103 protein-coding genes and 1 riboswitch (2 of these 104 cut by a window edge) are annotated in these 114815 nt (G+C 57.3%); of the genes, 51 read left to right on the top strand and 52 right to left on the bottom strand.

What is annotated here, in order from left to right; translation table 11 throughout:
* Positions 1–40, top strand: the end of a protein-coding gene (locus tag CIK74_RS09185; protein WP_240520506.1) for a SulP family inorganic anion transporter. It extends 1481 nt beyond the left edge of the window; 40 of the gene's 1521 nt are visible here — the last part of the coding sequence; the start codon falls outside the window, past its left edge; its stop codon occupies positions 38–40.
* Between the two features lie 65 nt (positions 41–105).
* On the opposite strand, the gene pstS is transcribed toward CIK74_RS09185, so the two are convergent.
* From pstS to arsB, 4 genes are all read right to left on the bottom strand, one after another.
* On the bottom strand, positions 106–1254 hold the full coding sequence (gene pstS / locus CIK74_RS09180; RefSeq protein ID WP_096255775.1) for a phosphate ABC transporter substrate-binding protein PstS: 1149 nt from the start codon (positions 1252–1254) through the stop codon (positions 106–108).
* Positions 1255–1347: 93 nt separating this feature from the next.
* Positions 1348–2760 (bottom strand): FAD-dependent oxidoreductase, encoded by a 1413-nt coding sequence (locus tag CIK74_RS09175; RefSeq protein WP_096255773.1) that lies wholly within the window; start codon positions 2758–2760, stop codon positions 1348–1350.
* A gap of 21 nt (positions 2761–2781) precedes the next feature.
* Positions 2782–3195 (bottom strand): arsenate reductase ArsC, encoded by a 414-nt coding sequence (locus CIK74_RS09170; protein WP_096255771.1) that lies wholly within the window; start codon positions 3193–3195, stop codon positions 2782–2784.
* Between the two features lie 10 nt (positions 3196–3205).
* Complete coding sequence (arsB, locus tag CIK74_RS09165; protein WP_256382724.1) at positions 3206–4258, bottom strand: ACR3 family arsenite efflux transporter; 1053 nt, start codon at positions 4256–4258, stop codon at positions 3206–3208.
* 142 nt (positions 4259–4400) lie between these two features.
* Between arsB and CIK74_RS09160 the strand changes: the two genes are divergently transcribed.
* Both CIK74_RS09160 and CIK74_RS09155 read left to right on the top strand, forming a co-directional pair.
* A complete protein-coding gene (locus tag CIK74_RS09160) occupies positions 4401–4772 on the top strand; it encodes a metalloregulator ArsR/SmtB family transcription factor (protein ID WP_096255768.1) in 372 nt (123 codons plus the stop codon).
* Positions 4773–5012: 240 nt separating this feature from the next.
* Complete coding sequence (locus CIK74_RS09155; protein WP_096255767.1) at positions 5013–6581, top strand: HNH endonuclease signature motif containing protein; 1569 nt, start codon at positions 5013–5015, stop codon at positions 6579–6581.
* Between the two features lie 354 nt (positions 6582–6935).
* On the opposite strand, the gene CIK74_RS09150 is transcribed toward CIK74_RS09155, so the two are convergent.
* Positions 6936–7850, bottom strand: a complete 915-nt coding sequence (locus tag CIK74_RS09150) for a LysR family transcriptional regulator (RefSeq protein WP_096255765.1) — start codon at positions 7848–7850, stop codon at positions 6936–6938.
* A gap of 152 nt (positions 7851–8002) precedes the next feature.
* Here CIK74_RS09150 and mmsB point away from each other — a divergent pair, with 152 nt between their 5' ends.
* The 6 genes from mmsB to CIK74_RS09120 all read left to right on the top strand — a co-directional run bounded on the left by mmsB (position 8003) and on the right by CIK74_RS09120 (position 13733).
* Positions 8003–8938, top strand: a complete 936-nt coding sequence (gene mmsB, locus CIK74_RS09145; RefSeq protein ID WP_096255763.1) for a 3-hydroxyisobutyrate dehydrogenase — start codon at positions 8003–8005, stop codon at positions 8936–8938.
* A 4-nt stretch (positions 8939–8942) separates the two neighbouring features.
* Positions 8943–10067, top strand: a complete 1125-nt coding sequence (locus CIK74_RS09140; protein ID WP_096255761.1) for an alcohol dehydrogenase catalytic domain-containing protein — start codon at positions 8943–8945, stop codon at positions 10065–10067.
* A gap of 40 nt (positions 10068–10107) precedes the next feature.
* Positions 10108–10836, top strand: coding sequence for a tyrosine-protein phosphatase (locus CIK74_RS09135; RefSeq protein ID WP_096255758.1), 729 nt, complete (start codon positions 10108–10110; stop codon positions 10834–10836).
* On the top strand, positions 10833–11984 hold the full coding sequence (locus CIK74_RS09130; RefSeq protein WP_096255756.1) for an ROK family transcriptional regulator: 1152 nt from the start codon (positions 10833–10835) through the stop codon (positions 11982–11984). The genes CIK74_RS09135 and CIK74_RS09130 overlap by 4 nt, the downstream gene beginning before the upstream one ends.
* Before the next feature lie 110 nt (positions 11985–12094).
* Positions 12095–12910, top strand: coding sequence for an ROK family protein (locus tag CIK74_RS09125; protein WP_096255754.1), 816 nt, complete (start codon positions 12095–12097; stop codon positions 12908–12910).
* Positions 12911–12917: 7 nt separating this feature from the next.
* On the top strand, positions 12918–13733 hold the full coding sequence (locus CIK74_RS09120; RefSeq protein WP_096255751.1) for an HAD family hydrolase: 816 nt from the start codon (positions 12918–12920) through the stop codon (positions 13731–13733).
* A gap of 3 nt (positions 13734–13736) precedes the next feature.
* On the opposite strand, the gene CIK74_RS09115 is transcribed toward CIK74_RS09120, so the two are convergent.
* The 5 genes from CIK74_RS09115 to CIK74_RS09095 form a co-directional block, all read right to left on the bottom strand.
* The gene (locus CIK74_RS09115; RefSeq protein WP_096255749.1) at positions 13737–14933 is read right to left on the bottom strand and encodes a serine hydrolase; all 1197 of its coding nucleotides are present in this window, start codon (positions 14931–14933) and stop codon (positions 13737–13739) included.
* A gap of 89 nt (positions 14934–15022) precedes the next feature.
* A complete protein-coding gene (locus CIK74_RS09110) occupies positions 15023–16660 on the bottom strand; it encodes a biotin carboxylase (protein ID WP_096255747.1) in 1638 nt (545 codons plus the stop codon).
* Positions 16661–16903: 243 nt separating this feature from the next.
* The gene (locus CIK74_RS09105) at positions 16904–18115 is read right to left on the bottom strand and encodes an amidohydrolase (protein WP_096255745.1); all 1212 of its coding nucleotides are present in this window, start codon (positions 18113–18115) and stop codon (positions 16904–16906) included.
* A 49-nt stretch (positions 18116–18164) separates the two neighbouring features.
* Entirely contained in the window at positions 18165–18890 is a 726-nt protein-coding gene (locus tag CIK74_RS09100) for a hypothetical protein (RefSeq protein WP_096255743.1), read from the bottom strand.
* Between the two features lie 18 nt (positions 18891–18908).
* Positions 18909–19706, bottom strand: a complete 798-nt coding sequence (locus tag CIK74_RS09095; RefSeq protein ID WP_096255741.1) for a DUF5058 family protein — start codon at positions 19704–19706, stop codon at positions 18909–18911.
* Between the two features lie 214 nt (positions 19707–19920).
* Between CIK74_RS09095 and CIK74_RS09090 the strand changes: the two genes are divergently transcribed.
* The gene (locus CIK74_RS09090; protein WP_096255739.1) at positions 19921–20874 is read left to right on the top strand and encodes an AsnC family transcriptional regulator; all 954 of its coding nucleotides are present in this window, start codon (positions 19921–19923) and stop codon (positions 20872–20874) included.
* Here the strand turns inward: CIK74_RS09090 and CIK74_RS09085 are convergent.
* The 3 genes from CIK74_RS09085 to CIK74_RS09075 form a co-directional block, all read right to left on the bottom strand.
* Positions 20860–22275: an NAD-dependent epimerase/dehydratase family protein gene (locus tag CIK74_RS09085; RefSeq protein WP_096255738.1), complete on the bottom strand. Its 1416-nt coding sequence runs from the start codon at positions 22273–22275 to the stop codon at positions 20860–20862. The two genes, CIK74_RS09090 and CIK74_RS09085, sit on opposite strands and share 15 nt — an antisense overlap.
* Before the next feature lie 210 nt (positions 22276–22485).
* A complete protein-coding gene (gene putP / locus CIK74_RS09080) occupies positions 22486–23991 on the bottom strand; it encodes a sodium/proline symporter PutP (protein WP_096255736.1) in 1506 nt (501 codons plus the stop codon).
* Positions 23992–24178: 187 nt separating this feature from the next.
* Positions 24179–25093, bottom strand: a complete 915-nt coding sequence (locus tag CIK74_RS09075) for a LysR substrate-binding domain-containing protein (protein ID WP_096255734.1) — start codon at positions 25091–25093, stop codon at positions 24179–24181.
* 260 nt (positions 25094–25353) lie between these two features.
* Between CIK74_RS09075 and CIK74_RS09070 the strand changes: the two genes are divergently transcribed.
* Complete coding sequence (locus CIK74_RS09070; protein ID WP_096255733.1) at positions 25354–28875, top strand: bifunctional proline dehydrogenase/L-glutamate gamma-semialdehyde dehydrogenase; 3522 nt, start codon at positions 25354–25356, stop codon at positions 28873–28875.
* A gap of 107 nt (positions 28876–28982) precedes the next feature.
* Here the strand turns inward: CIK74_RS09070 and CIK74_RS09065 are convergent, their stop codons facing one another.
* The 11 genes from CIK74_RS09065 to CIK74_RS09015 form a co-directional block, all read right to left on the bottom strand.
* Positions 28983–30068: a peptidase C39 family protein gene (locus tag CIK74_RS09065; RefSeq protein WP_096255731.1), complete on the bottom strand. Its 1086-nt coding sequence runs from the start codon at positions 30066–30068 to the stop codon at positions 28983–28985.
* A 50-nt stretch (positions 30069–30118) separates the two neighbouring features.
* A complete protein-coding gene (locus CIK74_RS09060; RefSeq protein ID WP_096255730.1) occupies positions 30119–32260 on the bottom strand; it encodes an iron ABC transporter permease in 2142 nt (713 codons plus the stop codon).
* Between the two features lie 13 nt (positions 32261–32273).
* The gene (locus tag CIK74_RS09055) at positions 32274–33341 is read right to left on the bottom strand and encodes an iron-siderophore ABC transporter substrate-binding protein (RefSeq protein WP_096255728.1); all 1068 of its coding nucleotides are present in this window, start codon (positions 33339–33341) and stop codon (positions 32274–32276) included.
* A gap of 45 nt (positions 33342–33386) precedes the next feature.
* On the bottom strand, positions 33387–34184 hold the full coding sequence (locus CIK74_RS09050; protein WP_240520505.1) for an ABC transporter ATP-binding protein: 798 nt from the start codon (positions 34182–34184) through the stop codon (positions 33387–33389).
* A 162-nt stretch (positions 34185–34346) separates the two neighbouring features.
* A complete protein-coding gene (locus CIK74_RS09045; RefSeq protein WP_096255724.1) occupies positions 34347–35180 on the bottom strand; it encodes an AraC family transcriptional regulator in 834 nt (277 codons plus the stop codon).
* A gap of 87 nt (positions 35181–35267) precedes the next feature.
* Positions 35268–35744 (bottom strand): GNAT family N-acetyltransferase, encoded by a 477-nt coding sequence (locus CIK74_RS09040; protein WP_096255723.1) that lies wholly within the window; start codon positions 35742–35744, stop codon positions 35268–35270.
* A gap of 202 nt (positions 35745–35946) precedes the next feature.
* On the bottom strand, positions 35947–36549 hold the full coding sequence (locus CIK74_RS09035; protein WP_096255721.1) for a hypothetical protein: 603 nt from the start codon (positions 36547–36549) through the stop codon (positions 35947–35949).
* Between the two features lie 68 nt (positions 36550–36617).
* Positions 36618–37790 (bottom strand): ABC transporter permease, encoded by a 1173-nt coding sequence (locus tag CIK74_RS09030; protein WP_096255719.1) that lies wholly within the window; start codon positions 37788–37790, stop codon positions 36618–36620.
* Positions 37787–38668, bottom strand: coding sequence for an ATP-binding cassette domain-containing protein (locus CIK74_RS09025; RefSeq protein ID WP_096255717.1), 882 nt, complete (start codon positions 38666–38668; stop codon positions 37787–37789). The genes CIK74_RS09030 and CIK74_RS09025 overlap by 4 nt, the downstream gene beginning before the upstream one ends.
* An 86-nt stretch (positions 38669–38754) precedes the next feature.
* A complete protein-coding gene (locus CIK74_RS09020) occupies positions 38755–39414 on the bottom strand; it encodes a response regulator transcription factor (RefSeq protein WP_096255715.1) in 660 nt (219 codons plus the stop codon).
* On the bottom strand, positions 39411–40775 hold the full coding sequence (locus CIK74_RS09015) for a histidine kinase (RefSeq protein ID WP_096255713.1): 1365 nt from the start codon (positions 40773–40775) through the stop codon (positions 39411–39413). Before CIK74_RS09015 ends, CIK74_RS09020 begins: the two co-directional genes overlap by 4 nt.
* Before the next feature lie 161 nt (positions 40776–40936).
* On the opposite strand from CIK74_RS09015, the gene CIK74_RS09010 reads away from it, so the two are divergent.
* A complete protein-coding gene (locus CIK74_RS09010; RefSeq protein ID WP_096255711.1) occupies positions 40937–41488 on the top strand; it encodes an acyl-CoA thioesterase in 552 nt (183 codons plus the stop codon).
* A gap of 3 nt (positions 41489–41491) precedes the next feature.
* On the opposite strand, the gene CIK74_RS09005 is transcribed toward CIK74_RS09010, so the two are convergent.
* Together CIK74_RS09005 and CIK74_RS09000 are read right to left on the bottom strand one after the other, a co-directional pair.
* A complete protein-coding gene (locus CIK74_RS09005) occupies positions 41492–42103 on the bottom strand; it encodes a phosphoribosylanthranilate isomerase (protein WP_096255710.1) in 612 nt (203 codons plus the stop codon).
* Positions 42100–43101: an acyl-CoA thioesterase gene (locus CIK74_RS09000; protein WP_096255708.1), complete on the bottom strand. Its 1002-nt coding sequence runs from the start codon at positions 43099–43101 to the stop codon at positions 42100–42102. Before CIK74_RS09000 ends, CIK74_RS09005 begins: the two co-directional genes overlap by 4 nt.
* A 71-nt stretch (positions 43102–43172) precedes the next feature.
* On the opposite strand from CIK74_RS09000, the gene CIK74_RS08995 reads away from it, so the two are divergent.
* Genes CIK74_RS08995 through CIK74_RS08985 form a run of 3 tightly spaced genes read left to right on the top strand, consistent with a single transcriptional unit; the run spans position 43173 to position 48465 of the window.
* Positions 43173–44906 (top strand): ATP-binding cassette domain-containing protein, encoded by a 1734-nt coding sequence (locus CIK74_RS08995; RefSeq protein ID WP_096255706.1) that lies wholly within the window; start codon positions 43173–43175, stop codon positions 44904–44906.
* Positions 44903–46669, top strand: a complete 1767-nt coding sequence (locus tag CIK74_RS08990) for an ABC transporter ATP-binding protein (protein ID WP_096255704.1) — start codon at positions 44903–44905, stop codon at positions 46667–46669. Before CIK74_RS08995 ends, CIK74_RS08990 begins: the two co-directional genes overlap by 4 nt.
* Before the next feature lie 32 nt (positions 46670–46701).
* Positions 46702–48465, top strand: coding sequence for an FMN-binding glutamate synthase family protein (locus CIK74_RS08985; protein ID WP_096255703.1), 1764 nt, complete (start codon positions 46702–46704; stop codon positions 48463–48465).
* Between the two features lie 7 nt (positions 48466–48472).
* On the opposite strand, the gene CIK74_RS08980 is transcribed toward CIK74_RS08985, so the two are convergent.
* The 4 genes from CIK74_RS08980 to CIK74_RS08965 all read right to left on the bottom strand — a co-directional run bounded on the left by CIK74_RS08980 (position 48473) and on the right by CIK74_RS08965 (position 51330).
* Positions 48473–49501 carry an enoyl-CoA hydratase/isomerase family protein gene (locus tag CIK74_RS08980; RefSeq protein WP_240520504.1) on the bottom strand — a complete coding sequence of 343 codons (1029 nt, stop codon included), beginning with the start codon at positions 49499–49501 and terminating at the stop codon, positions 48473–48475.
* A gap of 42 nt (positions 49502–49543) precedes the next feature.
* Positions 49544–50449, bottom strand: coding sequence for a LysR family transcriptional regulator (locus tag CIK74_RS08975; RefSeq protein ID WP_096255699.1), 906 nt, complete (start codon positions 50447–50449; stop codon positions 49544–49546).
* A 46-nt stretch (positions 50450–50495) separates the two neighbouring features.
* Positions 50496–50732, bottom strand: a complete 237-nt coding sequence (locus tag CIK74_RS08970) for a hypothetical protein (RefSeq protein WP_096255697.1) — start codon at positions 50730–50732, stop codon at positions 50496–50498.
* A 121-nt stretch (positions 50733–50853) separates the two neighbouring features.
* Positions 50854–51330 (bottom strand): Lrp/AsnC family transcriptional regulator, encoded by a 477-nt coding sequence (locus CIK74_RS08965; RefSeq protein ID WP_096255695.1) that lies wholly within the window; start codon positions 51328–51330, stop codon positions 50854–50856.
* Between the two features lie 241 nt (positions 51331–51571).
* On the opposite strand from CIK74_RS08965, the gene CIK74_RS08960 reads away from it, so the two are divergent.
* Together CIK74_RS08960 and CIK74_RS08955 are read left to right on the top strand one after the other, a co-directional pair.
* Positions 51572–52822, top strand: a complete 1251-nt coding sequence (locus CIK74_RS08960) for an MFS transporter (RefSeq protein WP_096255693.1) — start codon at positions 51572–51574, stop codon at positions 52820–52822.
* Between the two features lie 10 nt (positions 52823–52832).
* On the top strand, positions 52833–53315 hold the full coding sequence (locus tag CIK74_RS08955; RefSeq protein ID WP_096255691.1) for a hypothetical protein: 483 nt from the start codon (positions 52833–52835) through the stop codon (positions 53313–53315).
* Here CIK74_RS08955 and CIK74_RS08950 read toward each other — a convergent pair.
* The 3 genes from CIK74_RS08950 to CIK74_RS08940 all read right to left on the bottom strand — a co-directional run bounded on the left by CIK74_RS08950 (position 53302) and on the right by CIK74_RS08940 (position 56435).
* Positions 53302–54294, bottom strand: coding sequence for an LLM class flavin-dependent oxidoreductase (locus CIK74_RS08950; protein WP_096255689.1), 993 nt, complete (start codon positions 54292–54294; stop codon positions 53302–53304). The genes CIK74_RS08955 and CIK74_RS08950 overlap by 14 nt on opposite strands.
* Before the next feature lie 129 nt (positions 54295–54423).
* Positions 54424–54627, bottom strand: coding sequence for a cold-shock protein (locus tag CIK74_RS08945; RefSeq protein ID WP_096255687.1), 204 nt, complete (start codon positions 54625–54627; stop codon positions 54424–54426).
* 290 nt (positions 54628–54917) lie between these two features.
* A complete protein-coding gene (locus CIK74_RS08940) occupies positions 54918–56435 on the bottom strand; it encodes an MFS transporter (protein WP_096255685.1) in 1518 nt (505 codons plus the stop codon).
* A 129-nt stretch (positions 56436–56564) separates the two neighbouring features.
* Between CIK74_RS08940 and CIK74_RS08935 the strand changes: the two genes are divergently transcribed.
* Complete coding sequence (locus CIK74_RS08935) at positions 56565–57119, top strand: TetR/AcrR family transcriptional regulator (RefSeq protein ID WP_096255684.1); 555 nt, start codon at positions 56565–56567, stop codon at positions 57117–57119.
* 19 nt (positions 57120–57138) lie between these two features.
* Positions 57139–58392 carry an MFS transporter gene (locus tag CIK74_RS08930; RefSeq protein ID WP_096255682.1) on the top strand — a complete coding sequence of 418 codons (1254 nt, stop codon included), beginning with the start codon at positions 57139–57141 and terminating at the stop codon, positions 58390–58392.
* A gap of 6 nt (positions 58393–58398) precedes the next feature.
* Here the strand turns inward: CIK74_RS08930 and CIK74_RS08925 are convergent, their stop codons facing one another.
* Together CIK74_RS08925 and CIK74_RS08920 are read right to left on the bottom strand one after the other, a co-directional pair.
* Entirely contained in the window at positions 58399–59055 is a 657-nt protein-coding gene (locus CIK74_RS08925; protein ID WP_096255680.1) for a TRIC cation channel family protein, read from the bottom strand.
* A gap of 55 nt (positions 59056–59110) precedes the next feature.
* Positions 59111–59656: a DUF1697 domain-containing protein gene (locus CIK74_RS08920; protein ID WP_170947813.1), complete on the bottom strand. Its 546-nt coding sequence runs from the start codon at positions 59654–59656 to the stop codon at positions 59111–59113.
* Between the two features lie 75 nt (positions 59657–59731).
* Between CIK74_RS08920 and CIK74_RS08915 the strand changes: the two genes are divergently transcribed.
* On the top strand, positions 59732–61684 hold the full coding sequence (locus CIK74_RS08915) for a prolyl oligopeptidase family serine peptidase (protein WP_096255677.1): 1953 nt from the start codon (positions 59732–59734) through the stop codon (positions 61682–61684).
* On the opposite strand, the gene CIK74_RS08910 is transcribed toward CIK74_RS08915, so the two are convergent.
* Both CIK74_RS08910 and CIK74_RS08905 read right to left on the bottom strand, forming a co-directional pair.
* Entirely contained in the window at positions 61681–62076 is a 396-nt protein-coding gene (locus CIK74_RS08910; protein ID WP_096255675.1) for an RNA-binding S4 domain-containing protein, read from the bottom strand. The genes CIK74_RS08915 and CIK74_RS08910 overlap by 4 nt on opposite strands.
* A 27-nt stretch (positions 62077–62103) precedes the next feature.
* Positions 62104–62460: a hypothetical protein gene (locus tag CIK74_RS08905; RefSeq protein ID WP_096255673.1), complete on the bottom strand. Its 357-nt coding sequence runs from the start codon at positions 62458–62460 to the stop codon at positions 62104–62106.
* A gap of 114 nt (positions 62461–62574) precedes the next feature.
* Here CIK74_RS08905 and CIK74_RS08900 point away from each other — a divergent pair, with 114 nt between their 5' ends.
* The 3 genes from CIK74_RS08900 (at position 62575) to CIK74_RS08890 (ending at position 66388) form a co-directional block, all read left to right on the top strand.
* Positions 62575–64920: a Tex family protein gene (locus CIK74_RS08900; protein WP_240520508.1), complete on the top strand. Its 2346-nt coding sequence runs from the start codon at positions 62575–62577 to the stop codon at positions 64918–64920.
* A 148-nt stretch (positions 64921–65068) separates the two neighbouring features.
* Entirely contained in the window at positions 65069–65572 is a 504-nt protein-coding gene (locus tag CIK74_RS08895; protein WP_096255672.1) for a ferritin, read from the top strand.
* Between the two features lie 93 nt (positions 65573–65665).
* Complete coding sequence (locus CIK74_RS08890; protein WP_096255670.1) at positions 65666–66388, top strand: SH3 domain-containing protein; 723 nt, start codon at positions 65666–65668, stop codon at positions 66386–66388.
* A gap of 13 nt (positions 66389–66401) precedes the next feature.
* Here CIK74_RS08890 and CIK74_RS18745 read toward each other — a convergent pair whose 3' ends face one another.
* The 3 genes from CIK74_RS18745 to CIK74_RS08875 form a co-directional block, all read right to left on the bottom strand.
* Positions 66402–66623 carry a helix-turn-helix transcriptional regulator gene (locus tag CIK74_RS18745; RefSeq protein ID WP_170947812.1) on the bottom strand — a complete coding sequence of 74 codons (222 nt, stop codon included), beginning with the start codon at positions 66621–66623 and terminating at the stop codon, positions 66402–66404.
* Between the two features lie 180 nt (positions 66624–66803).
* Complete coding sequence (locus tag CIK74_RS08880) at positions 66804–68186, bottom strand: NAD-dependent succinate-semialdehyde dehydrogenase (RefSeq protein ID WP_096255667.1); 1383 nt, start codon at positions 68184–68186, stop codon at positions 66804–66806.
* Between the two features lie 268 nt (positions 68187–68454).
* Entirely contained in the window at positions 68455–69516 is a 1062-nt protein-coding gene (locus CIK74_RS08875) for an aldo/keto reductase (protein WP_096255665.1), read from the bottom strand.
* A 200-nt stretch (positions 69517–69716) separates the two neighbouring features.
* On the opposite strand from CIK74_RS08875, the gene CIK74_RS08870 reads away from it, so the two are divergent.
* Positions 69717–71282 carry a hypothetical protein gene (locus tag CIK74_RS08870; protein WP_096255664.1) on the top strand — a complete coding sequence of 522 codons (1566 nt, stop codon included), beginning with the start codon at positions 69717–69719 and terminating at the stop codon, positions 71280–71282.
* Between the two features lie 165 nt (positions 71283–71447).
* Here CIK74_RS08870 and CIK74_RS18740 read toward each other — a convergent pair whose 3' ends face one another.
* Complete coding sequence (locus CIK74_RS18740; protein WP_170947803.1) at positions 71448–71591, bottom strand: hypothetical protein; 144 nt, start codon at positions 71589–71591, stop codon at positions 71448–71450.
* A gap of 171 nt (positions 71592–71762) precedes the next feature.
* Here CIK74_RS18740 and CIK74_RS08865 point away from each other — a divergent pair, with 171 nt between their 5' ends.
* On the top strand, positions 71763–72539 hold the full coding sequence (locus CIK74_RS08865; protein WP_096255829.1) for an alpha/beta hydrolase: 777 nt from the start codon (positions 71763–71765) through the stop codon (positions 72537–72539).
* 5 nt (positions 72540–72544) lie between these two features.
* Positions 72545–75100, top strand: coding sequence for an ATP-dependent helicase HrpB (hrpB, locus tag CIK74_RS08860; RefSeq protein WP_096255662.1), 2556 nt, complete (start codon positions 72545–72547; stop codon positions 75098–75100).
* Between the two features lie 74 nt (positions 75101–75174).
* Here the strand turns inward: hrpB and CIK74_RS08855 are convergent, their stop codons facing one another.
* Together CIK74_RS08855 and CIK74_RS08850 are read right to left on the bottom strand one after the other, a co-directional pair.
* On the bottom strand, positions 75175–76407 hold the full coding sequence (locus CIK74_RS08855) for an acyl-CoA dehydrogenase family protein (protein ID WP_096255660.1): 1233 nt from the start codon (positions 76405–76407) through the stop codon (positions 75175–75177).
* Positions 76408–76488: 81 nt separating this feature from the next.
* Positions 76489–77178, bottom strand: a complete 690-nt coding sequence (locus CIK74_RS08850; RefSeq protein ID WP_170947811.1) for a TetR family transcriptional regulator — start codon at positions 77176–77178, stop codon at positions 76489–76491.
* Between the two features lie 151 nt (positions 77179–77329).
* Here CIK74_RS08850 and CIK74_RS08845 point away from each other — a divergent pair, with 151 nt between their 5' ends.
* The gene (locus tag CIK74_RS08845; protein ID WP_096255658.1) at positions 77330–77761 is read left to right on the top strand and encodes a DoxX family membrane protein; all 432 of its coding nucleotides are present in this window, start codon (positions 77330–77332) and stop codon (positions 77759–77761) included.
* A 101-nt stretch (positions 77762–77862) separates the two neighbouring features.
* Positions 77863–78102: a hypothetical protein gene (locus tag CIK74_RS08840; protein WP_096255656.1), complete on the top strand. Its 240-nt coding sequence runs from the start codon at positions 77863–77865 to the stop codon at positions 78100–78102.
* 68 nt (positions 78103–78170) lie between these two features.
* Here CIK74_RS08840 and CIK74_RS08835 read toward each other — a convergent pair whose 3' ends face one another.
* The 3 genes from CIK74_RS08835 to CIK74_RS08825 all read right to left on the bottom strand — a co-directional run bounded on the left by CIK74_RS08835 (position 78171) and on the right by CIK74_RS08825 (position 81316).
* Positions 78171–79625, bottom strand: coding sequence for a DHA2 family efflux MFS transporter permease subunit (locus tag CIK74_RS08835; RefSeq protein WP_096255655.1), 1455 nt, complete (start codon positions 79623–79625; stop codon positions 78171–78173).
* 60 nt (positions 79626–79685) lie between these two features.
* The gene (locus tag CIK74_RS08830; RefSeq protein WP_096255653.1) at positions 79686–80684 is read right to left on the bottom strand and encodes a PhzF family phenazine biosynthesis protein; all 999 of its coding nucleotides are present in this window, start codon (positions 80682–80684) and stop codon (positions 79686–79688) included.
* A gap of 92 nt (positions 80685–80776) precedes the next feature.
* Complete coding sequence (locus tag CIK74_RS08825) at positions 80777–81316, bottom strand: hypothetical protein (protein ID WP_096255652.1); 540 nt, start codon at positions 81314–81316, stop codon at positions 80777–80779.
* 204 nt (positions 81317–81520) lie between these two features.
* On the opposite strand from CIK74_RS08825, the gene CIK74_RS08820 reads away from it, so the two are divergent.
* A complete protein-coding gene (locus CIK74_RS08820; RefSeq protein WP_096255650.1) occupies positions 81521–82615 on the top strand; it encodes a mechanosensitive ion channel domain-containing protein in 1095 nt (364 codons plus the stop codon).
* Positions 82616–82644: 29 nt separating this feature from the next.
* On the opposite strand, the gene CIK74_RS08815 is transcribed toward CIK74_RS08820, so the two are convergent.
* Positions 82645–83289: a YqaJ viral recombinase family protein gene (locus CIK74_RS08815; protein WP_229676922.1), complete on the bottom strand. Its 645-nt coding sequence runs from the start codon at positions 83287–83289 to the stop codon at positions 82645–82647.
* A gap of 64 nt (positions 83290–83353) precedes the next feature.
* Entirely contained in the window at positions 83354–83617 is a 264-nt protein-coding gene (locus CIK74_RS08810) for a thiol reductase thioredoxin (RefSeq protein WP_096255647.1), read from the bottom strand.
* A gap of 126 nt (positions 83618–83743) precedes the next feature.
* On the opposite strand from CIK74_RS08810, the gene CIK74_RS08805 reads away from it, so the two are divergent.
* The 3 genes from CIK74_RS08805 to CIK74_RS08795 all read left to right on the top strand — a co-directional run bounded on the left by CIK74_RS08805 (position 83744) and on the right by CIK74_RS08795 (position 87030).
* A complete protein-coding gene (locus CIK74_RS08805) occupies positions 83744–84472 on the top strand; it encodes an ABC transporter ATP-binding protein (RefSeq protein WP_096255646.1) in 729 nt (242 codons plus the stop codon).
* On the top strand, positions 84469–85797 hold the full coding sequence (locus CIK74_RS08800) for an FtsX-like permease family protein (protein ID WP_096255645.1): 1329 nt from the start codon (positions 84469–84471) through the stop codon (positions 85795–85797). Before CIK74_RS08805 ends, CIK74_RS08800 begins: the two co-directional genes overlap by 4 nt.
* 183 nt (positions 85798–85980) lie before the next feature.
* Complete coding sequence (locus tag CIK74_RS08795; RefSeq protein WP_096255643.1) at positions 85981–87030, top strand: ABC transporter substrate-binding protein; 1050 nt, start codon at positions 85981–85983, stop codon at positions 87028–87030.
* Between the two features lie 3 nt (positions 87031–87033).
* On the opposite strand, the gene CIK74_RS08790 is transcribed toward CIK74_RS08795, so the two are convergent.
* The gene (locus tag CIK74_RS08790; protein WP_240520503.1) at positions 87034–87819 is read right to left on the bottom strand and encodes an MBL fold metallo-hydrolase; all 786 of its coding nucleotides are present in this window, start codon (positions 87817–87819) and stop codon (positions 87034–87036) included.
* Between the two features lie 35 nt (positions 87820–87854).
* On the opposite strand from CIK74_RS08790, the gene CIK74_RS08785 reads away from it, so the two are divergent.
* From CIK74_RS08785 to CIK74_RS08775, 3 genes are read left to right on the top strand one after another with little or no spacing between them, the layout of a single operon-like run.
* Complete coding sequence (locus CIK74_RS08785; protein ID WP_096255640.1) at positions 87855–88904, top strand: iron ABC transporter permease; 1050 nt, start codon at positions 87855–87857, stop codon at positions 88902–88904.
* Positions 88901–89962: an iron ABC transporter permease gene (locus CIK74_RS08780; protein ID WP_240520502.1), complete on the top strand. Its 1062-nt coding sequence runs from the start codon at positions 88901–88903 to the stop codon at positions 89960–89962. Before CIK74_RS08785 ends, CIK74_RS08780 begins: the two co-directional genes overlap by 4 nt.
* A gap of 3 nt (positions 89963–89965) precedes the next feature.
* The gene (locus CIK74_RS08775; RefSeq protein ID WP_096255638.1) at positions 89966–91891 is read left to right on the top strand and encodes an SIP domain-containing protein; all 1926 of its coding nucleotides are present in this window, start codon (positions 89966–89968) and stop codon (positions 91889–91891) included.
* Positions 91892–91967: 76 nt separating this feature from the next.
* Here the strand turns inward: CIK74_RS08775 and CIK74_RS08770 are convergent, their stop codons facing one another.
* On the bottom strand, positions 91968–92429 hold the full coding sequence (locus CIK74_RS08770) for a MarR family transcriptional regulator (protein ID WP_096255637.1): 462 nt from the start codon (positions 92427–92429) through the stop codon (positions 91968–91970).
* A 95-nt stretch (positions 92430–92524) separates the two neighbouring features.
* Between CIK74_RS08770 and CIK74_RS08765 the strand changes: the two genes are divergently transcribed.
* Complete coding sequence (locus CIK74_RS08765) at positions 92525–94366, top strand: ABC transporter ATP-binding protein (RefSeq protein ID WP_308422385.1); 1842 nt, start codon at positions 92525–92527, stop codon at positions 94364–94366.
* Here CIK74_RS08765 and CIK74_RS08760 read toward each other — a convergent pair.
* On the bottom strand, positions 94363–94851 hold the full coding sequence (locus CIK74_RS08760; RefSeq protein ID WP_096255635.1) for a MarR family winged helix-turn-helix transcriptional regulator: 489 nt from the start codon (positions 94849–94851) through the stop codon (positions 94363–94365). The two genes, CIK74_RS08765 and CIK74_RS08760, sit on opposite strands and share 4 nt — an antisense overlap.
* Before the next feature lie 152 nt (positions 94852–95003).
* Here CIK74_RS08760 and CIK74_RS08755 point away from each other — a divergent pair, with 152 nt between their 5' ends.
* From CIK74_RS08755 to CIK74_RS08695, 13 genes are all read left to right on the top strand, one after another.
* Entirely contained in the window at positions 95004–95579 is a 576-nt protein-coding gene (locus tag CIK74_RS08755; protein WP_096255633.1) for an NAD(P)H-dependent oxidoreductase, read from the top strand.
* Positions 95580–95721: 142 nt separating this feature from the next.
* Entirely contained in the window at positions 95722–96831 is a 1110-nt protein-coding gene (locus CIK74_RS08750) for a glutathione S-transferase C-terminal domain-containing protein (protein WP_096255631.1), read from the top strand.
* Between the two features lie 162 nt (positions 96832–96993).
* The gene (locus CIK74_RS08745) at positions 96994–97890 is read left to right on the top strand and encodes an RNase H family protein (protein WP_096255630.1); all 897 of its coding nucleotides are present in this window, start codon (positions 96994–96996) and stop codon (positions 97888–97890) included.
* 58 nt (positions 97891–97948) lie between these two features.
* Positions 97949–99097: a serine hydrolase domain-containing protein gene (locus CIK74_RS08740; RefSeq protein WP_096255628.1), complete on the top strand. Its 1149-nt coding sequence runs from the start codon at positions 97949–97951 to the stop codon at positions 99095–99097.
* Positions 99094–99867 (top strand): SGNH/GDSL hydrolase family protein, encoded by a 774-nt coding sequence (locus CIK74_RS08735; RefSeq protein WP_256382723.1) that lies wholly within the window; start codon positions 99094–99096, stop codon positions 99865–99867. The genes CIK74_RS08740 and CIK74_RS08735 overlap by 4 nt, the downstream gene beginning before the upstream one ends.
* A 115-nt stretch (positions 99868–99982) precedes the next feature.
* Positions 99983–100080, top strand: a riboswitch (glycine riboswitch).
* A 165-nt stretch (positions 100081–100245) separates the two neighbouring features.
* Complete coding sequence (gcvP, locus tag CIK74_RS08730; protein ID WP_096255627.1) at positions 100246–103092, top strand: aminomethyl-transferring glycine dehydrogenase; 2847 nt, start codon at positions 100246–100248, stop codon at positions 103090–103092.
* Between the two features lie 9 nt (positions 103093–103101).
* The gene (gene gcvT, locus CIK74_RS08725; protein WP_096255625.1) at positions 103102–104217 is read left to right on the top strand and encodes a glycine cleavage system aminomethyltransferase GcvT; all 1116 of its coding nucleotides are present in this window, start codon (positions 103102–103104) and stop codon (positions 104215–104217) included.
* Positions 104218–104277: 60 nt separating this feature from the next.
* Positions 104278–104658: a glycine cleavage system protein GcvH gene (gene gcvH, locus CIK74_RS08720; RefSeq protein WP_096255624.1), complete on the top strand. Its 381-nt coding sequence runs from the start codon at positions 104278–104280 to the stop codon at positions 104656–104658.
* Positions 104658–105980, top strand: a complete 1323-nt coding sequence (gene glyA / locus CIK74_RS08715) for a serine hydroxymethyltransferase (RefSeq protein WP_096255622.1) — start codon at positions 104658–104660, stop codon at positions 105978–105980. The genes gcvH and glyA overlap by 1 nt, the downstream gene beginning before the upstream one ends.
* A gap of 185 nt (positions 105981–106165) precedes the next feature.
* Entirely contained in the window at positions 106166–107575 is a 1410-nt protein-coding gene (locus tag CIK74_RS08710) for an L-serine ammonia-lyase (RefSeq protein ID WP_096255621.1), read from the top strand.
* A gap of 406 nt (positions 107576–107981) precedes the next feature.
* Positions 107982–109340 carry a magnesium transporter gene (gene mgtE, locus CIK74_RS08705; protein ID WP_096255619.1) on the top strand — a complete coding sequence of 453 codons (1359 nt, stop codon included), beginning with the start codon at positions 107982–107984 and terminating at the stop codon, positions 109338–109340.
* A gap of 62 nt (positions 109341–109402) precedes the next feature.
* Positions 109403–110512: an NADH:flavin oxidoreductase/NADH oxidase gene (locus CIK74_RS08700; RefSeq protein WP_096255617.1), complete on the top strand. Its 1110-nt coding sequence runs from the start codon at positions 109403–109405 to the stop codon at positions 110510–110512.
* Between the two features lie 142 nt (positions 110513–110654).
* Positions 110655–111785, top strand: a complete 1131-nt coding sequence (locus tag CIK74_RS08695) for a hypothetical protein (RefSeq protein ID WP_240520501.1) — start codon at positions 110655–110657, stop codon at positions 111783–111785.
* 72 nt (positions 111786–111857) lie between these two features.
* Here the strand turns inward: CIK74_RS08695 and CIK74_RS08690 are convergent, their stop codons facing one another.
* The gene (locus CIK74_RS08690; protein ID WP_170947810.1) at positions 111858–113015 is read right to left on the bottom strand and encodes a CPBP family intramembrane glutamic endopeptidase; all 1158 of its coding nucleotides are present in this window, start codon (positions 113013–113015) and stop codon (positions 111858–111860) included.
* 157 nt (positions 113016–113172) lie between these two features.
* On the opposite strand from CIK74_RS08690, the gene CIK74_RS08685 reads away from it, so the two are divergent.
* Together CIK74_RS08685 and CIK74_RS08680 are read left to right on the top strand one after the other, a co-directional pair.
* The gene (locus CIK74_RS08685) at positions 113173–114453 is read left to right on the top strand and encodes a YibE/F family protein (protein ID WP_096255613.1); all 1281 of its coding nucleotides are present in this window, start codon (positions 113173–113175) and stop codon (positions 114451–114453) included.
* A 46-nt stretch (positions 114454–114499) separates the two neighbouring features.
* Positions 114500–114815, top strand: partial view of a zinc ABC transporter substrate-binding protein gene (locus CIK74_RS08680; RefSeq protein WP_096255611.1) — the 5' end (the start) only. It continues 704 nt past the right edge of the window; 316 of the gene's 1020 nt are visible here — the first part of the coding sequence; it begins with the start codon at positions 114500–114502; the stop codon falls past the right edge of the window.

The raw sequence follows: 114815 nt of genomic DNA, 5'->3' as shown, positions 1-114815 counted from the left end.
TATGCGTGAACGCATGCGTGGAAAGCTCGGCGGTCACTAAGCGAAATGGAATAAAAAGGTGGCGACGGAATCAAACCCGTCGCCACCTTTTGAATAAGAAATCTTCTAGTTTGCCCCGAGCACGTCAATCGAGTCGATCGCGGCGTTTGCATCCTTAGCTAAACGTTCTGGCATCGGTGCACTCTTTGCGGAATCCGCGGCGATCTTTTGGCCTTCATCGCTCACTACGTAGTGCCCGAAGGTTTTGATCAGCTCAATGGTCTGCGGATCCTCGTATGAACTGCAGAACAGCAAGTAGGAGACCAATACCAGCGGATATGCGCCGGGAGCAGTGGTCTTACGGTCTAGCTCAAGGGCAATATCATGGGCATCTCGGCCTTCGACGCGTTTAGATTCTGCGACGGCGAGGGCAGCTGCCTCTCCACTAACCTCGACAAATTCGTCACCAACCTTGAGGTTCACCTTGCCCAAGGTTGCGTCAACGAGCGAATCATCGGCGTACGCGATGGTGCCTTCGGTGCGCGCCACGGTGGTCACCACACCGGCGTTACCCTGCGCTTTTTCCAAGGAAATATTGTTGGGCCAGCTACCATCGGGCTCGTACTTCCATACCTCAGGCGCGGCGCTATGCAGGTATTCGGTGAAGTTTTCGGTGGTACCTGAATCATCGGAGCGTGCCACTACCGTCATAGGGATATCGGGAAGTTCCACCTCTGGGTTGAGCTTGGCGATCGCGGGATCTTGCCAAGAGCGGATGTCCCGGTTGAAGATCCCGGCGATGGTATCCGCGTCAAGGTTCAATTCGTGGATACCTGGCAGGTTGAACGTGACGGCGATCGGGGAAATGTAGGCGGGGATGTTGATGGCGCCGCCCGGTCCACAAGTCTGTTGGGACCGCTGGACTTCTTCGTCTTTGAGGTACGCATCTGAGCCGGCGAATTCTGTTGCCGAGGCCAGCAGGCCTTCACGTCCGGCGCCGGAGCCGACCGAGGCATACTGCACCTGTACTTTAGGATGCAAGACAGAGAAGCCGGTAGTCCACGCGTTCATGGCGGCGTTTTGTGCGGTGGAGCCACCACCGGTCAAGGTGCCACGCAAGTCGGAGGTATTTGCCTTGGCGGCCTCCTTTTGAGCCTCACCGAGCGGATAATCGGAGCCGCACCCGGTAAGCAACACGGTGATTCCAAGTCCGAGTGCCACGATGGAACGCGGGGATCGAAGAGCGAAACGTCGAGGTGGATTAGCTGGGCGCATCAGGGCTCCTGAGGTGCTGGGAGAGTCAGGGAGGGGAAGGGATTTAGCAGTGGTGTCACGGCAGTTGCGAACAGCCACCGTGACACCGGAGAGTTATTTTTCTGCTAGTTCGACATTGCCATGCAAAGTGCCAGTTGCAAAACCGATGGTCAGCGGTTCCGCCGGTCCGCAGCATGAATCGGCAGCAGGTGCCGGTTCGCTGCCGCAGGAACTTGCTACCGCTGGCGCGTCGCAGGAGCCGCCTAAATCGGTAGAGCACACTCCAGTTTCTGGGAGGTCCAATTCAACTCTGCGGGCAGCCTCGTGATCTCCGGATAGGTGAGCGGCGATGGAGCGAACCTGCTCGTAACCGGTGGCCATCAGGAAGGTGGGTGCGCGTCCGTAGCTTTTCATGCCAACGATGTAGAAGTTCTTTTCCGGGTGGGAAAGTTCCTTCTCACCGTGCGCGCTGACCGTGCCGCAGCTGTGGAATTCTGGATCGATCAAAGGACCCAATGCGCTGGGTGCTTCAACGGTCTGGTCAAGATCCAAGCGCAGTTCCGAGAGCATGGTCAGATCGGGGCGGAATCCGGTGGCCGGGACGATGCGGTCCACTTCCAGCACCCGGCCGTCAGCTAGATTCACGCTCAACTTCTCGCCGACCGTCAGGGAACCAACTGACACGTTTTCTACTAGGCTGACGTGCTCATTTTCTACCAGTCGGCGTAGCGAAGTGCCCAGCTGCCCGCGTGCGGGAAGCTCATCTGCTGCCCCTCCGCCGTAAAGTCGAATCGGGTTTGCCTGGCCGCGCAGCCCCCACAGCACCTTGGTGTCAGGGCGTTCTTTCTGTAAACGGCCCAGCGAGATGATGGTGTTCGCCGCCGAGTGACCGGCGCCAAGTACCAGGATGGTTTTGCCAGCAAAATCTTCGCTGTCTGCACCCAATGGATCTGGCAATGGGGAAGTGATGAAGCCTGCGGCGTGGGCTTCGGACTCGCCAATTGCCTCGATACCGGAACGTCCTACCGGGTTTGGCTGGTTCCAGGTGCCGGTGGCATCAATGACCGCGCGCGCCTGCAGATCTACAGCGCCCTGTGCTGTTTCGGTGCGGATCAAGAACAATGACTCATCGCGGTCTGCGGTGCGGGCCTTATCAACGCCTCGACCATCCTGATGCAAGCGACTGATCTTGGTCACTCGGTGACCGTATATGATCTGTGAGATCAGTTTGGGGTGGCTTGCCAGCGGTTCGAGGTATTGCTCCAGAAATTCAGCGCCGGTAGGCAACTTGGTTTCCCGTGGGGCTACCCAGTCGCCGGTATTTTCCAGCAAGCGTCGTGCGGCGGCATCGATGTTGAAGCGCCAGGGGGAAAACAACTTAATGTGCTTCCACTGTTTTATGGTGGCGCCAACGCTCGCCCCTGCTTCGAGAACTAGAACTTCTTGGTCCTGTTCAATGAGGTGTGCGGCGGCTGCCAGCCCGGTTGGTCCGGCGCCAATGACAACTACGGGATAATTCTCGGTCATTTTGGTTCCTAAAAGATGCATTTACGCGGTGGGTAGAAGCTCCGCAATGAGCGTCTCGATACGGGCACGAATGTCATCGCGGATCGGGCGAACAGCATCAACACCCTGGCCCGCTGGGTCATCAAGTTTCCAATCTTCATAACGCTTGCCGGGGAAGATCGGACAGGTGTCGCCGCAACCCATGGTGATGACGACGTCGGAGTCTTTGACGACCTCGGTGGTTAGGATCTTCGGGGTTTCGGTGGACATGTCGATGCCCAGCTCATTCATTGCCTCCACCGCGGCAGGGTTGACCGTGTTGGCCGGCTGCGAGCCTGCTGAGCGGACCTCAATACGACCTTCAGAGAGGTGGGAGAGGAACGCTGCGGCCATCTGTGAACGGCCGGCATTGTGGACACAAACGAAGAGTACTGAAGGCTTTTCAACGCTGCTCATGAATAATCTCCTAGGAAGAAATAGTTGTCGAAGCCGTGGGGAAGAATTTTCTGGCCCACAACGCTACGTAGACCAGAGCAATGAGGATTGGTACCTCAATCAGCGGTCCGACCACCCCGGCGAGAGCCTGGCCACTGGTCGCTCCGAAGGTGGCGATAGCCACGGCGATGGCTAGCTCAAAGTTATTGCCAGCTGCGGTGAACGCCAGCGTGGTGGTGCGTGGGTAGCCGAGCTTTAGCGCGTGTCCGATAAGCATTCCGGCACCGAAGACTACGACGAAGTAGATCAGCAGTGGAATCGCCATTCGCACCACGTCCAGTGGCTTGGAGATGATGTTGTCGCCTTGCAATGCGAAGAGCAACACAATGGTGAAAAGCAGTCCGTACAGAGCCCACGGTCCGATTTTTGGCAAGAATTTATTTTCATACCAGTCGCGTCCCTTGACCTTTTCACCGAAGGTTCGCGTGAGGAATCCGGCGAGTAGCGGAATGCCAAGGAAGACTAACACCGAGAGCGTGATCGCGGCGATGGAGAATTCTGCGCTGGTAGTTTCCAGACCGAGCCAGGAAGGAAGCAACTGTAGGTAGAACCAGCCCAGGGCGCCGAAAGCGACCACTTGGAAGACGGAGTTGATAGCGACCAATACCGCAGCAGCTTCACGGTCGCCGCATGCCAGATCGTTCCAGATGAAGACCATGGCAATACAACGAGCAAGGCCTACGATGATCAGACCGGTGCGGTACTCGGGAAGGTCTGCGAGGAACACCCAGGCCAAGACGAACATGAACGCCGGAGCCAAAAGCCAATTGATCACCAATGAAGTGATCATAAGTTTCTTATCGGCTAAAACTCGGCCAGTTTCGTTGTAACGGACCTTAGCGAGGACCGGATACATCATCACCAGCAGGCCGATAGCGATCGGCACCGAAACCCCGGCGATGGTGAATCGATCTAAGAGCGCGCCCAGTTGTGGGAAGATACGTCCTAATCCTAGACCGACGCCCATTGCTAGCAGAATCCACAGCGCGAGATATCGGTCCAGGAAAGAAAGTTTTACAGACACGGGGGCCGTATCAGGCGCGGTCGTAGGTGTCACGCAGGCATCGCTCCAAAAGTAGACATCGACGAGCGTCGATGTCTCGAGTATGGTTGTCTATATCGACGTTTGTCAATCTCTGTAAAGAGTGTAGAAAAGGGCCGTCCAAATGAGCGCAATCACCACAGATACTGTTGAGTTGGGTCTACAGATAACCGATGAGACGTGCTGTGTTCCAGCTTCTGGTGACAAGGTCTTGCAGTTCGCGGAAGCCGAGCTGCTTGCCGCGCGTTTTAAAGCCCTGAGTGATCCCAACCGACTGCGTATTCTCTCCATCGTGTCGTCAAGCGAAGAGTTGGAAACCTGCGTCTGTGACTTATCTGAGCCGCTTGGGTTGAAGCAGCCCACGGTCTCCCACCATTTGAAGATCCTGGTTGATGCGGGCATCCTGCACCGCGAAAAGCGTGGTGTGTGGGCATACTTTTCTGTAGTTCCCGGGGCCTTAGAATCCTTGGCCTCAAGCTTATTGCCGAAGAACTAAGCGTCGGCCCAGGTCTTGGCGAGTGACGCAATTTTTCAGTCACTTACGAAGAGGCAGCATGAAAATGCTCAGGCCGGAGTCTCTTCAAAGACGATTGTTGTCCTTAGTGCCGAGCTAAGTTTATTGTTCTAGTATTGGCCCAAAAGTAGAGCAATCCAAGAGCGCAGAAATTATCTTCTGAGTAGTCCACAGCCCGTGAAAACCCCACCAAAATTTCGGTACCACGCGGGAAAATAGACTATGAGCATCCAGCATGCATTCACCAACGACGACGACGAACACCGTCTACCGCTGAACCCGCCAGGAACCAGGAAAATCTCCCACCTCGACGGGCCATTAGCTTGCGCGATTGAACACGAAAACGAATTCGCTCAAGTCCTGGAACTCGCCTCCACCCTCTACCACGGACCCCCACGCACCGACCCCGCCCAAGGACTCACCGAGCTGAAAGCCATCGCCTACCTACGCCGTGCCCTCGACGCAGCAGAAGCCGTGATCCTCACCGACAGCATCGAACTCGTCGCCCAATCAACGGCCGAATACGCTGCCGACACCGCCAGCACCGCCCCACAAGGCGAAACTGAGAAGCAACGCGACCAACGCATCAGCGCCCACTACTACGGAGTGGACCCAGCCAGCGAGCAGATCATCACCTCCAGCTTCGTTGCTGAAGCGGCCGTCGCTTTACGAGAAACAGTCGAGAAAACACGGGCGAAACTGTTCACTGCCAAAGGGCTACGCTACCTATGCCCTGAAACGCTGAACGCGTTATCGCGCGGGCTGATCACCACTAAAGCCGCCCAAGAGTTGGTGAAGCAAACACAAGACCTGACGCCAGAGGATATCCGCCGGATGGAGCACTCACTATTGCCGGTCGCAAAGACCGCCAGTGATGCCAGTTTCAGTCAGCGTGCCCGCCGGTTGCACCGCAAATTGGATCCCGTCTCGGCTGCTGATCGTCACGAATCCGCGAAGGACGGACGGTGTGTGACGCTGTGGGATGAACCTGACGGGATGGCCGCGTTGAAACTTTACGCGCCAGCACAGGACGTGTACTCGATTTATAACACGGTGAAAGCTTTCGCCCAGCAAGACGTAGATCCAGACGATACCCGGACCCAAGCTCAGCATCACGCCGATATTCTGCGTGACGCTCTCTTAGATGGGTGGCCCGCTACCGGGGGAACACCGTTGAAGCCACGGGTAGTGGTGACCATCCCAGCAGTGGAAGCACTTGTTAATCCTCGCCGGGGGTTAGCTGAGCTTGAAGGGTACGGCCCCATCCCGATGGGAGTCGCCTTGACTCTGGCTCAGGAGGCCCCGTCAATGCTTCGGGTGCTCACTGATCCGTGGACCGGGGCAGCTATTGATGTGGGACGTAAAAGGTATCGCCCGTCGGTGGCGTTGAAGGATTTGTTGTTGGTCCGTGACCGGTGTTGTCGTTTTCCTGGGTGCCGGCGTACCGCGCAGAGTTGCGAGGTGGATCATATTGAGGGGTGGGCTCAAGGTGGGCATACTAGTGGCGCTAATTCGCAGTTACTGTGTAAGCGGCATCAGATGTTTAAGCATGCGTTGGGGTGGCAGTCGATTAGTCGCCCTGATGGGTCGGTCAGTTGGCGGACCCCGCATGGGCTGAACTATGTGTCGGTGCCTGGTGGGGTGGAGAACGTCTCTGGTTTTGAGCATATTCATGATCGGACGCCGGTGTTGGAAGTGGGCCTGACTGATCAGGTGCGTAGGGTGTTGGGGTGGGCTGATCCACCAGATCCGCCAGATCCGCCTGATCGGCCTGATCAGTTAGCCAGCTAGAAGCTGGCTTTCCTTGAAGCATCGTTGAGTGACTGAAATTTTCATTCACTACCGCACGATCACATCACCTATTGAGAGATTCGTTCTCACCCCCTTTTTCGTTTCAGTGGATTGTGTCCGCTGAATCGGGGTGGTGTCTGGTTCCTTTGATGATATTTGCTGGTTCTATAGATGTCCGGCGATTAGGTGCACAGTACGAATCTAGGACGTTGCTAGTCACTGACTCAAATTTTCAGTCAACCCTACGTCTGCCGGGAAACAGGTTTCCCACTGGAAGATCGGTCCCATGAAAGTTCCTAAGCCGGTAGCTCAGGCTGACTATTTGGCAGTGATGTCTCAAACCGATGAAGGGTATTAGTAGGGAGAAAATGGTGGGATGAACCAGTCACCATTAGCCGCAGCGTCGTTCAGCGCACGCACGGTTTCTTGCACCGCCTTATTGCGTAGCGCTTCTTCACGGCCAACCAACCAATATTCGGAGTGGTAACTAAACTCGTCGTGAAGTACCGGAACCATATTGGCGTAATGCTTGGACAAAAATACTGGCAGCAAACCGATCCCTGCATGGTTCATGGTCGCCGCATATTGCACAGCAATGCTCGTTGAGGAGATTGCGCGACGCATCGGAGGTAAGGCACTGGTGGCCTCATCAAGTTTGTCCACGGTCAGTGCAGTATCAATGTAGTAATTCAGGCTGTGATTCGACAGTTCCGACAGCTGTTTCGGGGTGCCATGAGCTTTAACATATTCAGCGGTGGCGTAGAGCCGTAACTCGTAGTCCAGTAGCTTGGTCGAGGCGGCTTTGCGCACGCTCGGCTCACCGATGACAATCTCCAAATCCATACCGGTCCGGGTTTGCCTCGCACGGGTCGTTTCCGAAACGATCTCAAAGACCAACTGCGGGTGGCGTTGCTGGAGTTTAGCCAGGGCAGGAGCAGCCAAGTGGGCGCTGAAAGCATCCGGTGCAGCAACTCTCACATGGCCACTGAGCGCATCGGGGTCTTCTTCGGTGCCAATGGCAGCCACCGCTTGCTCGATGGCTTCGGCGCTGGTCATTGCCCGCCTCCCCAGATCGGTCAGTTCCCACCCGTTGGGGGAGCGCGTGAGTAGGTGCCCGCCCATCGCCTTTTGTAACGCATCGATGCGCCGGGAGATTGTTGAGTGATTCACCCCGAGTACAGTGGCTGCTGCGGTGTACCGGCCAAGCCGTGCCACGGTCAATAGAGCAATCAAGGATTCAAGGTGGCGGTAATCGATCTGGCGGTCCATGGCTCTTAGTCTGGCAAGCCTATTGTGCGCTAGCGCACAATAGGCTTGCGATATTGGCGTGCCGTCTCTCATTGAGTCTTCGCTCTCCTCCCGTTTACGCTGGCCTGACAAGGACTTAAACCTAAGCACAAGAAAAGACGCGGGGTAGGGCGATGAGCACGTATGCATGGATTGGGCTAGGGAACATGGGCGGGCCGATGACCGCGAACCTGGTAAACGCCGGGCATACGGTGCGCGGTTACGACCTGAATCCACAGGCCTGCACCGCTGCTGCCGAGACTGGGGTGCAGATCAGCGACTCGATTGCGCACGCGATGGCCGGGGCAGATGCGGTCTTCACGATGTTGCCCAAGGGTGAGCACGTACGTGCGGTTTATGAAGCGCAAGACGGAGTATGGGCCAACGCGACGGCGCAGATGTTGCTCCTGGATTCATCCACCGTGGACATCGAATCTTCGCGAACGCTGCATGACGAGGCGACCGCGCGCGGGCTGAGTTTTGTGGATGCCCCGGTCTCCGGGGGAATTTCCGGAGCCGCTGACGCCACGCTCGCCTTTATGCTTGGCGGGGCACCGGAACTCATGGAACGCGCGCAAGAACTGATCTCCCCAATGTCAGGAAAGATCATTGTTGCTGGTGGTCCCACCAGTGGTATCGCGGCAAAGATTTGTAATAACATGATGCTTTTCATCGACCTGATGGCCAGCGCCGAAGGATCTCAACTGGCTGACAAGCTCGGGTTGGATCCGAAGGTGTTCTGGGAGATTGCCTCGGTCTCTTCCGGGCGTTCCTGGGCTCAACAGACCTGGTATCCGGTACCAGATGTCATCGCTACGGCCGCGGCAAATAACAACTTTGAAGCAACCTTCCGAGTAGATCTAGCGCGCAAAGACGTGGGGCTTGCACTCGATGCGGGTGTCATGACCGGGCTAGATCTGCCGGCGGCGGCTCTTGCGAGCGAACACTTTGACCGGCTCATTGATGAAGGGCTGGGCGATAAGGACTGCTCGTTGATCGTGAAGAACCTGGTGCCCGACGGCAAGGTGCGCGGTTACACCCCGACGAATACTGTCCCGGCCGGAAAATAAATCCATGCGCACCATTACCGCAGCGGTCCTGCACGCCTCCGGGGCATCGCGTCCCTACGCCCAGAGTAAGCCGCTGGTGCTCAGCGAGATACAGTTAGCTGACCCGGGGCCCGGAGAAGTGCTGGTGCGCATCGAGGCCGCTGGTCTTTGTCATTCGGATCTTTCGGTCATCGAAGGCAACCGGCCGCGTCCATTGCCAATGGTGCTCGGACATGAAGCCGCCGGCATCATCGAGATGCTCGGCGAGGGAGCCACCGATCTGCATCTGGGCCAACGCGTGGTGAGCGTATTTTTGCCACGCTGCGAAAAATGCGCCGCCTGCGCCACCGGTGGCAAATTGCCGTGCACCGCGGGAAGCGCGAGCAATGCCGCAGGAGAATTGCTCACCGGAACCAGGCGTCTGTCTAGTGAAGGGCAACCGATCAACCACCATTTAGGAGTGTCGGCATTTGCTAGCCATGCGGTACTTGACCGGCGTTCGGTGGTTCCGGTGGGTCAGGACGTGCCGGCGGAGGTTGCAGCAGTCTTAGGCTGCGCGGTGCTCACCGGAGGTGGCGCGTTATTAAATGCGGGCAAACCGAAACCCGGTCAAACACTGATGGTGATTGGTCTGGGTGGAGTCGGGATGGCCGCATTGCTGGTGGCTATCGCGCAGAGTGCAAAGTGGCCGGAGCCGGCTCGGCTGATTGCGGTCGATATGAACCCCGAGAAGTTACGCAGCGCGTTGGAGTTTGGTGCCAGTGAGGCTTATACCCCGGAGCAACTGAGATCCGCGGAAATTACCGCAGATGTGGTCATCGAGGCAGCCGGGCACCCACGGGCCTTTGAAGCCGCGGTGCGTGCCACGGCGTCCGGAGGAACCACCGTCACCGTGGGGCTTCCTCCGCCAGGGGCGCTGGCTGAAATTGAACCGCTGGCACTGACCAGTTCGGCGCGTACCATCATCGGCTCATATCTGGGCTCGGCAATCCCTGCCCGGGACATTCCCTACTATGAAAGTCTCTGGCGTAGCGGTTTGCTCCCGGTGGAAAAGCTACTGTGCGGAAACAAAGCGTTGAGCGAAATCAATGAGGCTTTTGACCAACTAGCCGACGGCAGTACCATCCGTCAGCTGATCACCTTTCCCTAGCCGAGCAGGCTGGCGCTCAGGCCGTGATAGTTTAGCGATTATGTCCGTGAAGAATTACCCCTCCAGCCTGCCGAACCTGCGTGAAGCTGGCGGGTTGCCAGCGTCCGGAGGAAGAATCCGTGCCGGTTTGCTCTACCGCAGCGCCGTGCCGCACACCATTGATGAACCGCTGACCGGGTGGTTGGGTACCGAAAATATTACGCAAATTTTTGATCTACGTTCCACCGTCGAGACCAGTCGGTTACCGGGCTTCCCCGAAACCTTGCAAACGATCACACGCACCAGATTGCCCCTGCTCGAGGGCGCGCTCGCCGTACCGAGCACCATGCCGTCATTAGAAGAGCTTTATCTTCCGCTGGTGGCTAATCATGGGGGTGTGTGGGCCAAGATCGCCGGTGCCGTCGCACAATCGAACGAAGCCACGCTAGTGCATTGCACCGCGGGCAAGGATCGCACCGGGGTCGCGATTGCCTTGTTGCTCTTGGCCGTGGGCGCCGATCGTGATGCAGTGCTGGCCGATTACGCTGCATCTACCGCCGCACTGTCCGGTCCTTGGCTTGAATCCATGCGTACGATGCTCGCCGCTCACGACATTACGATGACCGAGAAAATGCAAAACCTGATGGTCGGCACCAGCATCGCTGGATTGGAGCGCGCCTTGGATCTAGCCATCACCGGGCACGGTTCGATCGCCGATTATCTGCTGGCTCACGGATTAACCGCTAAGCAATTTGAAGCCTTGGGGCAGCGGTTGGTGAGCGGCTCATGAAGCTGCCTGCGCCAACTGTCGGGCCGAGGGCCCTAGCGACGTTGACCGACCGACAGATCTTTGACTATCTATGCTTAAATCAGCCGGCCACCCGCACCCAGATCTCGACCGCGTTGGGATTGTCTAAACCCACCGCCTCGCAGGGTATTTCACGACTACAAGAAAATGGTCTGGTCAGCCCCGTTGAGGTTATGCCCGGAGCAGATGCCGCGGTGCGCCGTGGCCGTGCTCCGGAAAGCTACGGGATCAATCAGGGTTATGGACATCTGCTCGGCTTGAGTTTGGAAGCCGGTACGCTGCTTGGGCGCACCACCGACCTTGCCGGACACATCGTCGCGCAAGGGCACCGGGTGGTACCTACCGAGGCGAGCGCCGATCAGGTGCAACAGCTGGCAGGAAGCATGGTTGAAGAACTCACTGCCGCCAGCTCAGGACGCACGCTCGGTGCGGCACTGTCGCAAAGTTCACCGGTGCTACGCGTCGGGGTGGACGCCACCGCGTTACCTACACCTGTCTATCCAGGTTCGTCCGCCTCGCTGGCGCCGGTGGTTCAAGAGTTGACCGGCGCACCAGCTGTGCTGGATAACGATGTGAACTGGATGGCTGTGGCACAGGTTCGACACGATCAACCGCTGGCGGACTCATCGCTGATGCTGCTCTACGTAGGTCCGGGTATTGGTACCGCGCTGGTAATCGATGGCACGGTGCATCGTGGGGCCAGTGGCACCGCCGGCGAGCTCAATGGCTTGCGCCTGGGGGACCAAACCTTTCTGCAACGGCTGGCCGCGGCCGGGCTCACCGAGGACGGTAGTTCGAAGGTGGATTACGCGCGATTGGCCAAACTGTTGGCTGCGGGTGGGCCTACCGATCCGTTGGTAGAGAGCTTTACGCTGGTCTTAGCTGAGGTGCTGGGCAATCTACTGGCCTTTTTTGACCCACAGCGTTTGGTGCTGTGCGGACCACTGGCGCATTTCGAGGCTTTTACGCACAGCCTTAATCAGGCACTGGCTAGTAGGATGGGAGCTAACAGTAGCGTTGTCGAAGTTAGTGAGTTAGGCGAGGACGCGGCTTTGCGCGGTGCCTTATTTGGGGCACGTGCGCAGTATCTGGCGCGGCTGTGGTCCAACTACCGCATCGACGGTGCGTAGGCATTGACGGTATACGCCGACAGTAGCTATTGTAAAGAGTCCTTATAATAGTTTTTGGTTTGTTCATTTGAGTTGCTCAACTACATGAACCACACGCAGGGGAGTAACCGATGGCAGCAAAACACTCGGCGTCAGCGCAAACACCGGCGCAGTTTGCGGCCCTCGGACTGGATCTGGGTGGTTCGTCGATCAAATACGGGCTGGTTGATACCTCCGGCGAGCTGGTGCAGAGCACCTTTGGGCAGGCGACCACTCCGGACGGGGCACACCCCGATGCCGTGGCCGAGGTCATGGCACAAATCCTGCGCGACCTTGCAGAACTTACCGGCGAAGACCTTGCCGGGCTACCTGCCGGAATTACCGTCCCGGGGATCGTCATCGACGGGGTGGTGCATTCGGCGGCTAATATCGACGAAGCCTGGATCGGATTGGATGCCACGGCGCTGCTGAGCAAAACGCTAGATCGCCAGGTAGCGATCCTCAACGATGCCGACGCCGCAGGCATGGCCGAGGTTTATGCGGGCGCCGGAGCCAGCAATGGCGAACCGATTCTAGGCAGCACCATGCTGCTCACCTTGGGTACCGGCATCGGCTCGGCATTCTTCCGTGATGGGGTGCTCTTCCCCAATATTGAGTTCGGGCATCTGGAAATTGACGGGTTTAACGCCGAAAGCAAGGCCGCTGCCCGGGTCATGCGTGAAGAAAACCTCAGCTGGGAGCAGTACATCACCCGGTTGCAGCGCTACCTCTCACAGGTCGAATTTTTGTGTAGCCCAGACTTGATCATCATCGGCGGGGCTATCTCCGAGGACCACGAGAAGTTCCTACCCAAGCTGAACCTGCGGGCCAAACTGGTGCCCGCCAAATACCACAACGCCGCCGGCGTGCTTGGCGCCGCACACCGCGCCATGCACCTAAGCACCTAGGATTTAAATGCACACGATTAACCCGAACGCTACGATCAAACTTGTCGCCGTAGACATGGACGGCACCTTCTTAGATGGAGAAGGACAGATCCCGGAGGCTGCCTGGGTGGTCATCGACGAGCTTCAGGCCAAGGGGATCAGTTTTGTTCCGGCCTCTGGGCGGCAGTTCGCCACCCTGCGTGAGCAGTTCGCGGCACTCGGTGAAATCGCGATCATCGCCGAGAACGGCACCGTGGTGATGCACGGCGAGCAAGAAATTTACTCCAACATCATCGATGCACAGTCGGTGACCTCGGTGATCGCCGTGACCCGCGCGCAGTCGGCGCTGGATGTTGGGCTGGTGCTCTGCGGCCGGCGAACCGCCTACGTGGAGCGGGATGATGAGGACTTTCTTGCAGCCATTGCCCCGTACTACCGCGCGGTGCAGGTTGTCGAGGATCTAGACCAGGTCGAGGATGAAATCATCAAAATGGCGGTCAACGTCGCGACCGGCCAGGTGCAGGCGATGGCCGCTGCCCTCGACGTCCCCTTGCAGGTGGTAGTTTCTGGAAGCCACTGGGTGGACGCGATGAACCACGGAGTGCACAAGGGTCTAGCGCTGAAGGCATTGCAAGACAAGCTCGGTGTCACCCAAGATGAAACCGCGGTCTTCGGGGACTACCCCAATGATCTAGAAATGATCAAGGGTGCTACCTATTCCTTCGCCATGGCCAACGCACACCCGGTGGTTGCGGCCGCAGCGAACTTCACCGCGCCAGCAAATACCGAGCATGGGGTGCTGCAGGTTTTGCGCGCTTACCTTGAAGGACGCGACGAGCTCTAGGAGCTAGATGCCGTCTTGCTGCGCTAAATGGTTGGCGATGGCGTCGAAGGCGCGAATCGTGGGGAACAGCTTGGAAGCATCCTGCGGATATGGCCAGCTGGAGAGCTTCACACCAATCATCTTGGTGGCCGGGTTCATGTAAATCATCTGCCCGTGGATGCCAAGGGCCAGCGCGACATTTGAATTCGGGTAAGGGAACCAGATCTGGTTGCGGTAGCGTCCGCCGGGCATCATATTATCGCCCGGTGAGTCCGCGAAGGCTTTGAGCTGGTCTTCGGTGCTGGTGAAGGTATCGGTGATCCAGCTCGGGTCAAAGACTCGCTGTCCACTCAACGACACCCCGTCGTTGATGTAGAGGTGACCGAAACGGGCCAGGTCGCGCAGGGTGGCATTAAAACCGCCGTCGAACATGCCGGTTCCGAACTGGTCGGTACCCATCACCAGGTCCTGTTGCGCGCCGATCTTGGCCCACACATAGTCGGAGATTAGCTGTTGCATGCGCGCCCCACCGGCGGCTTCCAACACCCAACCGAGCACGTCGGTCTCGCAGGAACGGTATTCAAAGGCCCCACCGTGGGAAGTTTTAGCCTTCAGCGTCAGCAGGTAGTCGTACATGCCGATGGGGCCGATGGCGCCGCTAGGCGGGGTCCAGCCGATGGCTTCCTCTAGCATGCGTACCTCGGCCTTGGGATCCAGGTACTCCTCGGAGAACTGAATTCCCGAACGCATATCTAGCAGGTGGCGTACCGTTGCCCCGGCGTAACCGGAGCGTTCAAGGGCTGGCACGTAGTCGGTGACCAGCTTGTTCACGTCGAGCTTTTCCGCGCTCACCAGCGCTGCGGCCACCGTGCCGACGACGGTTTTACTCATCGACATCAGCAGGTGGTCGGTTAGCGAGGTCATGGTGTTGTAGTACTTCTCCACCATCACCTTGCCCTTGCGCATGATCAGCAAACCGTCGGTGTTCGTCGAGTTGATTACTCCGCGTACGGTCAGTGAGGGATCGGTGGCGCTGCCCTTAGCGACCTCTAGATCACCAATCTCCATTTCGGTGAACGGCAGCTTGGCGATCGATTCGTCGCCGCGTGAGACCTTGGTGGTAGGTAGGAACTCGGCGATATTCTGGAAGGATACCTGGATGTTTTCCGGGTGCTGCCAGTTAGCGATCGTTAACTCGGGTACCGTGAGGCCGCTGGACATCTAGTGGTCGCTCTTCTCTTAGAAACGCTGTGTGCTTTATCTTTTGGAGCCTACCACCAGCGCTTGAACGGGGCTGACGAACGAACCTACTACTGGGTAGCTGGCGGAACGTCGATACCTTTGTACTGTGCACGGATCGAAGAGATGAAGTGCTTCGCGTCAATGGTCAGCTTGGTCTTCTTCTTACCTTCGTACTGCAGCTTCGACTTAGTTACTAGTACGCCCAAGTCAGCACCCTTCCAACGGTAATCTTCTACACCGTAGATGCGGAGGAAGAACGCTTCCTTATGGTTCTGCAACTGGTGCCAGTCCAGTGCGCTACGCGAGAACTGCAACTTGCCCTTTGAGTCCAGGAAGTACTTGCCGGTGCGTGGGGCGTGGGTGATGTACTGCACGATGTCATCGGTTTCCTTGATGATCATATGGCTCCACACATCGGCTCCGGAGAGTTCTTCCCAGCGCGCGTTGATCTCATCCACGTCCAGCTCAAATTCCACGTCCAGGTACTCCAGCAGGTGGAAGAGGAATAGTGGAACGTCCGCGTAGGCTCCGGCGGTCACGTTGGTGATCGCACTGGCCCCGGAGATGCGTGGGTTCAATTCGCCCAAGTACACCTCGTCGGTATCGGTGTCTACCAGTACGTCGACTTCGAAGAAGCCACGGTATCCGGTGGACTTCAGTCCCGCACCCACCTTGCGGACCAGTTCAATAGCGCGCGCACGCTGACCATCGGTGACCACATCTGGGTGCATCTCGTTACCGCACCAACCGCCCTTGTAAGGAGTCAGTTCCTTGTAACCGGCCAGTTCGGTAAGAATGGGGCCGACCACGGTACCGCAGCGAGTAAGTACCGCTTCTACGGCCACCGGCTGATTGTTAATCCGCTTCATCACCTTGAGCTGTTCGCCGATGATGTCCTTGGAATGTTCATTCCAGTCCGATTCGTTCGTGATGAAGAAGGTGGTTTTACCCGAATCTCCATACGGGGTCTGCACTACCAGGTCATCACCGAGCTTCGCGTCACGCGAAAGCTTTTGTAGCTCGGAGTACGTATCGGCGGTGCCCAAAACGTTCGGGACCGAGTGGGCGCCGGCGGCATTGCCCAGTTCGGTGGTGACAATCTTTGAATCCAAGTGGTTGCGCAGTTCCGCAGAAGGCAGGATCAGGTCGTAGCCCAGCTCTTCACAGATCGCTTCGGTTTCCTCATCGAAGAACACCATGGCGATCTTCGGACGAGGCCCGCCCGGAGCGGTATGGGTGTCTATGTACTCGCGTACCTCGGGATTTTCCAGCAACCAGTTGTTAATTTCTTCGGCGCTCTGGAAATCAGTTTGTGGCTTCTCGCTCGGGGTGAAGACCCGCGGGTGGTGGCCATCCCAGCCGTCGTAGTAGCTGATGTAGCTGAATTTACGCACCCACCGGTCAAGACCCAATAGGTTCACCGGGGTGGCGCCGACGAAGTAAATCGGGGTGGAATTGGTGCGGAAGAAGTGGCGCACCTCGCTCATATTCTTCAGCTTGCGGCCAAAGTTCACCACGCGTGGTACCTCAAAGTCGGAGTCGACATCGTTGTAAGCAGCATCAACCGCAACGTTTGCGGTCATTTCATCGAGCACAGTTTCCTGCGCTTGTGCGGCACCAGCCTGTTTACGTAATTTAGCTAGATCGCTGGGTTTAGGCATCTGCGGTCGTGCAGCACCTTCGCTCGCCTCAAGAAAATTTGCCATGGTGTCGTTCCTTCAAACTGGTAGATCTAAGTGATGATGCTCTGCGCCCGCCGTTGGACACAATCTGGACCGGCTAACTCACTCCATGGTGGTCGGTGAGAGTAAGCCGGGTGAAGCTGGGAGGTTAATCGGGAATGAATATTTAGTTTGTAGACGCGTTAGCGTTGAGCATTAGCTTAGACGCGCCAAAGTCCTAACGTGAAGTAGATGACACGTTAGGATGTTGGACGTCATAAGACTTAGTCAGTTTTTCTTTGAGACGTAATATTCGATAGCAGCCAAGGCCGCGCGAACGCCGGTATCTAGCGCCGGAATGTAGTCAGGCAAAAAGTGTGGCGAATGATTGACCGGGGCAGGACCATTACTGAGGTCAAAACCGCCAAACATCCAAAACACATTGGGCACATCCAGCGCGTCCGCCAGCGCTCCAAAATCTTCCGAACCCATAGCCGGAGGAGAGAAGTGAACCTGGTCTGTCCCGAATTCTTGACCGAAGGCCGCGGCGAGCGATTGGGTCTGTTCCGGATCATTGTAGAGCCGTGGGAAATTGTAGAGTTCCTCAATGAGTGGTGCTTGCGCGTTAGCTGCCACCGCTTCGGCATTGATGATGCGGGTGACGGCCGCCAGCACCTGGGCGCGAACCTCTTCGGTGAGCGTGCGAATGTTCAGCGTGAATTCCGCGCGGTCCGGAATGATATTTTCCTTCAGTCCCGCATGGAAGGTTCCACAGGTGATCACCGCCGGGCTCAACGGATGCAGCTCGCGCGAGACGATGGTTTGTAAACGCGTGATGATGTGCGCGCCAAGCACGATCGGATCAACCGAATCCTGAGGCTGGGAGCCGTGGGACTGCTTGCCGTACAAGGTCACCTTCAGCGAATCTGCTAAAGCCATCGCGCTGCCCTCGGTGACCGCGATGGATCCGGTTTGGAACGGGAAGACATGCTGGCCGAGGACTACCTGCGGGTGTGGGACTTTCTCCCACAATCCGTCTGCGAGCATAGCGCGCGCCCCGGCGGCAGTTTCCTCTCCAGGCTGGAAGATCCACAGCACCGTTCCGGACCAGTTCTCGGTGTTCCTGGCCAGTACCTGTGCGGCGCTGAGCGCGGAGGCTACGTGGGTGTCATGGCCGCAACCGTGCATTAGCGGCACCTCGGTGCCGTCGGCTAGGACCCCGGTGTCCACCGAGGCGTAGTCCGCGCCGGTGTCTTCCTTGATTGGCAGGCCATCGGAATCTGCGCGGAAGGCTATTACCGGACCGTCCCCGTTACGCTGAATACCCACCACACCGGTGCCACCAGAAATGAAGTTCTCGATACCCAGCTCGTTCAGTCGTTCCTGAATGTATTGAGCGGTTCCATGTTCGGCCATCGATAATTCGGGGTGCGCGTGCAAGTGCAGATAATTTTCGTGCAGCGTGCGGGTTTCGTCCTCGGTCAGCGCGGTGCTCAGCATGATGTCCTTTATCTTGAGGGGTAAATGTTCAGGTGAAAAATACTCTGGTTTAGTCTTCGGTGTTTGTCACTAGGGCCTTGCGGTCACGCAACACCCAAGAAACCAAGATCGAGGCGATGACTACCAGTGCGGTAGCAAACATTGCCACCGCCGGCATAGCAGGCAACACCACAAAGTTCATCAGCAGCGCCAGTACGATAGCGATGATGGTGGGACGCAGTGACTTCATCACGACGATCGACTGCACGAGCACCGCACCCATCAGCGAGGGCAAGATGTAAAGCCGAGCCACGTCGATGACCTCGGCGGGCACCTGAGAAACTAGCCAGGTGCCAAGTACACCGACAAATAGCAGCAGGCTGGTCAGGTGCACCGTGGCAGCGCCACAAATGGCCATCACTGCGGCGAGATCCCCGCGCTTGGATCCGGGCTTGGCGCCAATGGAGGACTGCGCCACGATGGCAGCTGGCAGTAGCTTGTTAGAAATATTGCCGATCATAAATGCCTGGTACATGGCCGCAGAACCCAGAATCGGGAAGTAGGTCACCGGCTCCACGATCCACAACACCCCAAAGGTTGCCGCGACGGCGAGGAACGCCACCCAGATCATCGAGGGGGCAATCTGTAGGTCGGAGAAGAAGACTAGATAGATCGGGCCGAGCAGCGAGAAGATCAGCCCCGCGGTCATGGTGAGTGAACCGTAGCGAGTGGTCTGCTTTTCAAAACGCGCCATCGAGGCATCGGCGCTTGTCAGAGTAATAGTTGGAGTGCTCATGGGGTATTGCTCCTGGTCTTAGGCTGCGGTGTGCAGGAAGTAGCCGGCGGTGATAGCAATCGCGATGGAGATGCCCAGCGCCCATTCCTTCAACCATTTCGCGTGCAAAACCTTAGCCAGCAACAGGCATAGGCCCATGGCCGCCGCGGAGACCGCCACGAGAATCATGTGAATCGATGACTTTGGCAGCTCGGCGATGGTCAGCGCGGAGAACGCTCCAAGTAGCGCGGCGGTAGGGATCAGTGCCATCACCGCGGGGTTGCGCTTGGCGAGCGACTTGCCGCCCTTTTTCATGATGGGGGTCAAAATCAGCGTGGAGAGCATCCACATTGCTCCGGACAGGCTCATTGCCACCAAAGCGACGGCGAAGACCTGCTGGGTGTAGTCGGCTCCGCCGAGGGTGGCGCCCATAGACACAGCAGCGATATTCGCAGAGCCGGTTTCTGCCGAGACCGAGCCGATCAGTCCGATACGTACCAGCACCGCTGGGGTGCCGAAGAGTGCCAGCAATGCGATGGCGACGAAGACTACCGCCAGCGAGGGGCCGATGGAGGCGACGGCCCCGGCTCGGAAGGATTCCTTCAGCTCACGTGCCGGCATATTCACGTGCGGTGCGGCAACCTTTGCGGCCCGCGCATAGAGAATCGTCTGAATGAAGATGACTGCGAACACGCCCAAGGCGCAGAACCACAGGAAGGGGGTGTTAGCGATGGCCCAGATGTCGGTTGAACTGGGATCGCCAGCGGCCAGGATGAGCTGTGGCTGCACGGTGGGCTCCTGAAAGTAGGTAAGTAAGTGAACTGATGTGATGCGCATCGCATCTACTTACAACCATGGCGCTAAGCTGAGATATCGACAATAATTGGCACATGTTGCCAGTTTTCTGTCGTTTTCCACCAAAGCATGACGATTCAGTGGGCTAAAAAGCGGAAAATCGTCAGAGAAGATTGGGTTCTAAGTGACCAGCCTAGGCAAACACCGAGCCGGAAAATGCCTATGACCGCAGGCCAGCACCTCACAGGAGTACCGCATGGAGCAAAACGACGAGTTTAACGAGCTTGAACGGAAAATAGTGATCGCGCTGCAAGCCGATGGGCGCGCTACCTGGCGCAAGATCGCTCAGGTTTTTGGCGAGCCCGAACGCACCGTGGCACGCTACGGGCAGGCACTGTTGGCTAGTTCAAAAATTTCGGTGGCGGCAATTCAACACCGCACGGGCTCATTGGTCGCCGCGTTTACCTGCGCCCCGGGAACCGTGCGGGTAGCCTGCGAGGCGTTGGCTCAGCGCACAGACACCAGCTTCAGCTATATGGTCACCGGGCAAAGTGACGTGGTCACCGAGCTGCACTACGACGGGGACCTGGCCGAGATTCTCACCATGCAGCTACCGGCAACCCCAGGAATTAATGCGTTAGCGGTCTATCCGATCCTGAAATACTTCAAAACCATCCGTGCCTGGCGTGCCGAGCCACTACCCGAAGCGGCGGAGCGCGCGTTGCGGCCAGCCAGTGGCGGGGAACTGACCGAATGGAATCCCACGGCCGGACTAACGGAGAATGACAAGCTAATCATCGAGGTGCTGCGCAAAGATGGGCGGGCCTCGGTGGACACGATCTCTCGGCAGGTGAAGATGAGCGAATCATCGGTGGCCCGCCGGGTGGACTGGCTCCTGCGCGGGGAACATATCTCGATCCGCACACTGGTAGAACCGGCGCTCCTGGGCTACCCGGTGGAGGCGCTGCTCTGGGTACAGACCTCCCCGCAGAGCGTTGAGCAACTCGGGCAGCGGCTACGGCTACTGCCCGAGGTGCGTTACGCGGCCGCGGTGGCCGGGGACGCACAGCTAATCGTTGATGTCACCGTGCGCACCCAAAAGGACCTATATCGTTTCATTTCCGACACCCAGTGGGGTGAGATGGTGCAGCTGAAGACCGCGATGGTGCTTTCGGCACGCAAACGCGGAGGGAAATTATTCGCCGTTTAGCGTGGCCGCAAAGTCGTTTTGGCTAAACTCGAATCCGGCATCTGCTAACGCCCGGGAGCTGACCTTGCGTCCGGTCAGTGCCACACGAGCATTAGAGCCGAGCACCGCCGCACCAAGCTTGGGCAATAGCGTGCCGGTAGGAAGTCCTGGCAACCCGGCGTTTGAACGCAGCGCAGCCATCACCTCGGTGTTGCGCAAAGGCACCGGATGCGCGGCATGGATCAACCCCACGGGTAGCGAAGTCTCTTCTAAGCCGAGCAAGATCCGCACCAAATGCAGCCAATCTTCCAGACCGATCCAGCTGAACCACTGCCTGCCATCACCCATCGGCCCACCCAGACCGGTGTGTACCAGCGCGGTCAGTGGTTTGAGCAGTGGCGCATCGGGATGCATCACTAGCGAGCTGCGCAGCACATAACTGCGTTCGGCATTGACCTTCGCATCATGGAAGGCCTGCTCCCAGGCGGAGGCGACCCCGGTCATTTCCGGAAGTGCCCGCTCACCGGTAGGCACTGGGCTGTCTTCGGTAAATTCTGCTTCACCGCCATCACCAAAGATCGCGGTGGTGCTGGACTGAATCCAGCTGGCCAATGGGGTGTCGAGTCCGGCGGCGGCCTCGGCCAAAGTTTGTGTGGTGCGCACCCGGGAGGCGGTGAGCTTTGCGATATTTTCTTCGGTGTTGCGCTTATCCACGCGCTCGCCGGCCAAATTGATCAGGTGTACCGGGAATTTGGCGTGGCTTAACGCACTGGTCCACGCGCCTTGGTGAAGGCCATCCCATGGGTATTGGTCGGCGGGGAAGTCTGCTTCAATGCGTCGGGTGAGTACGGCCACGGACAACCCGCGGCAGACCAGCTCGGCCACCAGATTGCGTCCGAGGAAGCCACGTCCGCCGGAGATCACCACACGCACCGGAACGGTGCGGTGTGCTCCCGAAGGTATGACCTTGAAGAGCCTGGCGCAGGCTAGTGCAAAGTCCTCGCAGAGGGTGTTAGCGACGCTAAATTTGAAGGCCGTGGTGCCTGGACCGCGCAGGATTACGGTGAAACGCAGGATCGCTCCGGTATCGGCGGCATCTACCTGCCAGCGCAATACCATTTCGCCACCGGGTTGCGGCTGGGTGAACTCGACCATGCGCTGAGCCGGGTTGCGTCTAGTGATCGAGCCTGCCGGTGCGGTCTTTTGATGTAGCGGCCCAAAGAGTTTGCCAGGAGCCAAGAGATCAACCTTGGTACCTACTCCGCGCTGGTCATCGTGCACCACAAAACCGTCGAAGCTCTTCATCCAGCTGCCGGTCTGCGACAGGTTGCCGACGATCGAATACACGGCCTCGGGATCTGCGGCAAGGTATTGCGATTCGGTGCGCTGCCAGCGAGTGAACTTAGTGAGCGTCTGCGCCATGGCTAGATCATCCTTCGAGGTGAAACGAAACTTCGGACACCTCTAGGTTACTGTGCACCGGGTGTCACCGGCACCCGCTACGCGCCGATTGTGCTCTGGGTGAGCGCAGGCCGCCGGCAGAGGCGTGGTTAAACGCAGAAACCGGCGTTGTGCAAAGCGGTGAAGCTTTGCACAACGCCGGTCACATAAGCGTTATTCGCGCGGTACGCCTTAGGCGGTAACCTTCGCGCCAACCTCTTCTTCCATCGAGGTGAATTCAGCCTCGATTTCAGTGCTTGGCTTGAACGTTGCACGAGAGACGAGCCATGCAACCACGAGGCAGACCAGGAAGCCTGGCACGATCTCGTACATGTTGCCGGTCAGCACGTCGACGTTGCCCCAGATGAAGACTACGGCTGCACCGGAGATCATGCCAGCGAAGGCACCAATCGCGGTGAGCTTACGCCAGTACAGAGCCAGTATCACGATTGGACCGAAGGCGCCGCCGAAGCCGGCCCAGGCGAAGGCCACCAGATCCAGGATCGAGGAGTTCGGGTTCAGTGCCAGCAGTGCTGCGACGACCGCGATGACCAGCACGCCGGTGCGTCCGAGCATCACTAGCGCCTTCGGAGAAGCCTTGCGACCGGTGATGTTGTAGAGGTCTTCAACCAGTGCAGAAGAGCAAACGATCATCTGCGAGGACATCGTTGACATAATTGCTGCCAACACGGCCGCGAGCACTAGACCAGCGACGAATGGGTGGAAGAAGACTTGGCTGAGCAGCAAGAAGACGGTTTCGCTGTTTGTCTCGCTCAGTGGATCCTCCGCAAAGTACGCGATACCGATCAGCGAGGTCGCGATTGCGCCAATGGAGGTCAGGAACATCCAACCCACGCCGATGCGACGTGCAGTCTTTGCCTCGGCTGGGGTGCGTAGCGCCATAAAGCGGACCAGGATGTGCGGCTGACCGAAGTAACCCAAGCCCCATGCAGCGGTGGAGAAGATCGCGATGACCGCGACCCACCAGGCGTTATCGGAGAACGAGGAGAACAGGTTGAATGCCTCTGGGTTTGCCGTGGTGATGCGCGAACCCAAAGTTTCGAAGTCGCCGATCTGGATAACCGCGACGATTGGCACGGCAATGAGTGCGGCGAACATCAGTAGGCCCTGAGCCACGTCGGTTAGTGATGCACCAAGGAATCCACCAAACAGGGTGTAGAGCAAGGTGATGACCGCAACGAAGATCATGCCGGTCAGGTATGGCCAGCCGAAGGAGGCATCAAAGAACTTGCCGGCGGCAACCATGCCCGAGGAAACGTAGAAGGTGAAGAACACCAAGATGATGACCGCACTGCCGATGCGCAGCAGGTGCTTATTGTCCTTCAGGCGCTTTTCGAAGAAGCTTGGGATGGTGATGGCGTTCTGCGAGATTGCGGTGTAGGAACGTAGACGAGGAGCCACGTACTTCCAGTTCAGCCAGGCGCCGATCAATAGACCGATACCGATCCAGGCCTCGTGCATGCCGCCAAGGTAGATTGCGCCGGGCAAGCCCATGAGCAGCCAGCCGGACATGTCACTTGCACCTGCGGACAGGGCTGCTACCCCGGGCTTCAAGCCACGGCCTGCAAGCATGTAGTCGTCGATGTTGTTCGTTCGTCTAAAGGCTACGTAGCCGATGCCGAGCATCGCGCCCATATAGATGACGATCGCGATGATCTGATAAGTCTGGTCAGACATTTTCCCTCATTGCCGTTTATTGTCCGTCGGAGCGAGTGGTCACCCGAGTAGACAGCGGATCTTGTGGTGCGAGTCACCACTATTGCACTTAAATTCCCGTTTGTCTCGGTGACCTACTTCGCTCGTGATCGTTTTGTGACCTTAGGAACACTACCGAACTACCCGGCAGAAGCAGAATCGAGTTTTCTTAGGCAGACTGGTTTTTTAGCTGTTCGTGCACCAAGGTACGCACCGCCGCAATGGAGGGGGAGCGCGCTGAAGAGTGGCGCATGGCGGTAAAAATAGTGCGCACCGGGGCGTTGTCTAGATCTACGAAGCGCAGCTGTCGCTCGAACTGTGTCCAGACCAAATCGGGCAGCAAGGCCACCGCGGTGCCGGTTTCCACCAGGGTGACATGTGCCTGAAGATCTGCCGTTTCGTAACGCACGTCGGGCTCAAAACCGGCCATTCGGCAGGACTGTTCCGCCCAGTGACGACTCGCGGCTCCCGGGGGTTCCATCACCCAGGGAAGGGTGGCCGCCTCGGTTAGCGAAGTGACGCGATCAAAATCGGTATTGCCCTCACCGCCGAGCAGTGGAAGAGCTAAACGAATCGGATCATGGGCTAGATGACGGCGATCTAAGGACTCAAAGATCGGGGCGGCGTGACCTTGATACTGTTCGGCAATCACTAGATCAAAGTTCCGCGCACTGGTTTCATGCAGTGCTTCCTCCGGCTCATGCTGGGTCATTTCCACGCGCAGATGTGGGTGCAGATCATGAAGTTTGCGCAATACCGGAGGCATGACCGCGAGCATTGCGGTCTGGAATACTGCCAGTCGCACGGTCCCCGAGACACTGGACATGGTCGCTGCCAGATCTGCTTCGGCGCGTTCCATGGAACCCAATAATTCTTCGGTGTGCGCCACCAGAACTTGGGCCTGTGGGGTGAGTGCCAGCTTGCGTCCATTGCGGCGCAAGAGCTCGACTCCGGCCTCTTCTTCGAGCTGACTCAATTGCTGGGAAACCGAGGAAGGGGAGTAGCTCAGTACGTCCGCCACCTCGGCTATCGTTCCGCGAATACTTAGCTCCCTGAGTAGACGTAATCTTCGCAGTTCAAGCATGGGTTCAACTCCGGTCTCTACGCGGTACCTTGAGGGTGCAAAAGGGGTGATTTAAGCACCTGTCAATACATTAGCAAACCCGAAGTGAAACGTTCGGTTTTGTTCACTTTTGCTTAAGCAAAGTTAGGGTCATACTCGAATTGCACACAGCATTTTCGCGGCCAACTATCCGGTGATTCCGTAAGCTCGTCAGCCATCACGAAATTCGCGTTCGGTGTATCTAATCCAAGTACGCATCGCATCGAAGGGACCGACACAACATGTCATCCTCTATCACCACCGCACGAACCGTCGCACCGGCGGTCGACTCGGCAGGCAACCCCCTGACCCTTCCGGCAGAACTTGCAGACGAGACTATTAAACTAGTCCGCCACTGGCTGACCGAAGCCTCCACCTTCCCTATCGATGCCTCCGCAGCCCGGCTGGCCGGAGTACTCAAGGACCCTAAGGGCCTGGACTTCACCGTCGGGTTTGTTGATGGTGTCATCCGCCCCGAAGATCTAAAGGTCGCCGCGGGCAACCTGAAGAAGCTGGCACCGATGGTGCCAAGCTTCCTGCCTTGGTACATGCGCAAGGCCGTCGCGCTAGGCGGCGCCATGGCACCGGTACTGCCATCGATCGTTGTCCCTATCGCGCGCCGTGTGCTGCGCGAAATGGTGGGACACCTGATCATTGACGCCTCGGATCACAAGCTAGGCGGCGCGATCTCCAAGATCAAGCGCGACGGCGTCAACCTGAACGTCAACCTACTCGGCGAGGCAATCCTCGGCCAGGGCGAAGCAACCCGTCGCCTAGATGGCACCACCAAGCTTTTGAGCCGCGATGACGTGGACTACGTCTCGATCAAGGTCTCTTCCACCGTCGCCCCACATAACCACTGGGCCTTCGACGAAGCGGTGGAGCACATTGTCGAAAAGCTGCGTCCACTCTACGAGCTGGCAAATAAGGCAGCAAAGAAGAAGTTCATCAACCTGGATATGGAAGAGTTTAAGGACCTGGAGCTGACCATCGCGGTCTTCACCAAGATCCTGTCGCTGCCCGAGTTCAAGGCACTGCCCGCCGGCATCGTATTGCAGGCCTATCTACCCGACGCACTGGGCGCGATGATTGAACTTCAAGAATTCTCCGCAGCCCGTGTGGCGCAGGGCGGAGCACCTATTAAGGTGCGCGTAGTAAAGGGCGCTAACCTGCCCATGGAAATCATGGAGGCAGACATCCACGGCTGGCCGCTAGCCACCTGGCACTCCAAGCAGGACACCGACACCAGCTACAAGTCGGTGCTCGAATACGCACTGCGCCCAGGCCACGTGGAGAACGTGCGCATCGGCATTGCAGGACACAACCTATTCGACATCGCACTAGCTTGGCTACTGGCCAAGGCACGCGACGTCAAGCACGGTATCGAGTTTGAAATGCTGCTGGGCATGGCCACCGGTCAGGCCGAAGCGGTACGCCGCGACGTAGGCGAACTGTTGTTGTACACCCCGGTAGTGCACCCGGCAGAATTCGACGTGGCCATCGCCTACCTGATCCGTCGCCTCGAAGAGGGCGCCAGCCAGGAAAACTTCATGTCCGCGGTCTTCGAGCTAGAGAAGAACGAGGAACTTTTTGAGCGCGAGAAGAACCGCTTCCTGACCTCGCTAGAAAACTTGGCCGATGTGGTTCCGGCTTCGCACCGCGTACAGAACCGTCAGGAGTCGGACCCGGCACTGACCGAGGTAGTCGTTGGGTTCGCCGACGGATCCACCAGCTTCTTCAACACCCCAGATACCGATCCGGATCTAAACGTGAACCGTAGCTGGGGACGCGAAATCCTCTCCAAGATGCAGGATTCGAAGCTCGGCAAGGATCTGGTTGCGGCCAACACCCTGCATTCGGCCAGCGAAATGGATGAGGCCATCGCGATGGGCGTTGACGCCTCGGCTGATTGGCAGGCCTTGGGTGCTGCGGCCCGCGCCGAAATTCTGCACCGCGCAGGACTGCTCTTCGAAGAGCGCCGCGCGATGCTGCTTGAGGTGCTCGGTTCGGAATGCGGAAAGAACATCGACCAGGGTGACGTGGAAATCTCCGAGGCGATCGACTTCGCGCACTACTACGCACAGCGTGGTCTGGAACTAGACACCGTTGATGGCGCCACCTTTGTGCCTTCGAAGCTGACCGTGGTCACCCCGCCGTGGAACTTCCCGATGGCGATCCCTGCCGGGTCGACCATGTCCGCACTGGCCGCCGGCTCCGCGGTGATCATCAAGCCTGCCACCTTGGCCTCACGCATTGGTGCGGTGATGGTGCAGACCCTATGGGACGCCGGAGTGCCCAAGGACGTCTTGCAGCTGGTCTTCGCCGGCAACCGCGACCTGGGGACCCAGTTGATCTCCGATGAGCGCGTGGACCGTCTGATCCTCACCGGTGGTTACGAAACAGCAGAACTCTTCCGTTCCTTCCGCAAGGACCTGCCGCTGCTGGCCGAAACCTCGGGCAAAAACGCCATCATCGTCACCCCGCACGCGGACCTGGACCTAGCCGCACGCGACGTGGTCGCCTCGGCCTTCGGACACGCAGGACAGAAATGCTCGGCCGCCTCACTGGTAGTACTCGTTGGCTCCGTGGCAGATTCACGGCGCTTCAACAGCCAGCTGATCGACGCGGTGAAGTCACTGAAGGTCGGCTACCCGTGGAATCCAGAATCCCAGATGGGCCCGCTGATCGATGAGCCAGGCGAAAAGCTGAAGCGCGGTTTGACCACCCTGGGCGCCGGGGAGCGTTGGGCCGTGGAGCCAAAGCAGCTTGATGAGTCGGGCAAGCTCTACTCGCCGGGCGTACGTTACGGGGTCAAGCGTGGCAGCGAATACCACCTGACCGAATACTTCGGCCCAATCCTTGGTGTGATGACCGCACCGACCCTGGAAGAGGCCGTGGAGCTGGTCAACGAGGTCGACTTCGGGTTGACTTCCGGCTTGCACTCGCTGGACCGTGACGAGTTGGCCTACTGGATGGAAAACATCCAGGCCGGCAACATTTACGTGAACCGCGGCATCACCGGCGCAATCGTGCAGCGTCAGCCATTTGGCGGTTGGAAGAAGTCGGCCATCGGCGCCGGCACCAAGGCCGGCGGCCCGAACTACCTGATCGGTATGGGCAGCTGGGCCGACGCACCGGTGCGCGACACCGCTGCACTGTCCGTCTTTGACGAACGACTACTGAACGCCGCGGAGCTTTCCGAGGCCGATGAGGCTTGGCTGCGCGACGCGCTGGGTAGTGACAAGCTGTGGTGGAATCAGGAATTTAACCAGGCTAAGGACCGCTCGGGTCTGGTCGCGGAACGCAATATCTTCCGCTACAAGCCGGTAGATGTCACCGTACGCTTCGAAGCCGCAACCAGCGAACACGGTGTGGCCGAGGCGCTGCGTGTGGTCGCGGCCGGAGTCACCGCAGGATCCCGCGTGCTGCTTTCCAGCGAGTTGGAACTGCCACGTGGAGTGCGCAACCTGCTGGCCGAACACTCGGTGACCGTGGTTGATGAGGACACGAACGCTTTCGCTGCCCGGGCTGCTCGCCTGGCCGCGAAGACCGGACCGGCCTCTTCGTCACGAATCCGTTTGATCGGCGGATCGGTGAAGGCGCTGGCCGAGGCTACCGATGGCAAGCCGGATGTGGCGATCTACGCCTCGCCGGTCACCGGCGCCGGACGCGTGGAAATGCTGCCATTCCTGCACGAGCAGGCCGTGTCGATTACCGCGCACCGCTTCGGTACGCCGAACCACCTCAGCGATGAACTGATCTAGTACACCGCTAATTTATCGCGCATAGACCGTGGGCCGGTCCGCACCTCTTCTGAGGTTCGGACCGGCCCGCGGTTTTTGCGGTTTCAGACCCGAAACTCGATGGCCCATCAGTTAGCCAGGATAAGCGCAGCGCGATAACCATCTGTCTCAAGACAAGACATGGCATCTAATTCTTGTCCGGTGATGGGAAGGCAGGTCGCATCCACCCAGCTCTCCCCGCTATCAGCATCAATCCACGAATCATCGATGATGATCACCGCATGTTCCTTGGAACCGGCCGTCCCATGGCACAAGATCCAGTGCGGGACGTCGTAGCCGAGCATCTGCTTCAGCGACACCAGCAGCAGCACCCGGTCACCGTTAGCCACCGCTTCTTTGATCTCTGAGATCGCCAGCCGCGTAGCAGTCACCGGCAGGCCGGTCACCTTCGCCCGGCGGTGCGATTCGGCTTGGAGGATGCCGCGCCAGCCGTGTTCGGCCTCGGGATAATAGTCAACCATTACTGGCTTATCGGTATCCAAGGACACCCGGACCGAACTGTCTGGCCAACGCTCTGCGATGGCCAGACCGAGCCCCACTGGTTCACAGGCCATGAAGTTGGTCGCTTGACGCCACAACAGCAACTCCGCGGTGCGCAGTTGATCCAGCGCGGCGATGCTGGTGGTTTCCCCGTGCGCGGCCAGGGCGGCAACCGCCGCGCAGGTGAAGTTCTCGCTTTGCTGGTAGTGCGCGGTGCGCAGGTAGCTGGCCGAATGTATCCAGTGCACGTAGCCTGCTGGTGGAGTTGAGACTGAAGCTTGTGTGGCACAGCGCGGGGCGGGCAGCGCCTGGAAACCGGTTCGCTCGGCCAGGGCGGCTAGCCGCGGATCTTGGGTCCAGGTCTCCCATTTCACGCAGGCTAGGTCTTGACCCCGGGCGTAGTCCAGCACCGCGCGGATGGTATCTTCGCGTGTTGCTGCGTCGCGGGCGAGAAGCCCTGCGATCTTCACGTAGGCTGCCGCCGAACGAGCGGTGAGCAACGCGGCACCGACTATTACTGCATCGGAAAACTGGATCGTCAACAGCCGGGTGTTGGCAGCCGGAATTTCGGGTTCCCACGGACCAGTCATCGAACCCAGATGCTTCAGTTGCGCCGGATGGTAATCCGGGTCGAAGTCTTGGATCCTCGCGCGAAGAGCAGGGTGATGTGTCATGGGAGACTTTCGGTTCGGTGGGGACCTGGTACCAGGTCCTTGCCTAGCAACTAGGCGCGGGAGCGGTAGAGCAACCAGATGAAGTACGGGGCGCCTAGGAGGGAAACGATCAACCCGGCGGGGATCTGTGCCGGCGCGATCACGCTACGGCCCAGCGTATCGGCCAGGCAGACCAACAATGCTCCGAACACCATGGACACCGGAATCACCCGGTGATGGCGGGCTCCCACCAGCGACCGGGCCAGATGCGGGGCGATGAGTCCGACGAAACCAACCACACCCACTGCCACCACGCTGAGCGCTGCAAGCAGCGCTGCAATTGACAGTGCGATCAGCCGGGTGCGGGCCGTCTTGATGCCCAGTACCCGGGGCAGGTCCTCGTCGATGGCCAGCACGTCGAGCTTGCGGCCCATGAGCAGCACGACCGGAAGGCTGAGTGCCAGCATCACCACCACCGGCATCACGTCCGTGAACTGACGGCCATAGGTTGAGCCAGAGAGCCACGTGTAGATGCGCGGGGTTTCCCACGAGTTGATGCTCAGCAGCAGGTAGGTGGTGACTGCGGAAAGGGTGTAGCCAGCGCCGATGCCGATCAGCACAAAGCGTTCCGGGGAGAAACCCCGACGCCAGGCCAGCGCGGTGATGGCGGCGAACGTGGTTAGCGAGGCTATGACCGCAAAAAGCACCAGCAGCGAGCGTGAACCGCCAAAGGCGGTGACCACTATGGCCGCGCCCAGCCCGGCGCCCGCGGTGATGCCCAGGATGCCCGGTTCGGCCAGCGGATTGCGCACGGTGCCCTGTACCAGACAACCAGCTAGGCCCAGTGCGGCTCCGGCGCCCAGCGCCGCAATGGTCCGTGGTGCCCGTTCGGAGAAAGCGCGGGCGAAGAGTTTGGGCGCATCATCCTGGAACCACAAGGCCAGGTCTCCCAGCTTCAGGAACATGCTCCCGGCCAAAAGGCCCAGAATCACCGCTCCGAGCAGCAAAATGAGGCCCAGCGCCATGGTGAGCATGAACCGGCGGCGGCTACGCAGTTTGCTTGCCACCTGTAAGGGGTTGCGGGCGCTGGAAGCTTCGGGCAGTCGCATCGCTAGGATGATGATCAGCACCCCGCCCAGAATCGCGGTGGGGACGCCGGTGGGGATGGATGCCGCGCCTTGGGCGCCTAACAAGGACCGAAGGACCACATCGGCCAGCAGGATCAGTAGCGCACCGATTAATCCGGTGGCTGGAAGCAAAAATAGTTGGCGGCGCAACACCGTCAGTCGACGTGAGAGCAGTCGGGCGAGCACCGGGGCGCCGAGGCCTACAAAGGCGATGGGTCCGGCCAGCGAAACGGAGACGCCGGTGAGCACCACGGCGCACAGCACGGCTAGGGTGCGCGTTGAACGAACGGGAATGCCGAGTACCGCAGCGCTTTCATCGCCCAGCGAGAGCACATCCAAACGGCGACAGAGCAAGAGGCAGATAAGCAAGACCACGAGGATCACTGGGAGGCTGCGTAAAAAAGCATCCAGGTTCAGCTGGGATAGTGAGCCTGAGCCCCAGGCGTAGAGTCCGGTGGTGTTTTCCTTGAAGAGCAGCAAGATGATGCCGCTGCCGGCTTCCAAAGCCATCGCGATGGCTGAGCCGGCGAGGATCAACCGGGTCGTGGCGGTCCCTGCACTGCGCCCGGAGATAGCCAATACGACCCCGGCGGCGAGCAGTCCGCCGGCGAAGGCCAGGGTGCTCGATGCCAAGGTGGACAGGCTCAGGCCCAAGGCGGCGGCCACGCTCAGCGCGAAGTACGCTCCGGAAGTGACGGCCAAGGTGTCCGGTGAGGCCAACGGATTGCGGGTAACCGATTGGAGCAGGGATCCGGCGACTCCCAAAGCCAAACCTACCGCGGCCCCCGCGCAGAGTCGTGGCATCCGGGAGCCGGTGAAGATCTCGGCGACCCCTACGCCGCCAATCCGGGTGTTCTCCCCGAGCAAAGCGCCTATAAGTTCCCCCATCCCTACCCCGGAGGTTCCTTGGGTCAGATGCCAGGCGCCAACCAGCAGCACTGCTGCTGCCAAGACGGTTAACAGGCCTAGACCTGCTACGATGCGAGTGCCGGTGGCCGGCACGAAAGAACTTTCCGTGCCGGCCACGCAGACGCTCACGTCACCGGCAGCTGGCCGCTGGTCTGCGGATTTTTCAGCGATAATCATCTTTAGCGGTGGACTACTTGGCTTCCGAAGCGGAGGTCAACGCATCGGTGAAAGCATCGACGGCCTGGCTGGTGGACTTCGGTCCACCAGCACCCCAGATGTTCGGGAACTGGAAGGTCCGGCCTTCCTTGACTGCACTGAGGTTCTTCCAGATCTCGCTGGATGTCAGTTCGGAAGTCCAGCCAGTTCCTGCGTCGTTGGAGTAGAACAGGTTGGCTTCGCCGACACCGGCCAGGCCTTCCACATCGGTTTGGGCTAGGCCATATTCCTTGTTCACTCCGCCGGAGCCGAAGGACTTGTTGACGTCGTCGCTCCAAGCCGGGGTCAAGCCCAGTTCTTTACCGAGCTCGGTGAACAGCGCACCGTCGGTGTAGGGGCGGATGGTCAGGTTGGAGCCGTCAACCCACCCGTCGAAGAACAGGAAGTCAGTGGTTTCCATCTTCACCTCGGCAACCTCCTGCTTCTTCTCCGCCAGGTGGGCATCAAATTCGTTGAGCACTGCGGTAGCGCGCTCGGTGCGGCCGGTAGCCTCGGCGACCTGCGAGAAGACGTTCTTCATGTTGCCAATGGGATTTGATGAGTCGTTGCCCTTGACCGCAAGAACTGGAACGTCTCCCTTATCAAGCTGCGTTAGCACAGGGTCTTGGTCGCTAAAGGCATCCACGATGATCAGATCGGGGTCTAATGCGTAGATCGAATCCAGATCTGGTTCGCCGCGTTCGCCCACCGAAGCAACACCTTCTGGAAGTTGCTCTGCAGTGACGTAGGTGGTGTATCCATCGGGGGAGGCGACGCCGACCGGGGTGACGCACAAGGTGAGTGCGTCTTCAACTTCCTGCCATTCGAGCACGACCACGCGCTCGGCTGGCTTATCCAGTTCCAGTGTGCGGCCCAGATCATCGGTCATCGAGACCGGGTCGGTGCTCGTGGCGGTGGTGTCATCCGCGCAGTCTGCAGAGGCCGCGGAAGGGCTCTGTGCGGCGGCAGATCCGGAGGTGTCGGTGGTGCCGCAAGCGGTGGCCGTGAATAGCAGGGCGAGGGCGGCCACGGAAGTGACGACGCTACGAGCGAGTGTAGACATAGGTTTTCCCTTGTTAATGTGTGTTTCGGTGGTCAGAAGTGGTGGTCAGCTTTGCCGGTGACGGCTGACCGGTTCGATACGCAGCAATCCGGTCTGCTGATCGGTGTGGACCTGCACGGTGATCTCATAGACCTCTGAGAGGTTCTCGGCGGTGAGGACCTCGGCGGGAGTTCCCGTGGCGTGCACCCGACCGTGCTTCATCAGCACCAGCCGGTCCGCCAGCATGGCGGCCTGGTTTAAGTCATGGAGCACAATGCCGATGGCCAGCCGATTTTCACGGGCCAGGTCGTGGACCAGGTCCAGGGTCTCGACTTGGTATCTCAAGTCCAGATGGTTGGTAGGTTCGTCGAGCAGCACCACGTTGGTTTGCTGTGCTAGACACACCGCTAGCCAAACACGCTGAAGTTCTCCGCCAGAAAGCTCCCCGGCCGCCTTCTGCGCCATCGCTGATGTGCCGGTCAGCTCCATGGCCCAAGAAATAGCTGCGTGATCCGTCTCGGATAGTCCGGCGAATCTGCGCCGATACGGGTGGCGGCCGAAGGCGACGATATCTGCCACCGCCAAGCCTTCCGGGGTGGCGTGGGACTGAGCAAAGAGTGTGACTTCGTGGGCGAATTCTCGTCCGTTCAGCGTACTGATTTCGCGGGGCTCCGAGTGGGATCCGATGAGGGTGATAACCCCTGCGGCTCGCTCGTGCAACCTTGCCATGGAACGCAGCAGTGTCGATTTTCCACTGCCATTGGGTCCAATGAGCGCGGTGACTTCACCCGGGGATAACCTGATGGAGGCGCCGTCGACCACGGTGCTTTTGCCATAGCGCAGCACCACCTCGTGGGCGTGCATGCTTCCGGCCCCAGCGGGAGCTGATCCGGCTGCTATGCCTGGCATGAGCACTGGGTGGACTGATTACGTCCGGTTTTGATAATGATTTTCACTTAGGTAAGTCTAAGTTAACTAGTCATTGTCAGCAATCGCTGATTTCTGACATCCAATCAGGTTTTCCGGTCACTTCTTTGAGCTAACCATGGTGAAGGCCCCGGGTGTGGAGCCCATGATGCGCCGAAATGCGTCGATAAAAGTACTCGGCTGAGCGTAGCCTAACAAGTCAGCCACGTCCTGGACTCCTTCACCAGCGGCCAGCAGCTCCAGTGCGCGATGAACTTTCACCGCTTGGCGCCACTGGGCAAAGGACAGGCCCGTCGCTTCGCGATAGGCGCGGGTGATGGTGCGTGCGCTGATCCCAGTGTCCACTGCCCATTGCTCAAGGGGTCGATTATCCGCCGGGTTGGCCAATAACTGGTTTGCAATGCCACTGATCCTCGGGTCATCGGGCAGACGCAGCGCCAATTGGTGAGCGGACGGTTTGAGCACGTCAAAAACGACGGCCTCCGCACGCGCTCTGGCTTCTTGGCTCAGTTCACGACGAGAGAGGTGGATCAACAGCGACTCAAGCAATGGTTCCATGCGGATCACCGTCGGGACCCTGAACTCGGTGGTGGTTCGTTCGGGAGCGAAGAAGGCGCTATATAGCTTTATGTGTGCTGTCAGCCGTCCACCGTGGAGCATCTTGGCTGGAATCCACAGGCCGTAACCCTCGGAGACGGTAAAGATCTGTCCCTCAATTTGTGCGGTGAGCGTCCCCTCCTGTGCCCACAAGAGCTCATGGGCCAAGTGCGAATGCGGCTCCCATTCCGTGGATACCTCAATGTCGTGCGCTTCGCTCAAGATCACGAATGAAGAAGATGCGCCAAGGGGTAGCTCGGTTGCTCGCACCAAGGAGGTGTCCGGCTCGCGGGACCAAGTGCCAAGCCCGATAACCGGTGCGGGAGTATGGGTCATGCTAGAAGTATAGAAAGTTATCGACATGACGCGGACCGCGCCACGGGTCGGTAAGAACCTGATCAGCGTTCCACTGCATAAACATGGTTAACCCAGCATGTAGTGCTCAAGCTCTTCATCGCGTTTCTCCAGCTTGAAGCCTCGCTTGACGAGCAACCTGGCGGAGGCAGCATTTCCCGGAGCAACCCGGGCGCTAAGTTTCGTGATTCCGAAGGCCCTAGGAACTATGACCAAAGCACTATCGAGCATTGCTCCGCCGATTCCTCGTCCCCATTGATCTGCCGATACCCAGTAGCCGAGCTCCCCACAGGTTTCCTGGCGGGTGCAAAACACGATACCCACGGCTTCGTTTGCCTCAGTTGCTACGAACCAGCGTGATGCGCCCACAAGGTCCAGCGGTTCTTCTTCAAGGGCTTCGCGAACGCAGGCGGTGATAGTTTGCCGATCCCACGGTTGCCCATAGCCAATAAAACGAACTACTCGTTCGTCCGTGGCCAGCGCGGCAAAGAACTCGGCATCTGCATTCGTGAAGGGAAGCAGGGTGATTGAGGAAGGAAGCAACATCCCGAGCCTTTTGATGTCGAAGAATTAAACTACTTATGAAAACAAAAACTATCCCAAAGTGCCAAATCAGCACCTACGCTGCTGCTTCTGTGACCTGAGGTGGCAATACTGCCAGCAACAACCATAAGACTCGATTTAACTTGATTACCGCAGGAGTAGCCCACGTCCAGGGGCTAGGTAACGCACACCCAGCAACGGGGACCTAGGATTTTGCCGATTGCTTCTTTGCTTGGCGTCCGCCGCTGTAGCGGGCGGCCAGCGCGTCGGCGACAACCGCAAGCCAGGCCGGCAAGATGTAGCGCGCCATGGTGGCGAGCATGAAGGTGGTCAGGGTTCCATCGGCTGCCTGTGCGGTGCTCAGCGCGAGAAAGCCGAAGCCCAGTGCGGCGGCCAGCCCGGTGATCCAGCCGGCCAGCCGGCGCGGGCGCAGGATAAACCAGCCGGTGAGGGTGACTAGCGGCAAGATGAGCCCGAGGGTGTGGAAGTAACCGGTGTAGGCCCCGGTGAGATCCAGTGCCGAGACGAAGAACCAGTCCCCGTATTCAACGCTGCCTAAGACCGGGAGTTTGAGCAGCACGTCCAGTAGCACGCTGAGCAGGATGATCCCGATGCCGAAGATTTTGGCAGTGCGGGTGATGGGCAGCAGCCAGAAGCTGGCAAGCACCAGGCAGCGCAGCACCCAGAGGCACAGCACCACCAGGGTGGAGGAGCCAAGAACCAGGTGCGTCATGGCCAGCGCGGTGTTGCCGGCCAGACCCAGGAGTACCGCAAACCAGATGAAAATGGACACTGCTGACAGTTGCATGCGGGGCTTGTTCTCGTTCACCGGATCAAGTGTAGTCAGCGCGGCTGTGTACTAGCTATATTGGCGGTTTAGAGTTCCAGCTTCAGCGCCTTGCGGATGCTCAGCGCCCCACCGGTGTGCATCACCGCACGGCGGTAGATGCGTTCGGCGAACAGGATGGTGAACCAGCAGGTAGCCAGCGTGATGACCAGTGAGATGAGCGGTTCGACTAGGGAGACTTCACCGCCGAGCAAGCGGATCGGCATCGCCACGGAAGAGACGATCGGCACGTAGGAGGCGATGACCAAAAAGCCACCCTTCGCGTAGATCCCGATGAACAGCACCGCCATCAGCACGCCGACTACCGGCCCGGAGGATTGCTGTAGGTCCTCGGTGCGGCTGGCTAATGCGCCGAGCGTCGCCCAGATGCCAGCTAATACCAGGAACCCGCCGAGGAAGAAGACCACAAACCAGCCAGCCACTTGCGAGACGACTCCAAGGAACGGGATCTGGACCGGGGACAGATAGGCGGCGAGCAGCCCGACCGCGAGGAAGAGCAACAGCTGGGCCAGCGCGAGAATCACGTTACCCAGGATTTTTCCTGCAAGCAGCTGGCGCAGGTTGATCGCCGAGGCGAGGATCTCCACCACCCGGTTTTGTTTTTCTTCGATCACAGAGTTGGCAATGGGCATGCCGAAGATGATTGCGGACATGTAGAACAAGAAAGAGAAGAGGAACGCCATGGCCTGGATCATTGAGGAACGTTCGGCGTCCCCGCGCATTTGGGTGACCTCCAGCGCGTCATCGCCGGGCAGCTGATCTGCGTTCAGCCCAGCCGAAGTGAGCAATTGCGCGGTCAACACCTTTTCGGTGGCCTCGCGCAGCGCCCCTTGTAGTTTCCCCGGAACTTCATCAGATCCGGTGAGCATGAATTTATTTGCTGAGTTCTGGCTCAGCGTGGCATCAATCTGACCAGCATCTAATTGCGCGGTGGCAGCATCGGCGGGTAGCTGTTCGACGTTGATTTTCAGTTGTTCTTCGGCGTCGGAAGCTGCTTGGTTGAGCACGGTGAGGCTGACCTGATCCGTGGCGGCCACCGTAAATTGTGTGGTGCGTGTGGCGAGAAATCCGGTCACGGCGATCGAACCGATGATCAGCAATAGTGTCACCAGGGTGGAAATGATGAATGCCTTGTCCCGCAGCTTGGTTTCCACCTCGCGCAGGGTGACGATCAGCCAGGGGTGAGTAGTTTGGGTGCTCATGCGATGATCTCCCGATAGATATCTGCCAGTGCCGGGCGGTGCACGGCAAATTCTGTGACGTTGCCGCGGGACAGTGCGTGGGCCAGAACCCGTTGGGAGTCGGCAACGGTGGCGAAGCTGACCAGTGCATTGGAACCCGACAGGTCGATGACCTCTACTCCGGGTTCGGTGCGCAGCCAGCCGGCATCTGCGCCTAAGGAAAGTTGGTAACGGGAGGTGTGGGCCGCTCGTAGGTCCTCGGCGGAGGCATTGGCGCGGATCTTGCCGTCCTGGATAATCACCAAATGATCAACCAGGGTGTCCAGCAGATCTAGTTGATGTGAAGAGAAAAGCACCGGGACGCCGCGTGTGGCATAGTCGGCCAGAATTGAACTCATCGCGTCCACAGCCAGTGGGTCCAAGCCACTAAAAGGTTCATCGAGCACCAGCACGTCGGGTTCGTGCAGCAACGCGGCGGCCACCTGAACACGCTGCTGGTTGCCCAGCGAAAGTGATTCGAGTTTCGACTTGGCGCGGTGCTCCAGCCCGAAGCGGGAGAGCAGTTCCATGGCGCGCTTGCGGGCTGTGGCCCGCGATAAGGAATGCAGTTGGCCCAGATAAATCAGCTGGTCGATGATCGGTTGTTTGGGGTACAGCCCGCGTTCTTCGGGCATGTAGCCGAAGCTTGGCCGGGTGGGCGCCGACAGTGTTTTCCCATCCAGGCTCACGTGCCCGGAGTTCGCCGAGAGCAAGCCCATGATGATGCGCATGGTGGTGGTTTTGCCGGCCCCGTTGGCACCGACAAATCCGGTCAGTGCGCCGCGTGGCACCGCAAAGCTGACCTCATCTAACACCTTAGTGCCGGAAAAAGAGCGGCTGATCTGGTGGAGTTCGAGCATGGGCGGGGCCGTCTTTCTGGCATGTGGTCACTGTACTTCCAGCTTAGGCAGGTCGTTGTCCGTCTACGTGAGCCGGAGGGATGAAACTATTGGATGAGCCCGGCACGGTGGGCATAGAGCGCAGCCTGCACCCGGTCGCGCAGGTGCAGTTTGGCTAAAATATTGGACAGGTGTGTTTTCACCGTCGCTTCGGACAGTGAAAGTACCTCGGAGATTTCCTGGTTATTTTTACCTGTGGCCAGCTCGGTGAGCACCTGCAGTTCGCGGGCGGTCAGCGCGCGCAAGGGCGTAAGTTGTGACTGTTCGGCACCGGCAGTGAGGCCCGTACCGGTCTGGCGTTTGATGAGTTTGAGAGTGACTTCAGGGGAGAGCAACCCGTAGCCGGCGTGGATTTGGTGGACTGCGGTGATCAGCAGTTCGGGTTCGGCATTTTTCAGCAGGAATCCGCTGGCGCCGGCATCAAGTGCATCAAAGAGGTAATCTTCGCGGTCAAAGGTAGTGAGCACGATGATTTTGGTGCGTGTAGTCCCGGAAAGTTGGGAGGTGGCTCCGATACCGTCCAGCTGTGGCATCTGAATGTCCATCAGTGCCACGTCTGGGGTGAGTTCGGTGATCAGTGCTACCGCCTCGGCTCCGTTACTGGCCGTGCCGATGACTTCAAGGTCCGGATCTGTTTCTAGGATGAGCTTTAGTGAAGAACGGATCAACGGTTGATCATCACAGATCACCACCGAAATTTTGTTCATGATTCCATCCTATCGGTGGTCTCTGGCAGACGGAGTCGCGCGCGAGTGCGCCAACCGCGTGGGATGCGCGGACCGATTTCTACCAGACCGTGATGCAATGCAGCGCGTTCGCGGATGCCGCGTAAGCCAAAACCACTGCCCGCGGTGTCTGGTCGCGGGGATCCCTGGTCGGTGACCTCAATTTCCACCCAGGTACCTTGCCCGTCGATTCCTGAGCGCAACGCGAGGGTGGCGGTTCGTGCGGTGGAGTGCCGGCGCACATTGGCTAGGGCCTCGCCGCTAATCCGGTACAGGGCCAGCGAGAGTCCCGGGGCTAGAGAGTCAAAGAAACCGCAGCTGTGTTCATCGCGCGAGAGGCTCACCTGTAATCCTTGAGCGGCATTGTCTTGAAGAAGCTGTGAAATTTGGGCAATGGAGGGCTCCGGGTCACGGCTGGAGGGCGTGCCGGTATCGGAATGATCCAGTGGCTGTTCGCGCAGCACGCCGAGCAGCGAGCGGGTTTCTGCCACCGCGCTACGTGCGGAGGATTCGATGCCGCGCATCAACTCGATGGCCTGCGCTGGGTCCCGAGGCTGCACCAATCGTGCGGCGGAAGCTTGCACCCCGACGGAAGCGATGTGGTGGGCGATGACGTCATGTAATTCGCGCGCAATGCGCAGCCGTTCCTCGTTGACCGCACGGGCGGCTAATTCTTCTGCCTGCACGGCGATGCGTGCTGCCTGACTGAGTACTACCGACGTGGAGTAGGAATTTGACCAGCTGGTGAGCCCCAAGAAGATGGCGCCCCCGAAGTAGAGTGCATTGATCACGAAGGAGTAGAGCGGCAGGGCAATATTTTCCGGGATGGAGCCCATCGGGTTCTCCACCATCAGCGTGTTAGTGGCCTCGTATAAATCGCTGGCGAAGAAAGAAATGACCAGCCACACCGCCATGCTCAGCAGAACTAAGCCCATTGCGGTCCACAGCCCGCGGCGGTTGCGCGCCCAGGCGACCGCCGTGTAGAGGCCTAAGAAATAGCCTAATTGCGCACAGAATTGCATGGCTACCGTAGCGGTGGCAGTGGACCCGCCAATCAAAAATGCGGCGGAGCCGATGAGCATCATGGTGATCGGCCAGCGTCTGCGGAACATCAGCGGCAAAATCAGGGCCGCGAGCAGTGCAAAGGCCAGCGGGCGGTCCGCACTTTTGCCCGCCTCGGTCATCGAAAGCACCAATTCCTGCATCAGCAAGGCAAGAACCAAGAAGCCCAGTGCCGAGAAGATATCGCGGCGAAGTGCCGCCGGGCTGGGAGTCTCGCGTTCCCAATCGGGCGGTGGCAACGAGGGGATATGGCGGTGCAGGAGCTGCGAGAGGCGGAGCATGGTCTCTTCCTCTTTCGGGTCTAAGCGGCGAGAATTATCGTCCGCACAGGACTTTACCTGCCCGAGGGTGCCCAATGAATGAGTCTTGCGGATTACATCGTTCGTCGCGGTAAGCGTCAGAGCGCATGGCCAAATAAGTTACCGGACGGTAATGTGATGGCATGCACATGATTTTTCGCATCCTAATGATGCTAGTCCGAAGCAAGAAGGCCTCCAAGATCTCCATGTTCGATTCCGGGTCGGTGCCGATGCGCGCCACCCTCACGGATATCGACTTCGCCGGCCATATCAATAACGGAATGTACTTCTCGATCTTTGATCTGGGCCGCTTCGATCTGATGTTCCGCTCCGGAACCTGGGACGTACTGCGAAAAAATAAGTGGACCCCGGTGGTGCAAGCCGAAACTATGACCTTTAGAAAATCGGTGAAACTGGGAGTGAAATTCACCCAGGAGACACGGGTGTTGGGCATGGACGAGCGTTGCATCTACTTTGAGCAGCACATCGTAGTCAACGGCGAGATTTACGCTCGCGGATACATCGCCACACGGATGACCGGCAAAAAGGGACCGGTGTCGAACGAAGAAATCCTTGCCGCTCTTGGGATCACCCTGCCCGAAGACCGGGTGGTCCCCGAATGGATCACCGCATGGCGTGAAGCAAGCGCGTTGCCTGGAGCCCGCAAGCCGGCACCATTCTCCCTCATCCGTTAGGGCTTAAAGCTGCTGGTGTGCAGCCTTCAAAAACGCGGTGATCAGTGCCGGATCTTTCACTCCGCGCGAGGACTCCACTCCGGAGGAAACATCCGCGCCACTGGCCCCGGACTCGGCGAGCGCCGCCGCGACGTTTGCGACGCTGAGCCCGCCGGCCACTAACCAATTGCGGCCGGCGGCAAGGGTGCGTACCTTGGCATAGTCCCAGCTTTCGCCACTGCCAGGGACCGCGGCGTCAATCAGCAAAAAGTCTTCACCCCAGTGCTCAAAATGCTCTGCTGGTGAGTCCATGCGGACCGCGCGGATGACCTTGAACCCTGCCTCGAGTACCGCGGCCACCTCCGCTGGGGTGCGCGTTCCGTGCAGCTGGATCCATCCAACGCCGGCTTCGCGAGCGCGAGTGATTGCGGTAGTGGTGTCTTCGCTACGAAATACCGCTACGGTGGCGACGCCCGCCGGGACTAATGCGGTTAGGGTGGCAGCGTGTGCGGGGGAAATTTCACGGGCCGAGCCGGTCAGCACAAAACCGAGTGCGTCGGCGCCACCGGCTACAGCCACGGTGACATCGTTAGCGGTAGCGAGTCCGCAGATCTTGACAAAAGCGCGGGTGTTCATCGGGAGGCCTTAGCGGTGGGGTGCTCGTGGCTCAGGTGGGTAGGGGTGTAGCCGCCCGGGGCGTTGGCACGGATTTCAAGCAGTTCACGGGCGTGGTGCCAGAGCCGGGTGTCTTCCTCGGTGACCGGTTCCCACGCCTTCACCGGGACGGCGGTGCCGGAGTCGTCCCGGGCCACCATCACCGTCAGGCAGTAAGTAGTCAGCTCCAGCTGATTTGTTTTTGGGTCCCCGGAGCGCACATGCACCGCGATGTGCATGCCCTTGGTCCCGGTGTAGACCAGCCGGGCTTCCACCTCGACTAGGTCGCCAATGTGCAACGGACGGTAGAAGCGCACCCCGCCGGAGAAGACCGCAACGGTGTCCAATCCGCTGTAGCGGCTGGCGCACAAATCCGCTGCCTCATCGATCCATTTCATCACGATGCCGCCGTGCACCTTGCCGCCCCAGTTCACATCCGTGGGCGCCGCCAAAAAGCGCAGGACCACTCGTTCGGCGGTGCCGGCATCGGTGTAGGACTGGTTTTTCATCGAGGCGACGATGCGCTCACGGATTTCAATGCGCGCCAAGGCATGCTCGCGTAATTCAAGTTCACGTGCTGTGCCCGGGGTAAAGGAAGGTACCGGGGTGGGCTTACCCTGCTCGTCTACCGCTACGAAGATCACCAAGCAGGTGGAGGAGGTGACGGGTTTGCGCTCGCGCGGATCCGAGAAGGAGACCTCGGTGCGAATATGCATGGAACTGCGCCCGGTGTACACCACCGAGGCGGTCACCTCCACCAGATCTCCGGAGTGAATCGGGTCAGCGAAGTGGATGTTACCCACATAGGCAGTCACGCAGTAATTTGCCGACCAGCCCACCGCGGCGGCGTAGGCCGCTTTATCTACCCATTCCAGTACGGTTCCGGCAGCCACGGTCCCGGTGATTCCGGCATCTGTTGGGGCTGCGAGGAAACGCAAGGTGACAGAATGCGGGTGGTTGGCCGTTGGCGGAGTAGTCATTTAGCTAGTTTCCCTTCTCTGGGCGGTGGTTGCCAACCTATGACGCGTGGCTTTCGTCCTAGGATGGAGGAGTGCGTAGGATCTTTGGAATTTTTTCGGCATCCACCGCGGCGGTGGTCTGCCTAGGGTTACTCTCGGCCGTTGGCACCGTGGGACTTGCGGTGCTCATCGGTCGCGCCATTGATTTATTTCACGCAGGGCAGGAATTAGACCTCGGCTGGTACCTGGCTGCGGTCCATGAACTGTTACTGGTAGCGCTGGCCACGTTATTAACCCCGGTGCTCATCGCACGGTCGGCGCGTAAGCTCACCGCTTTAGAACGTCACCGCTTGGTTCGCCACTACATGGACATCGGCCCGCTGGCGGTACGCCGTTTAGGGGAGGGCGAACTGGTAGATGCCGCAATGGACGCGGTAGACCGGTCGGTACGTTTCCGTACCGGGTTTATTGGCCCGGCTATTTGCGCGGTGGCCACCCCGGTGTTGGTGCTCATTTCTATTATGTTATTTATTGACCCGCTCAGCGCCGGACTACTGTTGATCCCCACCGCGCTGGTACCGCCGATTGTGTTGGGGTTTCAAAAGCTGTTCCGTGGTTCATCGGGAGAATACCGCCGGGCCCAAGGATTACTTTCGGCAACTTTTATCGATGCCTTACGTTCGCTGAACATGCTCAAACTCAACGGCGGTGCCGCGTGGATGGGGCAGCGCATTGGTCTGGCCAGTGAAAAAGTACGCTTGCAGGTGATGAAGTTGCTGGCCCGAAACCAGCTGGTGTTACTGGTCATCGACGCGAGCTTCGCGGTGCTCCTATTGGCTACCGCGGCACTGCTGGCTTGGTGGCGAGTTGGCGCCCAGGCAATCACCATTGGCGAGGGAGTCTCGCTGATTCTGCTCAGCTTCTTGATGCTGGCCCCGGTCAATTATGTGGGTAGCTTCTTCTATATCGGCATGACCGGTCGCGCGGCGGAAGAAAAAATCGCGTCCGTCATGGAAACTCCGTGGCACCGTTCCTCGGCTAACCCACTGTCTGTCAACCTGCGCGAGGACACCCTCCAGTTAGAAGATTTGGGTGCCGGTTATGAGGGATATCCCGAAGCGCTACACCAATTGAACTTTAGTTTCCCGCCCGGTTCGAAGACCGCGATCATCGGCGCCTCGGGCAGTGGCAAAACGACGTTACTGCGAGTATTACAGGGCCAGTTGGAGACAAGCGCAGGAATTATCCACGAGGGTCACCAAGCTCTCGGCCCCGCCACCTTGCGGTCCAACACTGCGGTAGTTGAACAGGCAGCGACTCTCTTTGGGCTCAGCGTGCGCGACAACCTGCTCTTCGCAGATCAACAGGCCAACGACAAAAAGCTGACTGAACTTATCGAACGTGTCGGACTGACAGATTGGTTTAAGCAGCTACCTGCGGGGCTGGACACGGTACTCGGCGAGGGTGGGGCCACGTTATCAGGAGGCCAAGCACAACGTTTGGCGATTGCCCGCGCCTTATCGGCCGAACGTCCGATCCTCTTATTGGATGAACCGACCAGTTCGTTGGACGTTAAGACCGAGGCGCAGGTGCTGACCACCTTGCGCGAGGTAGCAGCGGATCTGACGGTTATTACCGTCACCCACCGGTTGGCTTTGCTCGCCGATTATGATCAGGTGCTGGTCCTAGATCACGGACGGATCGTGCAGGCCGGGGCGCGCACCGAACTGCTGGACCACGAGGGATATTTGAAACGGGCCATGGAGAATTTCACCGACCGTGTGCACTCACTTGGCGGACGGCAAGGACCGGGGGAGAAATCATGAGCAAGCAACAAAAACTTCCGGGCTCCCTAGCCAGTTCCCGCTGGCTGATCTCCCACACCTTAGACCTGTTGCCGCCCTTGGCGCTCGCCAGCCTACTTGCCTGTCTTAACCGCTTGGTCGCCTTGGGCATTTACTTGCTCGCCGGGGTGGGACTGGTACAGGTGATTGGCCTGGAACTTCCCGGACCCTCATCCCGAGTACCTATTGGGCTACTTATTGTGGCCATTATCTTTGCAGGCTTATTAAAAGGCGGGCTACGCTACGCAGAACAATACGTAGGGCATAAGGTAGCTTTCCTTGCACTGTCCCGGCTGCGTTCAACGATGTATGAGGCTTTCGCGAAGCAGGCGCCCTTTACCGCGGCTACTAAGAGTTCTGGATCGTTGCTGGCCAAAGCCACCGGAGATATCGACAAGGTAGAAGTGTTCTTCGCCCATACGCTGCCACCGGCGGTGGCAGCAGTGGTGGTTAGCGCCACGGTGAGTTGGTGGACCTACCTCAACTTTGGCAGCACACCAGCGCTCATCCTGCTCAGCGGGTATGTGATCGTTGGACTTCTCCTACCGATGATCGGAGTGCCAACCCTGCGACGCGCCGCTAGCTCGGCGGCGACCTCGCGTGGCAAGCAAAACCAGCTTGTGATGGAATCTCTGGCAGGCGTTGAGGTGCTTCACGCCTTCGATGCCGGGGAACAGATGATCAAACGTTTGGCTATCACCGCTAGCGCCGACGCGGCGCAGGGGAACAGGGCAGGCTGGGTCACCGGACTACGTGCGGCACTAAGCCAAATAGTCACCTGGGGTAGCGCGCTCGCTCTGGTGCTCGCATCCGAAACCACGCTGTCAGCAACCATCATTTTAGTGGTCATCGCGGTGCCCTCCTATGATTCTGTGCGCACGGTTGACGGCTTTGTCCTCGGGCTTCAAGATTCCCTAGCCAGCGCTCGCCGACTGTTCGCGACCGCCAGTGCCCCACCGGTGGTGGCCGAACAGCGAGGCTCCGTGCCACTGCCACACACCGGAACACTGAGCGTGCAAAACCTGAGCGTGTTCCACGACCAACGTCAGGTGGTGGAGGGCGTTGATTTCAGCATTTCACCTGGTGAGCTGCTGACAGTTGTTGGCGCCTCGGGCTCGGGGAAGTCCTCGATTGCTGCAGCTTTAGTCCGCGCACTGAAAAGCAACGGAACGCTGAGTTTGGGCGAGGTACAGCTGGACATGGTTCCGTTAGCGGAACTTCGCTCACGCATTGTCTTGGTCTCGCAAGAAGCGGTGATGGTTCGCGGGAGTATCCGTGAAAATCTTGTGTTGGGTGCCGAGGGGATTACCGATGAGGAACTGCGCTCGGTCATCAACGAACTAGGACTGGGCCCTTGGCTTAGGGCCCAGCGCGATGGGTTAGACACCCGGCTAGCCGATCGTTCTTCGAGTCTGTCCGGGGGACAACGTCAACGTTTAGCTCTGGCACGTGCGCTGGTGCGCCACCCGGCAGTATTGATCATGGACGAATCGACCAGCGCACTGGATGCGGACAGTGAACAGCTGGTGCTTAATGCGATTAATGAGCGGCGCGGATATGGCATGGGTGTGCTCATGATTAGTCACCGGTTAGCCACCGTCCGGGAGGCTAACACCGTGATGGTGCTTGATGCGGGGAAGATTGTCGAGTCCGGGACACCGCAGGCGTTACTTGCCGATACCAGCGGGGTGTTCTATTCCATGGTGGTGCGAGAAAACGATCGGATTACTGCCGAATCACCCTGACAGCTTTCCTTTCTCGTACTAGTGTCGAGTACATGATGCGAATAGTCGTGATTCTGTTTTTGTTCGTGCTGGCGGCCGGGTTTGTGCTTACCGCGCTGCTTGCAGGGACATCGGGCAACTGGGTGTGGTGGATCCTGGTGGCGCTGACCGTGGTGCTGTTGGCGGTGGGGATCAGGGACGTCACCCAGAAACGGCATGCGATTTTACGCAACTTCCCGATTCTGGGCCATGCACGATACCTCTTTGAGTTCATCCGCCCGGAAATCCAGCAGTACTTCATCGAACGCAATACCGACGGCACCCCCTACAACAGGGATACCCGCTCGATGATCTACGCCCGCGCTAAAGGCGTCGACAGCCACAAGGCGTTTGGCACCGAGCTGCAGGTCAATGAGGTGGGCCACGAGTACCTGCTGCATTCCAGCGCGCCGGTGGCTCCGGTTACCGATCAGCATAGGGTCCGCATCGGATCAAGCCAGTGCACCCAACCCTATGAGATGTCCTTGCTGAATATCTCCTCGATGAGTTTTGGCTCCTTATCCGCAAACGCGGTGCTGGCGATGAACAAGGGCGCGGCCATGGGGGACTTCGTCCACGAAACCGGCGAGGGTGGATTAACCAAATACCATCTGGAACACGGTGCGGACCTGTTCTGGGAAATTGGTTCGGGATACTTCGGCTGCCGTACCCCCGAGGGACGTTTTGACGCCGAAACCTTTGCGCAGAAGGCCAATCTCCCACAGGTTAAGGGCATCACCATCAAGATGTCCCAGGGGGCAAAACCCGGGCTGGGCGGAGTGCTCCCGGCGGCGAAGGTCACCGCAGAAATTTCCGAGGCCAGGCAGGTCCCGATGGGCCAGGACTGCATCTCTCCGGCAAGCCACCCGGAATTCTCCACTCCCCGGGAACTGATGGGCTTTGTGGCGCAGTTGCGTGAACTGGCCCAGGGCAAACCCATCGGAATCAAGTTCTGCGTAGGCTCACGCACCGATGTCATGGCGATCTGCAAGGGCATGATCGAAACCGGTGTGCTGGTTGACTTCATTACCGTGGACGGCGCCGAAGGCGGCACCGGTGCCGCGCCGCTGGAATACGAAGACCATGTGGGCACCCCGCTGACCGAAGGGCTGATGCTGGTGCATAACGTGCTCGTCGGGGCCGGGCTGCGCACCGAGATCCGTTTGGCGGCCGCCGGCAAGGTGGCCAACGGCTCGGACATTGTTAAGCGAATGATCCAGGGCGCAGACTTCACCTTTGCCGCGCGCTCCATGATGATGGCCACCGGCTGCATCCAGGCGCAAAAATGCCATACGAACCACTGCCCGGTCGGTGTGGCCACGCAGAATAAGCGCCTGCAACGCGCCATTGACGTGGAAGACAAGGGCCACCGCGTGTACAACTACCACCGGTTGACGGTGTCCGAAGCGGCGCAGATCATGGCCTCCATGGGGCTTCAAAGCCCAGATCAGCTGAACACCCGGATGCTGCGGCGCCGCGTGAATCTGCAGTCCACACGTTCCTACGCCTCGCTGTTCCACTGGCTGGAACCCGGAGAACTACTGAACGATGCTCCACCGTCGTGGAAGGAAGACTGGGAAGAAGCAGACGCGGACCACTTCGGGGAGCACGCGGCAATCCGTTATGGTAAACCGCATAGCGTGGCACTGAAACGAGTGGACCGGGTCAGTGATCCGCACGATGATACTAAGGCTCCGCGCATCGATGCGAAAAATTCGATCAAGATCGAACCGCTGCCGCACGACGTGACCCGGCCCGAGGGCAAGCCGGGGTCCTGATATTCGCTTAGTCCTCCAGTAGCGTGCGCAGCCCGGCCTCGTTGACCGCTGCCGGGGTGCTTGGCCGCCACTGCGGGTTGCGGTCCTTGTCGATCACTTGAGCACGGATTCCTTCGGCCAGATCTGGCAGATGCATCAGGTATCCGGCCAGACGTAGTTCGCGGTCCAAGGCACCGCGCAGATTTTGCTCCGCGCGGGCCGCACGCACGCTATGGAACGCGGCGGCCACGCTGGTTGGAGAATTTGCATTGATCGCGGCTGCCGCCTTGCGTGCCGCGGGGTGCACCAGCGCGCCGAGACGCTCTAAGACCTCTTCCAGCGTGGGAGCACCAAAAGCATAATCGATCCAGCCTTGTTCCAGTTCGAGCTTGCGGGACTCGGGGACCGCATGCAGCACCTCGAATGTTGCGGCGATGTCTGCGGCGCCCAGACCAACCAGGTCATCGAGCTCGTCAAAGATGGAATCGGCGAGCTGTTCGCCGATGACCACGTCGGCGAAACCGAGGAAGAGCGCATCGGCACCGTCAAATGAGGCGGCGGTCATGGCGAAGTATTCGCCGAAGTGACCTGGCGCGTTGGCCAGCAGGTGGCTTCCGCCAACATCGGGGGTGTAGCCAATGCGGGCTTCGGGCATTCCCATGGTGGCCTGCGCGGTCACTAACCGGACCGGAGCGTGGCTGGCTAAGCCAATGCCGCCGCCCATGGTGATTCCATGAGCCACGGTGATCAACGGTTTGGGGTACACCGAAATCAGGTGGTCGGTGTCGAACTCTAAGGAAAGCAGCGCCAAAAATTCGTCGTGATTCCCGGTGGTCAGCGCCGTATGGAAGTCGGCGATATCGCCGCCGGCACAGAATCCGCGCTCACCGTCACCGGTGAGCAGCACCAGCTGAATTTTAGGATCCTCGGCCCACAAGTGCAGGACCCGGTGAAGTTCTTGCAGCATGGCTAAGGTCAGGGCATTAATTTTGTTCGGACGGTTCAGCCGCAGGTGCCCTACGGCTCCGTGCACTTTCGCGACTACTAGCTCTTCCACGATCGCCCTTTCGCTGGCAACTCCCACTGATCGCTTTCCAGCCTAGTCGGAAAGGATCTGCGTGAGCCGGTCTAAAACGAGGCCGACCTTAGGCTTCTTCGAATTCTCGGGCTTCAGCGCAAAAATTGAGCGAGCCAACCTAATTTCCGGGGCGTCAACAATACGGATGCCTTCCGGAGCGTGGGCCATCGCCAGATCCGGGACCAGTGCGGCGCCTAACCCGGAGGACACCAAGCTTAGCGAGGCGTTAAAGTCGTCGCAGTACGCGGCAACTTGCGGGTGGATGTTGTAGGAGGCGAAGAGCCGAGAAATCAACGTGGCATCGGAGGTGCCGGGGTGGTGGAAGATCCACGGCCATTCGGCCAGCTGGTCCACGGTGAGCTGCGCGTTGTCGGCGATCGGCCAGGAGGCGGGAATGACCACACGGAACTGATCATCACCGAGCCACGCGCGCTCTAGGGACGCGGGCCAGCTGAGCCCTCCGGGGCCCACCTGGAAGATCAGCGCGAGATCCAGGTCCCCACCGTTGCCAAGCCCGGCGACGGTCTGCTGGGGTTCACCAATCCACAAGCGCAGGTTGATTCCCAGTGCGTTCCAGTCCTCGGAGGTCAGTAGCTTGGGTAGTGCGTAAGTGGCCAGCGAGGGGAAGATCCCTAGCTTGATTTCCTCACGCTCGCTGGAGTCTGTGGAGATGGCGGCAACGTCTGCCATGAGTGCGTCGAGGTCCGTCAGGACACGTTTGGCATGACGCACCATCCGCATCGCACCGGGGGTGGGCGTAATTGAACGGGCACCGCGTAAGAACAATGTTGTTCCGGTGCTGCGTTCTAGGGCTGTCATTTGTTGGGAGACGGCGCTGGCGGTATAGCCCAACCGGGTTGCGGCCGTGGCGAAGGAACGATGCGCCACCACTTCGAGCAGGGTACGCAGATGGACTGGATTGATCACTTCTAAATTCTAAACGCAGAAGCCTAAGAGATGCTTAGTCAGTGAGCTAGTCCTCATCTTCGTCGTCGTTGGACTCCTCGGTGAATTCATTATCCAGTTGCGCTTCGGTTTCCAGATCATCATCAAGCAGGTAGCTGCGGGTGGCGAGCGGATCGATGTTGCGCATCGTTTCGGGGGCATCGCTGGAGCCTTCATAGGCTTGGGAATCGCGTCCGTCATCTGGTTCGTAGATATCGTTCCCATATTCCGGATTGAAGTCGGTTGGTTCAAAATCCTTAGTCATCGCGTACTCCTCCACAAATTGCGAGGGACCCGACGAGAGTCGGGGTTATCCCTCGTGACATCTCGTAATCACAGCCTAGGCCGGTAACCGTTTCAAGGAAAGACTTGTATTTTCAGCACTTTCAGTGATTGTGTTCGGCGTAGTGCTCCAGCAGTGGAGAGGTGCGGTACGCCAGGTGGGTGTGCAGCGCGAAGGTAGTCTCGGAACGGGTCACTCCCTTGATCCGCAGAATCTGTCGTAACCCCGATTGCAACTGATGGGTGTCGGTGGCGATGAGCCTGACCCAGACATCACCGCGGCCCGAGGTTTCATGGATTTCTAGCACGTTAGGGATCTGTCGCAGTGAGGTAACCACGGTATCAAGTTCGCGGTGAAGAACTTCCAGGGTGACGAAGGCCAGCACGTCATAGCCGAGTTTGGAGAGGTCTACATCTCTGCCGCCGGCACGCAAGACCTCTGCGCGTTGCAGTCGGCGTAAACGCGATTGAGCGGTGTTTCGTGCCACCGCAACTTCGTCGGCAAGTTCGGATATTTGAATTCTGGGGTCACGGATTAACGCCAGCAGAATTTTCAGATCGACGTCATCCAAACGCACCATTTGCTCACTCCTAAGACCCCTGTGGGCCAATATTTTGACTATTTTGCTCAAACTCTAACAACTTTTTCGACTGGCTGTCCCGCTTTGCCGGATATTTATGAGTGAACGGTCTAGATCAGTAGACATTTTCTTACAGATCGCTCAACTAGCCGGTGGGGTAGCGAGTAACCCCACCGGCAAAAACTTTCTAATGCAACAACCTGGCGATATCCCTTGGACCACGCGCCGCTTCGGAGAAAACATGTCGGTAATCAGTGAACTACGCATGCAACCGGCCCGAACCACCGTGCGCTCGTGGAATCCAGGGATTAATACCCGGCTAGGCATTACGGTGCTGGTTAGTTTCACCCTGCTGGTCGGAGCAAACCTTGCCACGCCGCTGTACCCACAGCTACAGCAGGACCTCGCGCTGGGTGCCATGGGCACCACCATTGCCTTCGCCAGCTACGTCTGCTCACTGATGTTTTTCCTCTACATCGTGGGCCACTGGTCAGATCACATCGGACGCCGCGCCGCATTGGTACTGGCCATTATCGTCTCGCTGGTGGGAACCATTAGCTTCGGTAGTGCCTCAAGCCTGTGGGAACTGTGTTTGGGACGTGGACTGCAAGGAGCGGGCGTGGCACTAGCCACCGGAGCCAGCGCCGCGGCATTGCGTGAGTTGCTGCCGCATAAGCCCGAATGGGCCTCACGCTTCACGTTGCTTGCGTCATCGGGTGGTGTGGCCTTCGGCCCGGTCCTTGGTGGTGTGCTTGCGCTTCTGCCTGGCGGGCGCAACACCGTGTTTACGGTCCAAGCAATACTGCTCTTAGCAACCCTGATCCCGTTGGTCGCGTTGAAGGCACGCCCGGCCATCGCGATGGCTGAACGCGGAGACCGCCACCGGGCCTTAGCTCCGCGGCGACTAGGCATTCCGGCCGAGGCACGCGCAAAATTCTGGATGGGTGCACTGGTCGGATTCTTGAGTTTTGCGGTCTTCGGTTTTGCGTTGTCGCTGGCACCGGGCTACTTCGCGCAGGTCTTTGACCTGGAATTGCTCCCGGTGATCGGACTCATCGCAGGCCTGCCCTTAGGTGTCTCGGCCCTGTCGCAGGTGGTCATTCGCGGCGGAAAATACCTATTGCCTGTCGGGCTAGTGATTCTGGCCGCCAGCACCATCGGGCTAGTGATCGCCGCCGAGCTCGGTTCATTGTGGTCAGCTATCGTCGCGTTGGCGCTCATTGGGCTAGGCCAGGGCATGGCATTTAGGACCGCATTTAGCGGTGCGGTCAACGCCGTCTCAGCTTCACTCCACGCCCAGACCGTTTCCACAATCTACCTGGTGACCTACCTTGGTAGCGCGCTGCCGGTGATCGCGTTGGGTTGGGCCGTGGGAGTTTATGGCCAAGAGCTAAGCATTTTGGTCTTCAGCATTCTCTGCGCATTACTGGCCCTCGTGTTGACCTGCTGGTCAATAACCTCACTGGTCCGCGAGCGAAAAATTTCGGCGTAGCCTAGAAAGTATGAGTACATCCACAACTTTGGTGGCCTCACGGGCCGCTACCTGGGCGGTTGCCGCCCGAATCCTCGTTCCAGCAATATGGCTGGGAATGATTATTGGAATTTCCTTCATCGAAGCACCGCTGAAGTTCACCGCGCCGGGAATCACCATCCCCTTGGGCTTAGGAATTGGCCGATTAGTCTTCACCGCCATGAACGCGGTAGAAATATTACTCTTTGTCTGCTGGCTAGCAGGAAGCTTTAAACGCCACATGGACCGTGCCTGGTGGTGGATCGTGGGAATTGTTGGATTCTTGTTGCTGCTTAAAGCGGCAGTGATCCGCCCCGGACTCTCGGTACGCACCGATGCGGTGCTGGCCGGTAATTCCGATGGCGGATCACTGTGGCACTACGCCTATATCGGCGTAGAAGGTGTGCTCACACTAACGCTGGTGATCGCGTTAGTGTTCGCGTGCAAGCGTTGGGTCAGTATTAGCCCACGCTAGCCAGCTGGCAGGAGTCCGCGGTGAGCTGGACCGACTTCAAGCGATCCTCTTCGTGCAACGGGCTATGCACGGTAATGAGTTCGTCAGCCTGAGCATTGACCGCAAATTCCTGCAGATATTCGGCGACCTGTTCGCCGGTACCGATGGCTGTGTAGCGCATCATGTCCAAGATCTGCTCGGCCTGCGGGGTAGTCATCACCATATCGAGCTCTGCCTCGGTGAATTCCTTCTTGGCGTTACGGCCTAAGAAGGATGACACACGTTGGCGTTCGGCCTGCACCTTCAGTTCGTGAGCTTCAGCTGCACTATCCGCAGCGATCACACCCACTCCGGCGATCACATACGGTTCGGCCAGCTGAGCCGACGGCTTGAACTGCTCGCGGTAGGTCTTGATCGCCTGATGCAGTGCCGCCGGGGCGAAGTGCGAGGCGAAGGAATATGGCAAGCCAAACTGCGCGGCGAGCTGTGCGCCAAATAAAGATGAGCCCAAAATATAGAGTGGAACGTTAGTTCCGGCGCCAGGGATTGCCTGCACCGTTGGAACCCGCGATTCGCCAGCCAAGTAGGCCTGAAGCTCAAGCACATCGTGTGGGAATGAATCGGAGGCCGACGGTTCGCGGCGTAGCGCACGCAAGGTGGTCATATCCGTACCCGGGGCACGGCCCAGACCTAGATCAATGCGATCTCCGAAGATCTCTGCCAAGGTGCCAAATTGTTCGGCGATCACCAAGGGGGAGTGGTTCGGGAGCATCACACCGCCAGAGCCCAAGCGAATTTTTTCGGTGTGGTGGGCTACGTGACTGATTAGTAGCGAGGTCGCGCTGGAGGCGATGGTTGGCATGTTGTGGTGTTCGGCGTACCAAACACGTTCATAACCGGTGCGTTCGGCAAGCTGCGCAAGTCGTACCGATGATTTAAATGAGTCGGAGATGGTGCTGTTAGGAGCAACCGGGGCAAGATCAAGAATCGAAAGCTTCACATCTGATACAACCCAGCTAATAGCGGGAGTATTCCGTGAATCAAGGTTAACGTGAAAACGTCGCCTTCCCAGATGATTCTGGGGAGGCGACGTTAACGCTAAAGTCTGTAGGCTATTCGCCGTAGAACTTTAGAGTCCGCGGATGTCCGCTGCCTGAAGACCCTTAGGGCCCTCAACTACTTCGAACTCAACCTTCTGGCCCTCTTCCAAGGAGCGGAAGCCCTCGGTCTGGATGGCGGAGAAGTGAGCAAAGACGTCAGGATCTCCGCTGTCTGGAGCGATGAATCCGAAGCCTTTTTCAGCGTTAAACCATTTGACGATACCGGTTGCCATTATATTATTTGGTCCTTTCAGACGTTCCTCACCGTTTCTTATCGGTGAGCTTGGTTGTAATCCACGTGAGACCTTGAAACCGAAATTTCTCCATCTAACGAAGCAGCCAAGTCATTCACTTCACGTCTAGAAGGGGTTCGCGCCAACCATGCGGATCGACATTCACAAACTTCTAAAGGGTTCTTCGCGAATTACTTTGGAACTACACTGCCTAGCCTACGTCGAGTTTCGCAACTTTTGAATAACTTTGACCTAATTAATCAAGATTTTCAAAAAGTGTCTTAATTCGTTCACCGAGTAGCGGGTTTGATGATTCGAGCTACCACGATTGCGGCGACCAACGCTAAGACCGCAGCGATGCTCGAGGTAATGAGCACACCATTGTCAAAAGCGTGGGCTGCGGAGGCCAAAAGTTCTTGTGCTTGGCTGGCTGGTAACCCCTGAGCAATTTGATGTGCTCCGCTCAAAGTTTCGCCAGCTAAGTGGACTTCAGCGTCGGTGAGGATCTCTGGCACCCGCAATTGAGCCGCGTACACGGTATTGAGGATCGTTCCGAGCACGGCCACGCCGAGCACCGCACCAACCTCATACGCGGTCTCGGAGATCGCCGAGGCGGCCCCGGACTTCGCCGCGGGCACTGCACTGAGCACCATGTCGTTGGACAAGGTCTCGGACATGCCAACACCGATACCCAAGATGCAGAACGCCACCATGAGCCAGAAGACATCTCCCGAAGATCCTGCAAAGACCACCAAAGCGTAGGCAAGCGCAGAGAGAAGCAGACCGCCGACCATAATGCCCGGCGCGCCGAAGCGTGCGGCCAGCGGCACCGAGAGTAAACCGAAGGCCATGGTCAGCACGAGCCCGGGAGTCATCAGCAGGCCCGCCTCAAGCGGACTATATCCGGCGATCAGTTGCAGGTGTTGGGACACAAAGTAAATGAAACCGACCAGGGAGAAGACTCCGATGAGGTTCACCGTCAACGCGCCGGAGAACACGCCATTCGAAAAGAGTCGCACGTCAATCATCGGGTTTGCTAAGACCAGTTGCCTGCGTACAAAGGTAATTCCGCTGACGATTGCCAACGACAACGCACCGACCGCGATGTAGAGAGGTTCGGTAGTGAAGGATTTAACCGCGTAAACAAATGGCAGCAGAGTGAAGATCACTAAGACAATCGACCATGGATCAACACGCCCGGGGTTGGGATCCTTGGATTCGGGCAGGAGCAAGAGTCCGCCAACAAGCAGCGGAAGTAGCATCGGGACGGCTAGTAGGAAGACCGAACCCCACCAGAAGTGTTCCAGTAAGATCCCGCCAACGATAGGACCGAGCACGGCACCGCCGGAAAAGGCGCTCGCCCAGATGGCAATCGCCGTACGGCGCTCTTTCGCGTCAGGAAAGATATTGCGGATCAGCGAGAGTGTGGCAGGCATGAGCATGGCGCCGAAGACGCCCAAGAGTGCGCGTGCCAACACGAGCTGGAACGCGTCGGTAGCAAAGGCGGCTAGCGCGGAGACGAGTGCAAATCCGGTGGCACCAATCAAAAGTACTTTTCGTCGGCCAATCCGGTCACCTAAAAATCCCATGGGTACTAGCAGTCCCGCGAGGATCAATGGATAAATATCAATGATCCATAACAGCTGCGCCCCGGTCGGGGACAAAGCAGCCGAGATAGCGGGAACTGCGAATGACAGTACGGTGTTGTCCACTGAGACTAGGAGTACTGGAAAAAGTAGTACTGCTAGAGCGGCCCAGCGGCGCGAACGACTCAGCGTGGAGATGCGTTCGGTGATCTGTGAGCTCATGGGATTGGCCTTTATAAATTGCGTGTTGAGTGAGGATGAGTTGTTCCTCGTTCATAACTATACCGTCCGGTTGGTACAGTTACTAATGAATGTAAGGTTAAATCCGTCACCGTCCTACGAAGGAGTTCAATGGCTCGCCCACCAGCGGCACGCAACAAATGCCTCGATGCCTATATTTCGCTGCTCTGCGAAGAAGGCGAACGCGCCGCAACCTTGGAAGCCACGGCAAGTCGAGCAGGAGTCTCCAAGGGTGGACTGCTGTATCACTTCGCCTCAAAGGAGGCGCTGGCCGTCGGGGTGATCGAATCAACCGAAGAGCATGTTCAATTGGACCTGGCCCGCATGAGTGAAGTGCCAGAAGGTGCGTCGGTTTATTACGTGCAAACCTCCGCAGAAGTTGATACCGAATTGGACCGGCATTTAGTGGCGGTACAACGCCTTGCCCAAGCAGGTGTCTCCAGCGCCTCGGAGATGTTAAAAGACGTGCACTCGCGGTGGTTCCAGCTGATCTTGGACGAGGTTGGTGACCAGTCGATAGCCCATTTAGTGATCCTGATTGGTGAAGGACTCTATGCTCATTTAGCCACGCCCGACTCGTGGTATCAGAGTACTTTTGATGGTCGGCTCCAAGAATTACTAGACTTAGTTCCGCAACTCAAAAAGTTGAAGCAACTCAACGAATAATCTCGCAGGGACGTGTCACATGGCCACAGATGGCGCAAATAAACGACTCAAAGGTCGTATCGGAGCGCTACTTGGCATTCTGCTGATGGCGTTGTCGTTGCGCGCGGCGGTCGTCTCGGTGCCACCATTATTGGCCCGTATTCAAGAAGACATCGAATTCACCGAATTCACCACGGGCCTGCTGGCCATGCTGGCCCCCATTTCCTTTGCAGTTTTCGGACTGCTCACCCCGCGGCTGATTCGGTTGTGGGGCTTAGAACGAACCCTCATTATCTCCGTGGCCTTAGCCGTGGTTGGACAGTTGGCACGTCCATTTATGCCAAATGTTTACCCGTTCTTGGCGCTTTCCATCGTCACTCTGGCCGGTTACGGTATGGGCAACGTAGTACTGCCGCCGTTGGTCAAAAAGTACTTTCCGGATCGTATCGGCGTGGTCACCAGCGGATACGTCACGATGATTGCCATCGGCACCTGGCTGGCCCCGCAATTTTCGGTTCCTTTCGCCAATATCGGAAGCTGGAAAACGTCCATCGGTTCTTGGGCGCTACTGTCTTCCATCGTGCTGATTCCCTGGATCATGCAGCTATTTGCTGACCGCCGTGTGCAGCGCCCCGAGACTCAACTGCCAGTGGTGGGTGGGCACGAAATTGTGCGGATCAACCCATGGAAATCCAAGGTGGCCTGGGGCCTGGCGATTTTCCTTGCGGGTAACTCCGCTCAGACCTACGTCTACTTCACCTGGCTGCCCCCGTATCTTCACGCCCAGGGGCTCAGCGAAGCCAGCAGTGGCAATATGCTGGCGCTGTTCGCAATCCTTGGCCTTCCGGTTAGCTTGCTGGTTCCGCTGTGGGTCCCGCGTTTAAAAAACCCGATCATCGCAGTGGGTGTTTTTACCGCCTGCTGGATCGTGGGCCACTTAGGGATTTACCTTTCACCAACCTCTGGAACCTGGTTCTGGGTCTCCATGGCAGGGCTTGGGCAGGGAACCTTTGCGATCGCCTTGTTGATGATGAATCTGCGCTCGCGCACCACCTACGGTTCGGGGGTACTCTCCGGTTTTGCTCAAGGTTTAGGCTACGCCGGTGCAGCGGTTGTACCGATGCTCTTTGGCATAGTGCAGCAGGCCAGCGGCTCCTGGGGAGTAGCCTTCTCGATGTTAGGCGTATGCATCGTGGTGATGTTGGTGGGCGCAATCATCATCAACCCGCCACGCACCATCGAGGACACGGCTCCCGGTGCCGAGGGCGAGGGCAGGCTAGAACGCGTTCAATAGCAATACCTAGAAGTGTCGCTGTGGCCCGTCATGCGGGGGAGCACTCGGACTCGCGCGATACCAATGTCCGGCAGCCAGCGGAATCCGCCAGCCAAACTTCAACGAGGCCAGACGGATGGCGAAGGTGAGCGTCGCAATAGCCACCACAACCACTGGGTTGAAAATCTCCAGGCTCCAGAATACTGCCGTGAGCGTGCCGCCGAACATCGCGGCAATAGCGTAGATATCGCGTGGGTTGAACAAATCAGGGGTGACGTTTGAAATTACGTCACGTAAGAGGCCACCGCCGACACCGGAGATGACTCCGAGCAGTACCGCAGTCACCGGGTTGAAGTTATGTTGTAGTGCCTTCATGGTGCCAGTGACACAGAACAGGCCTAATCCGGCCGCGTCAAAGACCAGCACCAGACGGTGAAGTTTTTGAATAGCCGGCGTAAAACCGTAGACCAATAATGCGGCGAGTACCGGGGGCGCAAAATATATCGGGTGCGCAAACGTTGCGGGGGATTCGTTGAGGATCAAGTCGCGCACCACGCCGCCGCCTAAGCCGGTGACGCCGCCCAGGAACAGCGAACCGAGGATGTCGAAACCGCGGCGCGCAGCCATCAGCGATCCGGCGACCGCAAAAAAGAAGATGCCAACGAGATCGAAGACAATGAGCATGGAAGTGGCCCTCAGCGAGTTGAAATGGAAACAGCAGAGCTAATTATGCTCGGAACTACTGTGCTCGAATAATTGTCGAAAGTTTTACTAAGGTATTCAGGTTTCGAGTGGTGATCAGATACTTGCGAGACTCAGCGGCCACCAATTTTGCTACCGGAGTGTCAAGACTTTGGCCTTTAGGACTCACCCAGCATAGTGCTCGACCGCGCAGGGCAGTCTGCTGTACCGAATCCAGCGCCATCGCCGCAAGATGAAGCTGGTGGGCATCTTCCTGACTGGAGCACAGGCTAAGGTACCGGTGGTACTCATGATTGGCATCCGGTAGTTGCACCGGGAAGTCCTCAGCGAGCTCATGAACCTCGTCCGCGGTGAATACCAGACAGGGAATCGCACGAGAATAATGTTGAGCCAACAGTGCTTCGCATTGCTCACGAAGCACCGACGCATTATCGTGTGGGGCCTCTAGGATCGCATTGCCACTGGCGAGCACCGTTTTTACCTGGCTGTATCCGGCATCGCTGAGCAGCGCAGCAAGATCTTTCATCAGAATTTTGACCCCACCGACGTTTACTCCGCGTAAAAACAGCACAAATTTAGCCATAACTCCATCCAAGCGCACCGTGTTATGGCTTGTCGAGGGTCGTTCTGAGCAGAATATGTGACTAGTATCTAACACATGCCTCAGCACATGCCTCATGGATCCTGGCCGTCAACTATCTCAGCCACGCAAGTAGCCGCCGGCACTAAACCTTTGGGTGCCGCCTGTTTCTTCGGCGACAAACTCATTGTGCAAGAAGGCCTGCCTTCCGAGGGCGGTCGGATGACCCTGGTGGAGTATGACCGTCACAGCCAAGATGAGGGACGAACCCTCATTGATGCTCCCTATAACGTGCGTTCGCGAGTCCACGAATACGGCGGCGCTAGCTGGCTGCTGTTAGCTGGGGATGTTCCTGCAGTAGTCTTCGCGAACTTCAGTGATCAGCGAGTATATTTGCAGCTGTTAGCAGACCAAACTCCGATTGCCTTGACCCCGCAGAGCATGGTCGACGCGGACCCCACGCTGCGTTTCGCCGAACTTGTTCCCGGTCCGGCAGGGCATGTCTTGGCGATTATGGAAGATTTACGCGGTGAACCTGTTCGTCATATCGTGGAAATTCCTCTTGATGGCAGTGCTAGCGAAGATCTCGCAGCGATTCGACTGCTCAGTTCTCCTGCGCGCTTTGTTGCCGGGCCACGGCTGAGCCCGAACGGTGAGCAGCTAACCTGGATCAGCTGGGAACACCCGAATATGCCATGGGACAGCACAGAACTTCACCTCGCAGAATATTCCACGCAGGGGTTCTTGCAAGACACGGTCATTGCCGGAGGCCCAGAAATTTCGGTACTGCAGCCCGAATGGGCTGATGATGACCGGCTGGCATTTATCTCAGACTCCTCTGGTTGGTGGAATCCTTACACCTACCAGCTCAGCTCGGGACGTACCGTACGGCTGGTGGACCGTGCCGCAGAATTTGCCGGCCCGCTATGGCAGGTAGGTACCGGATGGTACCTAAGCCAAAATCCACAGACATTGCTCTGCTCCTATGGAACCGGAACTACTAAGCTCGCACGGGTTCACACCACCACCGGCGGATTAGAGGATCTAGATTTGCCTTTTGCCCGGGTTCGCCCGCTGGATCTTGACGGCAACTGGTTGTTGGCCCGGACGTCTTCGTTGACCAATGGAGAAGAAATCTCCTTGATCAATATCGAAACTCTAGAGCACAGCTGTGTGACCCGATCTATCGAGCAACTCCCAGATCCGCAAATGCTTCCGGAGGTCGAAGAATTTGAGTGTGTTAATGAGGCAGGCCAGACGGTGCACGCACTGCTCTACAAGCCTCGCCAAGTTGGCTACGCCGGGCTTGAGGGAGAACTCCCACCGTATGTAACCTTCGTTCATGGTGGACCTACCAGTCAGGCCGTGGCTACGTTGAGCACCTCCATTGCCTACTACACGTCACGCGGTATCGGTGTGGTGGATGTGAACTACGGTGGCTCCACCGGATACGGACGTAACTACCGTAATCGACTACGCGGCGCGTGGGGTGTAGTTGATGTTGCCGATACCGTCACGGTAATCAAGGCGCTCATCAACCGGGGACTGGCAGATCCGCAGCGGATCGGTATTGAAGGCGGGAGCGCTGGCGGGTGGACCGTGCTGTGTGCTCTGACATTCTCCGACGTGTTTACCGCTGGGATCAGTCGTTATGGTGTCTCGGATTTAGTGGGACTTGTTCAAGATACCCATGACTTCGAGTCCCAGTACATGTTCTCGCTTGTCGGTCCGTATCCGGAGGCGGCTGACCTCTACGAGAAGCGGGCTCCGATCAATCATGTGGAGAAGATTTCCTGCCCGGTGTTGCTCTTGCAAGGTGACGAGGACAAGGTGGTACCGCCAGCACAATCACAAGTGGTCGCCGACGCGTTAGCAAAACGTGGAATCCCACACGCTTACATCCTGTTTGCTGGCGAGCAGCACGGCTTCCGTCAGTCGGTAAACATCATCAAGGCATTGGAAAGTTCATTGGCTTTCTACGCGCAAATCTTCGAATTTGAGACGGATGTTCCCGACATTACGCTGAGTTAGTCCTCGGTGTCCAACCAAGAGGAGCGCAGGCGATCCATTTCGCGGCGGTCCTTCTTGGTGGGGCGTCCGGCTCCTCTGTCCCGTATGGGAACTTGCGGGACGACTACCTTTTCACGCGGCGGAGTATGGTCTAGATAGCATTTAACCGCTACCGGGGCACCGACACGTTTGGAAATGAGCCCGGTGACTTCCAACTCCCGGTCCCAACCGTCTTTGCGTACACGGATGCGATCCCCAGGAACAACAATTTGGGAGGCTTTGACCGGATCCCCGTTAAGCCGAACATGTCCAGCACGGCAGGCAGTCGTTGCGGCCGAACGCGTTTTATAGATACGCACGGCCCGAAGCCACGCATCGAGACGGACCTTACCGTGAGTGGGAATTTCGACCATGATTCAAAAGTCTAGATCACCGCAGGGTTAGTTACCTGCCGCGTTGGAATCCTCGCAGGCATTAACTAGCCGATCCTGCAGTGCACGCGGGGCATGATCCCCGGCGTTCGCTAGCTCGTTGAGAATATCAATCATGGATTGTGGCAAGCCACCACCCTCGACCGAAGTAATGATGGAACCAAGTACACGTAACTCTCCGGCGTCAATGGTCCCGTCCTGAATTGGAGCGCACGCTTGGCGCACCATTTCCTTCGCGGCAGCATCGGTTAGCTGTGTGGCGGCTGACGACGCGGTGTCCTCTAAAACGGAACAACCTGCGGTCAACACGGCGAGCGACGATACGGCAAGTATCGCAGCAGTTTTTCGAATAGTTACACTCCCCATAGTCACTAAGTCTAACGTCCAAGTTTTAGGATCAGCTGGGTGTCAACCGAGTCGATCATCTGAAGAATAAGCCGTGTGAGGCACAATGGTTCGGTGAGTAGCACAGAGCAGAGAATCCTTGAACAGCTGGCCATCGAACTATCTGGCGACAGCAAAGTAGCTATCTGGCAGGTCAAAGCCGCCGTTGAACTTTTGGACTCCGGATCCACCGTTCCCTTCATCGCCAGATACCGTAAAGAAATCACGGGAATGCTCTCCGATACCCAACTGCGTCTTCTCGAAGAGCGACTGCGCTACCTGCGTGAACTCGAAGAACGCCGCGTGACCGTCCGCGAAGCAATTACCGAGGTCGGAAAACTCACCGACGAACTCGATTCAGCCATTACCGCTGCGGTGACCAAGGCCGAATTGGAAGACATCTATCTTCCATTCAAATCGAAGCGTCGCACCAAGGCTCAGATTGCGCGAGAAGCGGGTCTGGAACCCCTGGCGGATCTGCTCTTAGCCAACCCCAACACCGATCCGCAGGTTGCGGCGGGGGAGTACCTGAACGCCGAGGCTGGTTTTGCTACCGAGCTAGATGCGCTCTCCGGTGCGCGCTCAATTGTGACCGAACGAGTCTCGCAAGATATCGTGCTGGCATCAGAGTTGCGTGAGCGACTGTGGAAAACCGGCCGGGTCGGTGCCAGCCCCGCAGCTACTGCGACCGCGGAGGCTCAAGGAAAGTACAAGGACTACTTGGACTATGTGGCGACGCTTGATTCGTTGCCCTCACACCGGGTGCTCGCGCTACTACGTGGTGAACGTGATGGGGTGCTGAAGCTGCAGTTTGCCGAGGCTGACCCACGTGATGACCAAGCCTTAGCGCAAGCTCGTGCCGGGTACGAGAACGCTATCGCCGCGTCCTTGGGCATCAGCACCGGTGGTGATGCGCCGGCAGCAAGCTGGCTACAGCAGACCGTACGTCTAGCTTGGAAAGCCCGTTTACTAACCCGTTTTGAATCAGATCTTCGGGCTCGCCTCTTTGAAGCTGCCGAGGATGAATCGGTCAAGATCTTTGCTGCTAATCTTCGCGATGTCCTGTTGGCTGCGCCGGCCGGAAACAAGGCAGTTCTGGGTCTTGACCCGGGACTGCGTACCGGGGTGAAGGTGGCAGTGGTGGACCTGACCGGCAAGGTCGTGGACATTGCCACAATCTACCCGCATGCACCTGCGAACAAATGGGACGAATCGGTTAAGACGCTCACCCAGCTGGCGCAGAAACATGGCACCTCGCTGATTGCCGTGGGTAATGGCACCGCCGGTCGTGAAACCGACCGTTTGGCGGCAGAAGTGATCAAGGCCCTGGGCGGTAAAGAGCTCTCCAAGGTCATCGTTTCCGAGGCAGGTGCCTCGGTGTACTCGGCTTCCGAACTTGCTAGCCAAGAATTGCCAGATCTAGATGTCTCAATCCGCGGAGCAGTATCTATCGCCCGCCGCCTACAAGACCCTCTCGCAGAGCTAGTGAAAATTGATCCAAAATCCATTGGAGTGGGTCAGTACCAGCACGATGTGAGTGCCACAAAGCTTGACCGGGCACTGGATGCGGTGGTTGAAGACTGTGTGAACGCGGTGGGTGTTGATGTTAACACCGCTTCCCCGGCACTGCTTTCACGTGTGGCCGGTGTAGGCCCACTATTGAGCAGAAACATTGTGGACCACCGTAATGCTAACGGTGCTTTTGCTACACGCCGCGAGCTGCTGAAGGTTCCGCGCTTGGGCGCCAAAGCCTATGAGCAGTGTGCCGGGTTCTTGCGCATCACCGGGGGTAAGGAAAAACTCGATGCGTCCTCGGTTCACCCGGAGGCATATGCGCTGGCCAAGAGTTTGCAACAGGCGGCAGAGAGCCGTGGGAGACGGTTAGAAGAATTAGATCCAGCGGAATTTACCACCGAACAATTCGGTGAACCGACCATCCGCGATGTGATTGCAGAACTACGCCGTCCCGCTCGTGACCCGCGCGGCGAATTTGTGACCGCCGCGTTGCGTGAAGGTGTGGAGAAGCTTTCCGATGTGCTGCCTGGGATGATCATGGAAGGTACAGTCTCCAATGTCGCGGCCTTCGGTGCCTTTGTTGATTTGGGTGTGCACCAGGACGGACTGATCCATGTCTCGGCAATGAGCACTAAGTTCATTTCGGATCCGCGCGAAGTGGTCAGCTCGGGGCAGATAGTTAAGGTCAAGGTCCTTGAGGTTGATGCTGCGCGTAAGCGAATTTCTTTGACCCTGCGTTTGGATGACGAATTGCCCGGAGAGAAAACTGTCTCGGAGCAGCCAAAAGCTCGTACCGGACAACGGCCCAATGCTGGAGTGAAGACTCGTGGGGACCGCGCCCCAAAGGCCGGACGCCAGGCAGCGCCGGCGCCGAGCGGAAACACCGCGATGGCTGAAGCGTTGCGACGTGCGGGGTTGGGAAAGTAAGCCCAGAAGATCTGTTCGGTTGCCCTAACCTTGGTTAGCATCGGCTCAATTAACTACTGGTCAACTCAAAAGTGTTCGCTAATTACTCTGCTAATTAGTGTGTCCGAACTTCGATGACAAGTAGGAAAATGAGTCGTAGTCTTTAGTCATGGAACTTACAGGAAAACTTGCAGAAGCCTTCAACACTCAGTTAACTCTCGAATTGACCGCTGCGACCGTTTACCGTCAGCTGGCAGTGGAGATGGATGTCATGAGCCTTTCCGGCATTGCCGGCTGGTTCCGTGCACAGGCAGCCGAAGAAATCGTGCACGCGGAAAAGTTCATGACTCATATGACTGACCGTGACGCACACCCAACCATCGGTGAGCAGCCAGCACCACAGATGAACGTCAAAACCGTTGCTGACGCCTTCGCAGTGTCTTTGGCACACGAACGGAAAGTTTCGGAAGCAATCCGTGAACTGTACCGACTGGCACAGACCGAGGGTGACATCGATTCAATCCCGATGCTGAACTGGTTTATCGAGGAACAGGTCGAAGAAGAGGCCACCGTATCCGAGATTCTGGACCGCCTGAAGCTTGTCGGAGATGACGGAAGCGGCATCCTGCGACTGGACCGTGAGCTAGGAACACGCCAGTCGGCAGGCGAATAAAACCACAAGAAGAGAAAAACTCTTCAAACATGAAATAAACTTAGGGAATCAGCTACTTGCTGGTTCCTTAAGTTTTTCTATATCGAGGTGGTTGTGAACCAATTGGGTTATCCGCATCCTTCGGCTCGGACGTCGTCACCGACGCATACGCACCGCACGACGGCAGAGCTGAAACTACGTAAGGGTGCCGGGCGACACTACCTTGTTCAGAGCAATCTGAGCACCGGAACTGAAATTGCACTCGTCGAAGTGCGAGGATCCTGGGCTCACGTATACGTTCACCGCATCTATGGCTGGCTACCAAATATTTACCTAGAGCCGATTCCGTCAGCCTTTGACGAAAAAATTGAAGGTCAGAGCGAAGATGAGCATAGTCCTCGAGTGCTGTCGCGTTATTCGTTAATCGAAGCCACCCATGTCACCACGGCTACACTGAACCTTCGCAAAGGTAGCGGCACCGGCTATCCAGTGCTCAAGGTTATTGAGCAGGCGAGTAAGGTCCGCATGGTTCTGCAGCAAGGGTTGTGGTCACAAGTACAATTCGGACAGCTGTTGGGCTGGGTACCGAGCATGTATCTGCAGACTCTGCCCTCACGTCCTGCTAAGGGTGGGTTGATTGCTGTACCCAATCAGCGTGCATTAACCACCATCCGACTCAACGCACGTCGTGGTCCTGGGGATCACCACGCATTAGCGCGCATTTTGCAGTCCGATACCGCGGTGATTATTGTGGCGCGTCAAGGCGCGTGGCGACAGATTGAACGTGATGGTGGAGAGATGTGGATTCCAGCTACTCAGCTACGAACCGTTTACTAGCCAGCGCAGAATTCTAGCTGACAATCTGCAAGTCAGCGAGGGAAACCAAACCTGATTCGGTGGCAATAACCGCCAGCTGCACACGATTGGTGACATTGAGCTGTTCCAAGATGCGCGCCAGATGAAGCTTCATAGAACCTTCCGAGATGTGAGAAATTCGCGAGATCTGTACATTGGTCAGTCCAGCAGCGACCAGGCGCACCAAGCTGCGATCGCGTTCGCTCAAGTTGCGCACAATGGCCTGCTTGCTTGAACGCCGCACAATTCGTGACGTCGCTTCCCAGCCGTCAACTGGTCGGGCGAATAGCTGGTAGCCGGCTAAAAGATGCAACGTTGGAGGGCTCGCGAGTTTAAAGCACAAGAAGAGGGGCCGAATCAGTTCACGAAACTGGTTCGGCCCCCTGCTTATCTGTTGCTACTCGCCGATGTAGAACAGACGCTTGTTCACGAATTCTTCCATGCCCAACGGGCCAAGCTCACGGCCGAAGCCGGAGCGCTTCACGCCACCGAACGGCATTTCGGCGCCCTCGGCTGCTGGCGAGTTAACGTTCGCCATACCCGACTGCAGGCCCATAGCAACCTTGGCGGCACGAGCTTCATCGGTGGAGTGCACCGAACCGCCCAGACCGTAGATGGTGTCATTGGCAAGTTCCAGTGCCTGCTCGTCGCTGGTGACCTTGTACACCACGGCGACTGGGCCGAACAGCTCTTCGTAGTAAGCGCGCATGTCCTTGGTGACACCGCTGAGCACGGCAGGGGAGTAGTAGGCCGCAGGACCATCTTGCAGTACACCACCGGTATGAAGTGTGGCGCCCTTGGACACCGCATCCTGTACCTGTGCGTGCAGATCTTCGGCAGCCTTACGCGAGGACATCGGTGCGAACGTGCCGTCGACTTCTGCCATTGGATCACCGGGTGTCAGCCCGTCGGCATGCTTGGTTAGCTCGGTAACAAAGTCATCAAAAATATCTTCCATGATGATCATGCGCTTATTAGAATTGCACGCCTGACCGGTGTTGTCGATACGGAAGCCCCACGCGGTCTCGGCGATGCCAGCCACGTCATTTGAATCAAGAACAACAAATGGATCCGAACCGCCAAGTTCAAGTACTGCCTTCTTCAGATTACGTCCGGCCTGTTCGCCAATGATCGCGCCAGCGCGTTCGGAACCGGTCAGGGAAACACCCTGGATCCGTGAATCAGCAATGATGGTGGAGATTTGATCATGGGTGGCGAAAACGTTGTTGTACACGCCCGCAGGAACCCCTGCCTCATTCATGATTTCTTGGATTGCTAGAGCCGAGCGTGGGCAGGACTCTGCATGCTTGAGCACAATGGTGTTGCCCAGCATGAGGTTTGGCGCGGCAAAGCGAGCAACCTGGTACAGCGGGAAATTCCACGGCATGATGCCAAGCAGCGGGCCTACCGGGCGGCGCTGGACGACTGCCTTGCCACCGGAGAAGGACTTGATTTCCTGATCTGCCGCCAGGGTGGGCCCTTCGGTGGCGAAGTATTCAAAGATGTCTTTGCAATATTCTGCTTCGCCCACGGCCTCGGAAAGTGGCTTGCCCATTTCCAGAGTCATGATTTTGCCTAGTTCATCGGCCTTGTCGGCGAAGAGCTGAGCGACCTTGCTGACGATCTTGGCACGCTCGTTGATGTCGACGTTTTGCCACGACTCGTAGCCAGATTGTGCGGAGGCGAGTGCCTGCTCGACCTGTGCGTCGGTGGCTGTCGGGAATTCTTCAACGATCTTGCCGGTTGCCGGGTTTAGTACCTTGTAGGTCGGGGCGCTCATGATGCTCCTGTCTAGTCTGTGCTGAGGTCTGTGTGGGCTTGTGGATTCCACGATACCCATCCCGTCCATAAAATGAATGTGAATCACTTCACGGCGCGTCTAATTCGAGCATATCCTCAGTTCAGCAAATCGGCCACACTCAGATCCGTTGAATCGTCTGGGATTCAAGACGGATTCCTCGTGAATGTCTCTCATTTGCGCCCGAATGCAAAACACCCGTACGACGCTTGAGAATACGTCGCACGGGTGTTTGAAAACTAGGAAGAAACTAGCTGATTGCCGAGGTCTTCCACCAATCAATTCCGGCATCGCCTTGAGCGATCGAAGCAATTTCGTTGAGCTCGGTCTCGGTGAATTCAACGTTCTTTAGTGCGCCGAGGTTTTCGTCCAGCTGCTTGGTTGAGGAAGCGCCGATGAGCACCGAGGTGGCCGCACCCTCGCGGAGCAACCAAGCCAAGGACATCTGTGCCAAAGACTGGCCGCGACGAAGTGCAATGTCGTTGAGCTTTTGGATCTTGTCCAAGTTCTCTTCGGTCAGCTGTGCGTCCAAGGAGCGTCGTCCACCCTGGCGCTGCACATCGGTGCCGTTGAGGTACTTGTCGGTTAGCAGACCTTGAGCCAAAGGAGTAAAGGCGATAGCTCCCATGTCTTCCTTCTGCAAGGTGGCCAATAGACCGTGCTCTACCCATGGGTTCAAGATGTTGTAGGAAGGCTGGTGGATGACCAGTGGGGTTCCTAGCTCGTCTGCGATGGCCTTGGCCTGCGCGGTGCGTTCGGCCGAGTAGGAGGAAATACCGACATAGATGGCCTTGCCCTGACGGACCAAGGTATCTAACGCACCAATGGTTTCTTCTAGGGGAGTCTTCGGGTCATAACGATGCGAATAGAAGATATCCACGTAGTCCAAGTTCATTGCCTGCAAGGATGCTTCTGCGGAGGCCAGCAAGTATTTGCGTGACCCGAAACTACCGAATGGTCCGGCCCACATGTCGTAGCCGGCCTTCGAAGAGATGACCAACTCATTACGGTAAGGCATGAAGTCCTTGCGCATCATTCGACCGAAGTTCTCTTCAGCCGAACCAGCTGGCGGACCATAGTTATTAGCTAGGTCGAAGTGGTTGATGCCGTGGTCAAAAGCGTGACGCAAGACTTCACGTTGGGTATCAAATGCGCGGTTGTCACCGAAATTCCACCACAGGCCCAGCGAGAGAGGAGGCAAAACTAAGCCCGAATCTCCGACTCGACGGTAGCCGAAATTCTCGTAACGGTTTTCTGCTGCGACGTACGGACGGTTACTGTCGGGACGCGGGCTGACAAGTTCGTACTCCATGTGGTGCCTCTCCATAGAATGAGTCTTTGTTGCTTAAAACAACTCTATGGCAGAACTCACGCAAGAGCATTGATCTGTTGAATAACACTAGAGCATCGTCTTCGCGGAACCAGACTCGCGATAATTCATGTCAGCAGAGAATCTCTAGGCTCGCGATAGAGTGAAGTTTGGACAGCATGCAAATAACTGTGAGGACCGAAGTGATTTCCAAAGCGACAAAATCCCTTGCCGCGCTCTTGATCTGCGGACTGTTAGCCGGTTGCTCTTCGGGCCCAACGACGCAAGAGCCACAGGCCTCAAATTCCGCGACGCCGGCACCACCGACCCCAGAGCCGCTGCCGGACTTTGTCCAAGACTTTAATAACAAACCCGCAGGCAAGGCAACTACCTTAAATGTCGGATCCTCAAACCTCGGTACTAGCCTGAGCGATGACAACATCGGAGTGTCCTTTGAGGCTACCGAGCTTAGCGACCCGCGTTGGGACCCAGAAGTCGGTAACCTCGACGAGATGCTCGCAGGGTTGGGGCATCCTGGTTTACGTTTTGGCGGAAACGTCTTGGACCGCGAAACCTTCTGGACTTCAACGGGAGAAAAAGCGCCAAAGGGTAAAACCTTGGTCACTCCCCAAGATCTCGAACGCGTGATGAAAACGGTCAAGAAGCTCGACTCTAAGGTCACCATCGGTATTCCGCTGGGCCATTATGATCCGAAGCGCGGGGCCGATATGGCCAAATATGCTGTGAAGACTTTCGGGGATCACCTGATTGGAATCTCTATCGGCAATGAACCCAATGGGTATACCAATGATGCGCGTCCTGGGCTGCAGGTGCGCAAACCTTCGCAATGGAATGAAAAGAAGTACGTCACTCAGGTGCGGGCGTACGTCAAAGCCATCGACGAGGCCACCGGTAAGAAGGTTCCAATTGTTGGTCCCGGCGTCTTTGACGGCTCGTGGATGAGCGCGTTTTTGAATGCGAAACTACCTAACACTACGGCGTTAACCCAGCACTATTATGCTATCTATGAATGCTCCTCGGATAAGGTGCCCGGGCGCGGACCCGAATGGCAGAACTTACTAGAACCTGTGGTGAGTAAGAGTGCCACGAAAATGCTAGGAATTGGATTAGCCAAGGCCAATAAAAAGAAGGTTCCGCTGTGGGTCGAAGAAACCGGGTCAACGAGCTGCCCGGGGACGAATAATACCTCTCGAACTCACGCCACCGCGTTGTGGACCATTGACCATATTTTTGCATCAGCGCGTCTTGGGGTGGAGCGGATGAACATGCATTCCATGCTTGGTGCCTGCCGAGGTGGAGCGCCGATGTCGGTGGTCTGTTCCGCGGACGGAACCGGTAGCAAGGGTGAAGGCCAAGTGCTCGCCCAGCCCAATTACCTAGCTATGCGCTTAGCCAGCTTGAGTATTGGTAGCCAGTTCATGTCTACGAAAATTTCGGGGGACAAAAACATTACGGCCTATGCTGTTAAGGCTGAAAACGGCAATGTTCAGGTGACCGTGATCAATAAAAACGATGCAGCCAAAAAGTCGAAAAACCCGCTGACGGTTAACTTGCCTAAAGGATATCGAGCCACCGGGGCAGCACAGATTTATGCACCTGGAAACGGAGCTGTCGAGAAGACCCAGTTGCGAGCGGAGGCCCCGTTTGCCGCCAAAGGCAGTGGCGTGACGAAGAATGCGACCGGCAAACTCCAGTTGGATGTGGTCGCGAGCAGCGCCACGACGATTGAGTTCACGAAAAAGAAGTAACGAAGAAGCTTAAAAAAAGAATCGATCTGCGGGGGTCAAGGAGGTAAAGCCCGCGCAGATCGATTCTTATAAATCACTCGCACCTTGAGAAGGTAATCACCACTCTAGGACGGCATTCTTATCAATACCTGAGCGTGAGGTAAACGAATCCTCAGTTCGTTTGGATTAGTAATTCGAGGGTGGATCAGAGGCCGGGAATGATTCGTCCTCCCATTCCTCCACTAACTCTTCTTCATGATCGTGCTTCACGTGTGCCTTGGCCTGTTCCTGAGTCTCGACTCCAAGCTCGTCCTCTTGACCGTTGCGCATGATGCTCCTTCCCTCGCATGTCTCTGTGTCGCGGTATTAAGCCATCGACCTCATACTTTTAGTGTCATCCTTTTTATGACCAAAGTCGATAGAAAGCGGGTAATGCACACCAGGCTGGTGCCCTGCGAATTGCTCGGTGAGACACAAGGGGATTTAATCGGAGGTATGCCGATGATTAATAACCCCGCAGATGGTGCCGAAATCTTCTTTGATGACGACCAAGCTGTCGGTGAGCCAATTCTTTTCCTCCACGGATCGGCGCTCTCACGTTCTATCTGGCGCGGGCTGGGATATACCAAAGCCTTAGGCGCCAAGCACCGCACCATTCGCATGGACCTTCGCGGGCATGGCAAATCAATGAAGTCTCATCAAAGCTCCGATTACACGATGGACAAAATTGCCAGTGATATATATGCCGTACTAGATAATCTTGGCCTTCCGGCAGCACACATTATTGGTTACTCTTTCGGCGCGCGTAGTGGATTGCACGTCGCCATGGACCGTCCTGATCGGGTCCTGAGCCTCACGATGCTCGGGGGAACCTATGAGATTACCGACGGGGAGATTGGCAAACTGTTCTTCCCCGGTTACTTAGAAGTATTGCGTCAAGGAGATATCGAAGGTTTTGTCACCGGACAAGAAACCCGCGGCAGGCTAGACCCAGCCACCCGATTAGCTTTCCTTAACAACGACCCCTTGGCCTTGGCGGCTTACTACGACGCAGCCGAAACCGTGCAGAACCTAGAGCTGAGCCAGCTTTCGAAGATCACCACCCCCACGCTGTTATTGATTGGTACCCGTGATCAGCCCCGCTTTGATCAAAATAAGTTGATGGCCCGCGCTTTGCCACACGCTCGACTGGTTGCGCTTCCGGGCCGAACTCACGGTAGTACCTTGTTCCCCATTGAACCGGTGGTTAGCGCGATTCAAGCTTTTTGGGCGGTATAGCACCTATGAATCTCCAAGCCTTTGACCTTGAACGTATCGCCTCGGGTTTGGCTTTCGGACTAAGTCGCCAAGAACTACAAGTTGCGTTGCAAACTCAACCGAGTCGGCCCTTAGTCATTCAGGCGCCACCGGGTTCGGGTAAAACCACCATCGTGCCACCCACCGTGGCCGTGGCACTGGCTGCGCAAGGGCTCACCGGCAAGATTATCGTCACTCAGCCACGCCGTGTAGCGGCCCGTGCCGCGGCACGTCGGTTAGCGCAACTGGATGGTTCAAGGCTGGGGGACAAGGTAGGTTTTGCGGTCCGTGGTGAACGTCAAAGCTCGGCAAATACCCAGGTTGAATTTGTGACCGCCGGACTGATGCTGCGCAGGTTGTTGGCTGATCCAGATTTAGCCGGAATCAGCGCGGTGATCATTGATGAGGTCCACGAACGATCCATCGATACCGACCTTTTACTGGCCATGGTGAACCAGGTCAGCGAGCTGCGAGATGATCTGAGCCTGATCGTGATGAGTGCGACCCTGCATTCTAAAGAACTTTCAGAGCTCCTGGCACGTGATGAACCTGCGCGGTTGTTGACAGCTAACACCGCACAATTTGAGGTGACCGAACTCTTTGACAGTTTCACTAGGCAACGGATCACCGAACGTGGAATCAGCGCAGAGTATCTATCCCATGTCGCACAGGTGGCGGTGAAACATTCAAAACTACTGAACCAACGGTCCACAACCGTAATCGATACCCTGGTCTTTGTTCCAGGCGCCCGCGAAGTTGACCGTGTCTGCTCCCAGATTGCAGCATCTGGAATGACCGCCTTCGCCTTGCATTCTCAAGTACCCACAAAGATTCAAGACCAGATACTCGCCGAACCGGATGTTACCGAAGGACCACGAATTATCGTGTCCACCTCGATTGCTGAGTCCTCATTGACCGTGCCTCGGGTACGTCTAGTAGTTGACGCTGGTTATGCGCGCGAACCGCGCCGAGACGCCGGGCGCGGTATCGCTGGACTGGTCACGGTGGTGGCAAGCCGAGCGTCAGCCACTCAGCGAGCCGGCCGTGCAGGACGACTAGGGCCTGGAACGGTGGTGCGCACCTTGGATGCCAAAGCCTTTGCGGCGGCGCCAGCCAGTTCTGCCCCAGAAATACGTACCGGAGATCTGGTTCAGGCCGCGCTTTCGCTGGCTGCTTGGGGCGCACCGCGAGGAGCGGGGCTCCGGCTCTGGGAAGAGCCGCCGGCTAAGACGCTGCACACCGACGAAGAGGTGTTGCGCGCACTGGAAGCGGTAGATAGTGAAGGAAAAATCACCGCATTGGGCGAGCGCATGGTGAAAATTCCGGCAGATCCGAGGACGGCACGTGCACTGCTAGAAGGCGCCGAACATTTCGGTTCACGTCCCACCGCGGAAGCGGTAGCCCTGCTAGCCAGCTCGGAACGAATCGCCAACGCTGATCTGGATGAATTGCTTCAGGCAATTCGGCGCCCCACACATCCTGGTCACCGAGCCTGGGAACAAGAGACCAAAAGACTTGAAAAACTTACCGGGAATGCGCGGAGTCAAGATGCGTCCATGGCTCTGGCCGGTGTCTGCGCCTTGGCCTATCCGCAGTGGGTGGCGCACAAGGTCCAAGATCATGACTACCTGCTGGCATCAGGGACGCGCGCTTCCTTGCCGCGCGGTAGCCACCTGGCGCATTATGAGTTTTTAGCGATTACCGAGGTGACTCGTGCTTCAACAAGTACCGGTGCAATGATTCGCCGAGCGGTGGGTATTGAACTAGAGCAGGTGCTTAGTTTGCTCAGCCAGCTTCATCAAGTCAGCGAAAGCGCAACGATGGTGGATGGGAAGATTTCGGCCCGCAAGGTTGAGTCATTGGGCGCCATCGAGCTCGCCTCGCACCCGATTAAGGCCACGAAGGAACTCGGGCGCAAGGCTGCCGCAACGGCGCTTCGCGAGCAATCGTTAGCGCTTTTTGGTGAACAACAAGCCTTTGAAAATCTACGCCGCCGAATGGGTGTGGCGTACCGGCTTTTGGGGGCACCATTTGTCCCGGTGGATGAGGCGAGTTTAATAGACGGCGCGTCAAACTGGCTGTCGGCAGGCTTGGAGCATTTGGCCTCCGGGAAACCTGCATCAAAGATAGATCTGGTAGGAGCGTTGCGAACGCTCTTGCCGTGGGAGCATGCTCATGAATTTGATTCCTTAGTTCCCGAACGACTACAAGTGCCCTCGGGGTCACGGATTCGAATCGAGTACCCGCCGGTGGATTCAACCGGTCCGGCAGTGGTGGCGGTGAAATTGCAGGAGTGCTTTGGACTGAAAGATTCTCCACGATTAGTGAGGGAGAAACTGCCGGTACAGTTCCACTTGCTTTCACCCAAGGGCAGCCCACTGGCGGTCACCGAGGACTTAGTAAGTTTCTTCAACGGTCCTTACGCACAGGTGCGTTCGGAAATGCGCGGAAAGTACCCGAGACATCCCTGGCCAGAAGACCCGTGGGAGCATCAAGCCACCGCATACACGAATAATAGGCTACGCCGGGAAAGTAAAGGCTAGGAAAGTAAAACCGTGGCTTAGGCACCAATAATATGGTGCCTAAGCCACGGCATTATTTGTATCAAATTGTTGGGTTAGGCGAAGGCTGAGATGCCGGTAATGTTGCGGCCCATCAGTAGCGCCTGAACGGTTTCGGTACCTTCATAGGTGTGGATGGCTTCAATATCGGCAAAGTGCCGGGCTACTCGATTATTGGTCAGGATCCCGTTTCCGCCGAGGAGATCACGGGCATTCGAAGCGATCTGGCGTGCGGTGCGCGTTGCAGTGTATTTAGCCAGGGAAGCCTGCGGGCCGGTGAGTTCTCCACGTGCCTCACGCTTGGTGGACTGCACCGCAAGTAGCTGAATGGTGGCCAGTTCGGACTGCATCCGTGCCAGACGTTCCTGCACTATCTGGCTTGCTGCCAGTGGGCGGCCAAACTGTGTGCGAGCCTTGGCGTAGAGCACCGCTGATTCGTAGCATGCGGTGGCGTGGCCTACCGCAGACCAGGCGACACCCAAGCGGGTGGCAAAAAGTACTCGTGCGGTGTCTTTGAAGCTATGGGAGTCCGGGAGCACATCTTCATCTGGAACAAAGACGTTCTCCATGCGGATATGAGCCTGCCAGATGGCACGCAAGGAAAGCTTATTTTTGATGGTGGTTGCGGTGTAGCCAGCGGATTCCTGATCAACCAAGAAACCACGCACTTTACCGTCGTCATCACGTGCCCAAGTGACGGTGATACCGCCAATGGAACCGTTGCCAATCCACTTCTTTTCGCCGTTGATGACATAGCCACCGTCGACCTTATGGGCGCGGGTTTCTAGACCTACTGAGTCCGAACCGTGAGTCGGCTCGGTCAGTGCGAAGGAGCCGGCGAGTTCGCCTGCAAGCATCGGAACACCGTATTTGGTCTTCTGTTGCGCACTACCGCAGAACATGACCGAGCGAAGAGCCAAGCCTCCCTGAACGCCAACGATGGTAGCTACCGAGCCGTCACCGCGTGCCAACTCCATGTTGACTAATCCAGCGGCCATCGGACTCATGGGTTCATGGCCGGTAAAGTCCAACCCGTCACGGAGTAGTCCGGCGTCACCGAGTTTTTTAATCAGGTGAAGTGGGTAGTCTGCCTTGTCCCAGTATTCGTGGATGTCATCTTTGACTTCATCCAGGATGAAGGTGCGGGCCTTGTGACGCCACGCGGCATCTACCGGGTCGACTTCGGCAAGCACTCCGGTGGGGTCAATATCTACCCCGTCGGCCCATAGATCGTATTCGGGTTCCACAACGCCGGTGGGAAACTCAAATTCGGTGTGCTGCTGGGTCATTTCGTGTGCTCCTAGGCAGAGAAGGAAAACTGTTCTATACCCAGCCTAATGGAACTCAATGTCATGTCAAGAAACTAAGTGTCAGTCTCGGTGTTCGCGCAGTGCCTTTGATACGGCATCAAGTACCGCTTGTTCGTCATCTTCTGCGTCAAGAACGGAAACCACCACACGCGGCGCTTTGGAGGACTTTGCCTTGGGGGCGTGGTTGGGATCCAGTAAATCTGCGAAACGGTCCAAAAATAACGACACGTCTGCAGCCAAATGCTCCCGATCCGTGGCGGAGGGGTCGCGCAACCATAGGCGCAGATGGTCATTGTGGATGGCGACCAACCCTGCGCTGATTCCCAGACTCAATGCACGGTGCGGAGCGGTATTGGTTAGTTCTCTGGCGGAGAGGAAATCATAAAAAGCACGTTCATAACGGTGAGTGGAAACCAGCTCACGTTCGCGCAGCGAAGGCACCGAGGAAAGTAGACGGTGACGTAACTGGGCCGCCTCGGGGTTCATCGTGTACTGGTCAAAGACCACGTGCGCCGCGTCGATAAGCGTTTGTGTGGCACTGACAGAAGAAGCAGCAAGTGTCGTTTTCACATGAGTGATGATCATTTCCTGATCGGCAAACACCATGTTTTCTTTGGAACCAAAACGGCGGAAGAAGGTGGACCGTGACATCCCGGCGGTGGCAGCCAACTCATCGACGCTGGTGGTGTCGAACCCCTGGGTAATCAAAAGGTCCAGAGCGGCTGAAGGTACGGCGGAGGAAGAGATCATGATTCTTGAATTTAGCATGTTTCGGCTAATTGACTCCGGCTCACGGGACTAAATGATTGTGATCATTCCCCGGGATGACTACGCTGAGGTTCAAGGCAACTCATAATTGCGAGTGCCGCAGTAAATCTACTTAGAAGAGAAGTGAGGGCCCATGGGAATCTCTATCGCAAACGCCGCACTACGTTTGGTCAGTGGCGCATTCATTCTCAACAGCGGAATCAACAAGCTTCGCATTGACGAAGCTAGCGCCGCCGGACTGCAGCAGCTGGCCTCCAATGGCGTGCCGCAGTTGGGGCAGCTGGAACCGGCAGCCTTCGGCAAGGCGGTTTCGGTCTCCGAAATTGCACTGGGTAGCGCTCTGCTCCTACCTATCATTCCTTCGCGACTTGCAGGTCTTGGCCTCGGAGCATTCTCAGGCGTACTGCTTGCTTCCTACTTGCGCACCCCGGGAATGACCGAATCTGATGGTATTCGCCCGACAAGTGATGGCACCGCTCTAGCCAAGGATGCTTGGCTTGCAGGTATCGCAGTAGCACTGATCTTTGGTCGTCGCTCGGCGAAGCTGGCGAAGAAAAAGAAATAATTTAGCCTCCACGGTGAGCAAATTTCCAACTGACGTAAGTTTTAGTTGGGGCTGTAAGCCTTCAGTAGTCACTTTCAGGTTTCGAACCAAAAGGAGAACCCATGGGTTTCTTGGATAATGCAAAGAAGAAGCTGGGCGAAGCAGTCGAGAACGTCAAGGAATTTGCCGGCGACGCTTCGGAGAACGTTAAAGAGTTCGCTGCTGACGCGTCCGAAAATGTGAAGGAATTCGCGGCCGACGCTTCGGAGAACGTGAAAGAATTTGCTGCCGATGCGCAGGAAAAGATCGGTGAAACCGTAGAGAAGGTCAAGGGCGAGGACAAGCCAGACCAATCTGCATAGTCGACTTTGTCTGAGCAAAAAGGGGGTGGGTTCCATGTGGAACCCACCCCGTTTTTGCGCTTGTGAGGCTAGGAGGCTTTCTTCTTTTCCGGGACGTTGAGGAATGCCACCACAAGTACCGCGGCAATGGCCACAAAACCAGGTAGCAACAATGCCTGTCCCAGACCCACAGCTGTCGCTTCAGGGATAGCTCCGGGACCCTGGGTTTGAACCTTGAGAATCTCGGCGGAAACACGTGCTTCCATCATGACCGCAATGAGCGCAGAGCCAAGGACCGAACCGATCTGCCTGGTGGTGTTGTAAATGCCGGAACCGGCTCCGGCATCACGTGGGGTGAGGTTTTTGGTTGCAGCGAGCGAAAGCGAAGGCCAGATCATTGCTGAACCAATACCTTGCACTGCGGAGGGGATCAGCAAGGTCCACAGGGCAATGTCCGCGTGCATCATCAATGCGTAAGCTACGGTCGCGGTGCCGATCAGGAAGAACCCTGGAACTGCGAGGGTTCGAGGATTAAACCTGTTGACCGTCTTTCCTAGCACTGGGGCAATGAAAATTGCCACGATGGCCATCGGGGAGATCATGAGTGCAGATTGGGTAGGCGTCAGGCCTCGCACATTCTGCAGGAAGAACACCATGGGTAGAGCCATGGTAGAAATGGTCAGGCCCATGCAGGTGATGGCGACGTTTGCCAGCGAAAAGTTGCGAACCTTAAACAGCCGCAATGGAACCAGTGGTTCCTTGGAAGTCTTGGATTGCCACCAAATGAACACAGCGAAGAGCGCCACACCGAGAACGATCATGTGCCAAGAGCTCAGTGGGCCGATGAATGGTTCCCAATTTGTTGAGTCGCCTTCTTGGATGCCGAAGACCAAAGCAAACATTGCCAGGGCGGAAAGTGCTACGCCAACCCAGTCGAAGGAATGAGCTTGTGGCGCTAGGCGGGGAACAAATTTCAACAACATGATGAAGCTCAATACGGCGATTGGCAGGTTGATGAAGAAGATCCATTCCCAGCCGACCGAGTCGACTAACAGCCCGCCGGCAAGGGGGCCCAACAGAGTAGCAATACCCGCGACGGCTCCCCAGAGTCCCATCGCGGCTCCGCGGTGTTGATAAGGAAAGAGTCGGGTGATCAGCGTCATTGCTTGTGGCGAGATCATTGCCGCGCCTAGGCCTTGGACAGCACGGGCAATGGTGAGCGAAGCCAGTGAGTCTGACAGCCCGCACCACAGCGAAGCCAAAGCAAAGATCAGCAACCCGATGAGGTAAATATTACGTGGACCAAAACGGTCTCCGAGACGCCCGGTGATGAGCAGTGGCACCGCGAAGGTGAGCAGATAAGCACTGTTGATCCAAAGGATCCCAGAAATATCGGCATCCAGCGACTTCATGATGGCGGGCATCGCCGTCGACACAATGGTGGTGTCGAGCAGGATCATGAAGAAACCAATGACCAGTGCCCAGAGGGCACGCCAAGCGGTTTTTCGGTCAAAGTCTGGTGGGGAGTTTACGATTTCAGGCACTGACCCAGAGTAATGCTTGCACGGTGAAACTAAAATGCATTATCTGGCTTAGCGAGGGATTCAGTCGAAAGTCACAGTTCCTTCAATGCGCGTGGTGACATCCCCACTGACCCAGAGCCCGCTTTCACTCGCTTCAATATGCAAGATTGCCTCGCGACCCACGCGGGTGCCCTGGCGGACTGTGTAACGCTGCGGTGCCAATCCTGCCTTAGTCATCCACACGCCAAAGCCGGCGTTGAGTGAACCCGTTGCAGGATCCTCCTGGATGGCCTCACCAGAGACAAAAGCACGCACCTCAAAGTCTGCAGGTGGTTGAAGAACCACGGCGCCAAATCGCTCCTCGGAACGAGTCTGGTCCGAATAATCTAGCGGACGCAGTTCCTCGCGCGTCCCTGAAATTCGGGGCAATAAGGTAGCCTGCGGCTGCCAGACGCCTTGGGCCACACTAGAGGCAGTATAGGGTCCAATGACTCCGAGCTCCAGCCCGTCAAGGGCCGCATAATCAGGCTCAATTCCTAGCACGAGGTCGGCATCGCGCAGCAGTAGTCCGGCGTGGTGGGGGCCATTGACCAACCACTGATGGGCAATGACATCTTCTGAGTTAATCCCCAGCCCGGCAATTGCCCACTGCAAAACATCTTGCTCTAGGGGCCCACTGCGGGTTAACGGGGGAGCAAGGAAAGCGAGGCGGCGCTCATGCTTTTCGCTGGCGTCGCGTTCGATGCGTACCTGAATTAGGCCGGCATCACACTGCTGGAGTAGGTGGCCGTTGGTTCCAGCCTGACCTCCAGATTCAAGCCACGCATGCGCAGCACCTAGCGTGGGGTGCCCGGCAAAGGGCAACTCGGTGGTCGGAGTAAAAATACGAATTGCGTAGTCGGCTTCTGGCTCGGTGGGAGTCACGAAGAAGACGGTCTCCGATAAATTCAGCCACTGGGCGAAGCGTTGCATTTGCGTGGAATCGAGATGATCTGCCTCAAAGACAACGCCGAGCCCATTGCCGTTAAAGGCGGTGGGGGCAAAAACGTCAACCTGCTGATAGGCAAATGTGCGATACATATAAGCATCGTGGCACATTCTTCAGCAGGTTGACACGGTGTTACGCGGTGCGCCCGGTCATGACGGCAAGCTCATGGCTTAGGCACAGCTGGTTACCATTTGTGAGCAACATCGATCACCAAACGCGATCCTTGCTCAGGGCCAGAGAGGACAAAGGCACGCATTGGCAGTCGTGCCCGCGTGGAGATGCCGATCTTGGTCTGGCCTTCAAAACTTCCCAGCCAGAGCTGCTGGCGGAAGGTTGTGTAATTCAGTGTTTTGATGGTGGATCCGGGACGATAACTGGTGCTGGTTCCGGACTTCAACAGGATTTCTAATTTGGCGCCACCCGTGGTGGGTACCGCTTTCCCTGATCCGATTCCGGTCAGTGCACTGACATATTTCACCGAATACCCATCGGGGTTACCGCTGAGGTCTATCACCATCCGGTCAAAACAGGTATGGCGTCCGGTACGAATATTAGCCATCGTTGAGGAACTTGAGACGTTGGAGGTCTTGGATAAAGAACCCCAATAAACGGTCTGGCATCCGGCCGCTGCGGTAGCCACCGGGGCGGCCGAGGCTGCAGGGGCTACCGAGAGCATGCTTGCTGCGGCGAGAGCTGCGAGAAGTCCAAGTTTGGTGCGGCGCATATGAACCACCGGCTTTCTATCTGAGTGCGCCCTAGGGTCCGGCACGGGCCCATAAGACTACTAAAACCCCGTTTTGGCCCCGGAGCAAGACGCGGGAGCTAACTGGAATTGATCTGGTGCGTATCCGTGACGCGGGAGCCGGTCTCCGGGTATATCCAAGGTGTCGCTCAGCGTTCAACTAGTCTCGTGTGACATGCTTTAACGATGTTGCCAAGCCCGTCTGCACCTATCGATACCACCGTCGACGAAGTCGTTGAAGCCTCCAGCTTCCTACCTGAATCGTTGCAATTTCTGGTTGTTGTCGCTGTTGGATTAATTTTTTCTGCCATTCTTGCCTTCCTGATCAGTGGCCTGACACACCGTATTTTTCAGCGCACCGGACTCGGTGAGATCAAGGTAAAAAGCGCGAGAATCCAGATTTTCGGTACTTTCGCTTCAATTGTTCTCAAAAGTTCGCTGTTTGCCTTCCACCGCGACAGTAGCTCTTACAAGCTCTGGCAGTTTGTGCTGCTCATCTGTTTGGTGTTCTTCCTGACCTGGCTCGTTATTGTACTGGTCAAGGTTGTTGAAGAGGTTCTGCTGGCGCGCATCAGAAGCCGTTTTGGTCCGGGTCGCAGATTAGCGAAGGTTCAGACGCAGGTTGGTTTACTGCGCAGAGTACTTATTGCAGTGCTCTGCATTATCGCCGTAGCTGCCGTGTTGTTGACAATTGAACAGGTCAGAGCATTAGGCGCAGGTCTTTTGGCCTCTGCTGGTCTTGCTTCGGTGGTTGTTGGTTTGGCCGTTCAGTCCTCGTTGGCCAACGTGTTTGCCGGCTTACAGATTGCCTTTACCGACTCGGTGCGCGTGGATGACATCGTGGTGGTCGAAGCCGAACGTGGCACCGTTGAAGAAATAACTTTGACTTATGTGGTCGTGTTGCTCCTCGACGGACGGCGGATGATCCTGCCTTCCACCTACTTCACCACCACGCCATTTGAGAACTGGTCGCGGCGCAGCACCGAGATTAGCGGCAACATCACCTTGCAATTAAAACTCAATGCGCCGATTGAATATCTGCGTACGCGTACTACCGAATTGCTTGAATCTTCGGACTGGTGGGATGGACGCGATAATAGCCTGCTCGTGACAGACACCTTAGGCGGGCTGCAAACGGTAACCATTTATTTATCAGCCAGGGATCCTGGAGACCTGTGGAACCTGCGCAATATGTTGCGCGAAAAACTGCTGGGCGAACTTGTCCAGACTTATCCAGAATGCTTGCCAGACCCACGCACCATCCAGAACCCACCGCTATAGCCGGGGTAAACCTCCTGCGCCTTGGATATTTAGAGGCGCAGGGCCGCCGGACCGTAATCCAGATACTGCTGTTCGCGGGAGGTTGACTCCCGCAAGGCGGCAATGAGTTGCTCGGCTTTGTCGATGAGGTCTTGGATCATCGAGTCGTCTCGCTCGATCCAAAGGAACTCGGGGACCGCCTGAACTGGCACGAAGTTATAGTGCTGTTCCCAGACGAACAAGGTGCGTTGAGCGCCGATGACATGCTGCTGCCAGAGGACCTGGCGAAGGTAATTTTTAGGGATCCGTTTGAACGGCTTATTGGTAGTCTTAATTTCCGCTAATACCGGTGCGCCATCTTGATCAAAGCCCAAACCGTCTGGGGTTGCCAAATGCAGCCGAGAATTTTGTGAGTGGAAAAGTTGTGAGGAAGGGAAAATATTGAAGTTTTCCTGCACCCAAGCGGCGATGACCGGCTCGCGACGTCGGCCGTGCTCGGTGTAAGTGTTACCGGAGAACCCTGAACCGTAGAGCTTGTCCCAGGCGGCATTCCGAATGGATTTTTCGGTAGACAGCTTAGCTACGTCTGTCGCGGTGATACCTTGTGACCGTGCCCGTAACCATTCAATACGGTTAGTGGAATCTGCCAACACTCGTTGGAAGCATTCATGGTCAACATTAGGCACACTAGTCACCTGATCCATTCTTCCCCATGAAGTGGCTTATCCGGTGCAACATCGCGCTGAAACGTAGGTGAGCCTAGTCGCTGACATGGGCTATGGCAGATAATAATTGCTGCAAAGTTGGGGTGTCGGCTGCCCGGAACTTTTCTTCGCCGTGCACCAGCAGACGAATCACCGGTGTTGAAGTTACCGCTAATTCTTTGCCGCGGGCTACCTGTTCCACCACATCGATCTCCTCGACGTTGAGGAAGGGCAGCAGTTCTTGGGCACGGTGAACTACCTGTCGTGCGCGCACGCAGGGCGCACAAAATGGTTGGGTATAAAGTTCGAGCAGCATCATCAACGAGCCTACCTCCAGATGCTTAGCCAGGCAGAGCGTTGGCTCCTACCGGGGGATGAGTTCGCCCACGTACAACTCCATCGGCGTTCCGATGTGCCTGAGCGGCAGGGTTGGGAACATTAGGTTATGCTTCAGAATTCGTATGTATCCAATCCAGTTATTTCAGCCCGCCGGTTGCTCAGAAGTTACGGCAGTACCCATGCGCTCAACGGCATTGACGTTGATATCGCGGCCGGGACAGCGGTTGCGATTATGGGTCCCTCCGGCTCGGGCAAGTCCACCTTGCTGCACGCGTTGGCTGGCATCGAGTTGCCCGATTCGGGCACGGTCACCCTCAACTTGCCGGGCCAAGCGCCGGTTGAAGTTGATGGGCTTGGTGACAGCGCAAGAACCAAGTTGCGCCGCGAAGCCTTTGGTTTCGTTTTTCAGTCCGGACTGTTGATTCCGGAACTGACGGCCGAAGAAAACGTGGCGATGGCTCTGATGGTCAACGGCGTACCACGCACCGCAGCAATCGCGCGTGCCGTGGAAGCGTTGCAGCAGTTGGGTCTGGCAGGGATGGAACAACGGCGCATCGGTCAGCTTTCCGGTGGGCAACAACAGCGTGTAGCTATCGCACGAGCGCAGGTCACTGGTGCGAGCATAGTCTTTGCCGATGAACCTACGGGCGCCTTGGATTCGGTGACCGGCAGCGAGGTTCTGGATATCTTAATGCAGTGCACCGTGGGGATGGGTAAGAGCCTGGTGATGGTCACCCATGACCGTCAGGTAGCCCAACGCTGTCACCGGATCTTAACGCTTCAAGACGGCAAGATCACCGCGGATGACTCAGTTGTTCAGGGGCCTCGTTCATGAATACCTTGCATATGGCGTGGATGCTCGCACGGCCGAGTAGTTCCGGGCGAATCGTGCAATTGTTGACGGTTGGTGCCTACACCATGGTCAGCGCCATGGTGCTGATAGTGCTTGGTGGAGCTTGGTCATTTACCAAGCTGGAAGGCGACGCGCAAGGGTTTTATATTCCTTTAGCCGCGTTTGCGCTGGTGCTGTTGGTTGTCCCGTTGTTGGTCTTAGGATCCTCGGCTGCCAAACTTTCGGCTCGCGCTCAAGACCGGGCCTTATCTTCATTGCGTCTCTTGGGTGCCACAGGACTTCAGGTTCGTGCAGTTGCGGTGATTCAGGCTGCCGCTACGGCGCTAGTGGGCGCGATCTGCGGGGTGGTGCTGTATTTGGCGTTGGCCCCGGCGGTAGCGCTGGTGAAGTTCCAAGGTGAAGCTATTGGCACGGCGATCTTCCTTCCTCCGCTGGCAACTGCCGCGGCGGTACTTGCGGTGTTATTGCTCTCGGTGGTTAGTGCACTGGCTGGTTTACGTAAGTTGGTCATTACTCCATTGGCGGTGGCTACCCGGCGTTCGGTGCCGATGCCCAGCTGGATGCGCGCGGTAATAGCGATCGGTAGCATCGTGGTGATCTACACGTTGTTCTCTAAGGTTGGTCTGTTGCCGGTGGGCCTGGGCGTACTGATCACCATCGTCATTTCCGGTTTCGGGGTGGGTCTGTTGGCACTAAACCTGATTGGGCCGTGGCTTGTAGCCAAGGTGGGCACGGCGAAACTGAAGAAGGCCGAGAGCCCTGAACAGCTGTTGGCTGCTCGCATGATTTTGGAGTCGCCCGGTGGCGCCTGGCGTCAGGTATCGGGCGTGGCTATGGCTGCCTTCGTGGCCGTCATCGGTGGTTCTGGGGCGGCGATGTTTGCATTTTCGGAGAATGATGTGGCCGGCTCGTGGGAGATGTACTTGAGCGCCGATGTGTTAACCGGTGTGCTGGTGACGCTGAGTATCTCCTTAATATGTGTGGCCATCTCCGCGGCGATTAGCCAATGTGCCGGCACCTTGGATCGTCAAGACCTATATTTGGGGCTTCACCGTTTAGGGGTTGATTTAGGCGTAGTCAACAAGGCGCGAGTTAAAAGCGTGATGATTCCGGCATTAACCGTGGCCATAGGTTTTACCGTGGCTTCTGCGGCGCTGGTGTTGCCCTTCGCGTCGTTGGCGTTGTTGCTGAAGCCACTGACGGTCGCCACGGTGCTGGTCGTCTTACTTGCGGGGCTGCTGGTGATCCGGTTGTCACTAAACATCGCTGACCCACGCAGGTTGTTGGCAGATCATTCCGGTCGATAAGACCAGGTGACGTCCGAGGTTAGGGGTAGCTCAGCTGACCTGAGGCTAAGTAACGTGGATTACATGTCCTTGATGTTGCGTATTGAAGTGAGATCGGCGTAAAGTTGCATGCGGTTCACATAGGTTTACCTAACCTAAGTGCCGGTTATTTTATGACAACTCGCAACGTCTGGATTATGACCCATGAAAATTACGCGTCGTGCTGGCCTACTGGCAGCAACCTCCGCAATCTTGGCACTTGGCCTTAGCGCCTGTGGCTCGACATCGACCACAGAACCAAAGAGTTCGGATTCCGCTGGATCGAGCTTCACCCCGGTGAGTATCGAAAATATTTACGGCGAAACCGAAATTACCGAGAAGCCTGAGAAGGTAGCGACGATTTCATGGGCTAACGCCGATGCGGTACTAGCACTGGGAACCGTGCCGGTCGGCATGGACATCGATGCTTATGGTCAGAACGCCAACAACTCGACGGACTGGAAGGACGCCAAGCTAGAAGAGCTTGGTGCTCCTATCGGCTCGGAGAACGCGCCGGTACAGTACAAGATCGGTGACGACCTTGACTACACCGGAATCGCCGCGAGCAAGCCCGACGTCATCTTCGCCCCGTATTCGGGCTTGACGAAGGAACAGTACGAGAAGCTACAGGAAATTGCACCAGTAGTCGGCCCGATTAAGCCGAACTACACCACCAGCTGGGAAGAAACCACCGAAGCCGCCGGCCAGATGCTTGGCAAGGCAGAGGAAGCCGACGCGCTGGTTAAGAAAATCGAAGGCGAGCTGGCACAGGTTGGCGAGGACAACAAGGCCTTGAAGGACACCACCTTCATCGCTGCGGACCTCTCCGCCCCGGACGCCGCCTATGTGTACTCCGAAGGGGACACCCGTCCGCGCTTCCTGTCAGCCTTGGGCATGACTCAGGCAGACTACGTCCAGAAGAACGCCGAGAAGGACACCTTCTTCTTCACCGTGTCCCCTGAAAAGGTCAACGAGTGGGATTCGGATATCGTCTTCGCCTCTGCCCTTGCTGGCAACAGCGTCGAGGACATCGTCAAGGCTCAGCCACTATACGGTCAGATCCCTGCGGTGAAGAATAAGGCATTGGCCCTACCGGGAGATGACCAGGCCACCTTGGCCATCTCCGCAGCTTCGCCACTGTCCATCGAATGGGCGCTGGAGCACGTAGTTCCAAAGATCGTCACGGCTGCCGAAAACGCAGCGGCCGCCAAGTAACAACTAAGGATTTAAGCCTAGATAGTGCAATTGCGCTTCCAAGGATCGGCTAGCTGCGCCCACCAAGCGCGCATCGAGGCCGGGGTAGACAAGTTCCAGCAAATGCGCTGGTTGCACGTCGGCCCCGGCCTTGCCGAGTTTGTCCAGGGCCGCACGCACCTGGTCCAACCGCGTTTCGCGATGTGTCAGATAAGTCTGAAGCAACGGATGGGACACCTCATGTTGCTCACCGTGAGCCGGATGCAATGCCATATCCGGCATCGCCAGCAGCCGCTGCAACGACGCCAAGTAATCGGCCAAGGTCCCATCGGGATGTTCCAAAATAGTTGTGCCGCGGCCCAGTACGGTATCTCCGGTGAACAGGTGGGAAGTTTCGCCCCGGCGGATAAAGCACACCGAGTCCGAAGTGTGTCCCGGAGTGAAAACCACCTGAACCTCAATTCCTGCGGCCCCGATGACTTCCAAGTCTTCAAAGATCTCCGCCTCTCGGCAGTGCTCTTCGAGCCGGGCTCGCACCGGTGCCCCGGTCAAGCTGTGCAGGGTATCAATTCCGCCGGTATGATCCGCATGCCGGTGGGTGATCAGCACCAGCTGGATGTCGAAGGCCGCCAAGGCGTGCAGGTGGGCTTGAAGATCAGGGCCCGGGTCAATGAGAACTGCTGGGGTTCGCGCAGTCAGCTCGGTGCAGGCTGGGTCAAAGAGCAAATAAGAATTGGTCCCGTCCAACGTCATTTCCGAAGGATTCTCGGCGCGCAACAGGCCGACGCCAGGGGCGATAATAGTGGGCAAGGGAAGATGAGCCATAGCAACGAGTGTAGGAAGCAATGACCGCGACTAAAAGTATTACGCCCCATGTAGGGCAAGTGAAGTCGCCGAGGGTAGGTAGAAAACTCACCGCCTTCCTCATACTTTTCCTCTTGCTAGCTCTGGCGGTCTTCGCCTCGTTGCTTCTTGGAGCCCGGAGCGTCTCGCTGGATACCGTCACCGACGCGATCTGGAATTTTGATCCGACCAATGGGGATCAGGGTGTGGTTGCTTCGCGCTTTGCCCGGACCGTCGGTGCCATCGTGGTCGGTGCAGCGTTGGGCATGGCCGGCGCCGGATTACAGGGGCTGACCCGCAACCCACTGGCAGATACCGGAATCCTGGGGCTGAACGCCGGGTCCTCGATGAGTGTGGTGTTGGCTATCGGCTTCCTCGGTGTAAGCTCGCTAGCCGGAATTATGGCCGCCGCTTTTATCGGTGCAGCGGTAGTGATGATCTTGGTTTATCTCGTAGCCAATGTGGGACGCGAGGGGGCCACCCCGATCAAACTTGCCTTGGGCGGTGCCGCCTTGGCCGTGGGTGTCGGAGCGGTCACCAATGCGATCCTAATGATCTCGGATTCCACCCTGGACCGATTCCGCATGTGGCAGATCGGCTCGCTGTCTACCACCGGAATTGACACCTTCCTGAGCGCCATCCCCGTCGTGGTCCTTGGGGCCTTGATTGTGTTGTCCACCGCGAAGGTTTCCAACGCCGTTTCCATGGGTGATGACACGGCGACCGCGCTGGGCTTCAACCTGGGCCGCGCCCGGGTGATCGGTTCGATAGGCGTGGTGGTGCTGGCCGGTACCGCCACCGCGGTCGCTGGCCCGATTGCCTTTGTGGGCCTGATGATTCCCCACGCGGTGCGGCTATTGGTCGGCTCTGACTACCGTTGGCTGATGCCTGCCTGTTTAATTGCCGGACCGATCTTGTTGCTGGTAGCCGATACCGTGGGACGTATCATCGCGCCACCAAGTGAAATTCAGGTGGGCGTCATGTGCGCCATGCTCGGTGGTCCGATCTTTATCATCATGATGCGTAGCGGCATGAAGTCGGTGAGCCTGTGAGCTCGAAAGAGATCACCTCAACTACCAGCGGGCTCGAGGCAAATAAACCAACGAGAGCCGCTGCCCGGTCACATCGCGTGCATCGCAGTGCGCTGTGGATGGCGCTAGCTATCGTGGTCACCGCACTGGCATATCTGTTCTGGGGCCGTGACCGGCTCCCCGCAGTGGAAGTACTCCAGGTACTCGGCGGAGAAAAGGTTCCCGGAACAAGTTTCATCATCATGTCAGACCGTCTACCGCGACTAGCCGTCGGCGCCCTGGCAGGTGCCGGACTAGGCATCTCTGGTGCCCTGTTCCAGCGCTGGCTGGGCAACCCGTTGGCCAGCCCCGATGTGATCGGTGTGGGCTATGGCGCCTCGGCGGCCGCGGTCTTTGCGATGATTGTCTTGGGCTACAACGACTGGAAGCTCAACGCCTTTGCACTGGCAGGCGGCCTGCTGGTTGCCGCACTGATCTATTGGCTTTCGGCCTCGGGAAAACGCACCGGCTCCCGGCTGATCCTTGCTGGTCTGGCCATCGGGGCCATGCTGCAGGCACTCATCCAATACCTGCTGACCCAAGCGCAGCTAAATACCGCCAGTGATGTGATGCACTGGCTGACCGGCTCGCTTTCTTCGAGCAACTGGGATAGCGCACTGTTGCTCTTGGTTCCGTTGGGAACCATCGCCGTCTTTTTACTTCCCTTCGTATTGCGTCAGCTGAAGATGCTTGAATTGGGGGAGGACGCCGCTGCAGCTCTGGGTCTAAACGTGGGCTGGGCCCGGGTGCTATTGGTATTCGTCGCGGTGGCAATGGGTGCCTTACCCATTGCGGTGACCGGTCCGTTAGCCTTTGTGGCATTTTTGGCAGGACCTATCAGCGCTGCGCTCACTCGGGGTCCCATTAATATTCCGCTGGCGGCCCTGACCGGAGCAACGCTGGTGATCGTTGCCAACTTCTTTGCGGCGAACTTGTTCGCAGATCTTTCATTGCCGGTAGGAGTTATCACCGGCGCATTCGGCGCACCGTTCCTCATTTGGGTCCTGGTGCGTACAAATTCAACAGGAAGCGGGGGATAACCCATGGCCCAACTTCAGGCAAACGATCTGACCCTGGCCTATGACAAGGTCACCATCGTCGACGAACTGTCCTTGGATATCCCCACCGGGGAAGTGACCATCGTGGTGGGGGCTAACGGCTGTGGCAAGTCCACGTTGCTGCGCGCGCTATCGCGACTGCTCAAGCCTGCCGGTGGCAAGGTGCTACTGGATGGCCAGGATATTCATACTAAGCCGGCCAAGGAAGTCGCTAAGACGTTGGGCTTGCTGCCGCAGTCACCGACGGCGCCGGACGGTATCACCGCCCGTGAGCTGATCAGCCGCGGACGCTACCCACATCAGGGTCTGTTCAAACGCTTCTCCGCCGAGGACGAGGCAGCAGTTAACCGCGCGCTGGAACTGACCGGGACCATGGAACTAGCGGACCGTGCGGTGGATGAGCTTTCCGGCGGTCAACGCCAACGCGTATGGATAGCGATGGCGCTGGCCCAAGAAACCGAGCTGCTGTTACTTGATGAACCAACCACGTTCTTAGATGTTGCGCATCAGCTTGAAGTACTCGATGTAATTAGTGAACTAAACCGCACGCGCGGAATCACCGTGGTGATTGTGCTCCATGATCTGAACCTCGCCGCACGCTATGCAGATCATTTAGTGGCCTTGCGTGAAGGAAAAATTTACGCCGCCGGTCACCCCAACGAGGTAGTCACCGAACGCACCGTCAAGGATGTCTTTGGAATGCCAAGCCGGGTAATCCCAGACCCGGTCGCTGGCACCCCCCTGGTGTTGCCTATCGGACGCCACCGGGTGTTGCGCACCGAAAACGTGCTCGCTGCCCAAGGCATTGTGCGCTCTCCAGAATTTGTTGAACTCACCAAATCGGCGGTCAAACAAGAACCTACGGTAGCTGACGAACTACAAACGCCGGTCTTAGCTCCGCAAGAGGTCGAGCCGGCGCAACTTCGTCCAGGAGCCGAGCACCTTGCCACCCTGGCCTACCAGTGCATGGTGATGCGCACACAGGACTTAACCCCTGCCTTCCGCCGGATCACCGTGGGAGGTACTGATCTTTCGCACTTCGGCACCAACAGTCACTCGCTAGATATGCGCATCAAGCTTTTGTTGCCACCTGCAGGCGGCTCGGCGCTCACCGAGGAGATCGCAGCGTTGCGTCCCGAGGCATTGTCCAGCCCGGCAGGGCAGGAAGGATGGTACCGGCGCTGGCTTTCCATTGATCCGAGTTCCCGCGGCTATATGCGCACTTACACCGTTCGCGCCTTCCGCGAGGTGGGACACCGCGACAACCTCGGTGATACCGCAGAGCTGGATATTGACTTTGTGATGCATGGGCAGGTGGTCAACGGTGCGCTGCAAGGTGGGCCGGCGACCGAATTTGCGGACAGGGCCCAGGTCGGGGACGAACTGCTCTTGCTCGGTCCGAACCGTGCGCTCAGTGACGAGACCTATGGTGGCATTGAATTCCGCCCCGGAGGCGCTCGCCGTGTGGTGCTGGCTGGAGATGAAACCGCAGCTCCGGCCATTTGCGCAATTCTTGAAGCATTGCCTGCCAATGTCACCGGGCATGCACTGATTGAGGTTCCGGATACCGACGATATCCTTGGCGCCTCCACCCGTTCAGGTGTTTCGGTACAGTGGCTGACCCGTGGCACTAACGAGCATGGGGTGTTGCTTGCCGCAGCGGTGAAGGACGTCGTAGCGATTCCGGCGGCCGGCGCGGTGCACACCGATGCGGATCCGGAAGATATTGACATCGATGAGCAGATCCTCTGGGAAACCGGGGCTGCGGAATCTGCACCGTTCTACGCCTGGATTGCCGGTGAAGCCGGGATGGTCAAGGAATTGCGTCGTTACCTAGTGCGTGAGGCAGGGATCAATCGCAAGCAGGTGGCTTTCATGGGGTACTGGCGCCGGGGTAAAACCGAGAACTAGCCCAGTCGAAGAAGGGTGGTTCCACAGGCAGCAGCATTGCCTGTGGAACCACCCTTCCGCGGTTTAAATTAGTTTTCTAACAGCGTGGGTCACCGGGTGCGTCTGCCACGAGGAGGCCCAAGATTCTGCTCAGTTCTGCCCGGTCATCGTCGCCGAGGGTGGAGAAAAATTCTTCGTGGCTTTGCTTCCGCTCGCCATGTAATTTTTGTAGCAGTTCACGCCCCGAATCGGTCAGCGTGATCAAGCTGGCGCGACGATCCGCAGGGTCGGGGGTGCGGGTGGCCAAGTCCTTGGCGACCAGCTGGTCGATGACCTCGGTGGTGGAGCGTGGGGCAATATGTAGCTTTTCGGCTAACTGCGAGTTGCGCATGCCTTCGGCATCGACGCGTCCTAACAGCATCATGGTACGAACTTGATGAGGTGTGATGTCGTAGGGGGTCAAGGCGTGGCGCCATTTACCACGAAGCATACGAGAACTGCGATTGAACAGGTCGACCAAGTCAGGGCCGGACTCTTGGGGAAGCATGTGCTTAAGCATAGGGTGTTTTTCCCAACAATTTCAAGATGGAACCACATAGTGAGGTTACCTCTGCTATTCTTGAGGTAATTAGAACAAGAAGGTCGGAGGTGCTCATGGTTGGAATGCCAATGGGTGGACTAGGTGGTGGCGCAGGCGGCACACGCCCGGGGAATTCCCAAAAAGATAAAGAATGGTTGCAGGACCATCCCGTCTCCCTGCGCCGCATTGCGGAACTTTTCCGTCCACATCTGCGCACGGTAATTTTTGTGATGCTACTGATCGTCGCATCATCGCTGATTGGCTTGGCACAGCCTTTCATCATCAGGGAACTGATCGATGTGGCCATCCCAGAGCAAAACGTCAAACTACTGTTGGCGTTGGCTGGTGGGCTGGTACTCATTGCCTTGGTAAACGCGGTACTCGGAGTAGTGCAGACCTGGAGAGCCACCCTGATGGGTCAAAAGGTCATGCATAGGTTGCGCACCGGACTTTTCACTCACCTGCAAAAACAATCTCTAGGGTTCTTCACCAATGCTCGCTCTGGCGAGGTGCAGTCACGGCTGACCAATGATGTCGGACAGATGCAATCGGTGATCACCAACTCGGCCACCTCAATCGCTTCAAACCTCACCACGGTGGTAGCTACGGCCTGCGCGATGGTTGCAATTTCCTGGCAGCTGAGCCTGATCTCGCTCGTGGTCTTGCCGCCGGCGATTATCTTGGCAAAACAAACAGCAAAACTGCGCCGGAAAATCACCGGGGCACGACAACGCGAAATGTCCACGCTCACTTCGATTATTGAAGAGCGGCTCAGTATCTCCGGGGTTCGTCTTGCCAAGGTGATGGGTACTGGCACCTTAGATGCCGAACAGTTCACCGACTCCAGCTCAAAACTCATAGATCTGGAAATGCGTAGTGCGCTCGCCGGACGGTGGCGCATGGCAGCGATGTCGATTATTTTCGCCGGGGTCCCGGCGATACTTTATATCGTTGCGGGGCTTCCGGTCACCGGGGATGGCATGAGCATTGGTACTCTCGTGGCCTTCACCGGGTTGCAGGCGGGAATTTTCCGGCCGGTGATGGGGCTGATGAGTATTTCTATTCAGTGGGTCTCGGCGCTGGCGCTCTTTAGCCGAGTGTTTGAGTTCCTCGACGCTGATCAGGCGCTGCCGGTACCAAACCAGCCACGTCGACTGGCCCATGATGCGGTGCGCGGTGACGTGGAATTCAAGAATGTAGATTTTCGGTATCCCGGGGCGCGTGCCAATACCTTGCGGGGGATCAACTTAAAACTCGAGCCGGGCACCATGACCGCGGTGGTCGGGGCTACCGGCTCGGGCAAATCAACGCTCGGATCCTTGGTCCCACGACTGTTAGATCCAAGCTCGGGCACTGTGAGCTTAGATGGTGTGGAGCTGCGCCAGGTCCAACCGCAGGACATCGCGGACGTTGTATCCGTGGTGGCTCAGGAAAGCTACCTGTTGCACGCTAGTGTTCGCGAGAACCTGCTTTGGGCTGCCCCGAACGCCGATGAGCAACAATTGTGGAACGCTTTGGAAGCGGCACAAATCGCGGAGCTGATTCGCTCCCTTCCCGAGGGAATAGATACCCAGGTTGGGCAGCGTGGTCACCGCTTCTCCGGCGGTGAACAGCAGCGTCTGGCCATCGCCCGCACGATGTTGCGTCAGCCAAAGGTGCTGGTTCTGGATGAGGCCACCAGTGCCTTAGACACGGTCACCGAAGCACTGGTCCAACAAGCCTTGGATGAACTGGCTTTGGGACGTACCACCTTGTTGATTGCCCACCGATTGAGCACCGTGTTACGCGCTGACAAAATTGTAGTGCTCGACGAGGGACAGATCATTGAGTCTGGAACCTTTGAAGAGTTGGTCAAGCTGGACGGTAAATTTGCTCGGCTGGTAAACAATAGCGAGTTGGCCCAACAGCGCAGCTAGTCCGCTGGAACGCTCTCTGGTTCTCGCGGTGTAATTGCGGCTAAAATCTTAGGTAAGGCAGTTTCTAGAGCCGCGTGCTCCGCAGGAGTTAGCGAATCAAAGAGCGACTGGCGAACGAACTGCACATGTAATGGCGCTGCCTCGCGGATTGCCTGCCAGCCTTGCTCGGATAATCCGATCTGGTGACCTCGGCGGTCTAGGGCGTCGGAGCAGCGAGTGATAAGCCCTTTAGCTTCCATGCGGCGCAAAAGGTGTGAGAGTCTGGAGCGGTCCCAACGCAGCTCGTTAGCCACCTCCGCAGGGCGTAACGAAGTCTCTTTCGACTCGGAGAGCACCGCGAGGACCGAGTACTCGCCTGATTGCATGGCCGAATCTTGGGAAAGCTGACGATCCATGGCACTGGGGAACTGCCAGATGAACTCGCGGATGATTTGCCAGAGGTTCTGCTCGCGTTCGTTGAGCCAGCGAGTATCTTCGGATCCCATGTTTTCTTTTCTCCTATGTGCAAAGAGTAGTGAGTGGCACACTCTCAAAGTTGTTGACACATCAATCATCTCGTGTAATGTTGTTTTTAGCAAGACTTGATGACGCGTCAATCATAATGAAGTGGCGCACTACAATGCCAGGGAGCAACAAGATGTTGAAAATCGCTATTATTACCGGATCCACCCGCCCAGGACGTAACAACCACGGTGTGGCTCAGTGGGTATTGGAACAGGCTCAGCAGCGCGATGACGCCAGCTACGAGTTGGTGGACATCGCCGATTACAACTTGCCACTGCTAGACGAAGCGTTCCCTGCCGCGTACCAGAACTACCAGAACGAAGCCACTCAACTCTGGTCGGCAAAGATTGCCGAGTTTGACGGGTACATCTTCGTTACCCCTGAATACAACCATTCGATCGCACCGGCACTGGCTAACGCGCTGTCCTACCTGAATGCGGAATTCACCAATAAGGCAGCCGGCATTGTGGGTTACGGCTCGGCTATGGGAGCCCGCGCGGTAGAGCACCTACGCGGTATTCTTTCCGAACTGCAGATCGCTCATGTGCAGAAGACCGGCATGTTCTCGCTATTTAGCGACTTCGAGAACTTCTCAGAATTTAAGCCAACCGAGCAGGCATCCGGATCGGTACACCCTATGTTTGACCAGCTTATTTCCTGGGCTACCGCAATGAAGACAGTTCGCGCCTCCGCCTTGGTCAACGCCTAAACAACCCTCGGATGAAGCACGGGAAGTTTGCAAGATAACATCGTGTGCATTGCGGGACAGCACACTACTTTTCGACCAGCCTCAGCGTTAGCCTGTGAATAAGCAGGTTGCAGAAACCAAGGGCAAATCTTCAGGAGAGATCATGAGCAACGAATTTTCGACTAAAGGCGCATACGTCACCGGTGGCGAGTTCACCAGGGACACCAACTACATTCAAGATCGCATCGTGGCAGATTCTCGTCCCGAAGCTTTTGCCGCAGGAGAACCTCAGAGTTCCATCGGTCACCCGCAAGCGGGCCTGGGTGAAGGAGCACAACTGTGGCCAGTTGAAGCAGGACGCTACCGACTCGTTGCAGCGCGTGCCTGCCCATGGGCCAACCGCACACTGATCGTGCGCCGACTGCTCGGGCTAGAAGATGCCATTTCTGTCGCACTGCCAGGTCCCACTCATGATGCGCGCAGCTGGACCTTCGACCTTGATGAGGGCGGCAAAGACCCGGTCCTAGGCACCGAACGAGTCCAAGAAAATTACTTCAAACGATTCGCAGACTACCCGCGTGGGATCACCGTCCCGGCAATCGTGGATATTCCCACCGGTGCCGTAGTCACCAACGACTACCCTCAAATCACCTGGGACTTCTCTACTCAGTGGAAGGAATTCCACCGTGAGGGAGCACCCAACCTGATTCCCGAAGGTTCGCTGGAAGAAATGCTGCCACTGATCAAACGCATCTTCACTGAGGTGAATAACGGCGTTTACCGCGCAGGATTCGCCGGCGGTCAGCAGGCGTATAACGACGCCTATGACCGGCTATTCACCACGCTGGACTACTTGGAAGAGCGCCTTGAAACTCGACGCTTCCTCATGGGAGACCACATTACCGAAGCGGATATCCGGCTGTTCACCACGCTGGCACGCTTCGACCCGGTCTATCACGGTCACTTTAAGGCAAACCGCAATAAACTAACCGACATGCCAAACCTGTGGGGTTATGCCCGGGACCTATTCCAGACCCCAGGTTTTGGCGACACCACAGACTTTGAGCAGATCAAGGCCCACTACTATGTGGTCCATGAAGATATCAACCCCACCCAGATCGTGCCCAAGGGCCCAGACCTGAGTAACTGGCTCGAATCCCATGGACGTGAAGAACTCGCTACCTCGGGTCCTTTCCTCGATGGCACAGCGCCAGATGAGGTACGCCCCGAAGAACGGGTGACCGCCGGACACAACCCGTTATACCCGGCCTAAATTTCCGCACCAAAAACTAAGCAACTCAGCAACAGCATAAGACTGAGACGAAGTCCCGGTGGACCACCTAAAAAGGATCCACCGGGACTTTGCGCGTTAAAAATAGAACATCAGCACGAAGGTCGTCTATAGATGTGGGGTGGACATGGCAGGATTATTAATATGACGATCATTGCGGCAGCTGACGGTTCTGCTCTTGGTAACCCTGGACCTGCGGGGTGGGCCTGGTATATCGATGACAATAACTGGGGCTCCGGCGGTTGGGACCACGGAACCAACAACATGGGTGAACTCCAAGCGGTACTCGAACTCTTCCGAGCCACCGCCAAGGAACCCGAAACCGAACTAAAAATCCTGTGCGACTCCCAATATGCGATTAATTGCATCAGCAAGTGGATGCCGGGATGGAAGAAAAAAGGGTGGAAGAAGTCCGACGGCAAGCCGGTACTCAATCAGGAGATTCTGCGCGAACTCGATACCGCGATTGTCGGACGTAAGTACACCTTCGAGTGGGTTAAAGGCCACGCCGGTCATCAACTCAACGAAGAAGCAGATGACCGTGCTCGTGCCGCGGCCACCGCGCATCAAAGCGGTAAAACGCCAGATCCAGGACCCGGCTACCTCGGTTCAAGCGCACCGGCGACAGCTGGCGCCCCAGCGCCGCAGTCCGAGACGGACTGCGCTGCCGAAGAAAATGCGAGCCTAGATGTCACCGGAACCGTATTCGAATTGGAACAGGGACTGCTCGACGCACAAGTACGCACGAACTTCACCGAGGTTAACGATTTCCTGCATCCTAGCTACCAGGAAATTTGCCGCGACGGTTCACTCTTAGACGTCAGTACCGTGCGTACAATCCTTGAGAGTTCAGGCACCTTGCCGGAAACCGGCCCGGTACAACTACTGACCGCCCGCCTACTGGATACTTCGCTGGTGCTCATCGCTTATCGGATGAACCCCGCCAACTCACCGGTTCTGGTGTGCTCTTCGTGGTGGCAACAAACCAACGCAGGCTGGAAACTACGGTTCCGCCAAGAAACAGTCGAAAACCAAGCATAGATTTTTATCAACTGATACTAGTGTTAGTTGATAAGTAACAAGCACTTAAAGGATTTTCATGCATTCGGTTATTTCTGAAGATTTCGCACCACTTGCCGAAGCGCTCGAAGCTCGGGCCGCAGAAGAAGAAAATTACTCAGCCCAGTTAGCTATTTACCACCGCGGAGAATTGGTGTTAAGCCACAGCGTCGGCGAACACCTCTCCGGTGACGGACTGACCTGCATCTTCTCCTGCACTAAGGGTTTGAGTGCACTGGTAATCGCGCTACTGATCCAAGACGGTTTGCTTGATCCGACCGCTCCTATCGGTACTTATTGGCCAGAATTTGCTATCGGCGGCAAAGAAAAACTTAGCGTCGGAGAAGTGCTCAGCCACCAAGCTGGCGTGCTCGGCGTTCCCGGAGGGGTCCCCAGCGAAGTCCTGTTGAACTCGGCCGAATACGCCAAGGTCCTCGCCTCAATGCCAAGCATCTGGCCATTGGGGCAGAACATCGTGGGATATCACGCAATCACCATGGGCGTACTCATGGAGGAGCTCGTGCGCCGGGTGACCGGAGAAGAACTCAAAGACGTCTACGAAAAGCGTATTCGCGGACCACTAGGCGTGGACGCCTATATCGGGCACGGTCCAGAGATTGAACCACGCTATCGCGACGTGTTGCCTGCCGCTGATCAAGCACCTGCCTTCATGGATCCATTCTCACCGACCGGACTATCGGTGAACTCCACCTCAGGCTTCGCCCTAGAATCCGGTCCGGTCTACAACTGGCACGAGCTAGCCAACTCGGCGCAGGTGCGCCGCTTGGGTCCAGCATCCATGGGTGGGGTGGCCAACGCCGAGGCGCTCGCCGGGATTTACGCCGCCTCCTTTGGCGCAGTACCGGCCCTTGGCGTGAGCAAAGGATTGCTCAGTGCCGATACCTGGGCTCAGGTTTCTACCGAACTTGTGTACGGGCCAGACCGTACCAATGGACTACTGCAAGCATTCGCCGTGGGCTTCATGAAGGCCACGGCCCGCAATGATTACGGCTCAATCTTCGCCTACGGCCACGACGGGGCGAACTCATCGTTGGCTTTCGCTGATCCGGCCTACCAGCTCGGCTTTGGATTCATCCCTTCACGCAATGAAGGACCCAAGGACATTTCAACTGGTGTGAAGCTCAGCCAGCTGGCACGCCAGCTCATCTTGGCGAAGGGAGCAAAGTGAAATTCCTTGCGCTAGGAGATTCCTTCACCGAAGGCGTCGGAGATATCAGCATGGTGCGCCCGAACCGGGTGCGGGGCTGGGCGGACCGAGTCGCCGAAGTATTGTGCACCCAAGGTGATTGGCAGTACGCGAACCTGGCGATTCGTGGCAAAAAGATTGGTCAGGTCATCAATCAGCAACTCGACGCAGGGTTGGCACTGAGGCCGGATCTGGTAACTATCTATGCCGGCGGGAACGATATTTTGCGCCCCAGCGCCGACCTGGATGCCCTGATGCGCGGTTATGACGGAATGGTGCGTCGCTTCATTGAGGCAGGCAGTACCGTGGTGCTCTTTACCGGTTTTGATACCGTCGACTCGCCGCTTTTTAACAAGACACGGCCACGCACGGCGATCTATAACGAGAAGATCCGCGAAATCGCCGATAACCACGGGGCGATCGTGGCAGATTACTGGCGCTGGAGAGAATTTTCTGACCTGCGTTACTGGGCCGGTGACCGTCTGCATATGAACGAATTTGGCCACACGCTGATGGCCTACAAGGTGCTGGAACTGCTTGGAAAACACAACATCGCAGACCCGCAGTGGGTAGAGCAAATCAATCTTCCTGGCTTACCTGAGCTCCCGGTTAATTCGCGCGGTGAAAGATTACGCCAAGACATGGGCTGGGCGAGAGAGCATTTAGGTCCATGGGTTAAACGCCGGCTTACCGGTACTTCTTCGGGGGATACCTTGTCAGCGAGGTACCCCGACTACGTCAAACTGTCCTAAAAGACGCGATTGTTTGCATTTATGAACCGGGAAGGGTTTTAAGTCTTGGACTAGCCTCGCGGTAGCAGGTAAGATGTGACTGTGTCTCAGATCATTAGAGCTGGGCCGCAGCCTTCGACGGATGGCGGGAGAGACCCGTTCACACCATGGATGGGCGCCGTAGGAGCAATTCCTCCCCAGGAAACTCTCAGGCCCCCGTACCGCCATCACGAGGCAACTCTGGAAAGAAACCGGCCCGTTCCGGTTCACCGAAGGTGCAAGCAACCGGCTTTGTTGGTCGGATGTGTAAAACTCTCAGGTTATGAAACAGGGATGGGGAGGGACAGAGACCTTCCTTTGGCATGCGCCAAGACAGATCCCCCTGGAGATAACTGCACCATGACTATTACGCAGACCTCGGCATCCACGAGTAGCGAATTCGTGTCACGCCACATTGGCCCACGTCCGGCCGATGTAAACCACATGCTCTCGACGCTGGGTTATTCCAGCCTCGATGAGCTCATCGACACCGCAGTTCCGGCTGATATCCGCCAGGCTTCTGCCTTGGATCTTCCCTCGGCACTGAGCGAAACCGAAGCGCTGGCTCACCTGCGCGGCTTGGCTTCCAAGAACGTGATGAAGACCCAGATGATTGGTCAGGGCTTCTACGACACCATCACCCCACCAGTGATCCGTCGGAACATCGTGGAAAACCCAGCGTGGTACACCGCTTACACCCCGTACCAGCCAGAAATCTCGCAGGGTCGCCTCGAAGCGCTACTAAACTTCCAGACCATGGTCATGGATCTGACCGGCCTGCCCATCGCTAACGCCTCGATGCTTGATGAATCTTCATCGGCAGCCGAAGCGGTGCTGATGATGCGCCGTGTCAACAAGAAAAAGGGCAATGGCAAGACCGTCCTGGATTCAAATATCTTCCCGCAGACCATCAAGGTCATCCAGGGACGCGCGGATGCGCTGGGCTTTGAAATCGAAGTTGCCGACTTGGCGCAGGGTCTGCCCGAGGGTGAAATCTCCGGTATCGTGCTGCAGCAGCCGGGCAACGACGGCTCTATTGCCGACCACAAGCAGATCATCGCGGCCGCCAAAGACGCCGGCGCGATGGTCACTGTTATCGCCGACCTGCTCGCGCTGACCATGATCACCCCTCCGGGTGAGCAGGGCGCGGATATCGCAGTGGGCAACACCCAGCGCTTCGGCGTGCCACTGTTCTTCGGTGGCCCGCACGCAGCCTACTTCGCCGTGGCTGACGGTCTGACCCGCTCCATGCCAGGTCGTCTGGTTGGCGTCTCCAGCGATGACGCCGGCACCCCTGCTTACCGTTTGGCACTGCAGACTCGCGAGCAGCACATCCGCCGCGAGAAGGCCACCAGTAACATCTGTACCGCACAGGCACTGTTGGCAATTTGCGCCTCGATGTACGCCGTCTACCACGGCCCAGCAGGCCTAAAGATGATTGCTAGCCGTGCACACAACCACGCACGTGTCATCGCCAGCTCACTGGTAGCCGGTGGCTTCACTCTGGCCAGCGACTCGTTCTTCGACACCGTAGTAGTGAACGTCGACGATGCACCAGCGATCATTTCCAAGGCCGCTGAGTCGGGCGTGAACCTGCGTAAGGTTTCCGAAACCCAGGTGGGTATCTCCACCGATGAGGCCACCACCGCGGCGATTGTTCGCTCGCTGGCAGAGGTCTTCGGTCTTGAGCTATCCGCACCAGAGGGCTTCGACATCCCAGAGGGCCAGGTTCGCACCAGCGAGTTCATGACTCACCCAATCTTCAACACCATTTCCTCGGAAACCCAGATGATGCGTTACCTGCGCCGCCTGGCCGACCGCGACCTGGCGTTGGATCGCACCATGATCCCACTGGGCTCATGCACCATGAAGCTGAACTCGGCCGCCGAGATGGAATCCATCACCTGGCCAGAGTTCGCTTCGATCCACCCATACGCTCCGGCCGAGCAGACCGAAGGCTGGCGCGAGCTGATCACCGACCTTGAGGGCCGGTTGACCACCATTACCGGATACGCTGGCGTTTCGATCCAGCCAAACGCCGGTTCCCAGGGCGAATACTCGGGGCTGCTTGCCATCTCCGGTTACCACGCCTCCCGCGGCGAGGGCCAGCGTAACGTTTGCCTGATCCCGGCGTCGGCCCACGGCACCAACGCGGCCTCCGCAGTACTTGCCGGCATGAAGGTTGTTGTCGTAAAGACCGCGGCAGACGGCACCATCGATGCGAACGATCTTGATGCCAAGATCGAGGCGAACAAAGATGTCCTTTCGGCCATTATGATCACCTACCCATCCACCCACGGTGTCTATGACGCGGACGTACGCGAAGTCTGCGACAAGGTCCACGCCGCCGGCGGTCAGGTCTACATCGACGGTGCAAATATGAACGCACTGGTCGGTCTGGCTCAGCCAGGTCAGTTCGGTGGCGACGTCAGCCACCTGAACCTGCACAAGACCTTCTGCATCCCACACGGTGGTGGCGGACCAGGTGTTGGCCCCATCGGTGTGGGCGAACACCTCGTGCCATTCTTGCCAGGTGACCCATCGGGTACCTATTCCGAGCGTGACGGTGTGCCGGTAGTGGCTACCGCGTTCGGCTCCGCCGGCGTACTGCCAATTTCTTGGGCTTACATTGCCATGATGGGTGGCGACGGGTTGACCGACGCGACCAAGACCGCGATCCTGAACGCCAACTACATTGCCAAGCGCCTGAACGAGTACTACCCGGTACTGTTCACCGGTAACAAGGAATTGGTAGCTCACGAGTGCATCCTGGATCTTCGCGAACTGACCGCGAAGACCGGAGCTACCGCAGAAGATGTGGCTAAGCGCCTGATCGACTTCGGTTTCCACGCACCAACGCTGTCCTTCCCGGTTGCTGGCACGCTGATGGTTGAGCCAACCGAGTCCGAAGACCTGGTCGAGATCGAACGCTTCATCGAAGCGATGATCACCATCCACCAGGAAATGCAGGAAGTTCTTGCAGGGGTCTACAGCATCGAAGAGTCGCCACTGCGCAACGCTCCACACAGTGTCTCGGCCGTAGTCAACAGCAGCTGGGATCGTAAGTACTCCGTAGAGCAGGCAGCCTTCCCGGTCGCCAGCCTCAAGCGCGATAAGTACTTCCCGGCCACCGGACGCATCGACGGTGCAGCTGGTGACCGTAACCTGATCTGCTCCTGCCCACCTCCTGAAGCCTTCGAAGACTAGGACATCGTGATGACTGATATTAAGCACACAGAGTTACACGAGAAGCACGCCGAATTAGGCGCTTCGTTCACCGACTTTGGTGGCTGGGATATGCCACTGAAGTATGGTTCGGAACTAGCCGAGCACAAGGCAGTACGTTCCACCGCGGGCCTTTTTGACCTCTCCCACATGGGTGAAGTTTGGCTCACCGGCCCCGAAGCCGGCGTGGCACTGAACACCGCGCTGGCTGGCAACCTCGCGGTGATGAAGGTCGGCAAGGCTAAATACTCGCTGATCCTCAATGAAGACGGAAAAATCATTGATGACCTGATCGTTTACCGCCTCGGCGAAGAACGTTTCCTGGTGGTTCCAAACGCTGGCAACGCACCGGTAGTCGCCGCCAAGCTGGCAGAACGCGCAGCTGGCTTCAACGTGGTCGTTGATGACGCGTCCGCACGCACCTCGCTGATCGCGGTGCAGGGCCCGAACGCAGAAGCGATCGTGTCCGCACTGGCAGCCGATGAGCAGACCGTGAACGCCGTGAAGGAATTGAACTACTACGCGGCAATCGAAGTAGTTCTGGGCGGCATCGACGTGCTGCTGGCACGCACCGGCTACACCGGTGAGGACGGCTTCGAACTGATCATCGCCAACGAAGATGCCACCGCGATCTGGGACAAGACCGTGGAAGCAGGCAAGGATCACGAGTTAGTTCCTTGTGGCCTGGCCTCACGTGACTCGCTGCGTTTGGAAGCTGGCATGCCGCTATATGGCAACGAGCTGTCCGTTGACCGCACCCCATTTGACGCTGGATTTGGTCCGGTAGTTTCCTTCAAGAAGACCGAAAACTTTGTTGGTCGCGAAGCTCTTGAAGCACTGCGAGGACAAACCCCGGCACGCAAACTTGTTGGCCTGAAGGGTCTAGGCAAGCGTGCAGGCCGTGGCGGATACGCCATCGTCAAGGATGGGGAGACCATTGGTGAGATCACCTCCGGTCAGCCATCGCCAAGCCTGGGCTACCCGGTAGCTCTAGGTTACGTAGATGTTGCATTTAGTGAAGTTGGAACTGAGCTAGATGTCGACCTTCGTGGCAAGACTTTGCCATTTGTGGTCGTAGAACTGCCGTTCTACACCCGAGCCAAGTAACGTTTAACCTAAGCGGGCGTCGTAAAGACGCCCACCATTTCCCTTGGGAGAGGAATTATCGTGAGTAAAGTTCTTTCATCGTTGCGCTACTCGGCCGAACACGAGTGGATCGATGCAGCATCACCAGCCAAGGTTGGCATCACCCAGGTGGCTGCCGACGCACTAGGCGACGTGGTTTACGTTGACCTTCCAGAAGTTGGCGACACCGTCACCGCAGGCGAGACCTGTGGCGAAGTTGAGTCCACGAAGTCGGTTTCCGACCTGTACTCGCCAGTGACCGGCACCATCGTTGAGGTCAACCAGGAAGCCGCCGATAACCCGGCAATCCTGAACGAAGACCCATACGGCAACGGCTGGCTGTTCACCGTTGAGGTCAGCGAAGAAGGCCCACTGCTTTCCGCAGTAGATTACGCCAGCGCGAATGGTGGAAACGTCGAGTAATGAGCAATACAACTTTTGAATCCCTGGCCCCTGCGTCCTTGACGCAGTCGCTAGCGGAGCTAGATCCAGAGATTGCGCAGCGTATCGATGCCGAGCTGGCTCGTCAGCAGCGTGGTCTGGAAATGATCGCTTCGGAGAACCACACGGCGCAGGCAGTGATGCAGGCGCAGGGTTCGGTACTGACTAATAAGTACGCTGAGGGTTACCCGGGTCGTCGTTACTACGGTGGTTGTGAAGAAGTTGACGTTATTGAGACGTTGGCTATTGAACGGCTCAAGGACCTGTTTGGTGCGAAGTTCGCTAACGTGCAGCCGCACTCTGGTGCGCAGGCTAACGCGTCGGTGTTCCACGCGTTGGTTCGCCCGGGCGATACCGTGATGGGTTTGAACCTGGCTCACGGCGGTCACCTGACTCACGGGATGAAGATCAACTTCTCGGGTCGTTTGTTCAACATCGTTCCTTACGGTGTGGATGAGACGACTTACGAGGTGGACATGGATGAGGTGGAGCGCCTTGCCGTGGAGCACCAGCCGAAGATGATTATTGCTGGTTGGTCTGCGTATCCTCGTCAGTTGAACTTCGCTCGGTTCCGCGAGATCGCTGACAAGGTTGGCGCGTACTTGTTCGTTGATATGGCGCACTTTGCTGGCCTGGTCGCTGCAGGGTTGCATCCTTCTCCGGTTCCGCATGCGCATGTGGTGACGTCGACGACCCACAAGACCCTTGCGGGTCCACGTGGTGGCATTATTTTGTCGAATGATGCGGATATTGCGAAGAAGTTGAATTCGGCGGTGTTCCCTGGTCAGCAGGGTGGTCCGTTGGAGCATGTGATTGCTGGTAAGGCGGTAGCCTTCAAGATTGCTGGGACGCCAGAGTTCAAGGAGCGCCAGGAGCGCACCTTGGCTGGTGCACGCATCTTGGCTGAACGTCTGACCCAGGAAGACGTTGTTGCCAAGGGTATCAGCGTGTTGACCGGTGGCACCGATGTTCACTTGGTACTCGTTGACTTGCGTAACAGCGAGCTGGACGGTCAGCAGGGCGAAGACCTCTTGGCACAGGTGGAAATCACCGTGAACCGTAACTCGGTTCCGTTTGACCCACGCCCGCCAATGGTCACTTCCGGCCTGCGTATTGGTACTCCTGCGTTGGCGACTCGTGGTTTTTCTGAGGCTGCTTTTGTTGAGGTTGCGGAGATTATTGCGCAGGCTTTGATTGCTGGTGTTGATGGCAATACTGCTGTCTTGCCAGAGCTTAAGGAACGAGTGCTAAAGCTCGCCGAGGCTCATCCACTGTACCCGGAACTTAAAAAGGTTTCCGAGTAACAGCTTCTGATTGAAAGAGGGGCCCGGAAAGCGGAAACATCGCGTTCCGGGCCCTTTGTCTCTCTCGCATCTGGCACCCACAGAAAATGCGAGGCACGGGGACGAACCACAAATTTCTACCCCACCACACAATTATTTGGTGCTTGCAGTACCGAATTCTCTCTGTTCTAAGGAAGTGACCCGTCATGGCGGTCAGCGTATTTGATTTGTTCTCGGTTGGTATTGGACCATCTTCCAGCCACACCGTGGGACCAATGCGTGCGGCGCACGCATTCGTGGCCCAGGTGATTCGTGAAGGCCAGCTTGAAGCCCTCACCTCCCTGCGCATTGATGTTTACGGTTCGCTCGCAGCGACCGGCCGGGGTCACGGAACCTTCACCGCAATCATGCTTGGACTCGAAGGGTACGAGCCAGAAAATATTCTGCCAGCCCAGGTTGATGAGCGCTTGGCACAGATGGAACAAAGCGGCGTACTTCGCTTTGCGTCCCAAATGGATGCTCGCAAGGACCTGAACTACACCGTCAACGACATGATTCAGCACCCGTTGACGGTCTTGCCGCGCCATACCAACGGCGTAAAGTTCATTGCTCTTGATGCAGCGGGCGAAGAACTACTGAACGAAACGTTCTTCTCTGTCGGTGGCGGATTTATTGTGCGCGAAGGCGCCGAAGAACGCCTTGAAAAAAACCTCGAAGAAAAGGTCAAGCAGCAACCGTACCCGTTCACTACCGCTGCACGATTACTGGAACACTCAAAGAATTCTGGCAAGTCAATTGCCGAGATCATGATGGCCAACGAAGAGACCTACCGTACTCGCGAAGAAATTCGTTCGGGTCTGGTTCATATTTACAAGGTCATGGAGGAGTGCAAAGACGCCTCCTTGGAACGTACCGGCGTGCTTCCCGGAGGACTCAAGGTTCGTCGCCGTGCCCCAGAGTGGCATGAGCGTTTACGCAAGGAAGATAAAGACCGTGATCCGGTGTTCTGGCAGGAATGGATCAACCTGGTGGCACTGGCAGTCAATGAAGAAAACGCTTCGGGCGGGCGAGTTGTCACCGCACCAACCAACGGTGCTGCCGGCATCATCCCAGCAGTACTCTTCTATGCAACCCATTACGCCCCGGGCGCTAAATACTGGAACGAAGAGGAAAAGGATGACGCTGTAGTGCGCTTCCTACTCACTGCTGGCGCCGTAGGTGTGTTGTACAAGGAGCAGGCTTCGATTTCGGGTGCCGAGGTTGGTTGTCAGGGTGAAGTTGGTTCTGCCTCATCGATGGCGGCCGGTGGCCTCGCCGAAATCCTCGGCGGTACTACAGCTCAAGTAGAGAATGCCGCAGAGATCGCCATGGAGCATAATCTTGGACTGACCTGTGACCCCATTGGAGGTCTAGTGCAGATCCCGTGCATCGAGCGTAACGCGATTGCAGCTTCTAAGGCCGTGAACGCCGCAAAAATGGCGTTGATGGGAGACGGCGAGCACCACGTTACCCTGGACGAAGTTATCATCACCATGCGTGAAACTGGCAAGGATATGAGCGATAAGTATAAGGAAACTGCGATGGGCGGTTTAGCCGTCAACGTTGTCGAATGCTAATTCGATAGGTTGCAAAGAGCGTGTGGTGACTGCTGGTCACCGCACGCTCTTTGCGTTGGCGGATGTGATCTTGTCGTGCTGATGTCCTTTATGGGTGCGGAAGGTGATAGAAATGAAGCAAGGTGTTTCTCGGGCGTAAGCCCGGACCTATTCAAGGAGGTGAGCTGCATGGACGATGGTTCTAGTCGATCTATGTACACGCGACCTCCCTTTTTCCTTCTTTAAGCTGAGCCTAAGTGCTGGGTTAAACGGTGGGGTATCGCGCTTCGATTCCTTTTCGTTTCGCTTCATTCGTCGCGCGAAGACCGAATGACTTGTCACCCGTTTGTTTTCCGGGTGGCGATTCAATTGTGCTTCGTATTATTTCCCGGAATGACGCGTCTAAACACCGTTTGGACTGATCCTTATGCGCTCTTCAATTCAAGTAGACTTCTCGACCATTTCCTCGCAGATTCAAGATCTTTTAGAATCACAAGATTTCAAAGAACTCGCTGCGCTCCTGCGTGAGCTGAACTTGCCACAAACCCTGCAACAACTTCATCGGCTCTCGGCCAAAGAAATGGCCATCGCTTATCGACTGCTAGCTAAAGAACAGGCGCTGGCGGTCTTTGCACGCTTAGAGCCGGCCCTGCAAGCCGAACTTATCAGCGGCTTGCAACACGATACGGTCAGCGAAACCTTCGCAGTCATGGCTGCCGATGATCGCGTGGCGCTCCTCGATGAGTTGCCTGCCCATCTAGCGGCAACGCTGCTGCAAGGGCTGGACTCAGCACAGCGAGACGAGGTCAATGTGTTGCTGGGGTACCGTGCCGGAGTCGTGGGCCATCTGATGAATCCATACTTTGTCATCACCCACCCAGAGCTGACCGTGCGCGAAAGCATGCAACGAGTGCGCGCCAAACTTGAGACCGCAGAAAGCGTTTATACCCTCGTAGTCACCGATTCGACACGTAGGCTACGTGGCGTCGTTTCATTGCGTGATCTCTTGGCAGCAAAGGAAGAGCAACTAATCTCGGAGCTGCTGACCCCTGGCGATGGCGTTAGTGCCGAAGAACCAGTGCTGGAAGCTGCCCGTCAGGTGGTATTGAGCCAAGAATTACTGACCCCGGTGGTAGATTCTGAGCGTCGTGTGGTGGGCGTGTTCAGTCATTCTGATGCGGTCTCGGTGCTAACCAATTCCGATGAACAACGAGCTGCTCGTAGTTCGGGTGCCGAACCATTAAGACGACCTTACTTGAGCACCACGATTGGTTCTCTCGTCAGAAGCAGGATCGTCTGGTTGTTGGTCCTTGCCGTCGGTGCGACGCTCACCGTGCAGGTACTTTCGAATTTCGAAGAAACTCTCGAATCAATGGTTACCCTGAGCTTGTTCATCCCGTTGATGGTAGGTATCGGAGGAAATACCGGAAACCAGGCGGCTACGACAGTCACTCGGGCGCTGGCGATGGGCGATGTGAGGGTGGGGGACCTTGGGAGGGTCTTGCTGCGTGAACTTGGTGTGGGACTGATGCTCGGATTGAGTTTGGGAACTATTGGTTTCGGCGTAGCCGGATTCATCTTCGAATGGTCCATCGCGATGATCATTGGGATCACACTGGTGGCCCTGTGTACTATCGCGGCCGGAGTCGGTGGAGTGATGCCAATTATTGGCAAATGGCTAAAAGTTGATCCCGCTGTATTTTCCAACCCATTTATCTCCACCTTTGTCGATGCTGCCGGTCTGATCGTGTACTTCTCCGTGGCAGTGGCTGTTCTAGGACACTGATACCTAGCTCGCAAAGCTGGTTATCAAGGAATAATTACTTGAACTGAAACGTCACACTAGGCATGCCTGAAAGCAAACTTTTTACCCCAGTCACTATCCCAACGAAGGCCGGAAAGGGACTAACACTACGCAACCGCGTGGTCCTGCCTCCCATGTGCCAATACGTGATCGATAAGCAAGATGGTGTACCCACTACGTGGCAATTGGCGCATCTTGGATCTATGGCTCACGGCGGTTTTTCACTGGTGATCGCCGAAGCTACCGCGGTAGCCGCCGAAGGACGCATCTCGGATCGAGACGCCGGACTGTGGAATGACCAGCAGGTTGAAGCGTGGAAGCCAATCACCGAGTACATCCGTTCCCACGGAGCCGCAGCTGGCGTCCAGTTGGCTCACGCCGGAGTTAAAGCTTCAACCTATGGCTGGTTGAAAGAACTCGAAGATCAGGGCAAGGTCGGCAGTCTCAGTGCAGAAGATGGCGGCTGGGAAACCTTCACGTCCAGCGCCGAGGATCTGTACGGGCTAAATCCGGGCACCGAGATGACTGTCGAACAGATCGCCAGTTCCGTTCAAGATTGGTCCGAGGCTGCCAAGCGTGCAGACGCTGCAGGATTTGACCTGATTCAGATTCACGCCGCACATGGTTACCTGATTCACCAGTTCCTCTCACCACTGTCCAATAAGCGCACCGACCAGTACGGTGGCAGCTTTGAAAATCGCACCCGCTATTTGCGCGAAGTCGTGCAGGCCATCGTCAAGGTTTGGCCAGAGCACAAAGCTTTAGGCATCCGCTTCTCCGGTGAAGACTGGGTTGACGGTGGTTGGCACATCGCGGACACCGTGAAAATTGCCACCGAACTCTACGAATACGGTGTGCGAGCATTTGATCTGTCCAGTGCCGGAATCGGGGCTTTCCACGGCCCTACCGGCCCCGGCTACCAGGTCCCGCTTGCTCAAGCAGTGAAGCAAGCCTTGCCGGAAGACGCTTTTGTGACGGCTGTGGGAGTCATCACCGATGCGGTCCAAGCCGAACACATCTTGGTGACCGGCCAGGCTGACGGTGTCAGCGTGGGACGCGCCGCACTGGGCGATCCGCAATGGCCAAATCGTGCGGCTGAGCAGCTTGGCGCACAAAAATCTCACCCACCTCAGTACTGGCGCGGTCGCTGGTAATAAACCTAGGTCGGGTAACGATTTTGGGTTAACACGTGGGATCTTTGTGCTTTGCTCTTCCCGCTATCGACGTGCGATGTTACGTTAGTCACACGGATCTAGTCGCACCGCGACCAGGAGTCGCGTGCGGAAGGGAGTCAGCATGGCACTACGCGCGGATTCTAATGGAATCGACGCTTCGCTCTATCGGAAAACTGGTTCATGGTGCACCGCCTTGGTGGATGCATCGCTCGGAACCACCGCAGCGCACGAAGCAGCCGACCGGCTGCCGGGGGAAGTAGCTAAACTACTGAAGAGCCAGCAGGCCGGTGCCGCCGACATTGAGGCACTCACCAATGCCATAGAAGCCACTAAAGGGCTTCGTGCGCCGGTAGCTCGCTTCGTGGCAGTTCACGATGGGGCGGTGGTACTCAACGAACTCATTCCGGGGCTAAAAGTCGATTCCGCCGCCGTGGACGTGGGGCCATTCCCGAATTTCACTGCGCTTGCCAGAGCTCGAGGGGGAGCTTTCTCCTACCTCGTGGCCGAGGCCGGACGTGACGGGGGAGAAGTTCATCTATATAACACCGCCTCGCCAGAACGTGTAGCTAGCCGTGGGGTTGTTGGATTACCCGAAGAGATTCACCGGGCACGTAAGGTACCTAGCGAATATGATCAGCCAAAAAATCAGTCCGCAGCAGATGAGATGGCTCGGCGAAATGCCGAAGAAGTCGCCGAGCTCATCGCCGAAATGGCTAAGGACACCTTTGTTCGGCTGATCGTGCTTTCGGGCGATGTGAAATCGCGTGAAACGATTGCTGGGATGCTTCCGGGGGCGTTGAAACCCTATGTCGTAGTTCTCGATTCGCATACGCGAACCGGGGGCGCTGATTCCAAGCAGGTTGATGAATCAATTTCACGGTTGATTTCCGAAACCCATGACGCGGCAGTCGCAGAGCTGGAGCAGCGCGTATCGGCACAAACTGGTAATGGCCGGGCTCAGCTGGCTGTGGGTCTTGCCGAAGTGGTTTCGGCCTTGCAATCTGCGCAGGCTGAAGTTATTTTGGTAGGTCAGTATCAAGACGAACACACCTTACGAGCCCTGTCGGGAGAACCATGGGTGGCGCATGAAGAAGGAGATGATCATGCGGACTTGGTGATTGGCCAATGGCCAGCGCCGGAGGTTCTGCTTCGGGCTACAGCCTTGACCGATGCGACGATCCGCTACGTTCCGGACTCCATCTTGCCAGCGGACGCAGGAATCGTGGCGTTACTGCGTTGGGCTAAAACCTAAAAGATCAAAAAAGCGTCGCCGGTGAGAATCTAAAAATCTCACCGGCGACGCTTTTCTCTGTCTGCGCTAAAGCTAACGGGCTGGGGGAGGAGGACCGTTGATCTCGTCCTCGGTGGTGCCCTCTGCAGAAGAGGGAAGCTGTTGCGGGTACTGATCCGGGTAAGCTGCCTCTTGCTCGGTGGCCGGAGGAGCCCAGTACGCCTGCGTTGGCGTGCCAGCAGGATAGTGAATCGGCCATGGTTGCAAGAGCTGTGGGGCTTGGCGCCTAGGTTCGGGACCGGCGGTGCGCTGCAACGCATAACGCTTAGCCACCTGGAGCAGAACGTAGGCCACTAGCGTGGTAAATGCGACCGAGGTCAGCAGACTCGAAAGGGAAGACTCCGAGGAATTAATATCAATTGAACCCGCGGCGCCGAGCAAAAATAGTCCCACGTTGTTGATGACGTGCACGGCAATCGCCGCTTCGAGACCGCCGGTGCGCCAGGTGAGGTAACCGGCGACTATGGCAAAGAAAGCAACGTCTAGTAGGCCATAAATATCGTAGAGGTGTCCTGCGGTAAACAGTGGAACCGGGAGCAAAATCGCGAACAATGGATGCTTGAGCCAGCTACCAAGAGTTTGCATGAGCAGGCCACGGAAGACTAGCTCTTCGGCAGCCGCTTGGAATGGCACCAACAATAGGACCAGTAGGGCGAAGAACAAGGGATTAGCCGGAATGTTCTCTGGCGGAATTTGTGCTGAGGCTACTGCTCCGGTGGCTTCTAGTCCAAGGCTGATCCCGAAATAGAGGGCATAGAGCACCAGACAGATGCCCGTGCACAGTCCCAACCAGCGCCAGCGCATCTTTCCGGTTACCGAGAAAAGTAATCCCACCGGTCTGGGGCCGAGGAATAAGTATGCGAGGTAAGCAACCGGTATGAGAGCTATCAGCGAGAGCATGGTGAACAAGAAGACAAAGGGGTCTGCCATGTTCATTGCTTCAAAAGCAAGCATGATCTGATTGTTCGGATCATCAAGCTGGCTGCCCAAGCTGCTAAAGAGCACGATCAGGAGCCCAACGAGCAAGATGACGGTCAACACCACATAAAAGCCTACGGCCGTTCCGAGTAGGGCCAGGGGGCGCCACCAGGCATACTCGGAATTGCGGCGCATCAGCCGATGATATTCATACTTAGGTTCTTCGGTGTTAATATTGCTCGGTGAAGTCCCGTGGTTCTCAGGCAAGCTCATAGAACAATCTTCGCCCCGAAGAGGGCAAATAGGCATGAGCCTTGCGGAGGATTTGTTGAGTCATCCTTTGGGGGGTGTTCCTGATAACGAGTTCAGTTTCGCTGACTAGACTTGGGCGCGACGAGTTTTGATTAATCCTTTGAGGAGTGCACCGACCGTGGGCCACAGTCACAATCACGATCAGCCGATTCTGCAAGATCCTGCGAGGAGACGCCGAGCATCAATTATTTTGTGGGCATTGTTAGCCCCGGTGGGTGCGTTGGCCCTAATTATGGTGATTGCGCTGTGGCCGCAAGGCAACTATGACCGTTTTGCCTTGGACGGGGCGATGGATACTACCGGTGGCGCAAGTATGCAGGTGGGCACGGTGACAAGGTCATTAATTCAGGATTGCCCTTCAAGTATGGGACTTGAAGAAGTTGGCGGTAAAACACTGGAATGCAATGTCACCTACCTGATGCCCGATAGTGGCGGAGCCGAAATTGCGCTAGAGATTCCGCCCGAACAGTTGCACTCTCGCGAGGCCCGGCCGGGAGATCAAATTCGATATCTAGATCTTTCTGCGGTGGGATCTGATAGCGGCAGCCCCTATGTTTTCGTGGATTTTGTCCGCACCTTACCGATGTCACTGTTAGCCGTGGCTTATGGACTGGTCGTGGTGCTGGTGGCCGGGTGGCGCGGAGCGCGTGCGGTTATTGGGCTTGTGGGCGGAATCGCGTTCATGATCATCTTCATGGTGCCTGCCCTGTTGGAGGGCGGAAATCCTGTACTGATCGCACTGACCGGGTCTACAGCGATTATGTTTGTGGCGTTGTATTTTGCTCATGGACTTAACGCAAAAACTTCGACAGCGCTATTGGGCACACTCTTTGGTTTGGCGGTGACAGCTGGACTTGCGGTGTGGCTGACAGATGCCGCAGCGCTAACGGGCGCGAACGATGAACACGCGATGACGCTGTCCACGGTGGTACCCCAGATTTCCCTACCTGGCTTACTCATTTGCGGCTTGCTGGTCGGTGGTATGGGCGTGCTCAATGATGTGACCATCACCCAGTCGGCCACCGTATGGGAGCTGGCTGAGACCGCGCCACATGCCACCGCCAGGGAACTATTCTTCAAGGGGATGCGCATCGGGCGCGATCATATTGCCTCGACCGTTTACACAATTGCCTTCGCCTATGCCGGCGCGGCCCTTCCAATTCTCGCGATTGCGGCACTCAGCGACCAGAGCTTTGGCACTACTTTGAGCTCTGGTTCAATGGCAGAAGAAGTGATTCGAATTCTTATTGGTTCCATTGGCTTGGTACTTGCGATTCCGGTGACTACAGCCATCGCCGTAGTAGTCGTCAAGGCGACTGGCACGGGTGGCGCTCACGGGAAAGCCAGTGTGTCGTCAGGGCGCCGAGCAAAGCTAAGTGCGAATGATTCTCAAAACTAATGTAGAATAGTTCTCAATAGCGTGCTGTGTGAATGGAGACTAATAGATGAAAAAACGTGGATTATTTACCTCAATCGTAGCGATCCCGCTTGCCGGGCTGCTTCTGGCCGGATGCGCCACTGATGATGCTTCGGGAACATCAAGTTCGGGCGAAGCCTCGGCTAACGGGAAAATAGAGTTAGTGGCCACGACAAACGTCTACGGGCAGATTGCTCGCGAGATTGGAGGCGAACACGTTGCGGTTACCGAAATCATCACCTCTCCAGCTCAGGATCCGCACTCGTATGAACCAACCGCCAGAGACAAACTCACCGTCTCCAAAGCGTCAGTGGTGCTGGCCAACGGCGGAGGGTATGACCAGT

The sequence above is a fragment of the Glutamicibacter sp. BW77 genome, assembly GCF_002332285.1.
GTDB classification, from domain to species: domain Bacteria; phylum Actinomycetota; class Actinomycetes; order Actinomycetales; family Micrococcaceae; genus Glutamicibacter; species Glutamicibacter bergerei.
This window is presented reverse-complemented; position numbering and strand designations above follow the sequence as displayed.

Bases quoted from the DNA above. Each gene is read 5' to 3' on its own strand.
- pstS (WP_096255775.1), bottom strand. From the start codon at position 1,254: ATGCGCCCAGCTAATCCACCTCGACGTTTCGCTCTTCGATCCCCGCGT.
- CIK74_RS09175 (WP_096255773.1), bottom strand. From the start codon at position 2,760: ATGACCGAGAATTATCCCGTAGTTGTCATTGGCGCCGGACCAACCGGG.
- CIK74_RS09170 (WP_096255771.1), bottom strand. From the start codon at position 3,195: ATGAGCAGCGTTGAAAAGCCTTCAGTACTCTTCGTTTGTGTCCACAAT.
- CIK74_RS09160 (WP_096255768.1), top strand. From the start codon at position 4,401: ATGAGCGCAATCACCACAGATACTGTTGAGTTGGGTCTACAGATAACC.
- CIK74_RS09155 (WP_096255767.1), top strand. From the start codon at position 5,013: ATGAGCATCCAGCATGCATTCACCAACGACGACGACGAACACCGTCTA.
- CIK74_RS09150 (WP_096255765.1), bottom strand. From the start codon at position 7,850: ATGGACCGCCAGATCGATTACCGCCACCTTGAATCCTTGATTGCTCTA.
- mmsB (WP_096255763.1), top strand. From the start codon at position 8,003: ATGAGCACGTATGCATGGATTGGGCTAGGGAACATGGGCGGGCCGATG.
- CIK74_RS09140 (WP_096255761.1), top strand. From the start codon at position 8,943: ATGCGCACCATTACCGCAGCGGTCCTGCACGCCTCCGGGGCATCGCGT.
- CIK74_RS09135 (WP_096255758.1), top strand. From the start codon at position 10,108: ATGTCCGTGAAGAATTACCCCTCCAGCCTGCCGAACCTGCGTGAAGCT.
- CIK74_RS09130 (WP_096255756.1), top strand. From the start codon at position 10,833: ATGAAGCTGCCTGCGCCAACTGTCGGGCCGAGGGCCCTAGCGACGTTG.
- CIK74_RS09125 (WP_096255754.1), top strand. From the start codon at position 12,095: ATGGCAGCAAAACACTCGGCGTCAGCGCAAACACCGGCGCAGTTTGCG.
- CIK74_RS09120 (WP_096255751.1), top strand. From the start codon at position 12,918: ATGCACACGATTAACCCGAACGCTACGATCAAACTTGTCGCCGTAGAC.
- CIK74_RS09115 (WP_096255749.1), bottom strand. From the start codon at position 14,933: ATGTCCAGCGGCCTCACGGTACCCGAGTTAACGATCGCTAACTGGCAG.
- CIK74_RS09110 (WP_096255747.1), bottom strand. From the start codon at position 16,660: ATGGCAAATTTTCTTGAGGCGAGCGAAGGTGCTGCACGACCGCAGATG.
- CIK74_RS09105 (WP_096255745.1), bottom strand. From the start codon at position 18,115: ATGCTGAGCACCGCGCTGACCGAGGACGAAACCCGCACGCTGCACGAA.
- CIK74_RS09100 (WP_096255743.1), bottom strand. From the start codon at position 18,890: ATGAGCACTCCAACTATTACTCTGACAAGCGCCGATGCCTCGATGGCG.
- CIK74_RS09095 (WP_096255741.1), bottom strand. From the start codon at position 19,706: ATGCGCATCACATCAGTTCACTTACTTACCTACTTTCAGGAGCCCACC.
- CIK74_RS09090 (WP_096255739.1), top strand. From the start codon at position 19,921: ATGGAGCAAAACGACGAGTTTAACGAGCTTGAACGGAAAATAGTGATC.
- CIK74_RS09085 (WP_096255738.1), bottom strand. From the start codon at position 22,275: ATGGCGCAGACGCTCACTAAGTTCACTCGCTGGCAGCGCACCGAATCG.
- putP (WP_096255736.1), bottom strand. From the start codon at position 23,991: ATGTCTGACCAGACTTATCAGATCATCGCGATCGTCATCTATATGGGC.
- CIK74_RS09075 (WP_096255734.1), bottom strand. From the start codon at position 25,093: ATGCTTGAACTGCGAAGATTACGTCTACTCAGGGAGCTAAGTATTCGC.
- CIK74_RS09070 (WP_096255733.1), top strand. From the start codon at position 25,354: ATGTCATCCTCTATCACCACCGCACGAACCGTCGCACCGGCGGTCGAC.
- CIK74_RS09065 (WP_096255731.1), bottom strand. From the start codon at position 30,068: ATGACACATCACCCTGCTCTTCGCGCGAGGATCCAAGACTTCGACCCG.
- CIK74_RS09060 (WP_096255730.1), bottom strand. From the start codon at position 32,260: ATGATTATCGCTGAAAAATCCGCAGACCAGCGGCCAGCTGCCGGTGAC.
- CIK74_RS09055 (WP_096255728.1), bottom strand. From the start codon at position 33,341: ATGTCTACACTCGCTCGTAGCGTCGTCACTTCCGTGGCCGCCCTCGCC.
- CIK74_RS09050 (WP_240520505.1), bottom strand. From the start codon at position 34,184: ATGCACGCCCACGAGGTGGTGCTGCGCTATGGCAAAAGCACCGTGGTC.
- CIK74_RS09045 (WP_096255724.1), bottom strand. From the start codon at position 35,180: ATGACCCATACTCCCGCACCGGTTATCGGGCTTGGCACTTGGTCCCGC.
- CIK74_RS09040 (WP_096255723.1), bottom strand. From the start codon at position 35,744: ATGTTGCTTCCTTCCTCAATCACCCTGCTTCCCTTCACGAATGCAGAT.
- CIK74_RS09035 (WP_096255721.1), bottom strand. From the start codon at position 36,549: ATGCAACTGTCAGCAGTGTCCATTTTCATCTGGTTTGCGGTACTCCTG.
- CIK74_RS09030 (WP_096255719.1), bottom strand. From the start codon at position 37,790: ATGAGCACCCAAACTACTCACCCCTGGCTGATCGTCACCCTGCGCGAG.
- CIK74_RS09025 (WP_096255717.1), bottom strand. From the start codon at position 38,668: ATGCTCGAACTCCACCAGATCAGCCGCTCTTTTTCCGGCACTAAGGTG.
- CIK74_RS09020 (WP_096255715.1), bottom strand. From the start codon at position 39,414: ATGAACAAAATTTCGGTGGTGATCTGTGATGATCAACCGTTGATCCGT.
- CIK74_RS09015 (WP_096255713.1), bottom strand. From the start codon at position 40,775: ATGCTCCGCCTCTCGCAGCTCCTGCACCGCCATATCCCCTCGTTGCCA.
- CIK74_RS09010 (WP_096255711.1), top strand. From the start codon at position 40,937: ATGCACATGATTTTTCGCATCCTAATGATGCTAGTCCGAAGCAAGAAG.
- CIK74_RS09005 (WP_096255710.1), bottom strand. From the start codon at position 42,103: ATGAACACCCGCGCTTTTGTCAAGATCTGCGGACTCGCTACCGCTAAC.
- CIK74_RS09000 (WP_096255708.1), bottom strand. From the start codon at position 43,101: ATGACTACTCCGCCAACGGCCAACCACCCGCATTCTGTCACCTTGCGT.
- CIK74_RS08990 (WP_096255704.1), top strand. From the start codon at position 44,903: ATGAGCAAGCAACAAAAACTTCCGGGCTCCCTAGCCAGTTCCCGCTGG.
- CIK74_RS08985 (WP_096255703.1), top strand. From the start codon at position 46,702: ATGATGCGAATAGTCGTGATTCTGTTTTTGTTCGTGCTGGCGGCCGGG.
- CIK74_RS08970 (WP_096255697.1), bottom strand. From the start codon at position 50,732: ATGACTAAGGATTTTGAACCAACCGACTTCAATCCGGAATATGGGAAC.
- CIK74_RS08965 (WP_096255695.1), bottom strand. From the start codon at position 51,330: ATGGTGCGTTTGGATGACGTCGATCTGAAAATTCTGCTGGCGTTAATC.
- CIK74_RS08960 (WP_096255693.1), top strand. From the start codon at position 51,572: ATGTCGGTAATCAGTGAACTACGCATGCAACCGGCCCGAACCACCGTG.
- CIK74_RS08955 (WP_096255691.1), top strand. From the start codon at position 52,833: ATGAGTACATCCACAACTTTGGTGGCCTCACGGGCCGCTACCTGGGCG.
- CIK74_RS08945 (WP_096255687.1), bottom strand. From the start codon at position 54,627: ATGGCAACCGGTATCGTCAAATGGTTTAACGCTGAAAAAGGCTTCGGA.
- CIK74_RS08940 (WP_096255685.1), bottom strand. From the start codon at position 56,435: ATGAGCTCACAGATCACCGAACGCATCTCCACGCTGAGTCGTTCGCGC.
- CIK74_RS08935 (WP_096255684.1), top strand. From the start codon at position 56,565: ATGGCTCGCCCACCAGCGGCACGCAACAAATGCCTCGATGCCTATATT.
- CIK74_RS08930 (WP_096255682.1), top strand. From the start codon at position 57,139: ATGGCCACAGATGGCGCAAATAAACGACTCAAAGGTCGTATCGGAGCG.
- CIK74_RS08925 (WP_096255680.1), bottom strand. From the start codon at position 59,055: ATGCTCATTGTCTTCGATCTCGTTGGCATCTTCTTTTTTGCGGTCGCC.
- CIK74_RS08920 (WP_170947813.1), bottom strand. From the start codon at position 59,656: ATGGCTAAATTTGTGCTGTTTTTACGCGGAGTAAACGTCGGTGGGGTC.
- CIK74_RS08915 (WP_096255677.1), top strand. From the start codon at position 59,732: ATGCCTCAGCACATGCCTCATGGATCCTGGCCGTCAACTATCTCAGCC.
- CIK74_RS08910 (WP_096255675.1), bottom strand. From the start codon at position 62,076: ATGGTCGAAATTCCCACTCACGGTAAGGTCCGTCTCGATGCGTGGCTT.
- CIK74_RS08905 (WP_096255673.1), bottom strand. From the start codon at position 62,460: ATGGGGAGTGTAACTATTCGAAAAACTGCTGCGATACTTGCCGTATCG.
- CIK74_RS08895 (WP_096255672.1), top strand. From the start codon at position 65,069: ATGGAACTTACAGGAAAACTTGCAGAAGCCTTCAACACTCAGTTAACT.
- CIK74_RS08880 (WP_096255667.1), bottom strand. From the start codon at position 68,186: ATGAGCGCCCCGACCTACAAGGTACTAAACCCGGCAACCGGCAAGATC.
- CIK74_RS08875 (WP_096255665.1), bottom strand. From the start codon at position 69,516: ATGGAGTACGAACTTGTCAGCCCGCGTCCCGACAGTAACCGTCCGTAC.
- CIK74_RS18740 (WP_170947803.1), bottom strand. From the start codon at position 71,591: ATGCGCAACGGTCAAGAGGACGAGCTTGGAGTCGAGACTCAGGAACAG.
- CIK74_RS08865 (WP_096255829.1), top strand. From the start codon at position 71,763: ATGATTAATAACCCCGCAGATGGTGCCGAAATCTTCTTTGATGACGAC.
- hrpB (WP_096255662.1), top strand. From the start codon at position 72,545: ATGAATCTCCAAGCCTTTGACCTTGAACGTATCGCCTCGGGTTTGGCT.
- CIK74_RS08855 (WP_096255660.1), bottom strand. From the start codon at position 76,407: ATGACCCAGCAGCACACCGAATTTGAGTTTCCCACCGGCGTTGTGGAA.
- CIK74_RS08850 (WP_170947811.1), bottom strand. From the start codon at position 77,178: ATGATCTCTTCCTCCGCCGTACCTTCAGCCGCTCTGGACCTTTTGATT.
- CIK74_RS08845 (WP_096255658.1), top strand. From the start codon at position 77,330: ATGGGAATCTCTATCGCAAACGCCGCACTACGTTTGGTCAGTGGCGCA.
- CIK74_RS08840 (WP_096255656.1), top strand. From the start codon at position 77,863: ATGGGTTTCTTGGATAATGCAAAGAAGAAGCTGGGCGAAGCAGTCGAG.
- CIK74_RS08830 (WP_096255653.1), bottom strand. From the start codon at position 80,684: ATGTATCGCACATTTGCCTATCAGCAGGTTGACGTTTTTGCCCCCACC.
- CIK74_RS08825 (WP_096255652.1), bottom strand. From the start codon at position 81,316: ATGCGCCGCACCAAACTTGGACTTCTCGCAGCTCTCGCCGCAGCAAGC.
- CIK74_RS08820 (WP_096255650.1), top strand. From the start codon at position 81,521: ATGTTGCCAAGCCCGTCTGCACCTATCGATACCACCGTCGACGAAGTC.
- CIK74_RS08810 (WP_096255647.1), bottom strand. From the start codon at position 83,617: ATGATGCTGCTCGAACTTTATACCCAACCATTTTGTGCGCCCTGCGTG.
- CIK74_RS08805 (WP_096255646.1), top strand. From the start codon at position 83,744: ATGCTTCAGAATTCGTATGTATCCAATCCAGTTATTTCAGCCCGCCGG.
- CIK74_RS08800 (WP_096255645.1), top strand. From the start codon at position 84,469: ATGAATACCTTGCATATGGCGTGGATGCTCGCACGGCCGAGTAGTTCC.
- CIK74_RS08795 (WP_096255643.1), top strand. From the start codon at position 85,981: ATGAAAATTACGCGTCGTGCTGGCCTACTGGCAGCAACCTCCGCAATC.
- CIK74_RS08785 (WP_096255640.1), top strand. From the start codon at position 87,855: ATGACCGCGACTAAAAGTATTACGCCCCATGTAGGGCAAGTGAAGTCG.
- CIK74_RS08775 (WP_096255638.1), top strand. From the start codon at position 89,966: ATGGCCCAACTTCAGGCAAACGATCTGACCCTGGCCTATGACAAGGTC.
- CIK74_RS08770 (WP_096255637.1), bottom strand. From the start codon at position 92,429: ATGCTTAAGCACATGCTTCCCCAAGAGTCCGGCCCTGACTTGGTCGAC.
- CIK74_RS08765 (WP_308422385.1), top strand. From the start codon at position 92,525: ATGGTTGGAATGCCAATGGGTGGACTAGGTGGTGGCGCAGGCGGCACA.
- CIK74_RS08760 (WP_096255635.1), bottom strand. From the start codon at position 94,851: ATGGGATCCGAAGATACTCGCTGGCTCAACGAACGCGAGCAGAACCTC.
- CIK74_RS08755 (WP_096255633.1), top strand. From the start codon at position 95,004: ATGTTGAAAATCGCTATTATTACCGGATCCACCCGCCCAGGACGTAAC.
- CIK74_RS08750 (WP_096255631.1), top strand. From the start codon at position 95,722: ATGAGCAACGAATTTTCGACTAAAGGCGCATACGTCACCGGTGGCGAG.
- CIK74_RS08745 (WP_096255630.1), top strand. From the start codon at position 96,994: ATGACGATCATTGCGGCAGCTGACGGTTCTGCTCTTGGTAACCCTGGA.
- CIK74_RS08740 (WP_096255628.1), top strand. From the start codon at position 97,949: ATGCATTCGGTTATTTCTGAAGATTTCGCACCACTTGCCGAAGCGCTC.
- gcvP (WP_096255627.1), top strand. From the start codon at position 100,246: ATGACTATTACGCAGACCTCGGCATCCACGAGTAGCGAATTCGTGTCA.
- gcvT (WP_096255625.1), top strand. From the start codon at position 103,102: ATGACTGATATTAAGCACACAGAGTTACACGAGAAGCACGCCGAATTA.
- glyA (WP_096255622.1), top strand. From the start codon at position 104,658: ATGAGCAATACAACTTTTGAATCCCTGGCCCCTGCGTCCTTGACGCAG.
- CIK74_RS08710 (WP_096255621.1), top strand. From the start codon at position 106,166: ATGGCGGTCAGCGTATTTGATTTGTTCTCGGTTGGTATTGGACCATCT.
- mgtE (WP_096255619.1), top strand. From the start codon at position 107,982: ATGCGCTCTTCAATTCAAGTAGACTTCTCGACCATTTCCTCGCAGATT.
- CIK74_RS08700 (WP_096255617.1), top strand. From the start codon at position 109,403: ATGCCTGAAAGCAAACTTTTTACCCCAGTCACTATCCCAACGAAGGCC.
- CIK74_RS08695 (WP_240520501.1), top strand. From the start codon at position 110,655: ATGGCACTACGCGCGGATTCTAATGGAATCGACGCTTCGCTCTATCGG.
- CIK74_RS08690 (WP_170947810.1), bottom strand. From the start codon at position 113,015: ATGAGCTTGCCTGAGAACCACGGGACTTCACCGAGCAATATTAACACC.